104 protein-coding genes and 1 pseudogene (2 of these 105 running past the window's edge) are annotated in these 115343 nt (G+C 59.9%); 64 read left to right on the top strand and 41 right to left on the bottom strand.

Annotated elements, in window-relative coordinates:
• Both QA648_RS07830 and QA648_RS07825 read right to left on the bottom strand, forming a co-directional pair.
• Positions 1-372, bottom strand: partial view of a hypothetical protein gene (locus tag QA648_RS07830; protein WP_283050644.1) — the 5' end (the start) only. 387 nt of this gene lie to the left of the window's left edge; only the first 372 of its 759 coding nucleotides appear in the window; it begins with the start codon at positions 370-372; its stop codon lies beyond the left edge, outside the window.
• A 246-nt stretch (positions 373-618) separates the two neighbouring features.
• Positions 619-2931, bottom strand: a complete 2313-nt coding sequence (locus QA648_RS07825; protein WP_283050643.1) for an NADP-dependent malic enzyme — start codon at positions 2929-2931, stop codon at positions 619-621.
• A 236-nt stretch (positions 2932-3167) separates the two neighbouring features.
• On the opposite strand from QA648_RS07825, the gene QA648_RS07820 reads away from it, so the two are divergent.
• The 7 genes from QA648_RS07820 (at position 3168) to QA648_RS07790 (ending at position 10456) form a co-directional block, all read left to right on the top strand.
• Positions 3168-3923: a glycerophosphodiester phosphodiesterase family protein gene (locus QA648_RS07820; RefSeq protein WP_283050642.1), complete on the top strand. Its 756-nt coding sequence runs from the start codon at positions 3168-3170 to the stop codon at positions 3921-3923.
• 112 nt (positions 3924-4035) lie between these two features.
• Positions 4036-4842 carry a UDP-2,3-diacylglucosamine diphosphatase gene (locus QA648_RS07815; RefSeq protein ID WP_104823276.1) on the top strand — a complete coding sequence of 269 codons (807 nt, stop codon included), beginning with the start codon at positions 4036-4038 and terminating at the stop codon, positions 4840-4842.
• Positions 4843-5008: 166 nt separating this feature from the next.
• On the top strand, positions 5009-6229 hold the full coding sequence (locus tag QA648_RS07810; RefSeq protein ID WP_283050640.1) for an MFS transporter: 1221 nt from the start codon (positions 5009-5011) through the stop codon (positions 6227-6229).
• 154 nt (positions 6230-6383) lie between these two features.
• A complete protein-coding gene (locus QA648_RS07805) occupies positions 6384-7544 on the top strand; it encodes an MlaE family lipid ABC transporter permease subunit (RefSeq protein WP_283050639.1) in 1161 nt (386 codons plus the stop codon).
• Positions 7545-7556: 12 nt separating this feature from the next.
• Positions 7557-8420 (top strand): ATP-binding cassette domain-containing protein, encoded by an 864-nt coding sequence (locus QA648_RS07800; protein ID WP_104823273.1) that lies wholly within the window; start codon positions 7557-7559, stop codon positions 8418-8420.
• 9 nt (positions 8421-8429) lie between these two features.
• The gene (locus QA648_RS07795; RefSeq protein ID WP_104823272.1) at positions 8430-9800 is read left to right on the top strand and encodes an MlaD family protein; all 1371 of its coding nucleotides are present in this window, start codon (positions 8430-8432) and stop codon (positions 9798-9800) included.
• Between the two features lie 38 nt (positions 9801-9838).
• A complete protein-coding gene (locus QA648_RS07790) occupies positions 9839-10456 on the top strand; it encodes an ABC-type transport auxiliary lipoprotein family protein (RefSeq protein ID WP_283051263.1) in 618 nt (205 codons plus the stop codon).
• 105 nt (positions 10457-10561) lie between these two features.
• Here the strand turns inward: QA648_RS07790 and QA648_RS07785 are convergent, their stop codons facing one another.
• Positions 10562-10960 (bottom strand): SRPBCC family protein, encoded by a 399-nt coding sequence (locus QA648_RS07785; RefSeq protein WP_283050638.1) that lies wholly within the window; start codon positions 10958-10960, stop codon positions 10562-10564.
• Between the two features lie 298 nt (positions 10961-11258).
• On the opposite strand from QA648_RS07785, the gene gndA reads away from it, so the two are divergent.
• The gene (gene gndA / locus QA648_RS07780; RefSeq protein ID WP_104823269.1) at positions 11259-12686 is read left to right on the top strand and encodes an NADP-dependent phosphogluconate dehydrogenase; all 1428 of its coding nucleotides are present in this window, start codon (positions 11259-11261) and stop codon (positions 12684-12686) included.
• Between the two features lie 64 nt (positions 12687-12750).
• On the opposite strand, the gene QA648_RS07775 is transcribed toward gndA, so the two are convergent.
• Positions 12751-13785: a LacI family transcriptional regulator gene (locus QA648_RS07775; protein ID WP_283050637.1), complete on the bottom strand. Its 1035-nt coding sequence runs from the start codon at positions 13783-13785 to the stop codon at positions 12751-12753.
• A 461-nt stretch (positions 13786-14246) separates the two neighbouring features.
• Here QA648_RS07775 and QA648_RS07770 point away from each other — a divergent pair, with 461 nt between their 5' ends.
• The 11 genes from QA648_RS07770 (at position 14247) to QA648_RS07720 (ending at position 27076) form a co-directional block, all read left to right on the top strand.
• Positions 14247-15482, top strand: a complete 1236-nt coding sequence (locus QA648_RS07770; RefSeq protein ID WP_104823268.1) for an ABC transporter substrate-binding protein — start codon at positions 14247-14249, stop codon at positions 15480-15482.
• Between the two features lie 218 nt (positions 15483-15700).
• On the top strand, positions 15701-16606 hold the full coding sequence (locus QA648_RS07765; protein ID WP_104823267.1) for a sugar ABC transporter permease: 906 nt from the start codon (positions 15701-15703) through the stop codon (positions 16604-16606).
• Between the two features lie 4 nt (positions 16607-16610).
• Positions 16611-17540: a carbohydrate ABC transporter permease gene (locus tag QA648_RS07760; protein WP_283051261.1), complete on the top strand. Its 930-nt coding sequence runs from the start codon at positions 16611-16613 to the stop codon at positions 17538-17540.
• A 3-nt stretch (positions 17541-17543) separates the two neighbouring features.
• On the top strand, positions 17544-18635 hold the full coding sequence (locus tag QA648_RS07755) for an ABC transporter ATP-binding protein (protein ID WP_283050636.1): 1092 nt from the start codon (positions 17544-17546) through the stop codon (positions 18633-18635).
• 56 nt (positions 18636-18691) lie between these two features.
• Positions 18692-21169, top strand: coding sequence for a glycoside hydrolase family 2 protein (locus tag QA648_RS07750; protein ID WP_283050635.1), 2478 nt, complete (start codon positions 18692-18694; stop codon positions 21167-21169).
• Positions 21170-21250: 81 nt separating this feature from the next.
• The gene (locus QA648_RS07745) at positions 21251-22012 is read left to right on the top strand and encodes a sugar phosphate isomerase/epimerase (protein WP_283050634.1); all 762 of its coding nucleotides are present in this window, start codon (positions 21251-21253) and stop codon (positions 22010-22012) included.
• Between the two features lie 10 nt (positions 22013-22022).
• Positions 22023-23156, top strand: a complete 1134-nt coding sequence (locus tag QA648_RS07740; RefSeq protein WP_104823262.1) for a Gfo/Idh/MocA family oxidoreductase — start codon at positions 22023-22025, stop codon at positions 23154-23156.
• Between the two features lie 69 nt (positions 23157-23225).
• Positions 23226-24257: an L-glyceraldehyde 3-phosphate reductase gene (gene mgrA, locus QA648_RS07735; protein WP_283050633.1), complete on the top strand. Its 1032-nt coding sequence runs from the start codon at positions 23226-23228 to the stop codon at positions 24255-24257.
• 135 nt (positions 24258-24392) lie between these two features.
• The gene (locus tag QA648_RS07730; protein WP_283050632.1) at positions 24393-26003 is read left to right on the top strand and encodes a glycoside hydrolase family 43 protein; all 1611 of its coding nucleotides are present in this window, start codon (positions 24393-24395) and stop codon (positions 26001-26003) included.
• A gap of 204 nt (positions 26004-26207) precedes the next feature.
• Positions 26208-26561 (top strand): RcnB family protein, encoded by a 354-nt coding sequence (locus QA648_RS07725; protein ID WP_283050631.1) that lies wholly within the window; start codon positions 26208-26210, stop codon positions 26559-26561.
• Between the two features lie 188 nt (positions 26562-26749).
• On the top strand, positions 26750-27076 hold the full coding sequence (locus tag QA648_RS07720; RefSeq protein WP_283050630.1) for an RcnB family protein: 327 nt from the start codon (positions 26750-26752) through the stop codon (positions 27074-27076).
• Between the two features lie 138 nt (positions 27077-27214).
• On the opposite strand, the gene QA648_RS07715 is transcribed toward QA648_RS07720, so the two are convergent.
• On the bottom strand, positions 27215-34321 hold the full coding sequence (locus QA648_RS07715) for a hypothetical protein (protein WP_283050628.1): 7107 nt from the start codon (positions 34319-34321) through the stop codon (positions 27215-27217).
• Between the two features lie 492 nt (positions 34322-34813).
• Here QA648_RS07715 and QA648_RS07710 point away from each other — a divergent pair, with 492 nt between their 5' ends.
• Both QA648_RS07710 and QA648_RS07705 read left to right on the top strand, forming a co-directional pair.
• Positions 34814-35182, top strand: coding sequence for an Hpt domain-containing protein (locus QA648_RS07710; RefSeq protein ID WP_283050626.1), 369 nt, complete (start codon positions 34814-34816; stop codon positions 35180-35182).
• 151 nt (positions 35183-35333) lie between these two features.
• A complete protein-coding gene (locus QA648_RS07705) occupies positions 35334-35654 on the top strand; it encodes a 2Fe-2S iron-sulfur cluster-binding protein (protein ID WP_104823256.1) in 321 nt (106 codons plus the stop codon).
• Positions 35655-36079: 425 nt separating this feature from the next.
• Here the strand turns inward: QA648_RS07705 and QA648_RS07700 are convergent, their stop codons facing one another.
• Entirely contained in the window at positions 36080-36700 is a 621-nt protein-coding gene (locus QA648_RS07700) for a DUF922 domain-containing protein (RefSeq protein ID WP_104825115.1), read from the bottom strand.
• A gap of 178 nt (positions 36701-36878) precedes the next feature.
• Here QA648_RS07700 and folP point away from each other — a divergent pair, with 178 nt between their 5' ends.
• From folP to folK, 3 genes are all read left to right on the top strand, one after another.
• A complete protein-coding gene (gene folP, locus QA648_RS07695; RefSeq protein ID WP_283051259.1) occupies positions 36879-37667 on the top strand; it encodes a dihydropteroate synthase in 789 nt (262 codons plus the stop codon).
• A 5-nt stretch (positions 37668-37672) separates the two neighbouring features.
• Positions 37673-38035 (top strand): dihydroneopterin aldolase, encoded by a 363-nt coding sequence (gene folB, locus QA648_RS07690; RefSeq protein ID WP_283051258.1) that lies wholly within the window; start codon positions 37673-37675, stop codon positions 38033-38035.
• 61 nt (positions 38036-38096) lie between these two features.
• Positions 38097-38546, top strand: coding sequence for a 2-amino-4-hydroxy-6-hydroxymethyldihydropteridine diphosphokinase (gene folK / locus QA648_RS07685; RefSeq protein WP_283051257.1), 450 nt, complete (start codon positions 38097-38099; stop codon positions 38544-38546).
• A gap of 108 nt (positions 38547-38654) precedes the next feature.
• On the opposite strand, the gene QA648_RS07680 is transcribed toward folK, so the two are convergent.
• The 4 genes from QA648_RS07680 to QA648_RS07665 form a co-directional block, all read right to left on the bottom strand.
• Positions 38655-39209, bottom strand: coding sequence for a hypothetical protein (locus tag QA648_RS07680; RefSeq protein WP_104825113.1), 555 nt, complete (start codon positions 39207-39209; stop codon positions 38655-38657).
• Between the two features lie 112 nt (positions 39210-39321).
• On the bottom strand, positions 39322-40410 hold the full coding sequence (locus tag QA648_RS07675) for a TIGR01620 family protein (RefSeq protein WP_283050623.1): 1089 nt from the start codon (positions 40408-40410) through the stop codon (positions 39322-39324).
• Complete coding sequence (locus tag QA648_RS07670; RefSeq protein ID WP_283051256.1) at positions 40407-41882, bottom strand: YcjX family protein; 1476 nt, start codon at positions 41880-41882, stop codon at positions 40407-40409. The genes QA648_RS07675 and QA648_RS07670 overlap by 4 nt, the downstream gene beginning before the upstream one ends.
• 124 nt (positions 41883-42006) lie before the next feature.
• Positions 42007-42498: a histidine phosphatase family protein gene (locus QA648_RS07665; protein ID WP_283050621.1), complete on the bottom strand. Its 492-nt coding sequence runs from the start codon at positions 42496-42498 to the stop codon at positions 42007-42009.
• 279 nt (positions 42499-42777) lie between these two features.
• On the opposite strand from QA648_RS07665, the gene dksA reads away from it, so the two are divergent.
• Positions 42778-43197 carry an RNA polymerase-binding protein DksA gene (gene dksA / locus QA648_RS07660; RefSeq protein ID WP_028753038.1) on the top strand — a complete coding sequence of 140 codons (420 nt, stop codon included), beginning with the start codon at positions 42778-42780 and terminating at the stop codon, positions 43195-43197.
• A 91-nt stretch (positions 43198-43288) separates the two neighbouring features.
• Here dksA and QA648_RS07655 read toward each other — a convergent pair whose 3' ends face one another.
• Positions 43289-44263, bottom strand: a complete 975-nt coding sequence (locus QA648_RS07655; protein ID WP_283050618.1) for a flagellar biosynthetic protein FliO — start codon at positions 44261-44263, stop codon at positions 43289-43291.
• A 288-nt stretch (positions 44264-44551) separates the two neighbouring features.
• Between QA648_RS07655 and QA648_RS07650 the strand changes: the two genes are divergently transcribed.
• Positions 44552-47170, top strand: coding sequence for a cell cycle histidine kinase CckA (locus tag QA648_RS07650; protein ID WP_104823250.1), 2619 nt, complete (start codon positions 44552-44554; stop codon positions 47168-47170).
• A gap of 304 nt (positions 47171-47474) precedes the next feature.
• On the top strand, positions 47475-48491 hold the full coding sequence (gene trpS / locus QA648_RS07645) for a tryptophan--tRNA ligase (protein ID WP_283050613.1): 1017 nt from the start codon (positions 47475-47477) through the stop codon (positions 48489-48491).
• 47 nt (positions 48492-48538) lie between these two features.
• Here trpS and QA648_RS07640 read toward each other — a convergent pair whose 3' ends face one another.
• Complete coding sequence (locus QA648_RS07640) at positions 48539-49465, bottom strand: pseudouridine-5'-phosphate glycosidase (RefSeq protein ID WP_104823248.1); 927 nt, start codon at positions 49463-49465, stop codon at positions 48539-48541.
• A 46-nt stretch (positions 49466-49511) separates the two neighbouring features.
• Positions 49512-50456, bottom strand: a complete 945-nt coding sequence (locus QA648_RS07635; RefSeq protein WP_283050610.1) for a carbohydrate kinase family protein — start codon at positions 50454-50456, stop codon at positions 49512-49514.
• A gap of 239 nt (positions 50457-50695) precedes the next feature.
• On the opposite strand from QA648_RS07635, the gene recA reads away from it, so the two are divergent.
• From recA to QA648_RS07620, 3 genes and pseudogenes are all read left to right on the top strand, one after another.
• On the top strand, positions 50696-51781 hold the full coding sequence (gene recA, locus QA648_RS07630) for a recombinase RecA (RefSeq protein ID WP_104825111.1): 1086 nt from the start codon (positions 50696-50698) through the stop codon (positions 51779-51781).
• Between the two features lie 254 nt (positions 51782-52035).
• On the top strand, positions 52036-54696 hold the full coding sequence (gene alaS / locus QA648_RS07625; RefSeq protein ID WP_283050608.1) for an alanine--tRNA ligase: 2661 nt from the start codon (positions 52036-52038) through the stop codon (positions 54694-54696).
• Between the two features lie 135 nt (positions 54697-54831).
• Positions 54832-55663, top strand: a pseudogene (locus QA648_RS07620) (AraC family transcriptional regulator).
• 46 nt (positions 55664-55709) lie between these two features.
• Here the strand turns inward: QA648_RS07620 and QA648_RS07615 are convergent.
• Both QA648_RS07615 and QA648_RS07610 read right to left on the bottom strand, forming a co-directional pair.
• The gene (locus tag QA648_RS07615; protein WP_283050607.1) at positions 55710-56336 is read right to left on the bottom strand and encodes a glutathione S-transferase family protein; all 627 of its coding nucleotides are present in this window, start codon (positions 56334-56336) and stop codon (positions 55710-55712) included.
• A gap of 118 nt (positions 56337-56454) precedes the next feature.
• A complete protein-coding gene (locus QA648_RS07610; protein ID WP_104823243.1) occupies positions 56455-57669 on the bottom strand; it encodes an NADP-dependent isocitrate dehydrogenase in 1215 nt (404 codons plus the stop codon).
• A 235-nt stretch (positions 57670-57904) separates the two neighbouring features.
• On the opposite strand from QA648_RS07610, the gene QA648_RS07605 reads away from it, so the two are divergent.
• From QA648_RS07605 to QA648_RS07550, 12 genes are all read left to right on the top strand, one after another.
• On the top strand, positions 57905-58495 hold the full coding sequence (locus tag QA648_RS07605; RefSeq protein ID WP_283050605.1) for a hypothetical protein: 591 nt from the start codon (positions 57905-57907) through the stop codon (positions 58493-58495).
• 159 nt (positions 58496-58654) lie between these two features.
• Positions 58655-59497, top strand: a complete 843-nt coding sequence (locus QA648_RS07600) for an RNA methyltransferase (RefSeq protein ID WP_283050603.1) — start codon at positions 58655-58657, stop codon at positions 59495-59497.
• Positions 59478-60278, top strand: a complete 801-nt coding sequence (murI, locus tag QA648_RS07595) for a glutamate racemase (RefSeq protein ID WP_283050601.1) — start codon at positions 59478-59480, stop codon at positions 60276-60278. The genes QA648_RS07600 and murI overlap by 20 nt, the downstream gene beginning before the upstream one ends.
• 2 nt (positions 60279-60280) lie before the next feature.
• Positions 60281-60745 carry a GNAT family N-acetyltransferase gene (locus QA648_RS07590; protein WP_104825110.1) on the top strand — a complete coding sequence of 155 codons (465 nt, stop codon included), beginning with the start codon at positions 60281-60283 and terminating at the stop codon, positions 60743-60745.
• A gap of 88 nt (positions 60746-60833) precedes the next feature.
• Complete coding sequence (locus tag QA648_RS07585) at positions 60834-61979, top strand: alpha-hydroxy acid oxidase (RefSeq protein WP_104825109.1); 1146 nt, start codon at positions 60834-60836, stop codon at positions 61977-61979.
• A 128-nt stretch (positions 61980-62107) separates the two neighbouring features.
• Complete coding sequence (locus QA648_RS07580) at positions 62108-63625, top strand: ATP-binding protein (RefSeq protein WP_283050598.1); 1518 nt, start codon at positions 62108-62110, stop codon at positions 63623-63625.
• A 232-nt stretch (positions 63626-63857) separates the two neighbouring features.
• Complete coding sequence (gene rpsD, locus QA648_RS07575; protein WP_104823238.1) at positions 63858-64475, top strand: 30S ribosomal protein S4; 618 nt, start codon at positions 63858-63860, stop codon at positions 64473-64475.
• A gap of 71 nt (positions 64476-64546) precedes the next feature.
• Positions 64547-65476 (top strand): glutaminase, encoded by a 930-nt coding sequence (locus tag QA648_RS07570; RefSeq protein ID WP_283050596.1) that lies wholly within the window; start codon positions 64547-64549, stop codon positions 65474-65476.
• 60 nt (positions 65477-65536) lie between these two features.
• Positions 65537-66409, top strand: a complete 873-nt coding sequence (gene ttcA, locus QA648_RS07565; protein WP_283050594.1) for a tRNA 2-thiocytidine(32) synthetase TtcA — start codon at positions 65537-65539, stop codon at positions 66407-66409.
• Between the two features lie 89 nt (positions 66410-66498).
• A complete protein-coding gene (locus QA648_RS07560) occupies positions 66499-67326 on the top strand; it encodes an inositol monophosphatase family protein (RefSeq protein WP_283050592.1) in 828 nt (275 codons plus the stop codon).
• Between the two features lie 18 nt (positions 67327-67344).
• Positions 67345-68169, top strand: a complete 825-nt coding sequence (locus QA648_RS07555) for an inositol monophosphatase family protein (protein WP_283050590.1) — start codon at positions 67345-67347, stop codon at positions 68167-68169.
• Between the two features lie 142 nt (positions 68170-68311).
• Entirely contained in the window at positions 68312-69232 is a 921-nt protein-coding gene (locus tag QA648_RS07550; protein WP_283050587.1) for an adenylate/guanylate cyclase domain-containing protein, read from the top strand.
• 23 nt (positions 69233-69255) lie between these two features.
• Here QA648_RS07550 and QA648_RS07545 read toward each other — a convergent pair whose 3' ends face one another.
• The 3 genes from QA648_RS07545 to grxD all read right to left on the bottom strand — a co-directional run bounded on the left by QA648_RS07545 (position 69256) and on the right by grxD (position 72258).
• On the bottom strand, positions 69256-70536 hold the full coding sequence (locus QA648_RS07545) for a multidrug effflux MFS transporter (protein WP_283050585.1): 1281 nt from the start codon (positions 70534-70536) through the stop codon (positions 69256-69258).
• A 13-nt stretch (positions 70537-70549) separates the two neighbouring features.
• Positions 70550-71782 carry a multidrug effflux MFS transporter gene (locus QA648_RS07540; protein ID WP_283051254.1) on the bottom strand — a complete coding sequence of 411 codons (1233 nt, stop codon included), beginning with the start codon at positions 71780-71782 and terminating at the stop codon, positions 70550-70552.
• A gap of 140 nt (positions 71783-71922) precedes the next feature.
• Positions 71923-72258 (bottom strand): Grx4 family monothiol glutaredoxin, encoded by a 336-nt coding sequence (gene grxD / locus QA648_RS07535; RefSeq protein WP_104825108.1) that lies wholly within the window; start codon positions 72256-72258, stop codon positions 71923-71925.
• 375 nt (positions 72259-72633) lie between these two features.
• Here grxD and QA648_RS07530 point away from each other — a divergent pair, with 375 nt between their 5' ends.
• Entirely contained in the window at positions 72634-72933 is a 300-nt protein-coding gene (locus QA648_RS07530; RefSeq protein WP_104823230.1) for a hypothetical protein, read from the top strand.
• A gap of 142 nt (positions 72934-73075) precedes the next feature.
• Positions 73076-74281, top strand: coding sequence for a hypothetical protein (locus QA648_RS07525; protein WP_283050582.1), 1206 nt, complete (start codon positions 73076-73078; stop codon positions 74279-74281).
• Here the strand turns inward: QA648_RS07525 and QA648_RS07520 are convergent.
• From QA648_RS07520 to QA648_RS07505, 4 genes are all read right to left on the bottom strand, one after another.
• On the bottom strand, positions 74267-74500 hold the full coding sequence (locus QA648_RS07520) for a BolA family transcriptional regulator (protein WP_004108912.1): 234 nt from the start codon (positions 74498-74500) through the stop codon (positions 74267-74269). The two genes, QA648_RS07525 and QA648_RS07520, sit on opposite strands and share 15 nt — an antisense overlap.
• 17 nt (positions 74501-74517) lie before the next feature.
• A complete protein-coding gene (gene purL / locus QA648_RS07515; RefSeq protein WP_283050564.1) occupies positions 74518-76749 on the bottom strand; it encodes a phosphoribosylformylglycinamidine synthase subunit PurL in 2232 nt (743 codons plus the stop codon).
• A gap of 155 nt (positions 76750-76904) precedes the next feature.
• Positions 76905-77462 carry an acyloxyacyl hydrolase gene (locus QA648_RS07510; RefSeq protein WP_283051252.1) on the bottom strand — a complete coding sequence of 186 codons (558 nt, stop codon included), beginning with the start codon at positions 77460-77462 and terminating at the stop codon, positions 76905-76907.
• A gap of 212 nt (positions 77463-77674) precedes the next feature.
• Entirely contained in the window at positions 77675-79093 is a 1419-nt protein-coding gene (locus QA648_RS07505; RefSeq protein WP_283050562.1) for a PLP-dependent aminotransferase family protein, read from the bottom strand.
• Between the two features lie 104 nt (positions 79094-79197).
• Between QA648_RS07505 and QA648_RS07500 the strand changes: the two genes are divergently transcribed.
• The gene (locus QA648_RS07500) at positions 79198-79437 is read left to right on the top strand and encodes a DUF1127 domain-containing protein (RefSeq protein WP_283050560.1); all 240 of its coding nucleotides are present in this window, start codon (positions 79198-79200) and stop codon (positions 79435-79437) included.
• A 474-nt stretch (positions 79438-79911) separates the two neighbouring features.
• Positions 79912-80838 (top strand): redoxin domain-containing protein, encoded by a 927-nt coding sequence (locus tag QA648_RS07495; protein WP_158704455.1) that lies wholly within the window; start codon positions 79912-79914, stop codon positions 80836-80838.
• Between the two features lie 250 nt (positions 80839-81088).
• Here the strand turns inward: QA648_RS07495 and QA648_RS07490 are convergent, their stop codons facing one another.
• The 5 genes from QA648_RS07490 to QA648_RS07470 form a co-directional block, all read right to left on the bottom strand.
• On the bottom strand, positions 81089-81493 hold the full coding sequence (locus tag QA648_RS07490) for a hypothetical protein (protein ID WP_104823223.1): 405 nt from the start codon (positions 81491-81493) through the stop codon (positions 81089-81091).
• A 133-nt stretch (positions 81494-81626) separates the two neighbouring features.
• Positions 81627-82298: a phosphoribosylformylglycinamidine synthase subunit PurQ gene (purQ, locus tag QA648_RS07485; RefSeq protein ID WP_104823222.1), complete on the bottom strand. Its 672-nt coding sequence runs from the start codon at positions 82296-82298 to the stop codon at positions 81627-81629.
• Between the two features lie 104 nt (positions 82299-82402).
• The gene (gene purS / locus QA648_RS07480; protein WP_104823221.1) at positions 82403-82645 is read right to left on the bottom strand and encodes a phosphoribosylformylglycinamidine synthase subunit PurS; all 243 of its coding nucleotides are present in this window, start codon (positions 82643-82645) and stop codon (positions 82403-82405) included.
• A gap of 17 nt (positions 82646-82662) precedes the next feature.
• On the bottom strand, positions 82663-83427 hold the full coding sequence (gene purC, locus QA648_RS07475) for a phosphoribosylaminoimidazolesuccinocarboxamide synthase (protein WP_015340039.1): 765 nt from the start codon (positions 83425-83427) through the stop codon (positions 82663-82665).
• A 263-nt stretch (positions 83428-83690) separates the two neighbouring features.
• On the bottom strand, positions 83691-84245 hold the full coding sequence (locus tag QA648_RS07470) for an alpha/beta hydrolase (protein WP_283050553.1): 555 nt from the start codon (positions 84243-84245) through the stop codon (positions 83691-83693).
• Between the two features lie 176 nt (positions 84246-84421).
• Here QA648_RS07470 and QA648_RS07465 point away from each other — a divergent pair, with 176 nt between their 5' ends.
• Together QA648_RS07465 and QA648_RS07460 are read left to right on the top strand one after the other, a co-directional pair.
• On the top strand, positions 84422-85228 hold the full coding sequence (locus QA648_RS07465; RefSeq protein WP_104823220.1) for a DUF2189 domain-containing protein: 807 nt from the start codon (positions 84422-84424) through the stop codon (positions 85226-85228).
• A gap of 184 nt (positions 85229-85412) precedes the next feature.
• Positions 85413-85883, top strand: coding sequence for a low affinity iron permease family protein (locus QA648_RS07460; RefSeq protein ID WP_283051250.1), 471 nt, complete (start codon positions 85413-85415; stop codon positions 85881-85883).
• A gap of 5 nt (positions 85884-85888) precedes the next feature.
• On the opposite strand, the gene purB is transcribed toward QA648_RS07460, so the two are convergent.
• From purB to QA648_RS07440, 4 genes are all read right to left on the bottom strand, one after another.
• The gene (gene purB / locus QA648_RS07455; protein ID WP_283050550.1) at positions 85889-87190 is read right to left on the bottom strand and encodes an adenylosuccinate lyase; all 1302 of its coding nucleotides are present in this window, start codon (positions 87188-87190) and stop codon (positions 85889-85891) included.
• A 101-nt stretch (positions 87191-87291) separates the two neighbouring features.
• Positions 87292-87813, bottom strand: a complete 522-nt coding sequence (locus QA648_RS07450) for a hypothetical protein (RefSeq protein ID WP_283050549.1) — start codon at positions 87811-87813, stop codon at positions 87292-87294.
• Complete coding sequence (rpe, locus tag QA648_RS07445) at positions 87800-88486, bottom strand: ribulose-phosphate 3-epimerase (protein WP_283050547.1); 687 nt, start codon at positions 88484-88486, stop codon at positions 87800-87802. Before rpe ends, QA648_RS07450 begins: the two co-directional genes overlap by 14 nt.
• A 93-nt stretch (positions 88487-88579) precedes the next feature.
• Positions 88580-89662 carry a branched-chain amino acid ABC transporter substrate-binding protein gene (locus QA648_RS07440; protein WP_283050545.1) on the bottom strand — a complete coding sequence of 361 codons (1083 nt, stop codon included), beginning with the start codon at positions 89660-89662 and terminating at the stop codon, positions 88580-88582.
• 144 nt (positions 89663-89806) lie between these two features.
• Here QA648_RS07440 and QA648_RS07435 point away from each other — a divergent pair, with 144 nt between their 5' ends.
• Genes QA648_RS07435 through QA648_RS07405 form a run of 7 tightly spaced genes read left to right on the top strand, consistent with a single transcriptional unit; the run spans position 89807 to position 95547 of the window.
• The gene (locus QA648_RS07435; RefSeq protein WP_199773472.1) at positions 89807-90325 is read left to right on the top strand and encodes a flavin reductase; all 519 of its coding nucleotides are present in this window, start codon (positions 89807-89809) and stop codon (positions 90323-90325) included.
• 35 nt (positions 90326-90360) lie between these two features.
• Complete coding sequence (locus tag QA648_RS07430) at positions 90361-91296, top strand: MoxR family ATPase (RefSeq protein ID WP_283050544.1); 936 nt, start codon at positions 90361-90363, stop codon at positions 91294-91296.
• 4 nt (positions 91297-91300) lie between these two features.
• On the top strand, positions 91301-92548 hold the full coding sequence (locus tag QA648_RS07425) for a VWA domain-containing protein (protein WP_283050543.1): 1248 nt from the start codon (positions 91301-91303) through the stop codon (positions 92546-92548).
• Between the two features lie 7 nt (positions 92549-92555).
• Positions 92556-92885, top strand: coding sequence for an XdhC family protein (locus tag QA648_RS07420; protein ID WP_104823214.1), 330 nt, complete (start codon positions 92556-92558; stop codon positions 92883-92885).
• The gene (locus tag QA648_RS07415) at positions 92885-93592 is read left to right on the top strand and encodes an XdhC family protein (protein ID WP_104823213.1); all 708 of its coding nucleotides are present in this window, start codon (positions 92885-92887) and stop codon (positions 93590-93592) included. Before QA648_RS07420 ends, QA648_RS07415 begins: the two co-directional genes overlap by 1 nt.
• Positions 93589-95223: a molybdopterin-binding/glycosyltransferase family 2 protein gene (locus QA648_RS07410; protein ID WP_283050542.1), complete on the top strand. Its 1635-nt coding sequence runs from the start codon at positions 93589-93591 to the stop codon at positions 95221-95223. The genes QA648_RS07415 and QA648_RS07410 overlap by 4 nt, the downstream gene beginning before the upstream one ends.
• A gap of 3 nt (positions 95224-95226) precedes the next feature.
• Complete coding sequence (locus QA648_RS07405; protein WP_104823211.1) at positions 95227-95547, top strand: TfoX/Sxy family protein; 321 nt, start codon at positions 95227-95229, stop codon at positions 95545-95547.
• A gap of 3 nt (positions 95548-95550) precedes the next feature.
• Here QA648_RS07405 and QA648_RS07400 read toward each other — a convergent pair whose 3' ends face one another.
• The 5 genes from QA648_RS07400 to QA648_RS07380 form a co-directional block, all read right to left on the bottom strand.
• A complete protein-coding gene (locus QA648_RS07400) occupies positions 95551-95973 on the bottom strand; it encodes an NUDIX domain-containing protein (RefSeq protein WP_104823210.1) in 423 nt (140 codons plus the stop codon).
• 14 nt (positions 95974-95987) lie between these two features.
• Positions 95988-97508, bottom strand: a complete 1521-nt coding sequence (locus QA648_RS07395) for a DEAD/DEAH box helicase (protein WP_283050540.1) — start codon at positions 97506-97508, stop codon at positions 95988-95990.
• Between the two features lie 198 nt (positions 97509-97706).
• Entirely contained in the window at positions 97707-99038 is a 1332-nt protein-coding gene (locus QA648_RS07390; RefSeq protein ID WP_283050539.1) for a peptidoglycan DD-metalloendopeptidase family protein, read from the bottom strand.
• Between the two features lie 116 nt (positions 99039-99154).
• Complete coding sequence (locus tag QA648_RS07385) at positions 99155-99985, bottom strand: ferritin-like domain-containing protein (RefSeq protein WP_283050537.1); 831 nt, start codon at positions 99983-99985, stop codon at positions 99155-99157.
• Positions 99985-100467: a peroxiredoxin gene (locus tag QA648_RS07380; protein ID WP_283050535.1), complete on the bottom strand. Its 483-nt coding sequence runs from the start codon at positions 100465-100467 to the stop codon at positions 99985-99987. The genes QA648_RS07385 and QA648_RS07380 overlap by 1 nt, the downstream gene beginning before the upstream one ends.
• 130 nt (positions 100468-100597) lie before the next feature.
• On the opposite strand from QA648_RS07380, the gene QA648_RS07375 reads away from it, so the two are divergent.
• Positions 100598-104017 carry a DUF3971 domain-containing protein gene (locus QA648_RS07375; protein WP_283050534.1) on the top strand — a complete coding sequence of 1140 codons (3420 nt, stop codon included), beginning with the start codon at positions 100598-100600 and terminating at the stop codon, positions 104015-104017.
• 30 nt (positions 104018-104047) lie between these two features.
• Here the strand turns inward: QA648_RS07375 and QA648_RS07370 are convergent, their stop codons facing one another.
• Together QA648_RS07370 and tyrS are read right to left on the bottom strand one after the other, a co-directional pair.
• Positions 104048-104374: a hypothetical protein gene (locus QA648_RS07370; RefSeq protein ID WP_104823204.1), complete on the bottom strand. Its 327-nt coding sequence runs from the start codon at positions 104372-104374 to the stop codon at positions 104048-104050.
• A 147-nt stretch (positions 104375-104521) separates the two neighbouring features.
• Positions 104522-105778, bottom strand: a complete 1257-nt coding sequence (gene tyrS / locus QA648_RS07365) for a tyrosine--tRNA ligase (RefSeq protein ID WP_283050531.1) — start codon at positions 105776-105778, stop codon at positions 104522-104524.
• Positions 105779-105933: 155 nt separating this feature from the next.
• Between tyrS and QA648_RS07360 the strand changes: the two genes are divergently transcribed.
• A complete protein-coding gene (locus QA648_RS07360; RefSeq protein ID WP_283050529.1) occupies positions 105934-106449 on the top strand; it encodes a GNAT family N-acetyltransferase in 516 nt (171 codons plus the stop codon).
• A gap of 35 nt (positions 106450-106484) precedes the next feature.
• On the opposite strand, the gene QA648_RS07355 is transcribed toward QA648_RS07360, so the two are convergent.
• Positions 106485-107162, bottom strand: coding sequence for an alpha/beta hydrolase (locus QA648_RS07355; RefSeq protein ID WP_283050527.1), 678 nt, complete (start codon positions 107160-107162; stop codon positions 106485-106487).
• Positions 107163-107395: 233 nt separating this feature from the next.
• On the opposite strand from QA648_RS07355, the gene QA648_RS07350 reads away from it, so the two are divergent.
• The 7 genes from QA648_RS07350 to sufA all read left to right on the top strand — a co-directional run bounded on the left by QA648_RS07350 (position 107396) and on the right by sufA (position 114475).
• Positions 107396-108562, top strand: coding sequence for a cysteine desulfurase family protein (locus tag QA648_RS07350; protein WP_283050525.1), 1167 nt, complete (start codon positions 107396-107398; stop codon positions 108560-108562).
• A 148-nt stretch (positions 108563-108710) separates the two neighbouring features.
• Positions 108711-110180, top strand: coding sequence for a Fe-S cluster assembly protein SufB (sufB, locus tag QA648_RS07345; RefSeq protein WP_104823199.1), 1470 nt, complete (start codon positions 108711-108713; stop codon positions 110178-110180).
• A 74-nt stretch (positions 110181-110254) separates the two neighbouring features.
• Positions 110255-111010, top strand: coding sequence for a Fe-S cluster assembly ATPase SufC (gene sufC, locus QA648_RS07340; protein WP_104823198.1), 756 nt, complete (start codon positions 110255-110257; stop codon positions 111008-111010).
• A 22-nt stretch (positions 111011-111032) separates the two neighbouring features.
• A complete protein-coding gene (gene sufD / locus QA648_RS07335; RefSeq protein WP_104823197.1) occupies positions 111033-112307 on the top strand; it encodes a Fe-S cluster assembly protein SufD in 1275 nt (424 codons plus the stop codon).
• 14 nt (positions 112308-112321) lie between these two features.
• Positions 112322-113563 (top strand): cysteine desulfurase, encoded by a 1242-nt coding sequence (locus QA648_RS07330; RefSeq protein WP_283050522.1) that lies wholly within the window; start codon positions 112322-112324, stop codon positions 113561-113563.
• An 11-nt stretch (positions 113564-113574) separates the two neighbouring features.
• Positions 113575-113955: an SUF system Fe-S cluster assembly protein gene (locus QA648_RS07325; RefSeq protein ID WP_104823196.1), complete on the top strand. Its 381-nt coding sequence runs from the start codon at positions 113575-113577 to the stop codon at positions 113953-113955.
• A gap of 130 nt (positions 113956-114085) precedes the next feature.
• Positions 114086-114475: a Fe-S cluster assembly scaffold SufA gene (gene sufA, locus QA648_RS07320; RefSeq protein ID WP_283050519.1), complete on the top strand. Its 390-nt coding sequence runs from the start codon at positions 114086-114088 to the stop codon at positions 114473-114475.
• Positions 114476-114498: 23 nt separating this feature from the next.
• Here sufA and QA648_RS07315 read toward each other — a convergent pair whose 3' ends face one another.
• The gene (locus QA648_RS07315) at positions 114499-114783 is read right to left on the bottom strand and encodes an addiction module antidote protein (protein WP_283050517.1); all 285 of its coding nucleotides are present in this window, start codon (positions 114781-114783) and stop codon (positions 114499-114501) included.
• 360 nt (positions 114784-115143) lie between these two features.
• Positions 115144-115343: the end of an aminomethyl-transferring glycine dehydrogenase gene (gene gcvP / locus QA648_RS07310; protein ID WP_283050515.1), read on the bottom strand. It continues 2665 nt past the right edge of the window; 200 of the gene's 2865 nt are visible here — the last part of the coding sequence; its start codon lies beyond the right edge, outside the window — the gene reads right to left on this strand; it ends in the stop codon at positions 115144-115146.

Here is a 115343-nt window from a genome sequence, read left to right as displayed (position 1 = left end):
TTCAGCGTCGATGCGGGTCAAGCTCAGCTCACGTTCATCCATCAGTGAACCCAGGTCCTGCTCCATGCGGTCCAGCGAGTTCTCCATTTCATCGCAGTCGCCGCTATCGCCTGAGCCGCCGATATTCACCATGCTGCTGTCGTAAGAGCAGCCCTGAATGCGCATATCGCTCTTGAGCCGGCGGATCATGGTATTTTGTTGGGCGATGGCGCGAGAAAGCTGCCGTGTCTCAGTGCTGGCGCCGACAACTTCCGTGATATTAGCATACCGGCCATGCAGTTCGTCGCAGATGGTATTCGTCTGTGCAAAAGCCGGCGATGCAGCCAGCAGGGACAGTAAAAGACAAGAGACGTAATTTCTGCCGCGGTTCACGATTTTGCTCTTCGAAAGCGGTTCGACTTTGAAAAACGATACAGCGTGGAGCTTAACAACAAACCTATCAGAAATACGGTTCGGGTGGGAAAATTCTTGCGAAATGATCGAAGACGCGGCTCGGTTTGCCGCTTGTCACCGTCTGGTGAGGTTGGCGGGCAAGTTATTGTCGGCACGATCAGAGGGCGGGTTGCCAAGAGCTCGCCGGTGGCCGCCTCAGAAGACGGCACCGACGAGCGTGTTCGCTCAATTCGGCTGAGAAGCCTCGACCACAGCAAGGGCCGCCATGTTGACGACGCCGCGCGACGTGACGGAGGGCGACAGGATGTGCGCCGGAAGCGCGGTGCCGAGAAGGATCGGACCAACATGCAGGCCGTCGGTCATGGTCTTGACCACACCAAGCGTGATGTTGGCCGCGTCAAGATTTGGGAAGACGAGCAGGTTCGCTTCGCCGGAAAGCGTGCTGTCGGGCATGACGTGGCGGCGCAGGCTTTCGGAAATAGCGCTGTCGCCGTGCATTTCGCCGTCGACTTCCAGCTCCGGTGCCATCTCGCGGACAAGCGCCAGCGCCTTGCGCATCTTGGTTGCGCTTTCCGACTCCCGCGAACCGAAGTTCGAATGCGAAACGAGGGCGGCGCGGGGCGAGATGCCGAAACGTTTGATTTCTTCGGCCGCCAGCACCGTTGACTCGGCGATCTCCTCCGCATTCGGATTAAAGTTGACATAGGTGTCGGTGTAGAACGTCGCGCCACGCTGCGAGATCAGCAGGCTGAGCGCCGAGAAGTCGCGAACATCGGAGCGTTTGCCGATGATCTGGCGGACGATGCGCAGATGGCGCTCGTAACGGCCTTCGAGGCCGCAGATCAGCGCGTCGGCTTCGCCGCGCTTTACTGCCAGGGCGCCGATGACCGTGGTGTTGGTGCGCACGATCGTTCGCGCCGCTTCCGGAATGACGCCGCTGCGGCCGACCAGCGAGAAGTAGAGGTCGACATATTCGCGGAAGCGCGGATCGTCTTCCGGATTGATGACGGCGAAATCGGTGTTCGGCCGGATCTTCAAGCCATAGCGCTTCAGACGGGTCTCAATAACGGAGGGACGTCCGATCAGGATCGGAGCAGCGGTGCCCTCTTCGAGAAGAACCTGGGCAGCGCGCAGTACGCGCTCATCCTCGCCTTCGGAGAAGACGACGCGCTTGCGCTCTGCGATCTTCGCGGCGGCGAAGATCGGCTTCATGATGAAGCCCGAGCGGAAGACGAAGCGGTTGAGTTCGTCCATATAGGCGTCGAAATCGGCAATGGGGCGCAGGGCCACGCCACTTTCGGCCGCGGCTCTCGCAACGGCAGGCGCAATGCGCAGGATCAGACGCGGATCGAAGGGCGAGGGGATCAGATAATTCGGCCCGAAGACCGGCGTTTCGCCGCTATAGGCGCGGGCGGCGACATCGGACGGCTCCTCGCGGGCAAGCGAGGCGATGGCGCGCACTGCGGCCATCTTCATTTCCTCATTGATCGTCTTGGCGCCGCAATCGAGCGCCCCCCGGAAGATGTAGGGGAAACAGAGGACGTTGTTGACCTGGTTCGGAAAATCCGAGCGGCCGGTGCAGATCATCGCGTCCGGCCGGGCGGCACGGGCGAGATCCGGCATGATTTCGGGTGTCGGATTGGCGAGCGCCATGATCAGCGGCTTTTCCGCCATCTGCTCCAGCAGCTCGGGCTTCAGCACGCCGGCGGCGGAGAGGCCCAGAAAGACGTCGGCGCCGGGGATCGACTCGGCAAGCACGCGCTTGTCGCTCTTCTGCGCATAAATGGACTTCCATTCGTCCATCAGCTCGGTACGGCCTTCATAGACGAGGCCCTCGATATCGTGGACCCAGATGTTTTCGCGCTTGGCGCCAAGGATGACCAGCAGGTTGAGGCAGGCGAGCGCGGCGGCGCCAGCGCCCGAGGCGACGATCTTGACCTCTTCGATCTTCTTCCCGGCCAATTCCAGCCCGTTGAGAATAGCGGCGGCAACGATGATGGCGGTGCCGTGCTGGTCGTCGTGGAAGACCGGGATTTCCATCTTCTCACGCAGACGACGTTCGACGTCGAAGCACTCGGGTGCCTTGATGTCTTCGAGATTGATGCCGCCGAAGGTCGGCTCCAGCGCCGAAATCGTGCTGACCATCTCATCGACGGTAGGTGCGGCGATTTCGACGTCGAAGACGTCGATGCCGGCAAATTTCTTGAAGAGTACGGCCTTGCCTTCCATCACCGGCTTGGAGGCAAGCGGACCGATATTGCCGAGACCGAGGACGGCCGAACCATTGGATATGACCGCGACGAGATTGCCGCGCGAGGTGTAGTCGAAAGCCGTTTCCGGATTGTCGCGGATGGCAAGGCAGGGCGCGGCAACGCCGGGAGAATAGGCAAGCGCCAGGTCACGCTGGTTGCCGAGCGGCTTCGTCGCCTGGATTTCCAGCTTGCCGGGGCGGGGATAGCGATGAAAGAAGAGAGCCTGTTCGTCGAGATTGCCGCTCGCCATGTTCTTGGCTGCCTTCGATGTGTCGTGCGTATCCATCACGCTTCTCCGTTTCTGCTTGCGCACTCGCGCTTTTTGAATCCCTGCATACATCAATCACTCAGGGTGCACAGTATGCAATTGACGCAGAGGAAAGGTTTTTTGCAGCGCCGTTTTCACAATTGTTTTTCTTGTCCCGCAACGGTGACATTCGAGCCCGATGGTAAGCGAAAAGTGAATGCGTCATAAGGGGTTCATGGCGTGGGCCTATGAGGGCAAAAAACAGAGGAGCCTCCATGACCCTCATTGCTTCCCACCGCGGCGGTTCGCATCTTTGGCCCGAAAACACCAGGCTCGCCTTTTCCGAAACCGCTAAACTCGATGTCGATCTCGTCGAATTCGACGTGCATCAGACGCGTGAAGACAAGCTCGTCGTCCATCACGACGCGCTGATCGACCGCATGACGGACGGCAAGGGCGCGATCGCCGACTTAAGCCATGACGAACTGATGCGCCATATCGTCATCGGCAGCGGCGGCGAGACCATTCCGACACTTGCCGAAACCATCGACATCTTCGGGCCGTCCGCGGTCGACCTTCGGCTGGAGATCAAGACGAGGCTGGACGGCAAACCATATGAAGGCATGGAAGGCCGTATTGCGGACGAGTTGCTGGCGACCGACATGCTGAAGCGGACAATGGTGACCAGTTTCGCGCTCCCGCGCCTGGAAGCTTTCAGTGCCGCGCTTGAGGAGCGTGGCCTGAATGTCGGCGAGCTTCTCGGCCTCATCTTTCTCTGTTCGCCGCAGACAGCCGCGCAAATCGGCTGGAGAGGTATTCTTGCCGCGCTTGGCCGGTTTGGCGTCCACGAGATTGCCTTGCGGGCCGACACCATCGATGCCGAAGTGATGGACCTTTTTCGGAAAAGCGGCGTGACGGTGCATGGCTGGGCGGCGCATACGAGTGAAGCGGCAAGGGCGATGTTTCGCCTCGGCGTCGCAAGTTTCACAACCGATCGGCCGGATCTCGCCATAGCTGCAAAGCGCGGCTGATCGTCCGCAACAGGCCTCTCGCACAGGATTTGTCATCATCCTGAAACACGAGTCTGATTTTGGAATAGCCAACGTAGGATAGGGCACGGACATTGAGTTCGTGAATGAAAACATGAATGTCAGGCGGTTTCGAACGCTATTCATTTCTGACGTGCACCTGGGCTCGAAAGCAGCCAAGGCGGACTATCTGATCGATTTTCTGCGTCATCACGAAGCGGACACCATCTTCCTTGTTGGTGATATCGTTGACGGCTGGCGGCTGAAGCGCACTTGGTACTGGCCGCAAGATTGCAACGACGTGGTGCAGAAACTGCTGCGCAAGGCGCGCAAGGGCACCCGCATCGTCTATATCCCCGGCAATCACGACGAATTCCTGCGTGATTTCCCCGGCATGCATTTCGGCGGCATCGAAGTGGCCGAGCGGGCGATCCACGAGACCGCCGACGGCAAGAAGTATCTCGTCCTGCATGGCGACGAATTCGACGTCGTCGTTCGCAACGCGCGCCTGCTCGCCTATCTCGGCGATTGGGCCTACGATATGGCCATCCTGATCAATGTCGGCCTTGCCGCCGTTCGCCGCCGCCTGAACATGCCCTATTGGTCGTTCTCGGCCTGGGCGAAGCTTCAGGTCAAGCATGCGGTCAATTTCATCGGCGAGTTCCAGCGCGTCGTGGTCGAAGAGGCCAAGCGCAACGATGCCGACGGCGTCATCTGTGGCCACATCCATCATGCCGTCATCGAGGACTTCGATGGCATCCGCTACATCAACACGGGCGACTGGGTCGAAAGCTGCACGGCGATCGCCGAGCATGAAGACGGCACGTTCGAGCTGATCACCTGGCAGTCGATCACCGAGGCACAGCCGGTCAGCGCCGCCGTCGAGGACGTGTCGGAAGCGCTCGGGGCACAGGCGGCGTAATTTGCGCCGCTTCACGGGTCCGATAACGGCCCGTCACAATTTTTGATCGCTGCAATCTGACGACAGCCTCATATTTTATCCGAAACGTTTCGGTTCGGCTATTTCTCGCCATAGTCGTATTCACGATGGAGTGATAGGGAACAATCAGTTTCCCTTCAGGTCTGTCATGATTCCCGCGACAAAATCTCTCCCGGGCGAGGGCGCGCCTCCGCATTTTCGTCTGCGCACCGCCTTGTCCTATTGTGCTCCGTTGCTCGTCAACGGCATTGCTCTGCCGTTTTTCCCAGTTTGGCTGACGGGACTGAATTTCGGTGACCGCGAGATCGGTCTTATCCTCGCCGTGCCGATGGTGGTGCGCGTTCTCGTCGTGCCCATTGTCGGAATACTTGCCGATCGCGTGGATGAACGCGCGAACGTGTTGTTCTGGTCGGGCGCACTGTCACTGCTGACGGCGATCGCGCTTTATTGGACGAGCGATTTCTGGCCGGTGTTGCTGGTCTACGCCATTCAGGGGGCGACATACGCGCCTTACGTCCCTGTCGTAGAATCGATTGCCATTTCCGGCGTGCGGCGCTGGGGGTTCGATTATGGCTCGATGCGCGTCTGGGGATCGATCGCCTTCATCTTCTCGACCCTTATCGGCGGTCAGATGATCGGCAAATGGGGTGCCACCATGGTTCTGCCCACCATGGTCGGGGGCTTCTTCCTGACAACCATGATGGCTTTCTTCTGTCCGCGCATCGGGCCGACACGCCGGCGCAATCAGCCGATCAACCTGCAGGCGCCGACCGGCGGGGGGCTGCGCTCGCCGCAATTGCTGATCACCATGATCGGTGTGTCGATACAGCAGTCGAGCCATGCCGTGATGTACACGTTTGCATCGATCTATTGGCGCAAACTCGGTTTTTCAGGCACGGAGATCGCCATTCTCTGGAGCGCAGGGGTAACGGCGGAGGTCATGGTTTTCTTCCTGTCGAAAACACTGAGCCGTCGCTTCAGTGCCTGGACGCTGATTTTCTTCGGTTCGAGCGTGTGCGTCCTGCGCTGGATACTGTTTCCGATCAATCTCGGTTTCGCCGGCTATCTCGTGCTGCAATGTCTTCACTCCTGCACCTATGCCTGCGTCCATACCGGCATTCAGCGCCGCATCGTTGCTTCGGTGCGGGAAACTCAGGAAGCATCGGCCCAGGGCTCCTATTTCTTTTATAACGGCATGTTCCTCGGGCTGATGACCCTGGCGTCCGGCTATCTTTACGCGTGGCTCGGTCCTTCCAGCTACTATGTCATGGCCGGTGTTGCCGCCTTCGGCCTCGCTATGGTGATCCTTGCCCGCAATCTTCAACCGCGCAGTTCCGCGTTTGGCGAAAGGGCGGGCGAGGCCTCCTGAGGCCGTGCGAAACGAATTCATTTGGATATCAAAATGCTATGGCCTATTTTGACATCGGCTTGGCATGGAAATCGCGTATGCACTCGGATATTAACCATTTGCGTCGAGCTGGGATTCCTGAGTCGGCGATTGTGACGCAAGACCTGAAAGACGCATGAGTTTGAAAGCAGCCGAACAGAAACCCGATGCACCAAGGATCGATGACGAGCCCGATGGCAACGGGCATCGCTATCGGCTGGAAGGCAATTGGCGCAGCGCCAATGTGCATGGCGTGCTGCGGCAGATCGATCAGCTTACGAAACAGCGCGGCGGCGATCAGGTGGTGATCGATCTTTCCGATCTCTCCGATGTCGATACCGCCGGTGCGCTACTGATCCGGCGCCTGAAGGAGAGCCAGGAAGGGCATGGCGCCAGCGTCAGGATCGAGGGCTCAAACCCCCATATCGATGAGCTGTTGACCGCCTTTACCGAGGAACCGGACAAAGAGGTCGCGGAGCCCAAGCCGAGGAAATCCTTGGCGGAACGGTTTTTTGCGCCGATCGGCGAAAGCGTCTACGAAATCTGGGGCAACCTCATCGCGGCCATGTACATTCTCGGTTCGGCGGTGCGCGGCGCGCAGCTCAAGTTTGGGCGCGGCAGCGGTGTGTCGCCCGCTTCGATCGTCAATCAGATCGACCACATGGCGGTGCGCGCCGTGCCGATCATCCTGCTGATGTCTTTTCTGATCGGCGCGATCATCGCGCAGCAGGGCGCATTCCAGCTTCGCTATTTCGGCGCCGAAATCTTCGTCGTCGATCTCGTCGGCATCCTGCAATTGCGTGAAATCGGCGTGCTTCTGACCGCCATCATGATCGCCGGCCGTTCGGGCAGCGCCATTACTGCCGAAATCGGATCGATGAAGATGCGCGAAGAAGTCGATGCGCTGAAGGTCATGGGTCTCAATCCGGTCGGCGTTCTGATCTTCCCGCGATTGGTGGCGTTGACCGTCGCGCTGCCCTTGCTGACGATCATTGCAAACTTCGCCTCGCTTGGCGGTGCGGCGGTGGTTGCCTGGGCCTATTCCGGTATCACCTTCGCCACTTTCGTTTCGCGCCTGCACGAAGCAATCAGTCTCTCCACCGTCATCTCGGGCATGATCAAGGCGCCGTTCATGGCGCTCGTCATCGGCATTGTTGCTGCGGTCGAAGGGCTGAAGGTGGGTGGCAGCGCCGAGTCTCTCGGTCAGCATGTGACGCAGTCCGTTGTGAAATCGATTTTCGTGGTGATCCTCATGGACGGGCTTTTTGCCATGTTCTATGCAGCGATCGATTTCTGAGGGTTGCCAGGGATGAGCGCGCTTCACTCGGAAATCCCGATGGATAAGGATGAGCAAGGCAGAGACGTCGTGCTATCGGCACGGGATGTCACCGTCGCTTTCGGATCGAAAGTGGTGCTCGATAAATTGAACCTGAATATTTACCGCGGCGAAATTCTGGGCTTCGTCGGCGCTTCCGGTGCGGGCAAATCGGTGCTGCTGCGCACGGTATTGCGACTGCTGCCGCGCCGTTCCGGCGTCATCGAGATTCTCGGCGAAGATTACGACAAGCTCTCGGAGCCGGAACGCAACGGGCTCGATATGCGCCTGGGCGTGCTTTTCCAGCAGGGGGCATTGTTTTCTTCCCTGACCGTGAAGGAAAACATTCAGGTGCCGATGCGGGAATATCTCGATCTGCCGCAGGCGCTGATGGACGAGCTGGCGCATCTGAAAATCCGGATGGTAGGGCTCGCCGCCGATGCCGCCGACAAATACCCGTCCGAGCTTTCCGGCGGCATGATCAAACGTGCCGCCCTCGCCAGGGCCTTGGCGCTCGATCCCGATCTCGTTTTCCTGGATGAGCCGACCTCCGGCCTCGATCCGATCGGCGCGGCGGAGTTCGACGAGCTGATTGCCAAGCTGCGGGATACGCTTGGCCTCACCGTCTATATGGTGACCCACGACCTCGACAGCCTTTTTTCCGTCTGCGACCGTATTGCCGTTCTCGGACAGAAACGGGTATTGGTGGAGGGTACGGTTGAGGACATGCTGGCTTGTGATGACCCGTGGGTGCAGTCCTATTTCCGAGGCAAACGTGCGCGATCAATCGTGCCGCGGGAGGACATCGGGCATCGCAACGACGACAATGGCGCAGGCGCCCACAGCCGCGGGAAGTGACTAGAGACTATGGAAACCAAAGCCAATTATACGATCGTCGGGTTCTTTACGCTGCTGGTTATCGCGGCTGCCTTCGGCTTTGTCTATTGGATGGCGGAATATGGCCGCGGCGGTCCAATGGCCGAGCTGGTCGTTCGCATTCCCGGTTCGGCAAACGGCCTCAGCGTCGGCTCGCCCGTGCGCTTCAACGGCATTCAGGTCGGCTCGGTACAAGGGCTTTCGATCGATGCCGATGATCCGAACTATTCGCTGGCCTTTACCGAGGTGCGCGCCGATGCACCGGTCTATACGTCCACCAAGGCCATTCTAGAAATCCAGGGCCTGACGGGTGCCGCCTATATCGAGCTTTCGGGCGGCCGCAAGGGTGACGAGAACATCCTCAAGCGCTCGATCGAAACCGGTAAGCGGGCGGTATTGCTCGCCGATCAGTCGAGCGTGACAAACCTTCTCACCACCGCCGACAAGATCTTGAACCGCGCCAACGACACGATCGGCGACATACAGGGTTTCATCACTGATTCCCGCGGGCCGCTGACCGATACGGTGCGCAACGCTCAGAAGTTCTCCAAGGCGCTGGCTGACAATTCCGACAATATCGACAAATTCCTCGCCAGCGTCGGACAGCTCTCCGATACCATCAAGAGCGTGTCGCCACGCGTCGAATCGACGCTGGATGCGGTCGAGAAGCTGGTGCGCGCGGTCGACGCCAACAAGATCAACGACGTCGTCAACAATGCCGACAAGATCACCGCCAATGTGGCTGACGCGACGACCGATCTGAAGGCGACGATCGCCTCCTTCAAGCAGACGGCCGATACCTACACCACCTTCGGTCAGAACGCGCAAAAGACCCTCGACCGCGTCGACGCGATCGTGGCGCAAATCGATCCGAACAAGGTGAAGGGGTCGATGGACGATATCGCAGAGGTGACCAAGGACGCCCGGAAGGCCGTCATATCCATTCGCGATGTCGCCAATTCGGTGGCGGCCCATCAGCAAGATATCGACGTGACGATCGCCAATGCCAAGGATATTTCCAACAAGCTGAATTCCGCCTCCAACAAGGTCGACGGCATTCTTACCAAGGTCGATTCGCTGCTCGGCTCCGGTGATACGAAGTCGCTGTTTGCGGAAGCCAGGGACACGCTCCAGTCCTTCAAGACGATGGCGGACAATCTCAACGCCCGGATCGGGCCTATCGCCGATAACCTGCAGAAATTTTCGAGTGGCGGCCTGCGCGACGTGCAGTCTCTCATCAATGATATGCGAGGCACGGTTGACAATCTTAATAACACAATCACTAACTTTGACCGCAATCCGCAGCGCCTGATTTTCGGCGGCGATACCGTCAAGCAATATGATGGCCGGGCGCGGCGTTGATGAATAGCGATTTTTGGGCTGCAGGGGACAGGCGGAATATGGTCGGTTGCGTTTCGCGTGAGCGTCATCATGTGTACCGGAGGGCGGCTTTTATTCTGCCATTGCTTGCAGCCTTGCTGAGCGGCTGCGGCGCTGCCGCAGTCAACGACACATATGATCTCTCCGCTTCGGTCAAGGCGAGCGGCCCCTCGGTCAAGAGCCGGCAAATTCTGATACCGCAGCCGACGGCGCTGCAGGCGCTTGACAGCAACCAGATCGTCATCCGCGTTTCGCCGTCGGAAATCCAGTATCTCAGCAAGTCGCAGTGGAGCGACAAGCTGACCCGGATAGTGCAGTCGAAGCTGGTCGAAGCCTTCGAAAATACCGGCAAGCTCGGCGGCGTCGGCGTGCCGGGGCAGGGGCTGGCGATCGATTATCAGATCGTCACAGACATCCGTTCCTTCGAGATCGATACCGCGGCGGGCCAGAAATCGGCAAGTGTCGAAATCTCGGTCAAAATCCTCAATGACCGCTCGGGCACGGTCAAGACGCAGAGTATCTTCCGCAAAGTCGTGCCGGTCAGTGGCGGCAGCAATACCGATTTCGTTCGAGGGCTCGACACGGCCTTTGCCGGCGTGACGGCAGAGATCGTCGATTGGACGCTACGCTCTATTTAGGGCAGTACCGGGTACGGCAAAAGCCGTTTTCCTGCCGTAGTTACGAGAACAAAAGACGGTGCGATTCTCCGTTCGATAAAAGGCAGAACCGTCCTCTGGGCCTGTCTATCGTTCCATCATGGACTTCAACGTGCCCAGATCCTTCTGTATATGCGCTGCGTCTGCGGCGAATTGCTCGTCAGTCATGCCCGGCAGCTTCAGCAGCAAGAACATGACCTCGCAGCCATCGCCATTCGGTGCGACCCGAAGTGCGTTATGGACCTTCAGGCCGGATTCGATCGTCACGGTATGATCGATGACGCCGAATTCGTTGCGGGGCGTGAAGCTGACGCGGACAGTGCCGAGAATGCCTTTGGCAACCCAGTCCTCGCCATCCTGCTCCAATCCGGATGCGAGCCCGGAGGCCCAAAGCGGCATGTTCTCCGGACGGCCGGCAAAGCCATAGACTTCCTTCCAATGGCGATCGATGGAGATATGAACGATCCTTGCGGTCATGGTCGACATGGATGCCTCCTCCTGTATATTTGAGTTTGATGAATTGCAGAATTGGGTCGCAGGCGGCTCAACGGAAAGGCTGCAGTTTTGAAGAATCCTGGGGCATTCTTGCACGGTCCTGCAATGGAGACGATTCGAAGCTGGCAAAGGCTTGCCGTTTCACGCCCGGAGTGCAACAACATCGGACTAACGCCTGACCCGAAAATCGGAGTCGATTTCCGGGTTATGTGTCATTTCAAAGTGTTACTGCGTCCTTTGCTCGTCTCAAGGTCGTGCAGCGCAGTAAGCAGCCCATTGGAGGATTGTCGTGGAAAAGGCAGAAATCGGACTGATCGGTCTCGCTGTCATGGGATCGAATCTGGCGCTCAACATTGCCGAAAAAGGCAATAAAATCGCGGTATTCAACCGCACGCCGCAAGTTACGGATGAGTTCTATGCGAACGCCGGTGCGCTGAAAGACAAGATCATTCCCTGCAAGACAATCGAGGAGTTCGTCGACGCGATCCGTCCGCCGCGGCCGATCATCATCATGATCAAGGCTGGCGAGCCGGTCGACCAGCAGATGGCGGCGTTGCAGCCGCATCTCGACAAGGGCGACATCATGATCGACGCCGGCAATGCCAATTTCCGCGATACGATTGCGCGTTTCGATCGCCTGAAGGATACCGGCCTGACCTTCATCGGCATGGGTGTCTCGGGTGGTGAAGAAGGCGCGCGCCATGGTCCGTCGATCATGGTCGGCGGCACCGAAGAATCCTACAAGCGCGTTGAGAAAGTGCTGACGTCGATCGCCGCCAAGTACAAGGACGATCCGTGCGTCGCCTGGCTCGGCAACGATGGTGCCGGTCATTTCGTCAAGACGATCCATAACGGCATCGAATATGCCGACATGCAGATGATCGCCGAAATCTACGGCATCCTGCGCGACGGCCTCGGCAAGAGCGCGGCCGAGATCAGCGACATCTTCGGTGAATGGAACAAGGGCCGGTTGAACTCCTACCTGATCGAGATCACCGAGAAGGTTCTGGCCGCCAAGGACCCGGCGACTGGCAGCGCCATGCCCGATGTCATCCTCGACAAGGCCGGCCAGAAGGGCACCGGCAAGTGGTCGGCAATCGAGGCACAGAACATGGGCATCCCGGCGACCGCCATCGAAGCTGCCGTCGCAGCCCGCAGCCTATCGGCCATCAAGGGTCAGCGCGAAGCCGCTCAGGAGATTTTCGGCACACCGGACTATAAGTTCCCCATCGGCTTTGGTCCCGATTTGCTGAAAGACCTGGAACTGGCCCTCTTCGCCGCCAAGATCGGTGCCTATGCACAGGGCTTTGCCGTGATGGCGGAGGCCTCGAAGGAGTTCAATTGGTCGCTGCCGATGCCGGTCATCGCCAAGATCTGGCGCGCGGGCTGCATCATCCGTTCGCAGTTCCTTGACGAGATCACCAGCGCCTTCACCAAGGCGCCGGATGCAGCCAATCTGATCGTGACGCCGGCCTTCGCCGGCATGGTCAAGGAATCGATCCCGTCGCTGCGCCGCATTGTTTCGGCGGCCACGGCATCCGGCCTGCCGGTTCCGGCGCTGGCCTCGGCGCTGACCTATTTCGATGCCTATCGCCAGGCCCGCGGCACTGCAAACCTCATCCAGGCGCAGCGCGACTTCTTCGGCGCCCACGGCTTCGATCGCGTCGATGGCAAGGACATCCATCACGGCCCTTGGGGCAGCGGCGCGAACGGCTAATCGTACACTTTCGGATTGACGAGACAAAAGGGCCTGCCGGACATCCCGGTGGGCCTTTTTCCTGTCAGCTCTTCGGCCAGACGGGTGGGCTGATGCTTTGCAGCAATTCGGGCTCGACGCCGTCTATGCGCGCTATGACCGCCTTACCCAATTCCCGACCGGCCTGGCGAAAATCCTCGAGGATCGAGATGATTTCCGGGCGTATCCAGCTCAGCACATCAGTCGATTGCTTGGCGACCATATCGATATCGTGGCCGAGGCGAAGACCCGCCGCTTCGAGGCCGGCATTGACGGCGATGGCGCCGGCGCTGCTGGAACAGACGAAGCCGTCAGGCGCATGCGAGGAGCGCATCAGCTCTTCGACAGTATCCTTGATTTCGGCAAGCGTCGTGTCAGTGCTGGCCCTCAGCGGAACCTCCTGGGCGTTGCATTCACGCAGGCCCGTTTGGAAGCCGATCTGGGTGTGCAGGTAGTAGGTGAGCTTGGCCGGCGGCTGCAAAAGCGCGATGCGCCGTCGTCCCCTGCCGACCAGCGCGCGCACCGCTTCGCGTGCGAAAGCTTCGTTGTCGAAGTCGTGAAAGGGATGGGAAATCCCCATATTCGTCCGTCCATGCGTGGCGAAGGGCATCCCGCGCTCATGCATGAGTTCCACACGCGGATCGTCCGGCTCCGTGCGCGATATGATAACGCCATCGGCCGAGCCGGTGTCGAGAATGTAGCGCACGGGGACCAACGGATCCTTGCTGTGCGAGTGCGGCGTAATGACGAGGTGATATTGCGTGCCGGCCAGAACCTCGGAGATGCCGAAGACCATCTGGCTGGTGAAACCCATGATTTCCTCGTCGATGCTAAGGACCAGCGCGATAACGTTGGTCTTGCCGGTTCTCAGGCGCACGCCGGCGCGATTGGGCTGATAACCCAATTGACGGGCGACCATGCGCACCCGCTCCTTGGTTTCGGCGCCAATATCCGGGGCATCCTTTAGGGCACGCGACACGGTGGTTATTCCGAGCCCGGTCATGAAGGCGATCGTTTTGAGCGTCGGTCGTTCGTGCGTCGATTGTGTAGTGCCGCTGCCGGAAATCTTCTTACTGTCCATGTCGTGCAATGCTGCCTCCCGGCCGCCTCCCGCGACCATCCGCTTATATTGCCTGCAGCGGCGCCGCAAGCATATGCGCGATGTGGTCACTCCTCCTCCGTTTCGAAAATCTGTAACGATACAGTAGAAAAGTCGAGCGCTTTTTCTGACGTCGGGGAGGCCGGAATACCCAGTAGTTGAATCCACAGGCTCTGCCAAAAATTTTTGCAATTGCGAAAGGAGTTTAAGAAATCTTAGCGGAAAATTCTCGATATATGATAATTAAATCAAAGCTTTGTTGATTAGGATTCAGATGATTTAGCCGGTTGAATTGCCGGACATGTTGGCTTCTTCCGAAATGAGAAATGTAATCTGGAGTCGTATATTTGAATTTGCGAAAAAATTTTGCGGGCGAGCGGTTGCGCGTTGAAAATGATTGGACTACGTTTTTCCGGTAACGTTTCAGTGAGGGAGGAGAACTCATGAATATTCGTTTGATGGCTGTCGCATTGGCTGCTTCCGTCGTGTTACCATTTGGTGCGGCCAAGGCGACCGACCTGGAAGTGACCCATTGGTGGACGTCCGGCGGTGAAGCCGCCGCCGTGGCCGAATTGGCAAAGGCATTCGACGCGACCGGCAATCACTGGGTCGATGGTGCGATTGCCGGTTCCGGCAGCACGGCGCGTCCGATCATGATCAGCCGACTTACTGGAGGTGATCCGATGGGCGCCACCCAGTTCAACCATGGCCGCCAGGCCGAAGAGCTTGTGCAGGCCGGCCTCATGCGTGATCTGACCGATGTCGCTACGCAGGAGCATTGGAAGGACATCATTCGCCCATCCAGCCTGCTCGACTCCTGCACGATCGACGGCAAGATCTATTGCGCGCCGGTCAATATCCATTCCTGGCAGTGGCTCTGGCTTTCGAATGCCGCCTTCAAGAAGGCCGGCGTTCCGGTCCCGAAGAACTGGGATGAGTTCGTCGCCGCCGCTCCCGCGCTGGAGAAGGCAGGCATCGTTCCGCTCGCCGTCGGCGGCCAGCCGTGGCAGGCTGCGGGCGCTTTCGACGTCTTGATGGTCGCCATCGCCGGCAAGGACACCTTCCAGAAGGTGTTTAGCGACAAGGATGCGAAAGTGGCCGCCGGACCGGAGATCGCCAAGGTCTTCAAGGCTGCCGACGACGCCCGCAAAATGTCCAAGGGCTCCAACGTTCAGGATTGGAACCAGGCGACGAACATGGTCATCACCGCCAAGGCCGGCGGCCAGATCATGGGCGACTGGGCACAGGGCGAGTTCGCCTTGGCGGGCCAGAAGGCCGGCACGGACTATACCTGCCTCCCGGGTCTCGGCGTCAACGAAGTCATCTCGACGGGCGGTGACGCGTTCTACTTCCCATTGCTGAAGGACGAGGCCAAGTCGAAGGCTCAGGAAGCGCTCGCAAAGACGCTGCTCGATCCGAAGACGCAGGTTGCCTTCAATTTGAAGAAGGGCTCGCTGCCCGTGCGTGGCGACGTGGACCTTGCCTCCGCCAACGACTGCATGAAGAAGGGCTTGGAGATCCTGAAGAAGGGTAACGTGATCCAGGGTACGGACCAGCTTCTTTCTGCCGACAGCCAGAAGCAGAAGGAGGACCTGTTCTCCGAATTCTTCGCCAATCCTTCGATGACGCCGGAAGCGGCTCAGAAGCGCTTCGTCGAGATCATCGCTGCGGCTGATTGATCTCAATCGTCTCGCTGTAGTGATACCGGCCCCCATTATAGCGGGTCCGGTATCACGGCTGGACACATGTTGTGAGCCGGCTAGCTGCAGCGATCCTTATGGGCGGCGAACCTGCACGGATGTGATGTTCGACCGTGGACGAGGAGGGAGTGAGAGGAGCCGCGGCCACTGACCCGGTTCCCGATCACCGAAGCAGTCGCGCTTCAGAAGGAGGTACAATGACGGGTCATGCGAAAGCCGACCGGCCAAATCAATTTCTGCGCAATCTGAATTCGAAGATTGCATCCATTCCGATGATCTTAACGGCTGTCGTCATCTTTATGGGTGGCACGATCTGGACGGTCGTTTATTCCTTCACCAATTCGAAGCTGCTGCCACGTCTGAGCTTCGTCGGACTGGACCAATACTACCGCTTGTGGGCGGCGCCGCGATGGGTCGTATCCATTGAAAACCTTGCCGTTTACGGCATTTTTTCCATGATCTTCAGCCTCGTCATCGGCTTTGTGCTGGCTGCGCTGATGGATCAGAAGATCCGGTTCGAAAACACCTTCCGCACGATCTTCCTTTATCCCTTCGCCCTCTCTTTCATCGTCACCGGCCTTGTCTGGCAGTGGCTGCTCAATCCCGAATTCGGCATCCAGTCGGTGGTGCGTTCGCTGGGTTGGACGACCTTCACTTTCGATCCGCTCTATACGCCGAGCATCGTAATCTACGGCGTGCTGATCGCCGCCCTCTGGCAAGGAACAGGCCTTGTAATGTGTTTGATGCTCGCCGGCCTGCGCGGTATCGATGAAGATATCTGGAAGGCAGCGCGTGTCGATGGGATCCCCATGTGGAAGACCTATCTGTTCATTGTCATTCCGATGATGCGCCCGGTCTTCATCACTACGCTGGTCATCATCGCCAGCGGTATCGTCAAGGTCTATGACCTCGTCGTCGCGCAAACGAGCGGCGGGCCCGGCATCGCTTCGGAGGTCCCGGCGAAATACGTCTACGACTACATGTTCCAGGCGCAGAACCTCGGTCAGGGATTTGCAGCTTCAACCATGATGCTGGTCACTGTCGCGATCGTCATCATCCCTTGGGCCTATCTGGAATTCGGCGGAGGGCGCAAACGTGTCTGATACCATCACTCTCAAGAATGCGAACAGCGGTCTCGCCTCGACTGACCAGACATATTCGGAACCGCAGGGTGCCAAGCCGCGCCGCGTGATTTCCGGCCGCAACATCATGCTCTACGGCACGCTCTTCGTTGCCGCCACCTACTATCTGTTGCCGCTGTATGTGATGATCGTCACCTCACTCAAGGGGATGCCGGAAATCCGGCTTGGCAACATCTTCTCGCCGCCGCTGGAGATCACATTCGAACCTTGGGTGAAAGCCTGGGCAACGGCTTGCACCGGTCTCAATTGCGACGGTCTTTCCCGCGGGTTCTGGAATTCCGTCCGCATCACCGTGCCGTCCACGATCTTCTCGATCGCTGTGGCTTCGGTCAACGGCTATGCGCTCGCCAACTGGCGGTTCAAGGGGGCGGACTTCTTCTTCTCGATCCTCATCATCGGCGCGTTCATCCCCTATCAGGTGATGATCTATCCGATCGTCATCGTGCTGCGCGAAATCGGCATCTACGGCACGCTTAGCGGGCTTATCCTGGTGCACTGCATCTTCGGCATGCCGATCCTGACCTTGTTGTTCCGCAATTATTTCGCATCGCTGCCGGTGGAGCTCTTCAAGGCTGCGCGTATCGATGGTGCGGGTTTCTGGCAGATTTTCCTGCGCATCATGCTGCCCATGTCGCTGCCGATCTTCGTTGTCGCCATGATCCTGCAGATTACGGGTATCTGGAACGACTTCCTGTTCGGTGTCGTCTTCACCAGGCCGGAGTATTACCCAATGACCGTGCAGCTCAACAATATCGTCAATTCCGTCCAAGGCGTGAAGGAATACAACGTCAACATGGCGGCAACGATCCTCACGGGTCTTGTTCCGCTGGTCGTTTATTTCGTCTCCGGGCGGCTTTTCGTCCGTGGCATCGCCGCCGGCGCAGTGAAGGGGTGATCCATGAACAGCAGCGTTTCCATCAAAGACCTGTCGCTCGATTTCGGCGCGGTCACCGTTCTGAAGAACCTCAACCTCGAGATCAACGACGGCGAGTTCCTCGTGCTGCTCGGCTCGTCCGGCTGCGGCAAGTCGACATTGCTCAACTGCATCGCCGGCCTGCTTGATATCACAGAAGGAAAGATCTTCATCAAGGGCAAGAACGTCACCTGGGAAGAGCCCAAGGACCGCGGCATCGGCATGGTGTTTCAGTCCTATGCGCTCTATCCGCAGATGACGGTCGAAAAGAACCTTTCCTTCGGGCTGCACGTCGCCAAGGTGCCGCAGGCAGAGATCGACAAGCGCATTGCGCGGGCGGCCGAGATCCTGCAGATCCAGCCATTGCTTAAGCGCAAACCGGCGGAGCTTTCCGGCGGCCAGCGCCAGCGTGTGGCGATCGGCCGTGCCCTAGTGCGCGATGTCGACGTGTTCCTGTTCGATGAGCCTTTGTCGAACCTCGATGCCAAGCTGCGATCGGAGTTGCGCGTCGAAATCAAGCGTCTGCACCAGTCGCTGAAGAACACGATGATCTATGTCACCCACGACCAGATCGAGGCGCTGACGCTCGCCGACCGCATCGCCATCATGAAGAGCGGTATCATCCAGCAGCTCGATGATCCGACGACGATCTACAACAAGCCGCGCAATCTTTTCGTTGCCGGCTTCATCGGATCGCCGTCGATGAATTTCCTGCATGGCGAACTGGTGAGCCGGGAGGGCAGGATAGCTTTCGCCACCAACAATGTGATTTTCTCGCTCGGTGGCTATAATGCCGGCGAGGCGTTGGAGCCGGGCCGCAAGGTCATTCTTGGTGTCCGGCCCGAGCATATCAAGGTGAATGAGGATCTGAGTCCCGACACCGAGGTGCACAACGCAACGGTCGATATCGAAGAGCCGATGGGCGCCGACAACCTGCTCTGGCTCAAGCACGCCGGCCACACTATGTCGGTGCGCATCAACGGAGCGCGGCGTTTCAGCCCGGCGACGCCGGTGAAGCTCGGCTTCGATATGTCGCTGGCCTCGCTCTTTGACGCACAAACAGAACTCAGAATATGATCATATGAATGGAGGCGGCACTGTCGCCTCCATCTGCAGCGGGTTCCGGAGGTCCGATGTCGTCTTCACTCAATGGCACTTTTATTATCGATTTGGCTGGTCAGTGGCGGCTTACCTCGCCGGACAGCGATCATTCACTTTCCATGCCTGTGCCGGGCGATGTCCACACCGCTCTTCATGCCGCAGACGTTATTCCGGATCCTTATTTCGGCCGAAACGAAGAGGTGGTGCAGTGGGTCGCGAACCAGGATTGGCAAATTGAGCGCCGCTTTACGCTCGATGACGCAGACGGCGACTGGTACCTCGACATCGACTATCTGGACACGGTGGCGAGTGTTTATGTCAACGACACCCTCGTGCTCGAGGGCAATAATTGCTTCCAGCGCTATCGGCCGGATGTCTCCAAAGCACTGAAGGCGGGCGAGAATACCATCCGCATCGTGTTGCATTCCAGCATCAAGGCGGGTGCCGAACTGCAGGCAAGGCAACCATTCTACATTCCCTACAGCACCGCCAATTCGCCGATCCCCAATGGCAATATGCTGCGCAAGCCGCAATGCCATTTCGGCTGGGACTGGAACATCGCCGTGGCACCGCTCGGCCTCTACGGCACGATCGCGCTGAAGAAGCTCGAGATCGCCCGTATAGAGAATATGGTCATCCGGCAGGAGCACAATGGCGACGGCTCGGTCGATCTCATCGTCACTGTAGCACTGTTTGCGAAGGGCATCGGCGTTGCCCAAATCTATTTCTCGCTCGACGACGAGCGTCTGCGGCTTGATGTCGGCGTCAATGCGGGCGAGACCTCGGTGACGCATGTCTTCCATATCGAAAGGCCGAAGCTGTGGTGGCCGGCCGGCAGCGGCGAACGGGCTCTTTATGCGCTCTCCGTCGAGACCAATTCCGAGACGGTAACGCGGCAGATCGGCCTGCGCACCGTCGAGCTGATCACCGACGAGGACGAAGCGGGCAGCCGTTTTGCGCTCAAGGTCAACGGGCGCGAGATATTCGCCCGCGGCGCCAACTGGATCCCGGCGGATGCGCTGTTTTCACGTTCGAGCCCGGCCTTGACCGAGGACTTGCTGCAATCGGCCGCGGCAGCGAACATGAACGTCATCCGCATCTGGGGTGGCGGTTTCTACGAGCATGACTGGTTCTACGATGTCTGCGACCGCCTGGGTCTGATGATCTGGCAGGACTTCATGTTCGCCTGCAACCTCTATCCTTCGACTGGCGATTTCCTCGGGAATGTCGAGGCTGAGGTCGGCTATCAGGTCAAGCGTCTGGCGACGCACCCGTCGATCGTGCTCTGGTGCGGCGACAACGAGCTGGTGGGGGCGCTTACCTGGTTCGAGGAATCCCGCAAAGACCGCGACCGCTATCTCGTCTCCTACGACCGCCTCAACCGGACGATCGAACAGGCCACTAAGAAAGCCGCGCCGGATGCGATCTGGTGGCCGTCGAGCCCGGCCTCCGGCTATCTCAATTTCGGCGATGCCTGGCATGCCGACGGCTCCGGCGACATGCATTATTGGTCGGTCTGGCACGAGAATAAGTCCTTCGACAATTACCGCTCCGTGCGTCCGCGCTTCTGCTCGGAGTTCGGCTTCCAGTCCTATACGTCGCTGCCTGTTATCAAGACCTATGCCGACGCCAAGGATATGAATATCGCGTCGCCGGTCATGGAGCTGCACCAGAAGAATGCCGGCGGCAACGAGCGCATCGCCGGCACGATGTTCCGCTATTTCCGCTTTCCGAAGGATTTTCCCAACTTCGTCTATCTGAGCCAGGTGCAGCAAGGCCTCGCCATCAAGACCGCGGTCGAATATTGGCGGTCGCTCAAGCCGCATTGCATGGGCACCATCTACTGGCAGCTCAATGACACTTGGCCGGTGGCTTCCTGGTCGAGCCTCGATTACGGCGGGCGCTGGAAGGTGATGCATTATTTGGTGCGCCGTTTCTTCCAGCCGGTTTCTGTCGCAGCCATTCCGTCCGAAGACAGCAGGACCATCCGTTTCTCGCTCGTCAACGACACGAATGCGGACGTCACTGCCGACATCGCGGTGTCGCTGCTCAAGCTCGATGGCGAGCGAGTCCCGCTGACGACCGCGCATGCGGTCTGCACACCGGATGCAGCCGTCACGGCGCTGTCGATCGATGCGTCTCAAGTACCGGCCGATTGCCTGTTGGCGTGGCATTTCACCGCATCGAACGGAATGGGCGGTGAGGGGCACTATGTTCACGGCACCTATAAGGCTCTGGAGCTACAGCCTGCGGGTCTGACGGTGTTGCGGGAGGAGATCGAGGAGAACGGCACGTTGGAACTCACCGTGACGGCGAAGGGATTGGCCCTGTTCGTGATGATCGAAAGCGAGACGGAAGGGCGCTACTCCGACAATGCCTTCGATCTCGCCGCCGGCGAGAGCCGCCGCATCGTCTTCACGCCGACCAAGCCGCTTGCCGGCAGCGTTCCCGATTTCCGCTTCTACGACTTGCACTCCAGTCAATCGTTGGCCAGCCAATCGGTAGACTGAGATATCCGGCCGCCTTTCGGCGGCGATTTACGGGCCTGAGGCCCAAAACAACAGGCCGCGAGGCCATTGGAGGAAATATCGATGACGAAACTTGGATTCCAGCTTTATAGCGCCCGCAATTTTCAGCCTTATTCGGATATCCTCCTAAAGCTCGGCAAGGCTGGGTATGCGGAAGTCGAAGGTTTTGGCGGCATCTATTCCGATCTGGACGAAGCTGGTTTGAAGAGCCTGCGTGCTGAGCTCGACCAAAATGGCCTGAGCATGACGAGCGGCCATTTCAGCCCGGATTTCCTCGATGGCGAAGTGCAGAAGTCGCTGACCATCGCCAAAATTCTCGGTATGGATTCGATCTATGCGCCGCATATCGGCGCCGATCAGCGCCCGAAGGATGCCGCCGGCTGGCTGGCTTTCGGCAAACGCCTGCATGAGATGAGCAAGCCCTACAAGGATGCCGGCTTCGAGTTCGGTTGGCACAATCACGACTTCGAATTCGTCAAGCAGGCCGACGGTTCGTTGCCGATCGAGCAGATCTTCGAGGGCGCTCCGGAGATATCCTGGGAAGCCGACATCGCCTGGGTGATCCGTGGCGGTGCCGATCCTTTTGCCTGGATCGAAAAGCTCGGTTCGCGCATTTCCTCCGTGCATGTCAAGGACATCGCTGCGCGCGGCGAAAACAAGGATGAAGACGGTTGGGCCGATCTCGGTCATGGGACGGTTCCGTGGCCGAAGCTGATCAAGGCGCTCGCTGGCACCAAGGCAAAGCATTATGTGCTCGAGCACGACAATCCGAGCGATATCGATCGCTTGATCACCCGTTCCATCGCATCCTTCAAGACCTACTGAGGCATCCCACATGACTAAGGAACTTGGCGTCGGCATCATCGGATGCGGCAATATTTCAACCACCTATTTCAAGCTTTCTCCGCTCTTCAAGGGTCTGAAAGTGCTCGCCTGCGCTGATATCAACATGGACGCGGCACGCCTGCGCGCCGAGGAATACAAGGTCAAAGCGCAGACCATCGACGAGTTGCTCGCCAATGATGAGCTCGACGTCATCGTCAATCTGACGATCCCGGACGCGCACTTCGCGGTTTCCAAGCGCATTCTGGAGGCCGGAAAGCACGTCTATTCCGAAAAGCCTCTGGTGCTGACGCTGGAGCAGGGCGAAGAATTGCGCCGCATCGCCAAGGAGAAGGGGCTTGCCGTCGGCTGCGCTCCCGACACCTTCCTCGGCGGCGCCCATCAGCTCGCCCGTAAGTTCGTAGACGACGGTGGCATCGGACGTATCACCTCAGGCGCGTGCTACGTCATGAGCCCAGGCATGGAAATGTGGCATCCGAACCCGGACTTCTTCTTCCTGCCGGGTGGCGGCCCGATCCTCGATCTCGGACCGTACTACATCGCCAATCTCATCAACCTGATCGGCCCGGTCAAGCGCGTCGGCGCCATGACGTCGATGGCGTCGGAAACCCGTACCATCACGAGCGAGCCGCGCAGTGGCGAGGTCATCCCCGTGAAGACGCCGACGACGATCCAGGCGCTCTTGGAATTCGTCAGCGGCGCAACGGTGACATTAACGGCAAGCTGGGATGTCTGGTCGCATCGCCATGCCAACATGGAGCTCTACGGCACCGAAGGTTCCCTCTACGTGCCCGATCCGAACTTCTTTGGCGGCACGGTCGAGGCCAGCGGTCGCAGCAAGGACATCGAGCCGCTCGGCGAATGGGCGCATCCTTTCGGCATTGTCAATCAGGAGAGCCCGAACGGCGCGCGTGCCAACTATCGCACGGCTGGTCTCGCCGACTTGGCGGCGTCGCTGATCGATGGCCGCGATGCTCGCTGCTCGCTCGACCGTACACTGCACGGCGTCGATGTCATGACCTCGATCCTGAAATCGGGTGCGGAGAACCGCTTCGTCGATCTGACCACGACCTGCACGCAGCCGGCTGCTCTCGGCATCGAAGAGGCGCAGGCGCTCTTGAAGTAAGCGCGCGAAAAGCTAGTTTGCGCGCGGGCGAGGAGTCCGCGCGCTTTTCATCTCAGAGGAATTGGAACCATGGCTTGGCAACCGGCATCCGATCGCTATGCGAACATGAAATACAACAGAACCGGCCGCTCCGGTCTGAAGCTGCCGGCGGTTTCGCTGGGGCTTTGGCATAATTTCGGCGGTGATACCCCGCACGACCGCAAGGTCGATATGTGCCGCACTGCCTTCGATCTCGGCATCACCCATTTCGACCTCGCCAACAATTACGGCCCGCCTCCCGGCAGCGCAGAGACCGCTTTCGGCGAGATCCTGCGCACCGAATTCGCCGGCCTGCGCGACGAGCTGATCATCTCTTCCAAGGCAGGCTATGATATGTGGCCGGGTCCCTATGGCGAATGGGGCAGCCGCAAATACCTGATCGCGTCCTGCGACCAGAGCCTGAAGCGCATGGGCCTCGACTATGTCGATATCTTCTATTCGCACCGCTTCGATCCGGACACGCCGCTGGAAGAGACCTGCGGCGCGCTCGACCATATTGTCCGCTCGGGCAGGGCGCTTTATGTCGGTATCTCCTCCTACAATTCGCAGCGCACCCGCGAAGCCGCCGCCATCCTGAAGGATCTCGGTACGCCTTGCCTCATCCACCAGCCGAGCTATTCCATGCTCAACCGCTGGGTCGAGGATGACGGTCTCATTGACACATTGGAAGAGCTCGGCATCGGCTCGATCGTCTTCTCGCCGCTCGCCCAGGGCATGTTGACGACGAAATATCTGAGCGGCATTCCCGAGGACAGCCGCGCCGCCCAGAACCATTTCCTGAAACGCGACTTCATCCGTCCGTCGATCACCGATAATATTCGCAAGCTCAATGGGATCGCGGAGAAGCGCGGCCAGACGCTGGCGCAAATGGCGATTGCATGGGTGTTGCGCGGCGGCAGGGTCACCTCCGCGCTGATCGGCGCCAGCCGCTCGTCGCAGATCGTCGATTGCGTCAAGGCGCTCGACAATCTCGAGTTTACCCCGGAGGAGCTGAAGGAGATCGATGTCTACGCCCGCGAGGCCGATATCAATCTCTGGGCCAAGTCGGCCGAGCGCGAATAAACATTCAAAGACGCCCGGAACCAGGTTCCGGGCGTTTTGCTTGGTCCTCGTCGTGACCGGTGCATCGTTGCCGGTGGCGTTTCCATTGCCGTACGAACGGCGCATATTGACGAGTTCTCTGAAGGAGATGGTCCCATGATCCGCAACCCGATTTTGCCGGGCTTCAACCCCGATCCATCCATCTGCCGCGTCGGCGAGGACTATTACATCGCCACTTCGACCTTCGAATGGTATCCGGGTGTGCAGATACACCATTCACGAGACCTCGTGAACTGGACGCTGGTACGCCGACCGCTGGAGCGGGCCTCGCAGCTCGACATGCGTGGCGAGCCGGATAGCTGCGGCATCTGGGCGCCATGCCTCTCCTATGCCGATGGCCTGTTCTGGCTGGTCTATACCGATGTCAAACGCTACGACGGCAATTTCAAGGATGCGCATAACTACATCGTGACGTCGTCGACGATCGAAGGCGAATGGTCCGAGCCCTCCTATGTCAATTCCTCGGGTTTCGATCCCTCGCTCTTCCATGACGATGACGGCCGCAAATGGTTCGTCAACATGCAATGGAACCATCGCACCGAAAGCTATGGCGGCTCGCCGAAGACGCCCGCCTTCGATGGTATCCTGCTGCAGGAGTGGGATCTGGCTACGAAATCGTTGAAGGGGCCGATCAAAAACATCTTTGCAGGCACCGAGCTTGGCTTGGTCGAGGGGCCGCATCTCTTCAAGCGGAACGGTTGGTACTATCTGACGACGGCCGAAGGTGGAACGGGCTACGACCATGCCGTCACCATGGCGCGCTCGCGCAACATCGACGGACCTTATGAGCAGCATCCAAACAAGCATCTCATCACCTCGAAGGATCATCCGGAGGCAGCATTACAGCGGGCAGGGCATGGCCAATATGTCGAGACACCGGACGGACAGTTTTACCACACGCATCTCTCCGGCCGGCCGTTGTCGCCGCATCGCCGCTGCACGCTCGGCCGCGAGACCAGCCTGCAGAAATGCGTCTGGAAAGAAGATGGCTGGCTCTATCTCGAAAACGGCACAGTTGTTCCCGATGTCGAAGTGCAGGGCCTGCGCAACGCCCTGCCGATCGAGAAGCCGCGCCGCAGCGGCTACAATTTCGATGGCGACAAGCTGCCAATGGATTTCCAGTGGTTGCGCACGCCGCAGTCGGAACGCATCTTCAGCCTGACGGAACGGCCTGGGCATCTGCGTCTGTTTGCTCGGGAAAGCATAGGCTCATGGTTCAAACAGGCGCTCGTCGCCCGCCGGCAGGAGCATCACAGTTTTCGCGCCGAAACGGTCGTCGAGTTCCAGCCCGACGCCTATCAGCAGGTCGCCGGCCTGACGCATTACTATAACAGGTTCAAACTGCATGCGATTGCCGTCACTTTGCACGAGAAACTCGGCCGCTCGGTCACCATCATGACCTGCGCCGGCGATTATCCCAATGGCCGGCTAAGCTTCCCGATCGGAGGTGGTATCTCCGTTCCGAATGGACGCATCCAGCTCGCCATGGAGATTCGCGACAACAACCTGCAGTTCTTCTGGCAGGCCGAGGGCATGGGAGCATGGCTGGCTATCGGCCCGGTTCTCGACGCTGGCGTCATTTCGGACGAGGGCGGTCGCGGGGAACATGGCTCCTTCACGGGCGCCTTTGCCGGCATGTTCGCCTTCGATACGTCGGGTCGGGCAAAGACGGCCGATTTCGACTGGTTCAATTACGACGAGCTCTGATTGTTTCGACTTTTGATCGATCATTCGCCCGCCTTCCTTTGCAAGGTGGGCGAAATTTTTTGAGTTGCCAACTTTAAGCACTCACTCGATTAACAAATGCTCGCAAACATATATTTCTATTACGAAATTGTAACACTATCTTCAGTTTCGTTTCATTGCTTTTGGGGTAATTTGTCCGCAGACATAAATTGAGGAAACACTTCGATGAAAAAGCTCTTCTCGGTCCTGCTCACCGCTTCGGTTTTGGCGACTCCGCTAGCGATGACGCCTGAAGCCAATGCAGCGCCGGCGAACAAGCAGGCTGTCGTCGAGAAAAATGTCGAGAAGAAGAAGATTGTCGTGCGCAAGGGCGGCTGGGTTACCGGTCGCCGGCTATCTACCGCCGATCGTAGCCGGGCTACCCGCGTCGACTATCGTCGTCATCACCTGTCGGCTCCGCCGCGCGGCTATTCACGGGCGCCTTTGCCGGCATGTTCGCCTTCGATACGTCGGGTCGGGCAAAGACGGCCGATTTCGACTGGTTCAATTACGACGAGCTCTGATTGTTTCGACTTTTGATCGATCATTCGCCCGCCTTCCTTTGCAAGGTGGGCGAAATTTTTTGAGTTGCCAACTTTAAGCACTCACTCGATTAACAAATGCTCGCAAACATATATTTCTATTACGAAATTGTAACACTATCTTCAGTTTCGTTTCATTGCTTTTGGGGTAATTTGTCCGCAGACATAAATTGAGGAAACACTTCGATGAAAAAGCTCTTCTCGGTCCTGCTCACCGCTTCGGTTTTGGCGACTCCGCTAGCGATGACGCCTGAAGCCAATGCAGCGCCGGCGAACAAGCAGGCTGTCGTCGAGAAAAATGTCGAGAAGAAGAAGATTGTCGTGCGCAAGGGCGGCTGGGTTACCGGTCGCCGGCTATCTACCGCCGATCGTAGCCGGGCTACCCGCGTCGACTATCGTCGTCATCACCTGTCGGCTCCGCCGCGCGGCTATCATTGGGTCCGCATCCACAACAGCTTCCTGCTCGTCGGTATCACCAGCGGCTTGATCTCCAAAGTGCAAGTCGTTCACTGAGTTCAGCTGCCCCATATCGGCAATGAGAAAGGCGATCCGATGGGCCGCCTTTTGTGACCGATCTTCCTGTATTCCGGCTTGAATCAAAAATCCCCGGCACGATGACCGGGGATTTCTGTTTGCGCAGTATCTAAGTTATCAGCTCAAGCGTCCCGCCGCGTGGGCCAGCATGGTGTAGACCTTGCCGGTGTCCGAGGTCAGGTAGGATTGCGTCACGCTGCGGTCGCGGTCGGTGCGGGCGACGTCCGCAAGCAGCTTTTCGAAATCGGCGATATAGCGATCGACAGCGGTGCGGAATTCCGGCTCGCGGTCGTACTTGCGCTTGATCTCGTCAAACGTCTGCTGGCCCTTCAGCGTATAGAGGCGGCGGGTGAAGACATCCCGCTCGCCGCGCTGATAACGGCGCCACAGATCAACCGAAGCATCGTGGTCGATAGCGCGGGCGATATCGACCGAAAGCGAGTTCAGCGATTCGACCACATGCCGCGGATTGCGCGCGACCGGCGCTGCTTCCGTCTGCGGGCGTGGTGCGGTCTGGCGAGCCGGCGGCAGGTCGGCAAGGTCGTCGCGCGATGCGCCGCGCAGGAGATCGCTGATCCAGCCACCACCTGCAGCCGTTTCCTGGCGGGCAGGAGCCGGGGTTTCGGCCGGACGCGGCTGCGGAGCAACCGGACGCTCGGCGAGGGTGCCTCGAAGGCCCAGAGCCTCGATCGGCGGCTGCTGAGGCTGAGACACCGACTGCTGTGGCTGAAGGACCGGCTGTTGCGGCGCTGGCTGCTGTGCCACCTGCTGAACGGGTGGCTGCGGTGCAGGCTGCTGAGGCCGAGGAGCCGGAGCGGGGGCGGCCGCAGCCGGAGTGGGCGCTGCCGGACGGGGACGCGGAGCCGGTTGCGCATCAGCCAGCGCACGGGCGGAAGGTTCGGAGATTTCCAACTGCTGCGTCGAGCGACCGACGATCTGCGAAATGTCCTGTAGAGCCTTGATCTGTTCGGCGACGGCGCGGCGCATGGCGGCCGCGCTTTCCTTGGCCTCTTCCGGCAGATCGAAGGCACCGCGCTTCAGTTCGCTGCGGGTCAGGTCGAGTTCCCTGCGGATATCGCCTGCCGAGCGGCGGATCTCGTCGGTTGCGCCCGAGAAGCGGCCGACGGCATCGTCAACGGCGACGCGCAGCGTCTCGCGCAATTGCTGGGCTGCGCCATCGGACGTCTTGCTGGCTTCCGTCAGCATATTCTCGATGTCGGCGATCGAAGCGGAGAGACCGCCGCGCAGACGGTTCGTCAGCTCGCCCGAGCGACGCTCGGCATTGGCAAAGGTACCGTCGATCGTCTGGTTGGCCTCTTCGCCTGCCTTCTGCAGCGCACTGCGCATGCTTTCTGCCGCCTGTTCAGCGCGGGATTCCGCATCGGAGAGCACGCGGCCGATATCGGCGAAGGAGGACTGAACGCCCTGACGCAGATTGCCGGTGACCTGGTTGGAGCGCTGTTCGGCGCGGTCGAAGGCGCTTTCCACCATGCTGCCGAGGGCGCGCATGGTGTTCTCGATTTCCTCCGAGCGCTGAACCAGGCCGATGGATAGGTTCTGCAGCGCCGTTTCGCGCTCTTCCAGCGTCGAGACGAGGTTCGATTGCGCGGCACCCAGAAGCTGGGAGGCCTGGGACAGGACCTTAGAATGCTCGTCGAAGCGGCCGATGATGCCGCCGACCTGCGACAATGTCTTGCCGGAAATATCCGAGAGCTTGTCGACCTTGCCTTCGAGAAGCCGCGTCGAGGCGGAAACCATCTCGCCTGCCTTCGATGCGGAGTCGGCAAACCGGGCTGACGTCGCGTTGAGGCGGTTGTCGATGGTGGCGAATTCCTCGGCAGCGCCGCTCAGCATGCCAGCGATTGCAGAGTTGTTTTCTGCCAGTCGCTCGATGATGCCGTTGACGCTGGCAAGCAGATTGTTCTCCAGCGCGCTGACTGCATTGGCGGCATGTTCGGTGCGGGCCGAGATCGCCGCCAGCGTATCGTTGGTACGCGATGCGATCGCGTTGATCAAAGCGGCGTTTTCCGCGCGCAGGCGATCGCTGCTTTCCTGAGCTGCGGCCGAGATCAGCGCTGCCGCTTCCTGGCCGGTGGCCGCGTAGCGGTCGACGATCGGGCGGGCTTTCTCTTCGATCAGGCGTGACAGCTCGCTAGAGCGACCGGCAAGCATGGAATTCAGCTCACGCGTGCGCTCGTCGAGCGAAGAGCGGATCGAAGTGCCACGGGCCTCAAGAGCCTTGTCAACATCGGCAAGCGTCGCGTTGATCTCGCGAGCGCGATCTTCCAGGCTGGTGCGGATCGCGTTGCTGCGTTCGTCGAGCGTGCGCTCGACCTGCGCCATGGTGGAGGCGATCTGTTCGCTGCCGCCGGCGAGCGTATTGCGGATGGCAGCACCACGGGCTTCCAGTGACTGCTCTGCGGAGGACAGAGCCTGCGAGATGGCGTTGACCTGATTGCCGACGAGACCCTCGGCCTCGGCGACCTTGTTGACGATCGCGTTGCCAGCCTCCGAGAAAGTCTGAGCGACTGCAGCCGCCTGGCTCGCCAGACGGTTATGTGTTTCCGAGACGCGCGTCACGATCTCTTCGGAACGCTCGTTCATGGAGCGAGTAAAGGCATCGCTGCGATTGCCGAGATCGTCGGCGAATTGCTGGCCGGTGCGGGCGAGCAGGTCTGCCGTGCGGGTCGCCTCGCTGTCCATGCCCTGAGCGGCGTCGGCAACTGCAGTGCGCAGCGTGGTGGCGAGGTTGGTGGCCTTGCCTTCGATGGTGCGGTTGACGGCTTCCAGACCGACATTCAGGGCGCGGTCCATGGTCGACAGGCGCTCTTCGATGTGGGCGCTGCCGCTTTCGAGCGCCTGGCTCAGATTGGCGGTGCGGCTGTCGATCGCCTCTGCCATGGTTGCCAGACGGTTGTCGAGCGCGGCTGCAATGCGGGCTGCAGCGTCGTCGCCGCTGCGGTCGATCTGAGAGATACCGCTCGAAAGCGTGTCGGACAGTCGGTTGCCGGCGGCATCGACCTGGGCGGCAACGCCGCCGACGCCATCATGAATGCGGTTTTCGAGGGCGGACAGGCTGGCTTCGACCCGCGAACCGGTTTCGGCGAAGCGGCTGGTCATGCCGTCGATCGACTGGTTAAGGTTGGTCGAGAAGGTCTCTGCCGAGCGCGTGATATCGCCGGCTGCCTGCTGAATGCGACCGGCAATATCGCCGGCGCCGCCATGCAGCCGCTCTTCGAGCGCTCGCGCGCTGGCGTCGATGGTCTGGCGCAGCGAAACTTCGCGATCTTCGAGCGACATTTCCAGCATGCTGGCGCTGGTGGCGATCGAGGTGCCGATCGCGGTCGCCTGTTCGGTCAACGTGTTGTCGAGCTGGGCATGGGCATCGCGGAGCGTCAGGCTGATGGCGTTGCTGCGATCTTCCAAGGTGTTGCGCATCCGCTCATAGGCGGAGGCAAGGTTTTCATCCATCTGCGACAGGCCGACACCCAGCGTATTTTCGAGCTGGCGCGTGGTGGTGTTGAGCGCATTTTCGATGCGCTCGGCCGAGCCGCCAACGACGTTTTCGATGCGGTTGCTGCTGCTGCCGAGTAGGCCGGAGAGCGCTTCGGTATGGGCGCTGAGCGAGCGATCGAGACGATCCTGGTTTTCGGTATAGGCGGCACGGATTGCATCGGCTTTGTCGCCAAACGCGCCGGCGACGCGGGATTCCGCACCGGATACGCTGTCGAGAAGAGCATCGGCGCGTGCTTCCAGGGCACTTTCGAAACGGCTCTGATTTTCGGCGAGCGTGATGGCGAATGCCATGCTCTTGTCATCGAGCGCATCGGTTAGCGCCGCATGGCCACTGGTAACGGAGTGGGCGATTGCCTCGGCGCTGTTTGCCAGCGTTTCCTCGATGCGAGCCTGATTGTCCGACAGGGCGATGGCAAGCGCCAGCGTCTTGTCGTCGAGGCTGTTGACGATCTTGTCGTGCGTGCCGGCGACCGTCTCGGAGAGCGCGTCCAGTCGGTTGGAAAGCGAATCTTCGAGGCGCGATTGCGTATCGGACAGCGAAATGGCCAAGGCCATCGCCTTTTCGTCCAGCGTATCGGCAAGGGCAGTGTGGCTGCCCGTGAAAGCGTTGGCGATCGCTTCCGCGCGGTTGGAAAGCGTTTCCTCGAGGCGCGCCTGGCCGCTCGTCAATGCTGCCGTGAGAGCCTTGGTCTTGCCCTCCAACGTATCGGCGACGCCTTCGGCGTGGCCAGACAGGGTATCCTCCAGGCGAGCCTGGCTTTCGGAGAGCGCAACGGCAAGTGCCATCGTCTTGTCGTCGAGCGTGTCGGCAAGTTTGCTATGGGTATCGGCAATCGCACTGGTCAGACCTTCGACGCGACCGGAGAGTGTCTCTTCTATGCGAGACTGGCTCTCTGAGAGCGCAACGGCAAGTGCCATCGTCTTGTCGTCGAGCGTGTCGGCAAGTTTGCTATGGGTATCGGCAATCGCGCTGGTCAGACCTTCGACGCGACCGGAAAGCGTTTCTTCGATGCGGGACTGGCTGTTGCTGAGTGCGGCGGCCAGCGCCCTCGTCTTGTCATCCAAGGTACTTGCCAGCGCGTTGTGCGTATCGGCAATCGCACCGGTGAAGCCCTCGACGCGACCGGACAATGTGTCTTCCAGGCGCGCTTGGCTGTCGGAGAGAGCAATGGCCAGCGCCATCGTCTTGTCGTCGAGCGTGTCGGTGAGCTTGTTGTGGGTCTCCGCCAGCGCGCTGGTCAGGCTCTCGGCCCGGCCGCTCAAAGTGTCCTCGATGCGCGACTGTCCGTCCGACAGCGCGATGGCGAGCGCCATGACCTTGTCGTCCAGAGTGTCGGCCAGCTTGCTGTGGGTTTCGGCAACCGTGCTGGCAATCGTATCGGCGCGGCTGGCGAGCGTGTTTTCAAGGCGAAGCTGGTTTTCGGCAAGCGAAATGGCCAGCATCGAGGTGCGCTCGTCGAGAGCCGCGGTCAGATGCTCGTGGCTGCCGGTGACGGCGTTGATGATACCCTCGGAGCGATCGGCCAGCGTCTGTTCGAAGCGCGATTGGTTGTCGGAGAGCGCGCCGAACAAGGCGCTGCTGCGCTCGGCCATGACGGCGTCGATGCGCTCATGCGCGGAGCCGAGTGCCTGCGTGATTTCGCCGGTGCGGGCCGACAGCGTATTGTTGATCTCGCTGGCGCGGCCAAGGAAGGTATTGGTCAGCTCGCTCGTGCCCTTGTTCAAGGCGGAGGAGATGTCCGAGGTCGCCGTCTGCAGCGCCTTGCTGAATTCGCCGGAATGCGCCGCAAGCGTGTCCGTAAGTTCGCCGGAGCGGCCGGCAAAAGCTGATGTCAGTTCCTCGGTGCCACTTTGCAGGGCGGCGGAGACATCGCGCGTCACGCCCTGGACCGCGGACGTGAAGCTGCCGGCATGCGAGGCGAGGGCGGAGTTCAGTTCGCTGGTGCCCGAGGTCAGGGCCGAGGTGATCCCGTTTGTTGCCCCTTCGAGAGCGGAGGCGATCTCGCCGGCCTTGGAGCCGATCGCGCTTTCCAGCACTTCCTGGCTGGTGGCAAGCGTCGTCGCCAGGGCAAAGGACTGGTCGGTCAGCGAAGAGCCGAGGCGCTCGATGCTGGAATTCAGGATGCCGTCGATGGCATCCGAGCCGCCGCTCAGCGTTTCATTGATCCGTGTCAGGCTTTCCGACAGCTTGCTGTCCAGCGAGCCGGCGCGCTTGTCGAAAGCGGAGGTGAATTCCGAGACGCGCTCGTCAAAGGCGGTCGAAATCTGCGCCACGGTCGACTGCATACGCTCCTCGAAGAAGCCGGAGCGCAGGTCGATGTCCATAATGGTGTCGTCTGCGGTCGACTGCAGGCTCTGGCGGAAGCTCGCGCCCTTTTCATCGAGGGCGGTGTTGAGCTTGGAGAGTACATCATCGAGCGTGCCGGTGATCGAGCGTTCGCTACCGGTCAAGCTCTCGCTGATTTCACGGGTGCGGGCGACCAGCGTCTCGTTCAACTGACGGGCGCGTTCGTTGAGCGCGGTGTTCAGCTTCTCGGTGTTGGCATCGAGCGTGGAGGCGCGGGTTTCGAACTGCCCCAACAGCTCCTTGCCGCGTTCCGCCAGCGTCGAGGACAGCGATTCAAGACGCGTGTCGAATTCCTGGCTCAACGCAAAGCCGGATGCATTGAGATTTTGCAGCAGGCTATCGGTCTTGGCGGCGAGGAGGGTGCCGAGCGCCTCTACGGCGGTATCCGTTTTCTCCATCAGCGTCGCAGCGCGCGTATCGATCATGGAGGCGAAAGCTTCGCCCGAGGTCGACAGCCGCACGGCAATTTCTTCGGTCGCCAGCGACAGATCTTCCTTGATCTGGTCGTGCACGCCGACGATCGACGAGCGGATGCGTTCGGCGTGGTTGACGATGGCATCGCGTTCGGAGCCGAGCTCATGCACGAGGCCGCGCACGCGCAGTTCGTTGTCGGCGTAGCTGCGCTCCAGCGCGTTGACCTCGGTATGAACGAGCGTCTCGAGTTCGGTGGCGCGAGCAATCGTCCGCTCGATGCCTTCGTTCATGGCCGAGACTTCGCGGCGCACGGCCTGACCGACCGTCATGATGCGCTCGGAAGCGACGGTTTCCGGCTCGGCGAGCCGCAGCGCCACTTCCGCCATCGAACGAGCTGCATTGCGCATATCCTGCGCGCGCGAAATCATTATGCCGAAAGCATAGAACAGAAGGACGGGAACGATGATGCCGATGATGCAGGCGATGACGCCGGGGAGGGCGGCGAGATCGGCGACCGTGCGGATATTCAAGAGTTGCGGGCCGTAAAGCAGGAAAGCGAGGCCGATGCCGCCGACGATCCAGAACAGCGAGAAGATGGTCGCGTTGCGTACGGCGCGGCTCTGAGAACCGCCATCGAGGGATTTCAGGATGCTGGCCGGGCTGACGCGATTGGCGTCATTGGCCGGAGCAAAGATCGGGCTCTTCGGCACTTCGGTCGGTCGAGCCGCTGCGGCGGCGCTCCGCGCAGCGGCTGCCTTGCGTGCCGCATCATCCTGAGTCTGTCTTGCAGGCGGATTCGATGGCTCAGACACTCTTGTCTCCGGGGTGTCAGGCGTTGAACCGCTGCGAGGCTCCAAGTTCTCGTCACTGAAATCGATCTGCAAAGCTTCGTCCAAAGCCTGAAAGGCCTTGTCCTCGATCGACTCGATGTACTTTTTGTTCGCCATACGGTTACGCCTCGTTACAACTCGATCGGGCCTGCCGTGTCTTCTCCGGAAATCCGCCAACGTCCGGAAAAGACGAACCTGCCTCCCGTTAGGTTACCCGCCTTCGGCTGAGACCGGAGATGGATTTCCCATTACATTTCATAGTGGATACCCGCTTTTTCAAACGGATGATATTAAAACATTACCACTATCCACCCCTTGGGCAAAGGCATGCGCCATGAACCCAATTTGCCAGTACCGTAGTGACACATTCCCCCAAGCGTGACAATTAATTCCACGGTTGGGACACTGTCCCATTAAGTCATTGTTAACACTTTTCGTCTGCGCAAATTCCTGAAAACCTAATAATTTAGCCATGTTTAACGCGCGTTAACCATGTCGGCAGATTTAAGGTCCAACTGTCCCAAAATTTAACTCGATCGCCATCGGCAGGCCGCAACCATACGGCAAATCCCAGAGACAGTTATAGATATAAGACGGGAGAGTTGGCATATGGCAGCATTGAATATCGCATTCGAAGCCCCGGACAATTCGCGGGGCGCAGCGCCGTCGCGGGAACGGGCGATCGATCTGGTTCACCTGGCAAAGCAGACGATGGGCGACAAGGCTCTGGAAGTGGAAGTGCTTCAGATGTTTGCCCGGCAGGCACGTTCCTGTCTGCAGGAAATCGGTTGCGGCGACCGCAAGCGCGCGATCGCCGCATCGCATCGGTTGAAGGGTGCGGCAAGTGCCGTCGGCGCGTTCAAGGTGGCCGACGCCGCCAATGCGCTTGAGAGCGATGTCGGTGACGCCGCGCGCATGGCTGCGGTCACGGCCTGCGTCCTCGAGGCTGAGAATTTCATTTTGAAGTTGTCGCGTTGAGCTGACGCCGCCCGAAATCACCTAATGTTTGCCCTTGCGCTGCCAAACGGTTTCTGCCGTTTCGGCGGCGCAATTGTTGACTGCCCCCGGGAATTGTTGGAAGAAAAATTCCGGATCCTCCCTTCACTCACGAATACCGGAATTCATTCACATGACCAAACTGACCATCGTTGCTTTCGACGGCACCCGTTTTGATCTCGACGCCGACGAGGGCTCCACCGTGATGGAAAATGCCGTGCGCAATTCCGTGCCGGGCATCGAGGCGGAATGCGGTGGCGCCTGCGCTTGCGCCACCTGTCATGTCTACGTCGATGAGGACTGGGCCGAAAAGGTCGGCGGCCCGGAAGCAATGGAAGAAGACATGCTGGACTTCGCCTTCGATGTCCGTCCGACTTCGCGTCTGTCCTGTCAGATCAAGGTGACGAAGGCACTTGATGGCCTCGTCGTGCATGTTCCGGAGCGCCAGGCCTAAGTCCATCTCCCGAGAATGCGGGCCGTTTGGAACGCGTCCACAAAAAAGAAGCCCCGCTCAGCTTGTCGCAGCGAGCGAGGCAAGGCGGGCGCATCACCAACAGGCAAGGGAGGAAACACCTGCGGCTTCAGGACGCGCCAGGAGAACACTGGACACACGCGTTAAACACTGAACTCGACAGCGCGGCGGGACGAACGAACCCGTCACGCAAAAACTTTGATCGGTCTTTGCGAAAACCCCTCTGGCTTCCGATAACAATCCGGCTGAGCGGATCGACGCGATATGCAATAGGAAAAACCTATTTCAGATTCTCGTAAAGTTCAAAAATGAGAAGTTGTGAATGATTCACAGGTATAGTGACAGTTTTCACACAGATTGTTGTGATCAGAGCGCCATTTCGCGAAAAAAGATCTGTTAGCGACCTGTCATTCACCAGTTTGCTGGCTGCGATAGGTCATCAGCCTCTGGATGCGGCTCTGAAAATTGATCGCTTCGATTTTGTCGAATCGGGCCTGATCCTCGTCATGCAACTGCGTTTCCTGCGTGGTCACTTCGTTTGCCTGGTCCTGAAGCGTGTCGCAGTCCTTTGCCGAAGGCAGGGCAAGGATCGATTTTTCCATCCGCCGCGCATGTTCGCGCGCAATTTCCGCATGCCGATCCTCGTGGCGGCGGATATCCGCCGAAAGCGTATCCCAAATCATCGATAGCTGCCGGGTCGCATGCCGACGGTCGCGCCAGCGCGGCAGAATGATTTCGGTATCGACCGTGATCTTGACGTCGGAAATATAGCAGCGGCCGTTCCGCTCCGCATATGTCGCATTGCCGCCGAAGCGAACCTTGGTTGCGCCGGGATGGCGGCTGCTGGAACCCATCGTAACCGGTCCGTGCGCATTCAACGCCGCATCGAGCGCATCGGCGCTGTCTCCTTTGATATCGAAGTAAGAGACGGATTTGTGAGCAACCACCTCCGCATCGGCGCCGCTGGAAATGCCGCACAGAAGCAACAGGATAAGCGAGACCCGGATCTGTCGGGGTGCAAACGGCATTCGTGCTGCTACCAGGTTGAACTTCGGCGGAGCTTGCGGCATAGCCACTGCAAGCGCAATATCCGGCGCGAGGTTTTTTCATTTTCAATGGGATGGACGGATCGTGACAGAGCTTCGCAGCCATAGCTGGCATGTCGCGCATGGGCGCAGCCTCGATGTCGGCGAACGGAGCGCCATCATGGCGGTCGTCAATGTGACGCCGGATTCCTTTTCCGACGGCGGACACTACGAGGCCGTCGACACCGCGGTCGCACATGCTCTTGCCTGCGTGGAGGAGGGCGCTGCGATCATCGATATCGGCGGGGAATCGACCAAGCCAGACGTTGAGGCAGTCAGCGCCACGGAGGAGCAAGGTCGTGTTCTGCCCGTCATCGAGGCGTTGCGTGGCAAGACGGATGCGCTGATCTCCATCGATACCTATCGTGCCGATACCGCTAGACTGGCGATCAGCGCCGGCGCGCATATCGTCAACGATGTCTTCGGCCTGCAGCGCGAGCCTGAAATCGCGGCATTGGCAGCCAAGACCGGCGCCGGGCTTTGCATTATGCATACCGGCCGCGAACGGGCAAAGCTTCCCGATGTCATCGACGATCAGGTGCTGTTTCTCAGCCGATCGCTCGATATCGCAGCAGCCGCCGGCGTGAACAGGCAGAATATCGTCCTCGACCCCGGTTTCGGTTTCGCCAAGGATGTCGAGGAGAATCTGGAGCTGATGGCGCGCTTCACGGCACTGCTCCGCTTCGAACTGCCTTTGCTGGCCGGCACATCGCGCAAACGATTCATCGGTGCGGTGACCGGACGGGATGCGCCGGATCGGGATGTGGGAACTGCGGCGACCAGCGCTATATTGCGTTTGCAGGGTGCTGCAATTTTTCGGGTACACAATGTCGCAATCAACAGGGATGCCCTGGCGGTTGCCGATGCTATCCTCAAGACACGGGCGAAACTAGGCGGCAGGACGCCATGAGCGATATGATCTACACCATCACCCTTCAGAACTGCGCTTTCTTCGCCCGCCATGGCGTGCACGACGAAGAAGAATTCCTCGGCCAGCGCTTCTTCGTCGATGCCGAGCTCGATGTCGAAGCCGGCGCTGCATTGGAGCAGGATTCGATCGACGATACCGTCAATTACGGCATCGCCTTCAGCGTTATCGAGGAGATCGTCACCGGGCGCCGCCGCTACCTGATCGAGGCGCTGGCCCTCGATGTCGCGAAGGAATTGTGCCGGCGCTTTCCGAGCGTGCGCCGGGCGAAGATCTCGGTGCGCAAACCCAATGCCCCGGTTCCCGGCGTTCTCGATTATGTGCAGGTGAGCGTTGAGCATTTTGCCTGAGACCGGACAAACGCGCGCCACCCTCGGCCTCGGCGGCAACCTCGACAATCCCGTCAAAGCCATGGCGCTTGCCTTGCGCGCGCTTGATGCGCGCACCGACTGCCACGTCGCTGCGGTTTCCCGCCTTTACCGTACGCCGCCCTGGGGCAAGACGGACCAATCCTTCTTCTACAATTCGTGCGCAGCGGTCGATACGACGCTGTCGCCGGAGGCGCTGCTCGATGTCTGCCTGGGTATCGAGCGGGATATGAAGCGGGTGCGTATCGAACGCTGGGGGCCGCGGACGATCGATATCGATATCCTGACCTATGGCGATCTTGAGCGAGCCGAACCGCTGTTGGAGATCCCGCATCCGCGTATGACCGAACGCGGCTTCGTGCTGATGCCGCTTGTGGATTTCGCGGCCGACCTCGTGGTTAGCGGTCGCAAGGTGGCGGATTGGTTGAGCGAAGCGGATGTGCAGGGAATAGAGGTGGCGGACGAAAATCGCGATTGGTGGAAACCGGCGTAACGCCAATGCTGCCGTCCCCTGCTCGATGAAGGCATCTCGGTCGGAAACGAAAAACGCCTCCGCCTGATCGCATCAGGCGGAGGCGTCATTGCCGTCAGTGCATAAACGTTACTGGATTGACCCGACAGCCATTTGGTCGATATCGGCGGCCCGCTGCAGCGTCACGCCGATGACGGGCACCATCTGATCGTTGACCTTGACGGAAATCGTTACGTTCATCGTCTTGTTGTCAGCGACGCGGGCGATCATGGCGCCGTTCAGCTTCTGGCGATTGAGGCCAAGGACCACGGTGCCGTCGTTGACTGTGCCCGACGTGACGTCCAGGCCCTTGCCGGCCGCGCCGTCCAGGAATTTCCCGGTATAGCTGCCGCCGTTCTGGGTGATTTCCGCCGTCATCGGCTGCTGGAAGACGCCGACACGGCAAGTTCCGTCGAGTTTAACACCGGCCGTGCCGCCGTTGAGCGCCTGGCCCGTCAGGTTGCAGGTGAATTTCGTGCCCTTGTACTTGCCGGCGACGATCTCGCCCGGGCCTCGCCATGAGCCGGCGACGGACTGAAAGAAGGCCTTGTCACGGGATGCCGCATCGGCTGAATGCACCCAAGCTCCTGCAGAGAGGGCTGCGGCGGCAAAGCCGCAAACAAGAAGAAATTGGCGCGAAAACATGGACATTCCCTAACGAAGAGGAACCGGAAACTGGTTTCCACTTTTGCCTTAGAATGGTTAATGCTTGGTTTCTTATGGAGGTAAAAGCCGCCTTTACAGGCGTTTGCTGCACTCAGCGGCCGGTCACGTTTGGCGCCAGATCCCCGACGAAATCGCCGATACCCGGCCGTTTCAGCACTTTGAACGACAATGGCCGGCAGAGATCCATCGCAGCGATGCCGATGCGCGCCGTCATCATGCCGTTGACAACGCCTTCACCCAGCCGGGCCGAGAGTTTTGAGGCCAAACCGTGGCCGATCAACTGCTGCACGATGCTGTCGCCGACGGCAATGGAGCCGGTAACCGCGAGGTGAGCGAGCACGTCGCGCATTAGCCTGATCATGCCGAGCGTGCCCGGCCTGCCGCCATAGAGCTCCGCCATGGCGCGCACCAGCTTGGCCGATTCGTAGAGCACATAGAGAATGTCGACCAGCGCACGCGGGCTGACGGCCGTGACAACCGAAACGCGTTTGGACGCGCCGAGAATCAGCGCCCGGGCTCGGCGATCGAGCGGACCGAGCAGTTCCCGTTCGGCAAGGTCGATCAAATGCGGCGCGTCGATAATATCGTTTTCCGCCGCTTTCAACGTCGCGCGGCCCTTCGCCGTTTCCGGATTGGCTTCCAGAAGCGAGCAGAGGCGTTGGACCAGGGCTTTTGCGCGTGCCGGACGTGTCTCCACACTGGCGGCTTCGGCCTCCGCTTTGATCGTCTGCACGGCCGCAAGCCGCATCATGCCCGCAGTCTCGCGAATGACGATGGCGAGGACGGCGAGGATGCCGATGCCGAGCACCGCAAGGGCGGTATAGCCCAACCAGTCGGCGCGGCTGAAGAGATCGCGAATCAACTGGTCGGTCCACAGACCGAAGGCGAGCGACACAAGAATGCCGAAGGCGCCGGCGGCGATCTTGCCGAAAGAGAAACCTCGGCGGCGCGGCGCGGCCACCGCTGTTTCAGCATCGGGAGCGGCGAAAGCAGGGTTGAGGAATGGATCTTCCTCATCCGGCGTCAGCACGATTTCCGTATCGAAACTCTGTGGCTTGCGGCGCGGCGCCTCCGCAGCCGCTTTTGCAGCCGCATCGCCTTTCGACATTTCCGGCTCGACCGAAAAGGCGGCGGGACGGCGGGAACTGCCTCTGGGATCGTCTGCGGTCGGCTTCGTCATGCGAGGCGGTCTCCGAACAGGAACTGCATGGCGCGGTCGAGGCGGATATGCGGCACGGAAAGTTTAATGCCGGCGCCGGTCTCGCCCAGCTCCGGCGGGCGGAAGCGGACGACGCTCACCTCGGGCAGATGGACGCTTGCGGCACCTGGTTCAAGCGCATCGAACAGCCATCGCGGATTTTCCGGGAGGTCGCCGGGGAAAACAGCCGTTTTGCGGTTGCCGTCGAATGTCTCGCCGGCGATGGCCTCACGATCCATCGGCGTGCCGACGATGACGGGAAGCGTATGACCGTCGCGTTTTACCGTGGCCTCACGCGTGGCACGGACAGAGGCGATCGCCATGACCTCGATGCCGGCGCCGGCCATGCCGATCCGTTCGATGGCGCGTTCCACCAGGCGGCGGGTCAGAGCCTCCAGCCGGTCGTGACTTTCGTGATGAAGATGATCGGCCTTGGTGGCGGCGACCAGTACGCGGTCGATGCGGCGGCCGAGCAGCGAGGAGAAAAAGGAATTGCTGCCAGGACGGAAGCAGGCAAGCACATCCGTCAGCGCGCGCTCCAGATCCTGAACCGCTTCCGGGCCACGATTGATGGCCTGCAGTGCGTCGACGAGGACGATCTGCCGGTCGAGGCGGGCGAAATGCTCGCGGAAGAAGGGTTTTACGACGACGGACTTATAGGCCTCGTAGCGGCGCTCCATCATTGCCCATAGCGAGCTCTTCTGCGCTTTGCCTTCCGGCGGAGGCACCAGCGGCGCGAAGGTCAGTGCCGGTGAACCGTCGAGATCGCCGGGCAGCAGGAAACGGCCGGGGGGCAAGGTGGACAGCGAACGTTCGTCAGATTTGCAGGCTTTGAGATAGCTGGAGAAAGCGGCGGCGAGTTCGCGCGCAATTGTCTCGTCCGCGGATGCGGAGGCATCGGTTGCCTGCGTTATCGCCAGCCATGCACGCGACAGCTCCGCGCGAATACCGGTTTTCGCCAGCATCAGTGTTTCCTCACTGAAGGCGCGGAAGTCCTTGCCGAGCAATGGCAGGTCAAGCAGCCATTCGCCGGGATAATCGACAATGTCGATGGAAAGGCGGCCCGGCGAAAACAGCCGGTTCCAGCCGCTGGCGCTCTGATAATCCAGCGTGATGCGCAGTTCCGAGATGGCCCGCGTAGAATCCGGCCAGACACGCTCCTTCACCAGCGCGCGGATATGGTCCTCATATTGGAAACGCGGGACCGCGTCGTCCGGCTGCGGCTCGAGGCGTACGGCGGAGACCCGGCCGGATTGCACCGGCTCGAACAGCGGCAGGCGACCGCCGTTCAGCAGATTGTGCACCAGGGAGGAAATGAAAACGGTCTTGCCGGAACGGGAAAGGCCGGTAACTCCGAGCCGGATCGTCGGATTGACGAGGCCTGTCGTGCGGTCGACGAGATTATCGAAGGCGATCAGGGCGTCGTCTGTGAAGGAGGTCAGGCTCGGCGGCAAGGCGAAATCCCAGAGTGACAGCGTCACGGTCAATATAGGAAGCAATGCGAGGCCCGAAAAGAGACCGGACTTTGCGGGTCAGGGCCACAAGATAATCGCTCGATCGGATATCTTGCTGCTGAGCCTATTCCGTGACGAAATCCGTGAGAACCCAGCCCGACGGCGTGAAGTCGATGACGGCGAGCCCGGCGGTCGGAAAACCCTTGGGCAACGCAGAGACCAGGGCTTTATGGCCGATCAGCGCTTCCAGCGCATGTTCAATGGTAGGATTGTGGCCGACCAGCATGACCGAATCCTCGTTCACCTGCGACGAAATAATGTCGAGATAGGTGTCCGTCGTGGCGTCGTACAGCTCATCGACATAGCGAAATTCGGTAGCGGGGCTCATGGCGCGGCGGATGGCGTCGGCAGTCTGGCGGCAGCGCTGCGCCGTCGAGGAGATGACGAGATCCGGCTTATAGTCCTTGTCGACAGCTTTTTCGGCGACGATCTCGGCCGCGGCATAGCCATGATCGCTGAGCGCACGATCGAAATCCTTCTGGCCGGACGTGGCTCGCTGAGCCTTGGCATGACGCAACAGGTAAATCCGAGAGGGCGGCGGCTTAATGCTGGTCATAGCGGAATTCCCATGCTCGATTTCCCCTGACGTACCGCCTGATCCTATATGCCGTCAACTGCGGAGCAATCGGGGACACGGGGAGGTTGGCGCTCATTCACGCGAAGGTTATGGTTCTACCACATTTTCGGCTTCGCCAATATATAGTGAAAAAATAAACCTTTAGCCCAATTTTATGACAAATTTAAAAATCCATTTACCACGTCTATTTGGCTTGAATCGATACTACCGGTTGGGATATACAGCGCGCCATATGAGATGTTCTTCAGGAGAATCGCGTTGAGTGAGAAGATCGATCTTAGCAATTATGTGCCCTCGGAAGACGAGGAGTTCATGAATGGAAACCAGCGGGCTTACTTTCGCGCAAAGTTAGTCGCCTGGAAAAATGATATCCTAAGAGAAGCGCGCGAAACCCTCGACCACCTGGCCGAAGAAAGCGCAAATCATCCCGATCTCGCTGACCGGGCTTCTTCCGAAACCGACAGAGCCATCGAACTTCGGGCCCGCGACCGTCAGCGCAAGCTTATCTCGAAAATCGACGCCGCGTTGCAGCGCATCGAAGATGGCACCTACGGTTACTGCGAGGAAACCGGCGAGCCGATCGGTCTCAAGCGTCTGGACGCCCGTCCGATCGCGACCCTGTCGATCGAGGCGCAAGAACGCCACGAGCGCCGCGAGAAGGTCTATCGCGACGAATAGGTCTCGGACCTCCGATTGGAGCGAAAAATTGAGGCACGGCGGAGATTTCCGTCGTGCCTTTTTCATGTTCGCAGGAGCGGTTGGCCGCGCCTCATTTGTCGCGGTTGACGCTCATTTCGCCGAAAATGCGGGCGACCTCTTTCTGAAGCGCGGTATCCGCCCCGGTCATCGGCGGCAGTTCCGGATCGCGGCGCTGCGCCGGGGAGGCCGCAGGCTGCTGAATCTGCCGTTGCGGCACATTCGGGATGATCCGTTCCGCGGTAAGATTGTTTGACATTTCCGCTTCCAATATGCGCTGGAAATCGGCGCCGGGCTCGCGCACTGGCGGCGGTGCCACCACGGGCGGCGCCGAAGCGACTGCGGGCGCAATCGGCTGGCGGATCGGCTGCGGAGAGGCGGCCATGGGCTGGTGGACAGGCTGTGGGGCGGCAGCGACACGCGCCGGCTCTTGCGGTAGTACGTGCCGACGAGCGGCATCGAGAATATCGGCGACTTCCGCTTCCCCCAGCATCGCCACCGATTCGGGCGTGCGCTGTTGTGGCGCCAAGGCGGGTTGCGGGCGCTCGGCCGCCGGCGCGACATGAAGATGAGCCGGTTCAACGGCAGCACTGGGTTCCGGCGGCATATAGGCTTCGACCGCAGCTTTCTGGAGGACGGGTGGCTCGGAAGCGGTCGCCGGCAAATGATCGAGGCGCGGGGCTTCCTGCGCCGGTTCCAACCGGCGTTCGTAGGCCAGCGGCGTTCCGACTGGGGTCGGTGCCGGCATGCCTGCTTTGGCGGCATCGGAAATCCCCGACTCAATGACGATATCGGTCGGGCCGCCGATCATGATAAGATGTTCTATGCCATCGCGCCGTACCAGCACCAGCCGGCGGCGAGCGTCGACGGCGGCGGCGTCCAGCACCTGCAGGCGAGGCTGACGGTTCTTGCCGCCGCGCACGAAAGGCGAGGGCGCTCGGTTGCGGAAGATCCAGAGGATGCAGATCAAGAGGAGGAGGGCAATGCCGACCCCACCGGCTGCAAGGAAAAAGCGACTGCCATAGGCCCCGGCGATTTCGTCCCACATTTCGAGATACTCCGTAATTGTTCCCCAATGCCGCAGCCTTGCCGTTAAAACGACCGGTCCCGCGTCCGCACCTTTGTCTCGATATGAGGCGATCATATGGACAGGTCCGCTCCGGAAACAAGATAGATCGTAATTTGTCCAGCGCTCTTCCTTGTGAATACAGGCCTTTCTAGCCCCGCAAAGCTTTTTGCTGATGCGGCAAATTGCTAAAGAAGATTCGAAAGTTCCGAATCCGGCGATCCGTCAAGTGCATGACGTGAGAAGGAAGAGGGCGGAGACGAGGGGTTTATGACGAAGCAGCGTCAGTCCGACGAGTATAGCGTGCCGCTGGTGGATCGCGGGGTTCGTTCGGGCACCGTGCTGCGCATCATCCTGCTCGCCCTGGTGCTGGTGGCCGCCGCCGCCGCTTTTGTCGTTTTCAAGGACCAGCTCGACAATGAAACCGTGCTTGGCGGGCTCGGCATTCTCGCCATGGTCGGCATCTTCTTTCTCGTCTCCTCGATTATCGGTTTCGTGGAAGTCATGCCGCAGACGCAGTCTGACAGCCTGGCGCGCTCATTCCTGAACAGCCATCCGGACGGCACGCTGATCACGGATGAAAAGGGCCGCATCGTCTACGCCAACGGCGCCTATGGCCGGTTGACGGGCGCGGCCAAGGCGACCGACGTCCAATCGCTGGAAACGCTGCTGTCCCGCAATCGCGAATCCAACGAAGCGCTTTATCGCCTTGCCAACGGGCTGCGCGACGGCAAGGAGGGTTCGGAGGAGTTCCGGCTCTTGAAGCCGCTCGGTCCCGGAGAGAGCAATGGCAACGGCGCGCATTGGTATCGCCTGAAGGCGCGTGTGCTGCCGCCTGAGCAGGGGCGCGGCAAAGCGCTACATATCTGGCAGATCACCGACATCACTTCGGAGCGGGATGATCAGGAGCGTTTCTTCAAGGAATTGCAGAACGCCATCGACTATCTCGATCATGCGCCGGCCGGCTTCTTTTCAGCCGGCCGCAAGGGCGAAATCTTCTATCTGAACGCGACGCTCGCCGAATGGCTGGGCTTCGATCTGACCAAATTCACGCCGGGCTCGATGACTATCGGCGATCTCGTGGCCGGCGAGGGGCTGACGCTGATCCAGTCCGTTCAGGCCGAACCCGGCCTGAAAAAGACGGTGACGCTCGATCTCGATCTGCGCCGCGCCAACGGCCAAAGCCTGCCGGTGCAAATCGTCCACAGTGTCACCTCGATGCGTGACGGGGCGCCTGGCGAAAGCCGCACCATCGTGCTGACACGGCAGAATGGAGGCGACAACGATCAGTCGGCCTCCGTTGCGGCGATGCGCTTCAGTCGCTTCTTCAACAACACGCCGATGGCGATCGCCTCCGTGGACGGTGCAGGTCGCATTCTGCGCACTAACGCACCCTTCCTGAAGCTCTTCTCCGATCTCGTTTCGCGCGACGATATCGAGCGTGGCGCCGCCCTCGAGAGCATCGTCTTTGACGCTGACCGGCCGCGGCTGGAACAGGCACTTGCCGCCGCCAAGGATCGGCAGGGCGATATCCCGCCGATCGATTCGCGCAATCCGAAGGACGACACACGGCATTTCCGCTTCTATATCAATGCCGTCATCGATCAGACCGACGAAGCGCCCGAAGAAGCGGCCATCGTCTACGCCGTTGAAGTGACCGAGCAGAAGGCGCTGGAAACGCAGATGGCGCAGACGCAGAAACTGAACGCGGTCGGCACGCTCGCCGGCGGCATTGCGCATGATTTCAACAATGTGCTGACGGCGATCCTGTTGTCATCGGACCATCTGCTGCTGCAGGCAAGGCCATCCGACGCGAGCTTCGCCGATCTGATGGAGATCAAGCGCAACGCCAACCGCGCCGCCGTGCTGGTGCGGCAGTTGCTGGCCTTCTCGCGCAAGCAGACGATGCGGCCGACGATCCTCAATCTGACGGATGTGATCGGTGACCTGCGTATGCTGGTGGACCGGTTGCTGTCGGGTACGCATGTCAAGCTGGATGTCGACTATGGCCGCGATCTCTGGCCGGTGAAGACCGATCTGTCGCAGTTCGAGCAGGTGCTGATCAACCTCTGCGTCAACGCCCGCGACGCCATGCCGGAGGGCGGCACGCTGACGCTGCGCACCCGCAATTTGTCGGCAACGGATGTGGCTGCCTTCAACTATGCCTATCTGCCGCATGAGGAAATGGTGCTGGTCGAGGTCAGCGACACGGGTACGGGGATCGCGCCCGACATCATGGACAAGATCTTCGAGCCCTTCTTCACGACGAAGGAAGTGGGCAAGGGCACCGGGCTTGGCCTAGCCATGGTTTACGGCATCATCAAGCAATCGGGCGGCTACATCCACCCGGAATCCGAAGTCGGCAAGGGCACGACCTTCCGCATCTTCCTGCCGCGCCATATCGTCGAAATTCCGACTGTTATCGAAGGCCAGGCCTCCGAAAGCCGGGATATCTCGGCGATGGACCAGAGCGTTGCCGCTGTCGTCCCGCCGCCGGAGGAGCCTGCGGACCTCACCGGCAAATCGGCCGTCGTTCTGCTTGTCGAGGACGAGGAGGCGGTGCGCAGGGGTGGCAAGCGCATGCTCGAGACGCGTGGCTATACCGTCTATGAGGCGGGATCCGGCGTCGAAGCGCTCGATATCATGGATGAACTCGACGGACAGGTGGATGTCGTCGTTTCCGACGTCGTCATGCCGGAGATGGACGGACCGTCGCTGCTGCGTGAATTGCGCAAGAAATATCCCGATATGAAGTTCATCTTCGTATCCGGCTATGCCGAAGATGCCTTTGCCCGCAACCTGCCGGCCGATGCCAAGTTCGGCTTCCTGCCGAAGCCTTTCTCGCTGAAGCAGCTTGCCGTCGTGGTCAGGGAAACGCTGGATCGCTAAGTGAGGGAGGCCGGGTAAAGCGCTGTTTTGATGCGCTTTATCGCTCTGCGAACCAAAGAAATATGCAAGCTTTGGACGATACCGGCGTCACAAGTCCAACGTTCACCATTGCCATTCCAATCTGATCCGTGGCATCAAACCGATATGACCGACCTCGCTAACGCCAGCCTGCGGATGTGGTGGCGCTCCTTCTAGGAGCGGCAGTCGTCATTTCTTGAAATCGACCCTTGCCGCCGTGATCCGGCAGGCATGGTCATTTCCCGGCATCTTTCCGATCGCGGCGGCTCCTTAACGGAGCAACTAAATGTCACCTATCGATAATCGCCCGGTCATTCTCACAGGCGATCGGACTACAGGTCCCCTCCATCTCGGTCACTACGTCGGTTCTCTGAGGAACCGCGTGGCCCTCCAGCATACGCATCGGCAATTCCTGCTTCTGGCGGATATGCAAGCGCTGACCGACAACGCGCATGATCCGGAGAAGATTCGCCGGAACGTGCTAGAGGTCGTCTTCGATTATCTCTCCGTGGGGATCGATCCGGCCGAAACGACGATTTGCCTGCAATCTGCATTGCCGACGCTGGCCGAACTGACGGTACTGTATCTGAACTTCGTGACCGTCGGACGGCTGGAGCGCAACCCGACCATCAAGACGGAAATCCAGCTTCGCGGCTTTGAGCGTGATGTCCCAGCAGGTTTTCTTTGCTATCCCGTCGCTCAAGCGGCTGACATCACCGCCTTCAAGGCGACGATCGTTCCGGTGGGTGAAGATCAGGCTCCGCTGATCGAGCAAACCAATGAGATCGTGCGTCGTCTCAACCGGCAGGCCGGACGCGAGGTTCTTCCGGAAGCCGAGGCAATGATCCCGACGGTCGGCCGCCTGCCGGGCGTCGATGGCAAAGCCAAAATGAGCAAATCGCAGGGCAATGCCATCCCGCTATCCGTATCGCCGGACGATATTCGGCAAGCCGTACGCCGGATGTACACTGATCCCGCCCATCTGCGCGCCGCCGATCCGGGAAAGGTGGAGGGTAATGTCGTCTTCACCTATCTCGATGCCTTTGCCGAGGATAGGACTTTCGTCGAAGAGCTAAAGGAGCGCTATCGAAGGGGCGGTCTTGGCGACATGGTCGTGAAACAGCATCTTGAAGATATTCTGCAAGCTCTGCTGGCCCCGATCCGCGAGCGCCGTGCCCACTATGCCGCCGATCCCGGTTACACCCTGGAAGTCCTGCGGCAAGGTACGCTCAGGGCAAGGCAGCGGACGGAGGCAACCCTTGCGGAACTGCGCGCCGCCTTAGGTCTGTTCACATTGACCTAAAGCGGCTGCGCGGGTTGCCGTCCGTTATCGAAGCGACTCGCTTCCGATTATTCCGCCAGAGCAACCGCGATTTCCGCGGCAAGGCGCGCATTGTTTTCGACCAGTGCGATATTGGTCTTCAGGCTGCGGCCGTCGGTGATGTCGAAGATGGTGCTGAGCAGATAGGGAGTGACCGCCTTGCCGGCGATTTCGTCGCGCTCGGCGCTGTCCAAGGCGCGTTCGATGTAGATTTCCATCTCCTCACGCGGGATTTCATCGGCTTCCGGAACTGGATTGGCGATCAGCATGCCACCGTTGATGCTAAGCTGTTCACGGGTTACCTGGAAGTTGGCGATCGCGGCAGGGCTGTTCAAGGTCAGCGGGCTCGGCAGGCCGGAGGAACGCGACCAGAAGGCGGGGAATTCGGCGCTGTCGTAGGTGACGACGGGCACGCCGCGGGTTTCCAGCACTTCCAGCGTTTTCGGAATATCCAGGATGGCCTTGGCGCCGGCGCAGACCACGATGACGTCAGTGCGGGCGAGCTCTTCCAGGTCGGCCGAGATATCGAAGCTTTCCTCGGCGCCGCGATGCACGCCGCCAATGCCGCCGGTCGCGAAAACCTTGATGCCGGCCCGCGCTGCGGCGATCATCGTCGCGGCAACCGTGGTGGCGCCCGTGCGGCGCTCTGCAATGGCGAAGGCGAGGTCGGCGCGCGAAACCTTCATCGCGCCAGTCGTCTGGGCGAGCGCCTCCAGCTCTTCAGGCTCCAGGCCGATATGTAGCACGCCATGAATGACGGCGATCGTTGCCGGCACGGCGCCTTCCTGCCGGATGATCGCCTCGACGCTGCGCGCCATCTCGATATTGCCGGGATAGGGCATGCCATGGGTGATGATGGTCGATTCCAATGCCACCAATGGAGCGCCGCGCAATTTTGCTGAAGCAACCTCCTTCGAATAGGAGATCGGCAGCAGGGGTGAAATGGGCTTGGTCATGGTTGTGTCCAATTGGCTGAGTTGGGAAATGCGAAAATCGTGCGCTTCATGACAAAATAGCGGCTTCGGGAACAAGAGCCAGTATTGCCTTCAGAAGCTCGGGCGAAAGATCCTCCGCCGTGGCGAATGGTGATTGCACGGTGATCGCGGCGGCCGCTGCCCCATAGCGCACCGCCTCGCCGAGATCGTGACCGGCAAGCAGGGCGGCCAGAACACCGGCGGCGAGCGAATCGCCGGCACCGGTGACATCGGCAACCTCATCGATAACTGGCGGCTGCAGGCTGACGGCGGCATCGCCGGAAAAAGCGATCAGTTCGCGTTTGCCACGTGTAATGACACCACCCCTGAGGCCGAGTGCCCGCAATCCGGCGATCCAATGGCGCGGATCGTCCGGACGGCTCTCCGTCAGCGCCGCAGCTTCGGCCTCGTTCAGAAAAAGATGGTCGATGCCGGCAAGGCAGGGCTTCAGGCGCACCACTTTGGCCGGCGAAATCGCGATCGCGGCCAATGGCTTGCCGCAATCGGCTGCGCGCATTGCGATGGCGGCCAGCGTTTCGGCGGGTAGATTGGCGTCGCAAAGGATCAGGTCAGTGGCTTCGAAGGCATCGCGGATGGCGCGGATCGTCAGCCGGCGCGGCACGAACAGCTTATAGAGCTCCATGTCGGCGAGGGCGATCACCAGATTGCCATCGCGTTCGAGGATTGCCGTATAGCTCGGCGTCTTTCGATCGAGAAAAACGAAGGGCTTGTCGTCGACGCCGGCATTGAGCGCCGCTTCCGCCACCATCTCGCCGGCCGCATCGCCGCCACGCGGCGAGATCAGCCGCACATCAAAGCCGAGACGGGCCAGATTGCGTGCCGCGTTGAAGCCGCCACCGCCCGGTTCCTCGAACCATGCGCCCGGGTTGCTGGCCCCCGGCGCCGTCTCGCCGAAGATGCGGCCGCGCCGGTCGATATGGGCACCACCCAGAACGAGAATCTTCTTCGCCATATCGATCTCCTCAGCGCTTCCAAAGGCGAATCGAGCCGGCTGATATCTCACGCAAAATGCCCGGCAAGGACACGTAAGTACTTGCTATGAAAGAAGAAAACAAATGTAGAACGAAATTCATTTTACCATTTTCTTTCAATTGCTTGTTGTGCTCTTGCGACATGAGAACAAATAGAGTACACAATTCTCATCAGCGGCGACATTGCTTGAGCGGCTTCAATAACCTAAAGGTGGATCGGATGTCTCAGAATTCTTTGCGGCTTGTAGAGGACAAATCGGTGGATAAAAGCAAGGCACTTGAAGCGGCACTCTCTCAAATTGAGCGGTCGTTCGGCAAGGGCTCGATCATGAAGCTCGGCTCGAACGAGAACGTGGTCGAAATCGAAACAGTTTCCACCGGCTCCCTGAGCCTCGATATCGCTCTCGGCATTGGCGGCTTGCCGAAGGGACGCATCATCGAGATCTACGGGCCGGAAAGCTCCGGTAAGACGACGCTGGCGCTGCAGACCATTGCCGAATCCCAGAAGAAGGGCGGCATCTGCGCCTTCGTCGACGCCGAACACGCGCTCGATCCGGTCTATGCCCGCAAGCTCGGCGTCGACCTGCAGAACCTCCTGATTTCGCAGCCGGACACAGGCGAACAGGCGCTTGAAATTACCGATACACTGGTGCGTTCCGGCGCCATCGACGTTCTCGTCGTCGACTCCGTTGCCGCGCTGACGCCGCGTGCCGAAATCGAAGGCGAGATGGGCGACAGCCTGCCAGGCATGCAGGCCCGCCTGATGAGCCAGGCGCTGCGCAAGCTTACCGCTTCGATCTCGAAGTCCAATTGCATGGTCATCTTCATCAACCAGATCCGCATGAAGATCGGCGTCATGTTCGGCTCGCCGGAAACGACGACCGGCGGCAATGCGCTGAAGTTCTATGCCTCCGTCCGTCTCGATATTCGCCGTATCGGTTCCGTCAAGGAGCGCGAAGAGGTGGTCGGCAACCAGACCCGCGTCAAGGTCGTCAAGAACAAGATGGCACCGCCCTTCAAGCAGGTGGAATTCGACATCATGTATGGCGAGGGCGTTTCCAAGACTGGTGAGCTGATTGATCTGGGTGTCAAGGCTGGCATCGTCGAGAAATCCGGTGCCTGGTTCTCCTATAACAGCCAGCGTCTGGGGCAGGGCCGCGAAAACGCAAAGCTCTTCCTGCGCGACAATCCGGATCTTGCTCGCGAGATCGAGCTGTCGCTGCGCCAGAATGCCGGTCTGATCGCCGATCGCTTCCTGCAGAACGGCGGACCTGACGCTGATGACAGCGATGCCGCGGACGCGTAATTTGCGCGACCAAGTCCAGGACTAACCAAGACTAAAATTCAAAACCGGCCGTATTGTCCAAGGGATGTACGGCCGGTTTTGCTTGTGCGGCTGGACAGGGCCGGGAGCGGACGATAAAAGCCACTGGATTTGTTAAATATTGCCAACGCGTGATCCCCAAAAGTGCGAAGCGGTTTTTGGACAAGACCATGCTAGGTGAAGGAACATGAGCGAGATGGGACATCTCGCTCGAGGCAAGGACTGAAGGGCCCAATATGAGCGGTGTGAACGAAATCCGGTCGACCTTTCTCGACTATTTTAAGAAGAACGGCCACGAGATCGTGCCGTCGAGCCCGCTTGTTCCACGCAACGATCCGACGCTGATGTTCACCAATGCCGGCATGGTGCAGTTCAAGAACGTCTTCACCGGCCTGGAGCAGCGCCCCTACAAGACTGCATCGACGGCACAGAAATGCGTGCGCGCCGGCGGCAAGCATAATGACCTCGACAATGTCGGCTATACCGCGCGTCATCACACCTTCTTCGAGATGCTCGGCAATTTCTCGTTCGGCGACTATTTCAAGGAGCGCGCCATCGAGCTTGCCTGGAACCTGATCACCAAGGAATTCGGCCTCGACGCCAAGCGCCTGCTGGTGACGGTCTATCATACCGACGATGTCGCCTATGATCTCTGGAAGAAGATCGCCGGTCTTTCGGACGACAAGATCATCCGCATCGCCACCAGCGACAATTTCTGGGCAATGGGCGATACCGGTCCTTGCGGCCCATGTTCGGAAATCTTCTATGATCACGGCGACCATATCTGGGGCGGCCCTCCCGGCTCGCCGGAAGAGGATGGCGACCGGTTCATCGAGATCTGGAATCTCGTCTTCATGCAGTTCGAGCAGATCACTAAGGAGCAGCGGGTCGACCTGCCGCGTCCGTCGATCGACACGGGCATGGGTCTCGAACGCGTTGCTGCCGTGCTGCAGGGCAAGCATGACAATTACGACATCGACCTGTTCCGCGCATTGATCGAGGCTTCGGAAGAGGCGACCGGAGTCAAGGCCGAGGGCGAACGCCGCGCCAGCCACCGCGTCATCGCCGATCACCTGCGCTCCTCCGCCTTCCTGATCGCCGACGGCGTGCTGCCGTCGAACGAAGGCCGCGGCTATGTGCTTCGCCGCATCATGCGCCGCGCCATGCGCCATGCGCAGTTGCTCGGCGCCAAGGAGCCGCTGGTCTGGAAGCTGTTGCCGACGCTCGTCCAGCAGATGGGCCGCGCCTATCCCGAGCTCGTGCGTGCCGAAGCGCTGATTTCCGAGACGCTGAAGCTGGAAGAGACCCGTTTCCGCAAGACGCTGGAGCGTGGTCTGTCGCTGCTTGCCGATGCAACCTCGACGCTTCACAAGGGCGACAGCCTCGACGGCGAGATCGCGTTCAAGCTTTATGACACCTATGGCTTCCCGCTCGACCTGACGCAGGATGCGTTGCGCGCCCGCGGCATCGGCGTCGACATATCGAGCTTCACCGACGCGATGGAACGGCAGAAGGCCGAAGCTCGCTCGCATTGGGCTGGCTCCGGCGACAAGGCAACCGAAACCATCTGGTTCGAGCTCAAGGAAAAGTTCGGCGCCACCGAATTCCTCGGCTACGACACGGAGGCCGCTGAAGGCGTTATCCAGGCAATCGTCAAGGACGGTGTTGCCGTCGACAGCGCATCTGCCGGCGACAAGGTACAGATCATCGTCAACCAGACGCCGTTCTACGGTGAATCCGGCGGTCAGATGGGCGATACCGGCGTGGTTTCTAGCGACCACGGCAAGCTCACAGTCAGCGATACGCAGAAGAAGGGCGAAGGCCTTTTCGTTCATAGCTCGGAAGTGTCTGAAGGCAAGATCAAGATCGGCGACGCCGTCGTGCTGACGGTCGATCACAACAGGCGGTCGCGCCTGCGCGCCAACCACTCCGCGACCCATCTGCTGCATGAGGCGTTGCGCGAGGTACTTGGCACCCATGTGGCGCAGAAGGGTTCGCTGGTGGCGCCCGAGCGTCTGCGTTTCGACGTTTCGCATCCGAAGCCGATGTCGGCTGAAGAGCTGAAGGTGGTCGAGGATATGGCGAACGAAATCGTGCTGCAGAACTCGCCGGTCACGACCCGCCTGATGAGCGTCGACGACGCCATTGCCGATGGCGCCATGGCGCTGTTCGGCGAGAAGTACGGCGATGAAGTCCGCGTCGTGTCCATGGGGCAGGGCGTGCGCGGTGCCAAGGCTGATAAGCCCTATTCTGTCGAGCTGTGCGGCGGCACACATGTCTCCGCCACCGGCCAGATCGGCCTTATCCGCGTCCTCGGCGAAAGTGCCGTCGGCGCCGGTGTCCGCCGTATCGAAGCGGTGACCGGCGAATCCGCTCGCGACTATCTGACCGAGCAGGATGAGCGCGTGAAGACGCTGGCCTCGACGCTGAAGGTGCAGCCGGGCGATGTCGTGTCGCGCGTCGAGGCGCTGATGGACGAGCGTCGCAAGCTGGAGCGCGAACTGGCTGACGCCAAGCGCAAGCTCGCCATGGGGGGCGGTCAGGGCGGTTCCGCCGATGCGGTCCGTGACGTCAATGGCGTCAAGTTCCTCGGCAAGGCCATTTCCGGCGTTGACCCGAAGGATCTCAAGGGTCTTGCCGACGATGGCAAGACCAGCCTCGGCTCCGGGGTGGTCGCGCTGATCGGCGTCTCGGAAGATGGCAAGGCCAGCGCCGTCGTTGCCGTCACGGAAGACCTGACCGACCGCTTCAGCGCCGTCGATCTCGTCCGCATTGCCTCGGCCGCGCTCGGCGGCAAGGGCGGCGGCGGTCGTCCCGACATGGCCCAGGCCGGCGGTCCGGATGGCGCCAAGGCTGATGAAGCGGTTGAGGCAGTTGCTGCCGCACTCGCCGGCTAAGAGTTTTTTATTACACTGATCAGAAGCGGCGGGAGCTAATGGCCCCGCCGCTTTTGTTTTGTCCGCCAAACTCAGCAGGATTTGTCAAATCGAGATATGGTCTTTTGAGGCCGATCGATTTGCAAGGGGTTTGACATGAGTGGCGGAACGGCATGGGCGCTTTACGAGACCCGCCTGCGGCGGGTTTCGGCCCATATCCACGAGCATCTGGATGACGAGCTCGATATGGAAAAGCTTGCCGAGATCGCCTGCATGTCCAGCTATCATTGGCACAGGATCTATCGGGCGATCTATGGCGAGACGGCGGCGGCGACCGTCAAGCGGCTGCGGCTGCACCGTGCCGCCGGCGATCTCGTCAACACCCGTCTATCTGTCAACGACATTGCAAAGCGGTCGGGCTATCCCAACCTCCAGTCGTTCAACCGCATCTTCAAATCCGTCTACGGCACACCGCCGGCGCGATATCGGAATGAGGGAAGCCACACGATCTTCGAACCCAGTACCCAAGGAAGGATCACGGTCATGTTCGACGTTACGCTTCGCATCCTCTCGCCGATTTCGCTTATCGGTGTCGCCCATCGCGGCTCCTTTCGAAATTCTGTTCGGCACCATCTTCGCTCGCGGTCTTGCCAGGCCCGATATGCGGATGATCGGCGTCTATCTGGATGATCCCGACCTGATCGCGGTCGACAAATTGCGCTCCTATGCCTGCGTCAATGCTGGCGACGATATTGCCGCCGAGGCGCCCTTGGAACGGCGGACAATCGACGGTGGCGAGTATGCTGTGTTACGGCACAAAGGGCCGTATGCCGATATGTACAAGGCCTATCAGTGGCTCTATGCCGAATGGCTTCCTGCCTCCGGCCGGCAACTGCGCGATGCGGTGATGTTCGAAGAATATCTCAACAATCCACGCGATGTGCCGCCGACCGAGTTGCTGACGGAAATCCATATGCCGCTGCAATAACGGTATGATGTGCTGAATGAGAAGTTGGCTCTAGTCCATTGTCTTTTCAAGCATTCGCTTGCTTTGGCATCGCCGCATTGTCCAATTCGTTACCGCGGCGGTAGGCGTCGCGGTCGCTGACGCGACCCCAATAATCGATGAAAGCCTGACGCTTCTCGATGGTGCGGAAGTTGAGGCCCCAACCGACATGCGAACCGACATAGACGTCGGCGGCCGTGAAACGGTCGCCAGCGATGAACGGTGAGGCGCTAACCGCCTGTTCCAGAGTGTCGAAGACATGTTCCAGACTGCCGCAACCCGCCATGCGCAGGCGTTCGGGAGGGATTTCGAAGCCCAGCGCGCGGTTGGTCACGGCCATCTCCATCGGGCCGGCGGCAAAGAACATCCAGCGGAAGTAATTGCCGCGTTCGGCTGCCGTCGGCGCAAGACCGACCTCACGAAAGGTTTCGGCCAAATAGGCGCAGATGGCAGCGCATTCGGTGACGATGGTATCGCCGTGCTTGATGGCCGGCACCTTGCCCATAGGGTTCACTGAGAGGTATTCGGGCGCCTTCATCGCCGTGCCGAAGTCGAGATATTCGGTGCGGTAGGGCTGGCCGATCTCCTCGAGCATCCAGCGGGCAATGCGTCCGCGCGACATCGGGTTGGTATAGAAAACGAGTTCTTCAGCCATCTGTCTCTCCCTTTGTTGGGCGCATTCTATCCGCCGGTCGGTCAAGGCGGCAAGATTTTGGGCAAAAGAAAACCCGGCGCCAAGGCCGGGTTCTCGCAGGTTCCGATGTCGGCGAGGGTTAGGCAGCCATGGCCTTCTTGAGGTTTTCGTCGATCTTGTCGAGGAAAGCGGTGGTGGAGAGCCAGGGCTGGTCGGGGCCGATCAGCAGCGCCAGGTCCTTGGTCATGTAGCCGGCTTCGACGGTGTCGACGCAGACGGTTTCGAGCGTCGCGGCGAACTTGGCGAGTTCGGCGTTGTCGTCGAGCTTGGCGCGATGAGCGAGGCCGCGGGTCCAGGCGAAGATCGAGGCGATCGAGTTCGTCGAGGTTTCCTGGCCCTTCTGGTGCTGGCGGTAGTGGCGGGTAACCGTGCCGTGAGCGGCTTCGGCTTCGACCGTTTTGCCGTCCGGCGTCAGCAGAACGGAGGTCATCAGGCCGAGCGAGCCGAAGCCCTGGGCAACCGTGTCGGACTGAACGTCGCCGTCGTAGTTCTTGCAGGCCCAGACGTAGCCGCCGGACCACTTCAGCGCGGAAGCGACCATGTCGTCGATCAGGCGGTGTTCGTAGGTGATGCCGGCTTCGTCGAACTGCGCCTTGAACTCGTTCTGATAGACTTCTTCGAAGATGTCCTTGAAGCGGCCGTCATAGGCCTTGAGGATGGTGTTCTTGGTCGACAGGTAGACCGGCCATTTGCGCATCAGGCCGTACATCATCGAAGCGCGGGCGAATTCGCGGATCGATTCGTCGAGGTTGTACATGGCCATGGCAACGCCGGCGCCAGGAGCGTTGAAGACTTCCTTTTCGATCACCGTGCCGTCTTCGCCGACGAACTTGATGGTCAGCTTGCCCTTGCCCGGGAATTTGAAGTCGGTGGCGCGATACTGGTCGCCGAAGGCGTGACGGCCGACGACGATCGGCTGCGTCCAGCCCGGAACCAGACGCGGAACGTTCTTGCAGATGATCGGCTCGCGGAAGATGACGCCGCCGAGGATGTTGCGGATCGTGCCGTTCGGGCTCTTCCACATTTCCTTGAGGTTGAATTCCTTCACGCGGGCTTCATCCGGCGTGATCGTGGCGCACTTGATGCCGACGCCGTACTTCTTGATGGCGTTGGCGGCGTCGACGGTCACCTGGTCGTTGGTGGCGTCGCGGTTTTCTACCGAGAGGTCGTAATAGTCGATATCAATATCGAGGTAGGGGAAGATCAGTTTTTCTTTGATAAGCTGCCAGATGATGCGAGTCATTTCGTCGCCATCGAGATCGGCAACCGGGTTAGCGACCTTGATCTTCTTCATGCTTCTGCCTCGTTTAAGCTGATGGGGACCGGATGTCCCTGTGAGTGATATGAAGTCCCGAGGGCTATAGCACCGCAAGTCTCGAACGCAAAGCCGATAGAGGCGCCGAAACGGCGTTTTTGCCGATCACGTCCACTTCATCGCGACGCATGCTTTTCAAAGTCGGGCCATTGCTAAAGCGATGGATGCGACTAATGTCGCGCGAACGCTTCGCCGATCATCACGGATTTTTATCATGCAAAAAATTGCCGCAGCCGCGCTCTTCGCCGTTTTCCTTCCGCTCTCGCTCGGCGCCAGCTCGGCCGCGGCGGCCGACGTGATGGCACCGGTCAAGACGGTGATGGACGCGACCGTTTCCAATTGGGCGGGCGGTGACAGCGATTGGCAGGATATTTTCGACGATAGCAAGCTGAAGGACATCTACAGCAGGGATTTCGTTGCGAAATACCAGGCGGCGGCGCAGTTCCCGGCTGCGGATGAAGATGGCATTTCGCCCTTCGATTACGATGTCATCGTCGGCGGGCAGGATGCATGCCCATTGCAGGAACTGAATATCGCGCCGCAACCGCCGAAAGGCGACACGACGGAGGTGATTGCCACCTTCAAGAAATCTGTCTGCATGGGCACGGACGCCGATTATCAGAAAACGACCGCCGTACGCTTCGAAGTTATTCAGGAGGCCGGAAAGCCCGTGATCGACGACATCATCACGGTCGATGACGGCGGCCAGTCCAATTCGCTGAAATCGGTCATGCAGGACATCGTCAAACAGCAACAACAGCAGCCATCGGATCAGACGCCGCAGCAGGATCAGCCGCAGCAGTAATCGGGTCGTGGCCGGCGGGTTCTTATCTCGCCGGTCTTGCGGCCTGCCGGTATAGCCCGATCGATGCCGACAACCGACTTCGCCCTTGCCGATTGAGGCCCGCGCCGCTATTCCGGCCCTCATTAGCGCGGTATGCTTACCGCATGGGGATTTGAGTTCATGGCAGGTACCAACAGCGAGCGTCAACTTCTGGCCGAAGGGCCGGCCATCATTCTGGTCGAGCCGCAGATGGGCGAGAATATCGGCATGGTGGCCCGCGCCATGGCAAATTTCGGCCTGGCGGAATTGCGCCTGGTCAATCCGCGCGACGGCTGGCCGAATGAGAGGGCGCAGGCGACTGCCTCCAAGGCCGATCACATCATCGAGGCAACCAAAGTCTACGACACGCTGGAGCAGGCGATCGCGGATCTCAATTTCGTCTACGCAACGACCGCGCGTGAACGCGATGGCTATAAGCCCGTGCGTTCTCCCGTCGCCGCCGCCGAAACGCTGCGGGCAAGATTCACAGCCGGTGAGGGCACCGGCATTCTCTTTGGCCGCGAGCGCTGGGGTTTGACCAACGAGGAAGTGGCGCTTGCCGACGAGATCGTGACCTTTCCCGTCAATCCCGCCTTCGCCTCGCTGAACATCGCACAGGCGGTGCTGCTGATGTCCTACGAATGGATGAAATCCGGCATGGAGAATCTGGCCTCCGTACCCTTCCAGGCGGTGGAACAGCGGCCTTCCACCAAGGAACAGCTCTTCGGCCTGTTCGATCAGCTCGAAGAAGCGCTGGACGCACGCAACTATTTCCATCCTGCCGGGAAAAAGCCGAAAATGGTCGACAATCTGCGCACGGTCCTCTCGCGCCGGGCGTTTACGGAACAGGAAATCAGCGTCCTGCGCGGGGTGATCTCATCCCTCGACCGCTTCTCGCGCAAATCTCCGCGCGGCAGCGGCTCGCATCCCCGATCCCCTGCCGCGCCCAAGGAAACCACAAACGATGACAGCAACGGCGAATGAGCTGAAACCCATTCTGGTGTTCGACTCGGGCATCGGCGGCCTGACCGTGCTGCGCGAAGCGCGTGTGCTGATGCCGGAGCGGGGGTTTATCTATATCGCCGACAGTGCCGGCTTTCCCTATGGCGGCTGGGAAGAGCAGGCTTTGCGGGAACGCATTGTCGGTCTTTTCGCGAAGCTGCTGACCGAACATGATCCCGAAGTCTGCATCATCGCCTGCAACACGGCCTTCACGCTCGCCGGCGCCGATCTGCGCGCCGCCTTTCCGCAGATGACGTTCGTCGGCACCGTGCCGGCGATCAAGCCGGCCGCCGAGCGCACGCGCTCTGGGCTGGTTTCGGTGCTGGCGACGCCAGGCACCGTCAAACGCGCCTATACGCGCGATCTCATCCAGTCCTTTGCGACCCAATGCCATGTCCGCCTAGTCGGTTCCGAGAATCTGGCGCGCATGGCCGAAACCTATATTCGCGGCGATACCGTCTCGGACGATGCCATCCTCTCCGAAATCGCTCAGTGCTTCGTGGAGAAGGAAGGACGCAGGACCGATATCGTCGTGCTCGCCTGCACGCATTATCCTTTCATGGCCAATGTCTTTCGCCGGTTGGCTCCCTGGCCGGTCGATTGGCTCGATCCTGCGGAAGCGATCGCACGCCGCGCCCGCAGCCTGGTGCCGCTGGTGGCCGATGCCGTACATCCGGACAATTTCGATTTCGCCGTCTTCACTTCCGGTACGCCGGATTTTTCGACTCGGCGGCTAATGCAGGGTTTCGGGCTCAAGGCTTGATGATGACTGACAAAGTTTCATTTCGTAAACTCGATCTCGCGGACATGCCGGCGGCTGCGGCCGTCCATCGCGCGTCCTTCAATGAACGGCTGCCGATGCTTGCCGGGCTTCATACCCCGGAAGAGGATGTCGGCTTCTGGAGCGCGGTGGTTTTCAAAGATTGCCAGATCTGGGGCGCGGAGGAGGGCGGTCGCCTCGTCGGCGTCATCGCCTTTCTCGAGGATTGGATCGATCAGCTCTATGTTCTGCCCGAGGCGCAGCGGCATGGTATCGGCAGCCGCCTACTTGATGTTGCCAAATCGACCTATCCGGTGCTCTCACTCTGGACATTCAAGAGAAATGAGCCCGCGCGCCGCTTTTATGAGAAGCACGGCTTCTTCGTGGTTGACGAGTCTGACGGAGCAGGCAATGAGGAGAAAGAGCCGGATGTGCTTTACAAGTGGGAAGCACGCTTGCATCGGCTGTAGTTCACGATCGGACTGAGCGGCGGGATATTGGGAGGTCGATGTTTGATGTCTTTTGAGAATGATTGCGGTGTCGTTGTCGAGGCAAGCCATGCGTCTGCGTGAATGCCACAACTTCCATGATTTTCGCCTCCTTGCGAAAAAGCGCCTTCCCGGTCCGATCTTCAACTATATCGACGGCGCAGCCGACGACGAGGTGACGCTGCGGCGTAACACGTCAAGCTTCGAAAGCTGCGATCTCGTTCCGAACGTCCTGCGCGGCGTCAGCGAGATCGACATGTCTGTCACCGTCATGGGACAAAAGCTCGCAACTCCCTTCTATTGCTCGCCGACGGCGTTGCAGCGGCTGTTCCATCACCAGGGCGAAAATGCGGTGGCCGCTGCAGCATCCTCGCTCGGCACCATGTTCGGCGTCTCCTCGCTCGGGACCGTCAGCCTTGAGGAAATCCGCAAGAAGTATCCAGGCCCGCAGGTCTACCAGTTCTATTTCCACAGGGATCGCGGGCTGAACCGGGCTATGATGGAGCGGGCGAAGGAAGCCGGCGTCAATGTGATGATGCTGACGGTCGACAGCATTACCGGCGGCAATCGCGAGCGCGATCTTCGCACCGGGTTCTCCATTCCGTTCAAGCTTAATCTGGCCGGTGTCACCCAGTTCGCCATTAAGCCGGCCTGGGCGCTCAACTATCTCACGCACGAGAAATTCCGTCTGCCGCAGCTTGATGAACATGTGGACATGAGCGGCGGCGCCATGTCGATCGGCAAGTATTTCACCGAGATGCTCGATCCGTCGATGAACTGGAACGATGTCGCCGAGATGGTGAAGTACTGGAACGGACAGTTCTGCCTGAAGGGCATCATGTCGGTCGAGGATGCCAAGCGTGCTGTCGATATCGGATGTACCGGCATCGTGCTTTCGAACCATGGCGGCCGGCAATTGGACGGTTCGCGCTCAGCATTCGATCAACTGGCGGAAATCGCTGATGCCGTCGGTGACCGCATCGATGTAATGATGGACGGCGGCATCCAACGCGGCACGCATGTGCTGAAGGCCCTGTCGCTCGGCGCCAAGGCTGTCGGTATCGGCCGCTTCTATCTCTATCCGCTGGCCGCTGCCGGTCAGGCTGGTGTGGAGCGCGCGCTGCGGCATTTGCGCACCGAGATCGAGCGCGACATGAAGCTGATGGGATGCACCTCCGTCAGCGAGCTGTCGCGGGCCAATCTGCGGTTCAGATAAGCCCCGTAATTGCCTGTGGGTTTTTTCAATCCACGGACGCGAAGCTTGGAAATCTTTGATAGACGGGGACGCCCTGTTTCTGAAAGATGGGCGTCTTCACATTTGAGTCTTGTCAAAGGGGTAGTGCATTGCAGGTCGGCATCGACATGGGAACGGCGTCCGGCGGGACCAGCGCCCAACTCGATATCGAGGAGCTGCTGGCGACCCGTCTCCTTGTGCAGGGCAATTCCGGCTCCGGGAAATCGCATCTGTTACGGCGTCTGCTGGAGCAGTCGGCGCAGTGGGTACAGCAGGTCATCATCGATCCCGAAGGTGATTTCGTCACGCTGGCCGACAAGTTCGGCCATGTGGTGGTGGACGGCGAGCGCACCGAGGCCGAACTTGCCGGAATCGCCAACCGTATCCGCCAACATCGTGTTTCCTGCGTGCTGACGCTCGAAGGGCTCGATATTGAGCAGCAGATGCGCGCCGCGGCCGCTTTCCTCAACGGTATGTTCGATGCCGATCGCGAATATTGGTATCCGGTGCTCGTCGTCGTCGACGAGGCGCAGATGTTTGCCCCTTCCGTCGGCGGCGACGTCTCCGAAGACGCGCGCAAGATGTCGCTCGGCGCCATGACCAACCTGATGTGCCGTGGCCGTAAGCGCGGGCTTGCCGGCGTCATCGCCACACAACGCCTAGCGAAGCTTGCCAAGAACGTTGCGGCCGAGGCGTCCAACTTCCTGATGGGGCGTACCTTCCTCGATATTGACATGGCCCGCGCCGCCGACCTTCTCGGCATGGACCGTAGACAGGCGGAAATGTTCCGCGACCTGAAGCGCGGCAATTTCGTCGCGCTCGGTCCGGCTCTGTCGCGCCGGCCGCTGCCGATCACCATCGGCGCGGTTGAAACGTCGGCACGCTCCTCCAGCCCCAAGCTGATGCCGCTGCCGGATGCGCCGCAGGATGTCGAAGATTTGATCTTCACGCCAGATCCGGAGGAATTCTCACGGCCGGTCGTTCGTCGCGCCGCGCCTGCACCGCGTCCGACGACTGATATCCTGGCGGAGCTCTCCCGCTCCGCGCCTGCGGCCGGCGCCGCGCCGGCTGAACCGAAGGTCAGCCAGCCGGAATTATCGCCTGAGGACCGCGAGGCGCGGGTGAGTGCAGTACTCTCGGAAATTCTCGATGACCCAGCCTCGGCCTTCCGCACGGATTCGGTGCTCTATCAGGAGTTCCTCGTGCGGCTGCGCATGCGTCGCGTACCGGGTGCGCCGATATCGCTGCCGGAGTTTCGCCGACGCGTCGCGATCGTGCGCTCCGGCGCCGATGAGGCGACGATGGCGACGGATGCCTGGGCAACCGCGCTGTCACTCTCCTCCAGCGTTACCGACGATCTGCAGGGCGTGTTCCTGATGCTTGCCAAGGCGGCCATCTGTGGTGAGCCATGTCCATCCGACGCCCGCATCGCCCGCGCCTACGGCACCCACTCGGCCCGCCGCGCCCGGCGCCTGCTCAGCTATTTCGAAGAACAAGGCAGCGTCGTCGTCCATACGGACTTTTCCGGCAAGCGCATCGTCGCTTTCCCGGATATGGGTTCCCAGACTGCGCCAGGCGACGCCAATGCGCCTGATCTGGATGGTAGCGAGCAAGCGGCGGCGGAATAGCTGCTGTAATCTTGCACAAGCGCGTCTGGCGCTGTTGACATTTTCATGACGACCCCTTACAGACCGCGCCAACGCCGGGCAGAAATGTCCGGTGTTTCATTTGACATGTCCCGTGGTCTCGTCCGTTCGCTAACGTGAGAGACCTGTCAGAGCTCGAAAACGGAGTTCAGAGGAGGGCGTGTTTCCTTCGCGGCTTGGCAACGGGCCGCTCAACACTTTGAAAGGAAATGCGATGAGCAAGCGCGAATCGTCCAAGTACAAAATTGACCGCCGTATGGGCGAGAACATCTGGGGCCGTCCGAAGTCCCCGGTTAACCGCCGCGAATATGGCCCTGGCCAGCACGGCCAGCGTCGCAAGGGCAAGCTCTCCGACTTCGGCGTGCAGCTCCGCGCAAAGCAGAAGCTGAAGGGCTATTACGGCGACCTGCGTGAAAAGCAGTTCCGCGCCATCTTCGACGAAGCCAACCGCCGCAAGGGCGACACCTCGGAAAACCTGATCGGCCTGCTCGAATCGCGCCTTGACGCGATCGTCTACCGCGCCAAGTTCGTTCCGACCGTCTTCGCTGCCCGTCAGTTCGTCAACCATGGCCACGTCACCGTAAACGGCGTTCGCGTCAACATCGGTTCCTACCGCTGCAAGGCTGGCGACGTTATCGAAGTTCGCGAAAAGTCCAAGCAGCTCGTCACCGTTCTGGAATCGGTGGCTCTCGCTGAGCGCGACGTTCCGGACTACGTCGAAGCCGACCACAACAAGATGGTTGCGACCTTCGCTCGCGTTCCGGCTCTCGGCGACGTACCGTACCCGGTCGTCATGGAACCGCATCTGGTCGTAGAATTCTATTCGCGTTAATAGGCGGATATCTTTCTTGCGAATGCAAAAGCCGCTCTTTTCGAGCGGCTTTTTTGTCTTTGGAGCGTCCGATGAGCGATTTGCAGGCAATTCTCGACAGCATCCATGCGGAGCTTTTGCCGCGCCTCGGCGAAGGCAAGGTCGCCGACTATATTCCTGAACTCGCCAAAGTCGATCCGAACCAGTTCGGCATGGCGATTGCGACGGTGGACGGTAATGTCCGCAGCGTCGGCAATGCCGATATTCCCTTTTCCATTCAGAGCATCTCCAAGGTCTTCATGTTGACCTTGGCGTTGGGCAAGGTGGGTGAAGGCCTATGGAAGCGGGTCGGGCGCGAACCGTCCGGTACTGCCTTCAATTCCATCGTCCAGCTCGAGCGTGAGGAGGGAATACCGCGCAACCCTTTCATCAATGCCGGTGCGATCGCCGTCAGCGATATCGTGCTCTCCGGCCATGCGCCGCGGGAGGCGATCGGCGAGCTGTTGCGCTTCGTGCGCTACGTCGCCGATGATGAGTCCATCACCATTGACGACAAGGTGGCGCGCTCGGAGACGCAGACCGGTTTCCGCAATGTCGCGCTCGCCAATTTCATGCGCGCCTACGGCAATCTCGATCATCCCGTCGAGCACGTACTTGGCGTCTATTTCCATCAATGCGCCCTGTCGATGACTTGCGAGCAACTGGCCAAGGCGGGGCTTTATCTCGCGGCCCGCGGCAGCAATCCGATCACCGGCCACTCCGTCGTTTCGCCGAAGCGGGCGCGGCGCATCAATGCGCTGATGCTGACATGCGGCCATTATGACGGTTCCGGTGATTTCGCCTATCATGTCGGCTTGCCCGGCAAGAGCGGCGTCGGCGGCGGCATTCTCGCGGTGGCGCCGGGTATCGGCTCGATTGCCGTCTGGTCGCCGGGGCTGAACAAGGTCGGCAATTCGCAGCTTGGCGCGGTGGCGCTGGAAATGCTCGCCGCCCGTACCGGATGGTCGGTCTTCGGTGATTGATATGGTGTCTTCCCGCCGCGCTTTCTGGTATCAGCGTGGCGATGGCCGAGGTATGACAAGATGAATATCGCAACGACAGTGGCAGACGAGCTCGATATCGAAGCTGAGGATGGCGATGTTGCCGTCCACCCACTGTTTGCCGATGCGCCGCGGTCGGTCTCCTTCAACAAGCTGCGCAAGCGCCTGCTGCGCCAGGTGCGTCAGGCGCTCGAAGATTTCCAGATGCTGAAGGGCCAGCGGCGCTGGCTGGTCGGCTTATCCGGCGGCAAGGATTCCTACGGGTTGCTGTCGATCCTGCTCGATCTGAAATGGCGCGGTCTGCTGCCGGTGGAGCTGATCGCCTGCAATCTCGACCAGGGCCAGCCGAATTTTCCGAAGCATGTCCTGCCGGAGTATCTGACGAAAATCGGTGTTCAACACCGGATCGAATATCGCGATACCTATTCGATCGTGAAGGAAAAAGTGCAGGAGGGCGCCACCTATTGCTCGCTCTGTTCGCGCCTGCGCCGGGGCAATCTCTATCGCATTGCCCGTGAAGAGGGCTGTGATGCCCTGGTGCTCGGTCATCATCGTGAGGACATCCTCGAAACCTTCTTCATGAATTTCTTCCACGGCGGCCGGCTGGCCTCCATGCCGGCGAAGCTGTTGAACGACGAGGGCGACCTGATGGTGCTGCGTCCGCTCGCCTACGCCGCCGAAGACGATCTGGCCAAATTTGCCGCCGCCATGCAGTTTCCGATCATCCCCTGCGATCTCTGCGGTTCGCAGGACGGTCTGCAACGCAATGCGATGAAGGACATGCTGGCCGATATCGAACGCCGCATGCCTGGCCGCAAGGACACGATGCTGCGGGCACTGGCGCATGTGAACCCGTCGCACCTGCTCGACCCCAAGCTTTTCGATTTTGCCGCGTTGATGACGAAAAGCACCTGAGTTGCGGTCGTCGGATTTAATCGGTTTTGCCATATTGGCTTCATCGAATCGGGCATAAGAGGAGGCTTCTCTTCAGACAAAGGCCACCGATGATCTTCTCCGATACAGACTTCGAATTTCTGATGGCGACCGTAGCCGAGGCTGCGGCGCGTGAGATCCTGCCGCGCTTCCGTAATCTTGGCGTCGGCGACATTTCTGAAAAGACCTCGGCCGTCGATCCAGTGACGGAGGCCGATCTGTTGGCGGAGAGGCATATCACGGCTGCGCTGAAAGCGCGCTTTCCCGGCGCGCTCGTGGTGGGCGAGGAGGCCTATGAGGCCGACAGGTCCGTTGTCCCGGCGCTGGCGGATGCGGATTTGGCCTTTGTCATCGATCCCGTGGACGGCACCCTCAATTTCGCATCCGGATTGCCAGCCTTCGGAACGATCCTCGCCGTTGTTGCCAAGGGCGAGACCATCGCCGGGATCATCCACGATCCTGTGCTGGGCGATACGGTGACCGCCATGCGCGGCGCCGGCACTTACGAGCGGCGGCGGGGAGGGCAGGTGAGCAGGCTCACGGTTGCGCCGGCAGTACCGTTAAGTGAAATGGTGGGCTCGATATCCTGGAGCTATATGGACGAACCGGACCGCTCACGCGTCAGCGCCAATATGGCGAAGGTGCGTATGCCCCGTTCACTGAACTGCTCGGCCTACGAATATTGGCTGGTCGCCTCGGGCAAGATCCACTTCAATGGTCACCCGAAGCTGATGCCCTGGGATCACCTTGCCGGAGTGCTGGTACATCAGGAGGCCGGTGGCTTTACGGCAAAATTCGACGGTACGCCCTATCGTCCCGGTGAAACGACTGGCGGCATTATCTCGGCGCCGGATGAGGAAAGCTGGCGGATCATACGCCGCGAGATCATTGGTGGCTGACAGGAAAGGACCCGCATTATGACATCGTCCGTTGACGTTACGACCCTTGCCGACCTTCTGCGCCGTGCGGCGCAGACGGAAATCCTGCCGCGCTTCCGCCGGCTCGGCAGCGACGATGTTCGCGCCAAGAGCGAGGCGACCGATCTCGTGACCGAAGCAGATGAACAGGCCGAGCGGATGATCAAGGCGGAGGTCAAACAGCTTTGGCCCGACGCGCTTTTCATCGGCGAGGAATCGGTTGCGGCCGATCCAGCGCTGCTCGACAAGATATATGGGGCGGAGTTGGCCATCATCGTCGATCCTGTCGACGGCACATTCAATTTCGCCGCTGGCGTTCCGGCATTCGGCGTCATGGCTTCGGTGATCTCCAAGGGGGAGACGGTAGCCGGCATCATCTTCGATCCGATGGGAGACGATTGGGTGCTGGCGGAAAAGGGCGCCGGAGCCTGGCTCCGGCGGCCGGACGGCGAGGCGCAGCGCCTCTCCGTGGCAACGCCGGTTGCGTTGGAAGAGATGGTCGGCATGGCCTCCACCGGCTACCTCCCGAAGGTCAAACGAGCCGAGATCATGGGCAATCTCGCCAAAGTGCGCTTTCTCACCAACTACCGCTGCGCGGCCCATGAATACCGCACCTTTGCCGGCGGGCACGTTCATTATCTCATGTACAACAAGCTGATGCCTTGGGATCATCTGGCTGGCGTACTGATCTCGGAGGAGGCGGGCGCTTACGCCAGGCGCCTCGACGGCTCGCCCTATCTGCCGCATCATGTCGAGGGCGGCGTGTTGGTGACACCGGACAGAGCATCATGGGAACTCTTGAGGCAAGAGGTTTTCACCATTTGAGATAGCGGTTGTCGCAGCGTCAGGCGGATGCCGCGGCGCGGCTTCTACCTGTGATTCCCCTTGGAAAGTCGCGAGCGGAACATTATCTTCACCCACGTTATGCAACCGCCCTTCGGCGGGATTTCCGGCTGGGACAAGCGAGATGACCGAAACGAGCCGTAAGCTGACGACCATCTTTTCCGCCGACGTTCAAGACTATACGCGCTTGATGCGGAACGACGAGGAAGGCACACTCGCAACGCTGAAGCGATATCGCGACGCCATGGCGCGACTGATCGAAGCGCATGGCGGCCGGGTGATCAATACCTGGGGTGACGGGGTGTTTGCCGAATTCCCCAGCGTTGTCGAGGCCTTGCGCGCGGCAATCGACGTCCAAAACGAACTTGCCGGCTATAATGCCAGCAGCGACCCCGATACGCAGATGCTTTTCCGCATAGGCCTCAATCTTGGGGACGTCATCGCCGAGGGCAACGATATCTACGGCGACGGTGTCAACATCGCTGCCCGCCTTCAGGCATGTGCGGTGGCCGGCGGCATCGTCATTTCTAATACGGTCTACGATCAGGTCCGCAATAAGGTGGCTGTTGGATTCGATTTTCTTGGCCAACTCGAGGTCAAGAATGTCGACGGCGGCGTGCCGAGCTATGCGGTGCGGATCGGCGAACCGCAAACCGCCACGGCATCGACAAACCCTCGCAGCGTGCGCGAACAAGTGCCCAGTGCGGCCACGACCATTGTTGGAACCAGGTTACGAGGCGAGCGGAGCTACGGCGTGCTTGCGGTAATCGCTGCAGGTTTGGTCGTGCTCAACATTCTGACATGGCATGGTGAGTTTTGGGCGGCGTGGCCCGTGCTTGGTATAGCCATGGCGGCGGGGCTTCGCTGGGCGCGAACGAACACACAATTCGATCGCCGCCTTGCCATTTTCGCAGTGGTCGGCGCCGGCCTCGTGGGGATCAACCTTCTGTCATGGCACGGCACGCCCTGGGTGATATGGCCGCTCTTGGGCCTGGCAGTTCTTGCCGGTATCCACTGGGTCAAGCGCCAACGCGGCGACATTTGATCGCCGCGTTGAGAGACGGTCACTCAGACGTGACCCATGCCAGGTTCGAGCTGCGGGCTGTCGCCTGGATGGGTGAAGAGCCTGCCCTTTTCTGCCCATAGCGTTGCAACAATCGTCAAGGCACCGAAAACGGTGAAGCCGGCAATCAGCGGCTGAACGGTTCCATCGAACATCTGGCCGACGATGCCGCCGAGCACGACGCCGCCGGTGGTGGAAACGGAGCTGGTAATGGCGGCGGCTGTGCCCGCCAGATGCCCCATCGGCTCCAGGCTTATGGCCATGAAATTGGTGGTGATGACCGCAAACATCATCAGCATCACCGAGATCAGCGCATAGGTGAACTGAAAGCTCGGCTGACCGGTCATGCCGACGACATAGCCGAAGGCGCCGAGGAGCGTGAAGATGATCATCGCCGCATGCGAAATGCGCCGCATGCCGAAGCTGCGAACGAAATAGCCGTTAGCGAATTGTGCGACCGCAGTACCCGCCGCCGTGGCGGCGAACGCGATCGGGAACCACTCGCCGAGCCCGTAGACCTCGCCGAATACCTGCTGAACCGACACCACATAGGCGCAGATGACGCCGGTAAAGAGCGTCAGGCCAATCATGTAGCCGCAGGTGATGCGGTCGGTCAGCACAGTCTTAAAGCCGGATATGACCGAAGTGACCGAGAGCGGCAGACGTTCGTGGTCAGGCAATGTCTCCCGCATGCGAAAAAACGCGAGAAGAAAGAGAACGGCACTTGCGATGCCCAAGGCGATGAAGATCCACTGCCAGTTCGAATGGGCGACGATCAACTGGCCGACGGAGGGTGCTACCATCGGCATGATCATGAAAACGATGGTCACATAGGACATGACCCGCGCCATTTCGCGGCCGCCGAAGCAATCGCGCACGATCGCCAAGGTGGTGATACGAACAGCGGCGGCACCGACGCCCTGGATGAAGCGCAACACAAGCAGCGCTGTGAGACTGCCGCTCCAGGCCGCCGCGAATAGCGTTACCGTGTAGAAGATAAGGCCGCCGAGGAGAATATTCCGCCGGCCATAGGCGTCGGACAGGCTGCCGAAAAATAGCTGGCAGATACCGAAGCCGAGGAAATAGACGCCGATGACCAATTGCGTGTCATTGGGATTGGCGACTGCAAGCGACTGGCCGATATTCGGCAGGGCCGGCAACATGCTGTCTATACCCATCGAGATGCTCGCCGTCATGAGCGCGATGATGATGATGAATTCGACGATGCCGAGGCCGATGCGGGCGGAGCCGGATTGCTCCGCAGGCTTGGTTTGGATCGGGTTCATGTCAATGTGCCTATCAATGCAGGGCGAGAGATGAATCGGAAGGCGGCGGTGCATTCTGCGGGCGGAAGAGGCGGCCCTTTTCGGCGACAAGCACGAAGCCGATGCCGATCAGCGAGACCGTGAAATAGCCGACGATCATCGGGGTCGCCGTTCCGTTGTAGAGCTGACCAATCGCCGCGCCGATCGAGGCGCCGCCGACCGTGCTCATGAAGCCGAGCACCGAGGAAGCCGTGCCGGCGACATGGCCCAATGGTTCTATGGCGAGCGAATTGAAGTTCGAGCCGATCCATCCGAACTGGAACATTGCCAGTGCGAAGAGGATCATGAACAGCGGGAAGGGCATCGGTGCCGGTCCGTTGAGCTGCACCATCAGCCACAGGAACGTGATGGTGGCGAAGCCGAGCAGGGCCGCATGCGACAGCCGTCGCATGCCGAAGCGTCCGACGAGCTGCGAATTTATGAAGGATGAGAGTGCCATGAACAGCGCCACGCCGCCAAAGGCAAGGGGTGTGTAGGCGCCAAGCCCGTATATGTCGTTATAGACCTGCTGGGCCGAATTGATGAAACCGAACAACGCTCCGAACAGGAAGGTGTTGGCAATCGTGTAGCAAAGAGCGACACGGTTCGTCAGAACCATGCCGAAGCCGGAAACGACGGATTTTACGGTTAGGGGGCGAACATTTTCCGGCTTGAGCGTTTCCGGCAGCCGGAAGTACATCCAGATGCCGACAAGCGTCGCCATGGTGCCGATGAAGACGAAGATCATGTGCCAGGTGCTCATGAGCATGATGATCTGCCCGCTTCCCGGTGCGATGACGGGAACGATCATGAAGACCATCATAATCAGCGACATGACCTCCGCCATCTGACGACCACCGAAAACGTCGCGGACGATCGAGATGGTGATGACGCGGGTTGCCGCAGAGCCCAGGCCCTGGATGAAGCGCAGGGCAAGCAGGCCGGCAAAGGACGGGATCAGCGCAATGCCGAAGGCGGAAACGATATAGACGGCAAGGCCGATCAGCAGCGGCACGCGGCGGCCGAATCGGTCAGACAGCGGGCCGTAAAAAAGCTGCGCCGAGCCGAAACCGATCAGATAAGCGGTCACGACATATTGCCGGTGGTTTTCGTTTTCCACGCCGAGACTGGAGCCGATCTGTTGAAGGGCGGGGATCATGATGTCGATGGCCAGCGAATTGACCGCCATCAGGAAGGCCGCGAGCACAATGAACTCGCGTTTGCCCATGGGTAATTGCCCATGGGCCGTAGCCTGGGATGTAGTCGTCACGGTTTTTTTCCCATAAACATATCAAGGCGCCGCTCGGTGGCAGCGCCTTATCAACTGAATTGGACTATGGAAACCGGACGATAGGGCCCGGTGACCGGTCAGGCGGCGCCGCGGACGGCGATACCATGTTCCTGGAAGTGCTGCTGCAACTCGCCCGCCTGGAACATTTCGCGCACGATGTCACAACCGCCGATAAACTCGCCCTTTACGTAGAGCTGGGGAATGGTGGGCCAATTGGAATAGTCCTTGATGCCCTGGCGAATTTCCGAATCGGCCAGAACATTGATGCCCTTATAGTCGACGCCGATATAGTCGAGGATCTGGACGACCTGGCCCGAGAAACCACACTGCGGGAACTGCGGAGTACCCTTCATGAAGAGAACGACGTCGTTGTTCTTCACTTCATTGTCGATAAATTCGTTGATGCCGCTCATGTCTCGTCCTTTCACATGCGGGTTCAAGGTCCGCAGCTTCAAATCTTTTCCTTAAATAGCAAGGTGAAGCTTCGATTTCCAGCCGCAATCATGCACTCGATATGTTTTTCATCGCATGAATGGGCTTTCGCGCAACAATGGTTCCGAATGATGGCGCGACATTGGAATTAGCAACTTTTCTTGAACAGTGCGTTTTGAAATCACTCCTTCAACGTGGAAGCTGAACAACACACATAGGGAATAAATAAGGGACGTTTAGTATCGTGTTGCCGGCCTATTTTTGCCGGTGGCGGGAAGTTTCGAGGCATGCCGGCGAAGGCGGTGTGCGGGTACCAGTCCCTTTTTTTACATTGCATTTTTGAGGGAGTGGGCACCATGAGCCATCATCACTATTCCGACGGCCAGGTCGGCGAAGAGCGCGAGTTTTATGGCGCCAGTGAGACGAGTGAAGGCGAACGGGAATATTACGAGCATGTTCGCACTCCTAGAGCATCGATATTGAACAGCACCATCACGGTCAGCATCATCGTTTTGGTTCTCAGCATCGCTTTCGGCTATCGCGCATCCACCACGCCAGCGCCGGAAGTGCAATCTGCGACCGTTCAGAAGATCATGATCGCTCCGTCGAGCGATTCCTGTGCCGAACTTTCGCCGTATGCCCGCAGCGATTGCTGATGTCAGAGATTCCTTAACCATATCGTGGGAGTTTCTCGTATGGCTTTCACGATAAGCTGCCATGAAAAAGCCGACAGGTCATGGTGTCAGCAGCATCCTATGTCTTCGTGACGCCGCCAACCCGCCGGGAATTAAGAACATAATGAATAGCATAAAAAAGAGGGTGGTCCTTCACTTCCCCGGCTTCGAACCATTGGATGCCGCTGCGCACAGGGCGCGTTACCAGCGCTCCGCCAAACAAAGTGCCGCCGCGTGGGATTTTTCGGTTGCCGTCGATACGCTTCGAAATTTCGGTAGGGCGCCGTATTTCGACGTCACTACCGAGGGAGCGGGCTGGGAAACCCAGAGCCGCATCCACATCCTCGATCATAATGATCTGGTCGCCAAGCTGAACGGCAGGCCCTTTTCCGTGCGGTTGAGGCAGGGTTATCTCGCCGCTTCCAAGATCGCGCTGTCAGGCGGTCTAACAGGCTACTTTCGGCATGCCTGGCGGTTTGGCCTGTTCTTCATCTTTCCGTTCCTGCTGATGCTGGTCGGGCTGCTCATCAGCCTGTCCATCGCTCTCTCGCCTTTTGCATTCGGGCTTCCCTCTTGGAGCCATATCGGCAGCATTCCCTTGGCGGTGGCCTTCTTCATCTATGTCTTCCTGCCGCAGGCTGAGCGGCTGCATACGCTGCATCTCTTTGCCGACTGGGAAATGGCCGTCGCCATGGCGGGATTGAACGGTATCGGCGCCGAGCAGTGGATCGAAGCCTGCGCCATCAGTGCCCGCCAGGCGCTTGACGAGCCGGCCGACGAATATGTCATCTCGTCCCACAGCATGGGCTCGAGCGTCGCCGCCCATGTGATCGGACTGCTGCTCGAACGGGAGCCTCAGCTATTCCAAGGCAAGCGCGTCGTGTTCACGACGCTCGGCAGCGCTATCCTGCAATGCGCATTGATGCGGCCCGCCGCCGTGCTGCGCTCGCGCGTTGGCCTATTGGCCCGCTGCCAGGAGATATTCTGGCTCGACGTCCATTGCCTGACCGATGCGATCCATTTCTACAAGACGAAGGTTGCCGCCGTCTGCGGACATGCGGACGGTCTGCAGCCCACGATCATATTCGTCCGCTTCAAGAAGATGCTGACGTCGCAGCATTACGCCAAGATCAAGCGCGATTTCCTGCGGGTGCACAGGCAATATGTGCTCGGACCGGATGTCCGAGCTTCCTTCGATTTCACACTTTTGACGGCCAGCCCACTGCCGGCTTCCAGCTTTGCAACATTCACCCACGCCAACATGCCGGATCTGACTTTCGGCGCCGGCAATGATGGCGAAAACGCCCGGCTTTCCTCAGTCGGGCGCTGAGGTCTGTAACGCCAGGGCGTGCAGCACGCCGCCCATATTCCCTTTCAACGCGTCATAGACCATCTGGTGTTGCTGTACGCGGCTTTTGCCACGGAAGGCTTCGGCCACGACTTCGGCCGCATAGTGGTCGCCATCCCCGGCCAGGTCGCGAATCGTCACCTTGGCGCCGGGAATGCCGGCCTTGATCATGTCTTCAATATCGCCGGGATTCATTGGCATCAGTGATTTACCTCACTTTATTCGGCAGCGACGAGTGCACTGCCATCCATGAAGGCAGGAAACCACGATTCATGCGCCTCGCGCAACTGCCGAACGGAAACGGACAGCAGTCCGTCGACGGCAAGCGCATCGCCGCCGACCTCGCCGAGGCGACGGAACGGCACGCCGGCGCTTTCCGCATTGATGCAGACGAAATCGGCGACATCGGCCGGCACGGCGACGACATACCGCGCCTGATCTTCGCCGAAGAGTACGGCGTGCGGCAAGCCCTTGCATTCAGCAAGATCGATGCGCAGACCCTTGCCTGACGCCATTGCCATTTCGGCCAGTGCCAGCGCAAGGCCGCCCGAGGAAATGTCGTGGCAGGCGGTGACCTGACCATTGCGGATGGCTGAACGGACGAAATCGCCGTTGCGGCGCTCGGCAAAGAGGTCGACCTCCGGGGCCGGGCCGTCCGTGGAGCCAAGGATATCGCGCAGATAGACGGAAGAGCCGAGATGGCTGCCGTCGACGCCGAACATGATGATCCGTTCGCCTTCCGAGGCCGAGCCGATACGCGCCATCGCCTTCCAGTCCGGCAGAAGCCCGACACCGGCAATCGTCGGCGTCGGCAGAATTGCGACGCCGTTGGTCTCGTTATAAAGCGAGACATTGCCAGAGACTATCGGGAAGTCGAGTGCGCGGCAGGCTTCGCCGATGCCTTTGATGGCGCCGACGAACTGGCCCATGATCTCGGGCTTTTCCGGATTGCCGAAATTCAGGTTATCTGTCGCGGCCAGCGGCTCGGCGCCCGTTGCGGTGATGTTGCGCCAGCATTCGGCGACGGCCTGTTTGCCGCCCTCGAACGGATCGGCTTCGACATAGCGCGGCGTGACATCTGAGGAGAAGGCGAGCGCCTTGGTGGGATGGCCTTCAACGCGGACGACACCGGCGTCACCGCCCGGAATCTGCAGGGAATTGCCCTGGATCAGCGTGTCGTATTGTTCGTACACCCAGCGGCGGCTGGATTGGTTGGCGGAGCCGACGAGCGTCAACAGCGCCTGACCATAATCCTCTGGGGCAGCGACGAGATTGGCGGGCAGATCGGCGCGCTTGTCGGACTCACGCCACGGCCGGTCATATTCCGGCGCCTGGTCACCGAGATCCTTGATCGGCAGGTTGGCGACTTGCTGACCCTGGTGAATGATACGGAAACGCAGGTCGTCCGTGGTCTTGCCGACGATGGCGAAATCCAGGCCCCATTTGACGAAGATCGCCTTGGCGACGGCTTCCTTTTCCGGCTGCAGTACCATGAGCATGCGCTCCTGGCTTTCCGACAGCATCATCTCATAGGCCGACATCTGCTCTTCGCGCACCGGCACCTTATCGAGATCGAGCTCAATCCCGAGGTCGCCCTTGGCGCCCATTTCGACAGCGGAGCAGGTGAGGCCGGCCGCACCCATGTCCTGGATGGCGATGACAGCGCCGGTCTGCATCAATTCCAGGCAGGCTTCCAGCAGGCACTTTTCGGTAAAGGGGTCGCCGACCTGAACGGTCGGGCGCTTTTCCTCGATCGATTCATCGAATTCGGCCGACGCCATTGTCGCGCCGCCGACGCCGTCGCGGCCCGTCTTGGCACCGAGATAGACGACCGGCAGGCCGACACCCTTGGCTTCCGACAGGAAGATGGCGTTGGATTTCGCAAGGCCGGCGGCAAAGGCATTGACCAGGATATTGCCGTTGTAACGCGCGTCGAACTCGACCTCGCCGCCGACGGTCGGTACGCCGAAGGAGTTGCCATAGCCGCCGACGCCGGCGACGACGCCGGAAACCAGATGGCGGGTTTTCGGATGATCCGGCTCGCCGAAGCGCAGGGCGTTCATGGCAGCGATCGGGCGCGCGCCCATGGTGAAGACGTCGCGCAGGATGCCGCCGACGCCAGTCGCGGCGCCCTGGTAAGGTTCGATATAAGACGGGTGGTTATGGCTTTCCATCTTGAAGACGACGCAATCGCCGTCATCGATATCGACCACGCCAGCATTTTCGCCCGGGCCCTGGATGACGCGCGGCCCCTTGGTCGGCAAGGTGCGAAGCCATTTCTTCGAAGATTTGTACGAGCAGTGCTCGTTCCACATCGCCGAGAAAATGCCGAGTTCGGTAAAGGTGGGCTCGCGGCCGATCAGATCCAGAATGCGCTGATATTCGTCCGGCTTCAGGCCGTGGGCGGCAATAAGTTCCGGGGTGATCTGGATCGAATTCGAAAGGGTCATGGGCGCTCGATGGTCCTTGCCTGTAAAGGGTTTGAAGGCCGGTCAGGGGATCGAGGTCTCTTTAGCGCATGTGAACCCATCGTGCGACAGGAAAATGCCCGCGATTCACAATGGGTGAAGAGCGGGCATCGCTATTTTCAATTGCTGCCTGGCGATCAGAACTTGTAGCCGACCAGCAGCCCGGCGCGCGTCATGCCGGCATTCGGCCCATCGCAGAGATTGGCATGCGAGGAATGCGCCACTTGCGCCATCAGGCTCCAATGATTGTCGAAATTATAGCCGACCCCGGCATATTCGTGGAAAAGCAGGCGACAGCCGAGCATTGGGCCGTCTTTGGTCCAATCGTCGAGATTCCCGGTATGGACGGTGCCGCCGAAACCGGCTTCGGTGAAGATGCCGTTGCTATGGGTGAGCGTCCAGGACAGGCCGGTAAAGACTTGCGTCGCCGCTGTGTCCGTGGTGCCGATCGAGGTGCCCAAATGGATGCGGGGGCGTAAAAGCTGATCTTTCCAATTGTCCGTTGGATTGTAGCCGAATGGATTGAACAACACCTCGACTTCCGGAAAGACGCCAGCCTCATGGTCATGGCCAGTCTGGATGGAGCCGCTGGCGCCGAAGCGAAGTTCATCGAATATTTTGATCTCCGGGGCTGCTTTTGTGTCCGCAATGTCGGCGGCGGCAGCGGATTCAGCGACGATAACCGAACCAGTCATTACCAAAGCGGTGATCGCACTCGTCCAAAACCGGCCACCAGAAATAGCGTCAAAAGCCATGCACCCAACCCCCAGATGGCAAGCGATTCGCAGTCGTTAACCAAGTGGTAGCATCCTTAAGGTCGAGGTAAAGTAGGGGTAATTACATGACAGTGCATTTGGCAAAAACTGAAGCGAAAGTGCAACAGTGCCGTCATAAAAGGCTGTCAGCCTCATATGTGGCTGTCGTAGCCTGCCGATCCGTTTTCCAGAAGGTGACGTAACGTCATGAAGCCGCTTGCGACGTCGTCACGCCGCTGCGGTGAAGAAAAAGCGACGCGAACGCGGTGATAGGCCCTGTCCGTGCGGGCGGCCTTGAACTCGTCCTCGTCATCGACAAGAACGCCCTCGGCGAGGGCGGCATTCTTGAATGTACCCGAAAGCCAGGGTTCCGGCAGTTTCAGCCACAGGAACGGCACGTGCGGATGCGAGGTGAATTCGAAGCCAGATAGGGCTTCCCGCGCCAATTGCTCACGGATGCGGATTTCCTCCACGGCCCGTCGGCGCAGCGCCAGCGCATGGCCGCCAAGCACCAGCCGGGCACAGGTTTCCGCCAGGATGAAGGGCAAGCCGCCGGTCGTCATCTTGTGAGTGACCTTGATGCGTTGGGCGAAATGCTGCGGGCAGGCGACCCAGCCGCCGCGCACGCCCGCGGTCACCGATTTCGACAGGCCGCTGACGAGGAAGGTGCGCTCGGGCGCAATAGCTGCCATCAGCGGATTCTGATCTTCGGTCATCCCCCCATAGAGATCGTCTTCGATCAGCCAGACGCTATGCCGGCGCGCTATGGCGGCGATTGCCCGGCGACGCGCCTCCGGCATGGTCACCAGCGTCGGATTGTGCGCCGTCGTCATCAAGAAGGCGAGACGCGGATGCTGCTGCTGGCAGAGCCGTTCGAAATCGTCGGGGATAATGCCATGCTCATCGGAGTCCACCAGTATGGAGCGGCGGCCGAGAAGACGGGTGGCGCGGCTGACCTGCGTATAGGTCAGGTTCTCGAAGACGATCTTGTCGCCCGGTGAGGTGACGGCGGAGATGACGGCGATAGCGGCGGCGTGAGCGCCGAGGGTGGGCACGATCGTTTCGATCGCCGGCTGCCAGCCGTTGCGGGCAAGCCAGACCTGTCCTGCGCGAAACCAGTTGGCCGGGAAGTTCCGTGAATAAGAGGAAATCTCCGCCCGATGCTCGCGGCTGATATCGGCAAAGAGCTGGCCGATGATCTCGCCCTGGCCAATATCGGGTGCTGCCGTCGTGTCGAAACGAATCTTGTCGCCGGGGACCTCGAGACCGCGGGTGCCGGCAAGCGCCTGCGTGATCGGGTCCACGGGCTCGATCTGCTTGCCGTTGGCACGCTCGAGCACATAGGTGCCGCGCCCGACCTCACCAGCCACAAGGCCGCGCTCATGCACCAGCGCATAGGCGCGGCTGACCGTGCCGATCGTCACGCCGATATCGTAAGCGAGATTGCGTTGCGGCGGCAGCTTCGTGCCCGGCGGCAGCACGCCATGCGTAATCGCGTTCTCGATGCTGTCGGCAACGCGAATGTAAACCGGGCCGGTTCCGCTGGATATATCAGGCAGCCAATTTGTCATAATGACAATTTCTTAGATTGCTTCACGGATGGAGTCAATATTATGAGTCAATTCGTGTCGTTTGGCTCGATACATTCCGATTGTCACGATCAAGCGAGCAAGAAATGGATACAATAGATACAATTCACTTCAGCAAGAGTCCCCTAGCTGATGAAAGGTCGCTGAACATCTTCGCGCGGATATCGCGCCTGGCGCATCGTCTTTTCGACGCTTTTGCGGTTTGGCTGCAGAAGCGGGAAAGCCGCTGGACTTTGCGGTATCTGACGGATGATGAGCTGCGCGACATCGGCCTGACCCGTGGGGAGGCGATGGGCGAGGTGAGCAAATCGTTTTTCTGGGACTGAGCGTGCCGGCAAGAGGCGATTGCGACGAGATCTAGCCGAGCGGCGGCGAAGATCATGCCTTCGTTCGCGGTCGGCGACATATATTTCCATTATTTCCATGCCTAGCGCTGCGGAGAGGTCGCAGAGGGTGGGTCAACGCCGATGAATGGTAGGCAGCTTTTCGCGAAGCGCCGCTGATAGTATTATATTAGTGAATACTTGACTAAGTGGGCGGCAGTGGTATCGTTCCCTCACGCGCTCAACTAGCAATGGGGGAGCCAAGTTCGATCGCCGTCTTGGCGTCTGGTCGCATCGATGCAACCGGAGGGAGCGCTGACATCGTTGTGTTTAACGCCGCGCTTCGGTCATTCGTGCGCGGCACATATTATGGCCGCAAGTCCCCCTGTGGCGTAACTCGCATGTTCAATTGACGCTACTCGGACTCGAAACATCCGCTTGTAGATGCCCAATCATTTATTATCGGGGGACACTCAAATGACAGATGCAGTTCCTATTTACGCGCAATCGAAAAGCCAGCAATTTTTCCGGTACGGCACCCAAATGACCGCGGAGAATGGATGGGATCAAAACAAGACCATTGCGTTCTACGCCTACTCTGCCCCGCAGGAAGGGACGATACCTTTTTATCGTCATCGATCGGGGGATCGCTTTGAGATAGATACGATCGAAGGAGCGCACGACGGTTGGACTGGTGGAGAAGATCCATTTTACGCCTATCCGTCGACTCAGCCGAGGACGGGAACGATACCAATCTACGTTCATCCCAACTCGAACGGACAGCGCTTCCAATACAACACCCAGATCCCCGGCGGTGCCGGCTGGGGTACCGGACAGCTGGCATTCTTCGCATTACCAACCCTAGAGGGCTATCGCGTCGGCGACAAAGCCGCTGACATCGTCGGGCAGGATCAGTCCGGCAAAACTGTCCAACTTAGCAAGTATAGCCCGAACAAGGATTGGATTTTGGTCGATATCTGCGCCCAGTGGTGCGGTCCTTGTAATTTTGCGGCTGAAAAAACCCGCGGATTTATTGACAATGTAAACGTCACCAAGGGTACGAAGCTGAAGTTGACACCTTTTACGGTGCTCGTCGATGACCGGAGTTATAGGGCTTCATCGCAGGTAACGGCGCAACAATGGGCGACAAAGTACAACTTCGATCCAAAGGAAGCGGTGGTTCATTGCGGGGGTGACCCGAAATCGGACTTGCGGTGGCTCGTTAACAAGTACACCCTTGCAAACAATATTCCGGAAGCTGCTTACCCAACATACGTGCTTATCGACTCTGACGGAGTTATTCGCCACTTCCAGCAAGGCTTCGACCTTGACCAACTCCAGCTAGATCTTTCCGCGTTGGCGGGGGTGGCATTGACAGGCGGACCTTGGATCGGTCTTACGTGACGCTGCAACTTGTTGTTTTCGCGCTATTCCTGGGAAATCACGGTGTGCTTTCCCAGGAATGTATCCAAAACGTGCCGCGTTTAATTGACCTCATAACCTGCTAAACGGCGTTTAAAGCTAGGAACACATGTGTCATAGCGATGGGACTGGTTCAGTGCGGCACAAGTGGCTGCACTGGCTCCGAAATTGCAGACCCGTCCTTTCCGGCAACGCTGATTGTCCGCGCTATAATGACGACGTCGCCGCTGCCTCAGCAGCCCTTCGTGCCCGCGGCCCAGCGGTTGACATCCCCGGTGATGCGGCCGCCGGAGGCGCCTGACATCATCGGGCCGAAGGCCTGCAACTGCGCCGGATTGCCTTCCGCCTGAACGACGAGAGACGGCCGGCCGGTCGGGTGCTTCTTGTCAACCACGAGAATGCGCGGGCGGCCGGTGTAGGAATTGAGTTCGGGAGCGAGCTGGTAGCCAGCAAAGGCCGGATCGGCCGATTTGAACCAGCAGGCATTGGCATTGAGCATGACGCGCTCCATCGTCGACAGAGCGCTATGCTGTTCGGTGGTAACGGTCGGAGCGCGCGTCGTGCAGGACGTGAAGAGCAGGCCAAGTGCTGCGAGAGTGGCGGCAGAATACAATCCGGTAACGAGGCGAGGGCGCATCAATCTCTCTTCCAATAAATCGGTTGGGCAGCTCTTAGCCGATGATGATGTGAATCGGAACCTTTCCGAGGTTCTGTTCGAGGCAAAACGTCGGCTGGTTTGGCAATCCTAATGTTGGTGCGGACGCATCGCCTCAGGCGGCGATCACGTCGAGGGCGGAGGCGAAGAGACCGCGACCGTCGGCGCCGCCGTGGGCCGCTTCGATCAGGTTCTCCGGATGCGGCATCATGCCAAGCACGTTGCCCTTGCTGTTGATAACACCGGCGATATCGTTGATGGAGCCGTTTGGATTGGTGCCTTCAGCATAGCGGAACACCACCTGACCATTGCCTTCGATCGCCGCCAGCGTTTCCGCGTCGGCAAAATAATTGCCGTCATGGTGGGCGACCGGGCAGCGGATCACCTGACCTTTGGCGTAGGCGCGGCTGAAATCCGTTTCGGCATTGGCGACCTCGAGCTTGATCTCGCGGCAGACGAATTTCAGCGAGGCATTGCGCATCAGCGCGCCGGGCAACATGCCGGCTTCCAGCAGGATCTGGAAGCCATTGCAGACGCCGAGAACCTTGACGCCCTTGTCGGCCTTTTCCTTGATCGCCTGCATGACCGGCATGCGGGCTGCGATCGCGCCGCAGCGCAGATAATCGCCATAGGAAAAGCCACCGGGAATAACGATCAGATCGACATCCGGGATCTCGGTTTCCGTCTGCCAGACCGTGATAGGCGCATTGCCGGAAATCTTGGTCAGCGCCGCGATCATGTCACGGTCGCGATTGAGGCCGGGAAGTTGAACGACTGCTGATTTCATGATTCTGCTCCCGACATAAGCGAAAGATACTGGCTAGGAATGGGATCGAAGAGCCATACTTCATTGTCTTTGACAAAGGAAGAATGGCTCTTGGAAAACGGCAATCAGTCGATCGAAATGCTGAAATTCTCGATCACCGTGTTGGCGAGGAGTTTTTCGCACATGGTTTTCAGCTCGGCTTCGGCTTTGGCCTTGTCGGAGCCATCAAGCTCCAGATCGAAAACCTTGCCCTGGCGGACCTGATGGACGCCGTCGAAGCCGAGTGCGCCGAGCGCGCCCTCGATTGCCTTGCCCTGCGGATCGAGAACGCCGTTTTTCAGCGTGACGGTTACACGAGCCTTGATCACGATTGTCCTTCCTGCGCTTACTTGACGAGAACCGGGCCCGTGCCGCGCACGGGTTCGTTTTCATTGATGATGCCGAGCCGGCGGGCGACTTCGGAATAGGCTTCCAACAGACCGCCCATGTCGCGGCGGAAGCGGTCCTTATCCATCTTCTCGTGGGTTTCGATATCCCAGAGACGGCAGCTATCCGGCGAAATTTCATCCGCGAGGATGATCCGCATCATGTCGCCTTCGAACAGGCGACCGCATTCGATCTTGAAATCGACGAGCTGGATGCCGACGCCAAGGAAGAGGCCGGTCATGAAGTCATTGACGCGGATGGCGAGCGCCATGATGTCATCAAGCTCAGCCGGATTGGCCCAGCCGAACGCCGTGATGTGCTCTTCGGAGACCATAGGATCTTCGAGCGCGTCGGACTTGTAGTAGAATTCGATGATCGAGCGCGGCAGCACGACGCCTTCTTCGATACCGAGGCGTTTGGCGAGCGAGCCGGCGGCGACGTTGCGCACGACGATCTCGAGCGGAATCATCTCCACTTCCTTGATCAACTGCTCGCGCATGTTGAGACGGCGGATAAAGTGCGTGGGAATGCCGATCTTATTCAGGTGGCTGAAAATATATTCGCAAATACGATTGTTCAGAACGCCCTTGCCATCGATAACTTCGTGTTTCTTTTTGTTGAAGGCGGTGGCGTCATCCTTGAAAAACTGGATCAGCGTGCCCGGCTCAGGCCCTTCGTAAAGGATCTTGGCCTTGCCTTCGTAAATACGGCGGCGACGGTTCATCGGTATTGTTCTCTGTCGTTAGCGCTTTGAGATAGCGCAAGTGGATCGATCTGTGGGCGTCCCCATAACGGATAAGAAGCGAATTCACAATCCGCCAGCGCCTCCTTCCTCGGAATTCCGGCTTTGGTTCTATACCAATGCGAGAATCGCGATCCTGTCCTTTCATGTTCTACAGGCTTTTATTTGACGATGGAATGAAAGCCGCCCTGTACTTCACAGGCTAGTGGGCCAGTTTGCGCCATTCTATCACGGCTCGGCGGCAATCACGGCTTGAGGTTGGCCAGAAATTTGGCAAAGACCATCGTGCCTTCAGGCCAGGGACCATGGCCGGAATCGGCGTTGATATGGCCAGCCTCGCCGGCGTCGATCAACAGCGAGCCCCAGCTACCCGCCATTTCGTCGGCATGCTCGTAGCTGCCGAAGGGATCGTTGCGGCTGGCGATGGTGATCGACGGAAAAGGCAGGGGATCGCGCGGGTAAGGACCGAACGTCATCAGATGCTTCGGCCGGATCTTCGGATTGGCGACGTCGGGCGGCGCGACGAAGAAGGCGCCGGCCACCTTGTTGCGGAAATGCGGGATCGCGTGGATCACCGAGGGCACGCCAAGCGAATGCGCCACCAGCACCACGGGCCGGGTCGAGGCGTTCACTTCTTCGGCGATGCGGGCAACCCAATCCTCGCGCACGGGCTTCGACCATTCGGCCTGCTCCACCCGCCGCGCCGTCGAGAGCTTCTGCTCCCAGCGCGTCTGCCAGTGGTCCGGGCCGGAATTGGTGTATCCGGGGATGATGAGAATATCTGCGTCGGAGGCTTTCATGATGGCGCCGATGTGGAAAAGGAAGACCGAGGTGTCAAGGGAAAAGGCGACAATTACGGCAAAATTTGCTAGGATCCCGCCTGCCGGTAGCGAATGATGATGTCGGCGCCTCTTATTGCCCGACATTTTCGTGCCGCCAGCTAAACGCATTTTGGCTGATGAGGAGGAGGAATACTATGACGGCATTTCATGTCATGGCTGGCGCAAATCACACCTTTACGCGTCCGGCCATCCGCAAGATCGGCATTGCCGATCTCATCGACGCCCTGAAACTGGGGCTGGACGACTTCAGCGAAAAACCATCCCATTACGTATTCCTGTGTCTCATGTATCCGATCGCGGGCATAGCACTAGCGATCTGGAGTTCCGGTGCGAATCTACTGCCATTGCTGTTTCCGCTGATGTCCGGCTTCGCGCTGCTCGGACCACTGGCAGCGATCGGGCTCTATGAGATCAGCCGGCGGCGGGAGCAAGGGCTGGACACGTCCTGGCGGCATGCTTTTGACGTCCGCTTCTCTCCGGCGTTGCCCTCCATCATTGTGGTCGGCCTTATGCTGTTTGGCTTATTCATCGTCTGGCTTGTCGTGGCGCAGACTATCTATACCGCCTATTTCGGCGATAGCGTCCCGGCAACTCTGTCATCCTTCATCTCGAACGTGCTGACGACGCCGCAGGGCATGAGCATGATGTTCTGGGGCAACCTCACGGGTTTCGTCTTTGCGCTCGTCGTACTGGCAACCACCGTCGTTACCTTTCCGCTGCTGCTCGACCGCGATGTCGGTGCCGTGGCTGCGATCGACGCAAGCATTCGCGCGACACTTATCAATCCGGTGCCGGTGGCAATCTGGGGATTGATCGTGGCGGGGCTTCTTGTTGTCGGTACGATCCCGATCTTTGCGGGGCTTGCAGTGGTCATGCCCATTCTCGGGCATGCCACCTGGCATCTCTATCGCAAACTCGTGGCACCGGCCGCATTGAGCTGAATTCAGCCGCGTCATGGTTCCCGTCGCATCGAATGGAACCGGTCGTGACATTGCAACGTTGATCCGCATCAACTCGCCCACCTCTTCCGAATCCTAGCGCATTCGGGAGAGGCGTTGCGAACTAGGCTCAGATCTTCGCATGTCCGTTCCGGTCATGCGGCTCTCGGCGGAAGATGTGGATCATATGGCAAGGCTCAGGCATATTTTCTCCCGTTTTGCCACCATCGTTTCGGAATGGGCTGGAAAACCGGTCGTCTTCATACTGGCTCTGCTGTCAGTGATTGTCTGGGGCATCACCGGACCGGTCTTCGATTTCTCCGAAAACTGGCAACTGGTCATCAACACCAGCACGACCATCATCACCTTTCTGATGGTCTTCCTCTTGCAGAACGCCCAGACGCGCGACACGCGCGCCATTCAGGCCAAGCTCAACGAACTTATCCTGACCAGCGCTGCCGAAAACCGTTTCATCGGCATAGAGAACCTTGACGAAGAAGATTTGAAACATCTCGATCGCCTGGTGGCGAAGGCAGCCAAGCGCGATGGAGAGAGGCCTGGCGGCAGCGGAGAAGGGGACGAGACTGTTGGGAAGCCTCCCATAAAACAGAAAGGGCGGCGCATTGTCGGCGCCGCCTCGTCAAATCTCGACCAATAGATTGATCAGCCAAATACACGCTTGAAAATCGTGTCGACGTGCTTCGTGTGGTAGCCCAAGTCAAACTTTTCGCGGATATCTTCCTCCGAGAGTGCTGCGCGGACTTCCTGATCGGCAAGCAATTCTTCGAGGAAGTCCTTGCCGTGTTCCCAAACCTTCATGGCGTTGCGCTGGACGAGGCGATAGGAATCTTCGCGGGAAACGCCTGCCTGGGTCAGTGCCAGCAACACACGCTGCGAATGAACAAGTCCGCGGAACTTATTCATATTCTTCATCATATTGTCCGGATAGACCAAAAGCTTGTCGATGACGCTGGTCAGTCGAGCCAGCGCGAAGTCGAGCGTCACCGTCGCGTCCGGGCCGATCATGCGCTCGACGGAAGAGTGGGAAATATCGCGCTCATGCCAGAGCGCCACATTCTCCATCGCCGGCATGGCATAGGAGCGGACCATGCGGGCAAGGCCGGTCAGGTTTTCCGTCAGTACCGGGTTACGCTTGTGCGGCATGGCCGACGAGCCCTTTTGGCCGGGGGAGAAATATTCCTCGGCCTCCAGCACTTCGGTACGCTGCAGATGACGGATTTCGGTGGCGAGACGTTCGATCGAGGAGGCGACGACGCCGAGCGTGGCGAAGAACATGGCGTGACGGTCGCGCGGGATAACCTGCGTGGAGACCGGCTCTGGCTTCAGGCCGAGAGCGGCGGCGACGTGTTCCTCGACGCGCGGGTCGATATTGGCGAAGGTGCCGACCGCGCCCGAGATCGCACAGGTGGCAACTTCCTCACGAGCCGCGATCAGGCGCTGCTTGCAGCGCTCGAATTCGGCATAGGCCAGCGCCAGCTTGACGCCGAAGGTGGTCGGTTCGGCATGGATGCCATGCGAGCGGCCGATGGTGACGGTATCCTTGTGCTCGAAGGCGCGGCGCTTCAGGGCTTCCAGCAGCTTGTCGATATCGGCCAGCAGAAGGTCGCTGGCGCGAACGAGCTGGATATTGAAGCAGGTGTCGAGCACGTCTGAGGAGGTCATGCCCTGATGCACGAAGCGGGCATCGGGACCGACGATTTCGGCAAGATGGGTGAGGAAGGCGATGACGTCGTGCTTGGTGACGGCTTCGATCTCGTCGATGCGGGCAACGTCGAAAGTCGCCTTGCCGCCTTTTTCCCAGATGGTTTCGGCCGCCGATTTCGGAATGACACCGAGCGCGGCCAGCGCGTCGCAAGCATGGGCTTCGATCTCGAACCAGATGCGGAATTTGGTTTCGGGCGACCAGATGGCGACCATTTCCGGTCGAGAGTAGCGCGGGATCATGGGCTCAAGCTTTCTTAGGTAAGGGGAAACAAATCCTCGGCGCCCCCATAACAAAGACGGGAGGCAATCTCAACATTTCTTGGCTTATTCTTTCCTTCAACTCAACGCATATGTCTGGCGAGATAAAGGCTCGCCATCACCAGGAAGATGAAGCCGAACGGCAGGAACAGGCCAAGGCCGAGGATGGCGAACTGATAGAGGGCGCTGGCGCTGGTGAAGGCAAATTGAAATGCCCAGACGAGCGTGCCGAAAGGCGCATGCCATCGGGCATAAAACCAGCGATAATCCAGTGCGAAAAGAAAGGCGGTCATCGCGACGGTGCCCAGCGACAGCGCCAGAAAGAAAGCGGCAAAACGCGTTTCAAGCGGCCGGCGATGCGCGAGCAGCCGCGCCAGCGGCAGCGTGAACGGCCAGGCAAGCGCACCGCCGAAGAAATAGACTGCCATCAGCGCGGGCAAATGGCTCGTCAGAAGACCGTTGCGCAGGTAGAGCACCGATAGCGCCGAACTCGCCATCGCTACGCCCCAGCAGGGCGCCCCGAACAGGAGCTGTTGATAGGACGGAAAGGCGGCCCTCAACCGCCCGGTGGTCGCGACAGCGCTGGCCGGATTAATTTGATCCAACGCGGCCTCGTTCTGCCGCAGAGCGCAGGTCGGAAACCGTCTGCCGATAGGCCTCGACGGATTCACCCTTGAAGATCGCCGAGCCGGCGACAAGGACATTGGCGCCGGCGGCGGTGACGATCGGAGCCGTATCGACGGTGACGCCGCCGTCGACCTCGAGTTCGATCGGACGGTCCCCGATCAGAAGGCGGGCATTCCGGATCTTGTCCGCCATGGCGGGAATGAACTTTTGGCCGCCGAAACCGGGATTGACCGACATGATCAGGATCAGGTCGATATCATCCAGCACGTTTGCCAGAACGGACAGGGGCGTTGCCGGATTGAGGGTGACGCCGACTTTCTTGCCGAGATGACGGATGGTCTGCAGCGAGCGATGCAGATGCGCGCCGGCTTCGGCGTGAACCGTAATGCGGTCGCAGCCGGCCTTGGCGAAGGCTTCGAGATAGGGATCGGCGGGCGAGATCATCAGATGGCAGTCGAAGGTGGCGTTGGTATAGGAACGCAGCGACTTGATGACATCGGGGCCGAACGAGATATTCGGCACGAAATGTCCATCCATGACGTCGAGATGGATCCAGTCCGCCCCGGCTTCGGTTACATCTTTGACTTCCTGTCCGAGCTTGGCGAAATCGGCCGCGAGGATGGAGGGCGCAATGCGGATCGGCAAGGTCATGAGATGGCTGAACTCCGTCTGATTTTATCGCGCTTGGCTTATCACCGGTTCGGCAGGCAAACAACCTAATCCGCCAGCCTTGCATGGACCATATCAGTTCGACGGCGGTGTCGGTGGCACAAAGGCGTTGCCGCGCCATTCCAACAGCCGGTAGGGATTTTCCATCAATTCGTGGTTCTGACCGAAGGTGATTTGGCCGATCGGCGTCTGAAAGGCCGTGCCGATCAGCTTGTCGGCAATCGATTTGTTTTCCGCTTTGGCACTTTCCGCGGCCTGGTTGGCAATCAGCACGGCGGCCGCCGCCGGCAGAATATAACCATCCGGTTCGATACCCTTGGCACGCATCGCCTGCGCGGTCGTTTGGGCAACGGGCAGGCTGGCGTAATCGGGGAGGGCGATGGCCTCCACGCCGTCTGCCAGAGGCACCGGCTGGTTGGCGGCGCGCATTGCATCACCGCCCATCAACGTCAACGGGATATTCTCGCTGTGAGCATCGCGGGCAATGACCGCCACATCGCTGCGGTCGCCGCCGACGAAGACACGGGTGGCGCCGGCCTTCTTCAGCCGGCGGACAAGGGCGATCTGCTGTTCCTGGCCGGGGCGATAGGTGTCGGTGAAGACCGGCTTCAGGCCCTTCTCTTCAAGCGCGTTGCGCACCGTCTCCACCAGTTCACGGCCGTGGATCGTGCCATCTTCGATAAGCGCCATCGGCTCGGCTACCCAGCTCTTCAGGATGGTGTCGACCGCCATGGAAGCTTCGGTGCTGTCGACCGGAGCGAGACGGAAAAACGGCCAGCCGTTCTTGAACGCATCCTCCATCACGATATGGGAACGCACGGAAACGGTGATGACGGGGATACCGGCCTCCTTCAGCCGCGGCAGTGCCCCTTCCAGCGTCTCGCTGCAGAGAAAGCCGATCGCGACTTGCGCCTTGGCCGTGATCAACGACTCGGCCACTGCCCTGCCGCCATCCTCCGTGCAGGGCTCGTCGACGACGGTGGCCGAATCCTGTAGCGTCTGCACCTCAAAATTGGCGCCCGTTGTGATCTGGGCGCCAAGGGCCGCAAAGTTTCCGTTCTGCGGCGCGACGATGCCGATATTGACGCCCGCAGCATAGCTGCTGCCCGCTGCCAGAAGCAGCGCAATCAGGAGCGGGGTGCGAGGCAGAACTTTCATCGACATGGTATCCCGGACAATTCTCCTGCCCTTTTATCCGCCTGAAGGTCGTCGTCAAAGAAAAAGCAGCGAAATCTCTCTGATTTCAATAATCCTATTGTAGAAAAGCTAACGTGTGCCCGCCATATTGAATGAAAACGAGAAATGACGAAAACGAGGGAAGCAATCGTGCTAGACAAGCAGCGTATGGATCCGGCTGACTATCGCGACGCCATGAGCCGTTATGCGGGGCATGTGCAGCTAGTGACCACCGCACTTGGCAATGAACGGCGCGGGGTAACGATCACGGCTGCCTGCTCGGTCTCGGACAATCCCGCCACAATCCTGATCTGCCTTAACAACAACAATGCGAAGAACGAAATCTTCTTCAAAAGCGGCATCTTTGCCCTGAACGCTCTCGGCGCCCATCATCAGGCGCTCGCCGATGCCTTCTCCGGCAAGACGAATTTGACCAATGAAGAGCGTTTCGCAACGGGCAAGTTCGATACGCTCGTGACCGGTGCGCCGGTTCTTACCGACGCGCTGGCAGCCTTCGATTGCCGCGTCACCGAAATCAAACGGGCTTCGACGCATAACATCATCTTCGGCGAAGTGGTGGCGGTGCATTTCGATGAAACAAAGCCGGCGCTGCTCTATATGAACAGGGACTATCACACGTTATAACCTCCCTAGCGCATAATCGCTTGGATCGAGAGACTATGCCTGATCATCATCATCATGCACCTTCGCTGCCGAGTTCGATCGACGAAACGATCGATATGCTCGGCACTCACGACTATCTCGCGGGGCGTGCGCTCGGCACGGTGCTGTTTCTGGCGCTGAAAATGAAGCGGCCGCTCTTTCTCGAGGGCGAGGCCGGCGTCGGCAAGACCGAGATCGCCAAAGTGCTGTCGAAGGCGCTCGATCGGCCGCTGATCCGCCTGCAATGTTATGAAGGGCTCGACGTTTCCTCCGCCGTCTATGAGTGGAACTATCCGGCGCAGATGCTGGAAATCCGCCTTGCGGAAGCGTCGGGTCTTACCGATCGCGACCGTATCGAGGCCGATATCTTTTCCGAGCGTTATCTCATTCGGCGGCCCGTGCTGCAGGCGCTGTCGGGCACGGGAGGGCGTGCGCCGGTATTCCTGATCGATGAACTGGACCGCACCGATGAGGCATTCGAAGCTTTTCTGCTCGAAGTGCTTTCCGATTTCCAGGTGACCGTCCCCGAGCTCGGGACCATCCGCGCCGCTGAACCGCCCATCGTCATCATCACCACCAACCGCACCCGCGAGGTGCATGATGCTCTGAAGCGGCGCTGCCTTTACCATTGGGTCGATTACCCGGAAGCGGCGCAGGAGCTTGACATCATCCGCCGCAAGGTGCCGGGCTGCAATGAGGCGCTGTCGCGCCAGATCGTCGCCTATGTGCAGAAGCTGCGCACGCTCGACCTCTTCAAGAATCCCGGCGTCGCTGAAACCATCGACTGGGCGACGGCGCTGACCGAGCTCGACCGGCTGGCGCTCGATCCCGAAACGATTTCCGATACGCTCGGCACCCTGCTGAAATACCAGGACGATATTGCCCGCATCCAGGGCGGCGAAGGCAACCGGGTGCTGGACGAGGTCAAATCCGAACTGCTGGCAACGGGATGAGACGATGGAACCGGCAATGCGAGATGGCGTCATTGTCCCGCCGTCACCAGCCGGTGACGGACGTCTTGCCGACAATATCGTCTTCTTCGCTCGCGCCTTACGCAAGGCTGGCCTGAAGATTGGGCCAGCGGCCATCGCCGATGCCATCGAAGCGGTGGAGACGATCGGCATCGGTTCGCGCGAAGAGTTTCACGCGGCATTGTCTTCCATCTTCGTCAAACGGCATGAGGATCTTGCGGTTTTCGACGAAGCATTCCGGCTGTTCTGGCGTTCGCGTGATCTCGTGCAGAAGATGATCGCGATGATGTCGCCGGTCGCACCCGATAATCGTGAGAAGGAAAAGCCGAAGCCGGGCGAAACCCGCGTGAGCGACGCTCTGCTCGGCGACCGCGACGACCGCCGGCCACAGCGCGAGGCGCCGGATATCGAGATCGATGCCCGCTTCACGACATCGGGCAACGAGCTCCTGCGCCGTATGGATTTCGCCCAGATGTCGGTTGCGGAAATTGCCGCCGCGAGGAAAGAGCTGGCGAGGCTGGAATTGCCGCTCGACAGCGTCCGCACCCGCCGCTTCGTGCCGTCTCATGTGTCCGCTAAGGTCGATCCACGGGCGACGATGCGGGTGGCGCTTCGCACCGGAGGCACGCTGATCTTACCGCGTTACCGCGAGGCCAAGGAGATGCAGCCGCCCTTGGTGGTGCTTGCCGATATTTCCGGCTCGATGAGCCAATACACCCGGATCTTCCTGCATTTCCTGCATGTGCTGACCGAGAGGCGCAGGCGGGTGCATACCTTCCTGTTCGGCACGCGGCTGACCAATGTTAGCAGGCAGATGCGCCACAAGGACCCTGACGAAGCGCTCGACGAATGCGCCGCCGCCGTCCGCGACTGGTCGGGCGGCACGCGTATCGGCGAGACCCTGAAGGAGTTCAATCGGCTCTGGGCACGGCGGGTGCTGGGGCAGGGCGCGATCGTGCTGCTCATCACCGATGGACTGGAGCGGGAGGGCGTGGAGCTTCTGCAAAGCGAAATGGACCGGCTGCACCGCTCCTGCAGGCGGCTGATCTGGCTCAATCCGCTCCTGCGCTTCGAAGGCTTCGAACCCCGCGCCCGTGGCGTTCGCGCCATGCTGCCGCATGTTGACGAATTCCGTCCGGTTCACAATCTATTATCTCTAGCCGATCTCGTATCAGCCCTGAGCGCCGGTCGTGCCAGCGCCTATGATCCACGCCGTTTTCTCGCCAAGCTGTGAGGCACCCATGACGCATACACCCGAAAGCCTGGATCCGCTTTTTGTCGCGGAGGAATGGGCCGCCGCCGGCCGCAGCGTGGCATTGGCGACCGTCGTTGATACCTGGGGTTCCGCACCGCGCCCGACCGGCAGCCATCTCGTCATCGACGACGAGGGCAATTTTCACGGCTCGGTCTCCGGCGGTTGCGTGGAAGGTGCCGTAATCACCGAGGCACTGGATGTGATCGATAGCGGCAAGGCTCGCATGCTGGAATTCGGCGTCGCGGATGAGACCGCCTGGCGCGTCGGCCTGTCCTGCGGCGGCCGCATTCGCGTCTATGTCGAGAGGCTTGGCTGATGGACCGTCAGATACTGGCGAAACTGAATGCTCTGCGGCGCGCGCGGCAAGCGGCTGTCCTTGTCACCGATCTCTCCGGTGGACCTGATCGGCTGATTGTCGAGGGCGAAGCTCTCGACGGCCCGTTTGCCGACGCGGTGGCTTCCGCCTTCCGCTCGGGAAAATCCTCGGCAGTGGATATCGCAGGGGAAAGCCTCTTCCTCAACGTACATTTGCCGCCCCCGCAAATCGTTGTCATCGGCGCCGTGCATATCAGCCAGGTTTTGGCTGGTATGGCCGAGCTGGCCGGCTTTGACATCCGCATCATTGATCCGCGCACCGCTTTTGCGACACCGGAGCGATTCGATGGCGTCGATCTCGTTGCCGACTGGCCGGTGGATGTTTTGAAGGAGCGCCCGCTAGACGCCTATACGGCGTTGGTCGCTGTCACCCACGATCCTAAGATCGATGATTTCCCGATCGCCGAGGCGCTGAAAGCAGGCTGTTTTTATGTTGGCGCGCTCGGCAGTCGCAAGACGCATGCGAGCCGCGTGGAACGATTGAAGCATGAGGGGCTGACGGACGCCGATCTTGCCCGAATTCATGCCCCAATCGGCCTTCCCATCGGCGCATCGAGCCCGGCGGAAATCGCCGTTGCCATCTTGGCCGAGATCATCGCCGCGCTGCGCGGCCGTGACGTCTCATCACCGAAGGGTGACAGGCGATGATATTCGGTGATTTTGCGACAGCGGAAGCCGAAGGCGCCGTGCTTGCGCATTCCATCCGATTGCCAGACGGCAGTCTCGCCAAGGGCCATGTCCTTGACCGCGCCGATCTCGACCGTCTCATCGCTGCCAATATCTCCCATGTCACCGCCGCCAGAATCGCGCCTGACGATCTCATGGAGGATGAGGCCGCGGCGCAATTGGCGCGGGCGATTGCCCCGGATCATCTGACGTTTTCCGAAGCGGCTACGGGGCGCGTCAATGTCCACAGCGCGGTCGATGGCCTGTTCGTCGCAAACCGCGCCGCCGTAGACCGGCTGAATCGCGTCGATCCGGCCATCACGCTTGCCTGTCTTGCCGATCATGTGCCGGTGCGTCGCGGCGATATGGTAGCGACCTTCAAGATCATTCCGCTGGCAGTTTCAGGTGAGAAGGTTGCTGCGGGCATCGACATCCTGCGGCAGACGACGGTCTTCGAGGTCAAGCCATTCCAGCCGCATGCGGTGTCGCTGATCGCGACCGAATTGCCGTCGCTGAAGACCTCCGTAATGGACAAGACGGCGCGCATCCTTGCGCAGCGGCTTCAACTTGCCGGCAGCACTTTGGAGCGGGAAGAGCGCGTGGCGCATCGTGCGCCTGCGGTCGCGGAAGCGATCGGCAAGGCGCTGCGGACGGCGGATCAATCACCAAAACTTGTCATCGTCTTTGGTGCGTCTGCTGTCATCGATGCCGGCGACGTCATTCCCGAGGCAATCCGGCTTGCGAGAGGCCAGGTGATCCAGGTCGGCATGCCAGTCGATCCCGGCAATCTGCTGGTGCTCGGCCGGATCGGCGATGTCTATATCGTGGGCGCGCCCGGCTGCGCTCGCAGCCCGAAAGAGAATGGTTTCGACTGGGTGCTGGATCGTATCCTTGCCGGCGAAAAGCCGACGCCGCATGAGATCAGCGGCATGGGCGTCGGGGGGCTTCTCATGGAAATCCAATCGCGGCCAAGACCACGCGATATCGCCGTCAAGCCGGAGGCGCAGATCTCCGTTGCTGTTGTGCTTCTTGCGGCCGGCAAAGCACGCCGCATGGGCGAGGGCGGGCCGCACAAGCTGTTGGCGGAGTTCGATGGCATCCCCCTGGTGCGGCGCTCGGCTGCGACGGCTATGGCAAGCGGGGCTGCCGCCGTCATCGCCGTCACCGGCCATCGTCGCGCGGAGATCGAACAGGCACTCGCCGGCCTGGCGATCGAGTGCGTCCACAATCCAGACTATGCGTCCGGCATGGCAAGCTCGCTGGTCGCCGGCATCAGCGCGCCGGTCGCGCAACGCGCCGATGGCGCATTGGTCATGCTGGCCGACATGCCGGGTGTCACCAGCGACGACCTGAAGACGCTGATTGCGGCCTTCCGGAAGGCGAACGGTCAGGCGATCGTCCGTGCGGTATCGCGCGGCAAACGTGGCAATCCCGTCATCCTGCCGCGCGCCGTGTTCGACGCTGTGATGCGGCTCGAAGGTGATGTCGGCGCCCGGCATATCATCGAAACTGCGGGGCTTGCCGTCATCGATGTCGACATTGGCGATGCCGCTCATCTCGATGTAGATACGCCCGAAGCCGTATTGGCCGCCGGTGGTATTTTGAAGGGGTAGGGAATGGATAATATCGAGATCGAGGAGATGTTCCAGGCGCTTGGGCCGGTGACGATCAAGCGCATGTTCGGCGGCAAGGGCGTCTACCACATGGGCCGTATCGTCGCCGTCGAAGTAAGCGACGAGATGCTGCTGAAAGCTGACGAAATCAGCGCTCCGGAATTCGAGGCAGCCGGCGCCCGGCGCTGGGCCTATGAAGGCAAGAAAGGCAAACCCGTCAACATGCCCTATTGGTCGATCCCGGACGATGCGTTCGACGATCCGGACATCATGGCGCGCTGGGTGAGACTGGCTTACGAGGCGGCGGTGCGGGCGGAGAAATAGAGTTCAGCGAAAATCGTCTTCGCTCAAATGGGCGATGGTTGCCTTGGCGAAATCGGAAAGTTGAGTCGGCAATTCGTTACGGCCAAACCAGCCGAAATCGGAGAGCTTGTCGGGCTCCATCAGGCGAGGCTCGCCGGAAAAGTCCCTGCAGATATAGATCAGTGAGATCCAGTGCTGGCGGTCGGCCTCGATGATGACTTCTGTCGTGCAGAGATAGTCGATCTTGCCGATGGAGAGACCGCTTTCCTCTTCCGCTTCGCGGACGGCGGCCCTGGCGGCAGGCTCCATATGATCGACCTTGCCGCCGACGATGCTCCATAAGCCGGCTTCGGGCGCCTTCAGGCGCTTATAGAGCAACAGCTTTCCGTCTCGCAAAATTGCGAGACCGGTTCCTAATCCTGGGAAATCGATGCCGGGCTTCCCCATGCGCCGCAGGCCCGTCAGCCCTTGGCGTTGGCAACAATCAGCATGAAGGCGGGGATATCGTCGCCGAAGCCGACCGGGGTCGGGCCGTCGTCCTGATCGCGATAGCGATTGCGACGCTCGCGGTTGTCGTCGTTGGCAGCAGGGAAGGGCCGGTGATTGTTACGAGAACCGTTGTGGGACTTGTTATTGTTCTCAGACTTGCGCTCGTTTCTCACGCTTTCGGCCTTTGCTGGTGCTGCTGCTTCGATCACTTCGACGCCATTATCCTCGACGTCGATATCAGATTTATGACTCGAGGCACTCCGGCCCCCGCGGCCACGATCCCGGTCGCGGCCTCTGCTCTTGGAGTCACGGCGACGGGAAGAACGATCGTCGTCCCGGCCTTCTTCGACCGGGGGCAACGACGACAGGTCGCCGTTTAGCCATTCGACATCTTCGCCGATCAGCTTTTCGATCGCATCGGCATGCTTAGTATCGCGCTTTGTGACGATGGTGAAGGCGGAACCCGAGCGACCGGCACGGCCGGTGCGGCCGATGCGGTGGACATAATCTTCCGAATGGATCGGAACATCGAAGTTGAAGACGTGGCCGACATCGGGAAGATCGAGGCCGCGTGCCGCAACGTCGGAAGCGACGAGAAGCTGGATATTGCCGTCGCGGAAGTTCTGCAGCATGGTCGTGCGCGAGCGCTGATCCATATCGCCGTGCAGCGCGCCGACCGAGAAGCCATGGCGTTCCAGCGAGCGGAAGAGATCCGCGACATCTTTCTTGCGGTTGCAGAAGATGATGGCGTTCTTCAAATCGGTCTGGGAGCGGATGAGATCGCGCAACGTCGCGCGCTTCTCATAATCCTTGCCGTGCGAAGCGACGAAACGCTGCGTGACGGTCTTTGCCGTCGAAGCAGGCTTGGCGACTTCGACACGTTCCGGATTTTGCAGGAAGCGATCTGCCAGCTTCTGGATTTCGCCCGGCATGGTGGCCGAGAAGAACAGCGTCTGGCGCGTGAAAGGAATGAGCTTGGCGATGCGCTCGATATCGGGAATGAAGCCCATGTCGAGCATACGATCGGCTTCATCGATGACGAAGATTTCGACGGCGCTCATCAGCAGCTTGCCGCGCTCGAAATGGTCGAGCAGGCGGCCGGGCGTGCAGATCAGCACATCGGCGCCGCGCTCCAGCTTGCGATCCTGGTCTTCGAAAGAAACGCCGCCGATCAGCAAAGCGATGTTCAGGCGATGGTTCTTGCCGTACTTCTCGAAATTCTCCGCGACCTGTGCGGCGAGTTCGCGCGTCGGCTCTAGGATCAGCGTGCGCGGCATGCGCGCGCGGGCACGACCCTTTTCGAGGAGCGTCAGCATCGGCAGAACGAAGGAGGCGGTCTTGCCGGTACCCGTCTGGGCGATCCCGCAGATATCGCGACGCTGCAGCGCAAAAGGAATCGCGCCGGCTTGGATCGGAGTCGGTGTGGTGTAGCCCGCGTCAGTTACCGCGGATAGGACTTTTTGGCTCAGGCCAAGGTCAGCAAATGTTGTCAAAGGGAAAACTATTTCCGTTCCGGTTCGGTCGAACACTCGTGAGTCGACATGCCCCAGCATGCCGCAATGCAGCGCGACATAGAACCAAATACCCGCGAAGTCAAGGAAAGCAGGTGGTTCAGAAAGCTTCAGACCAATAGATAACGCAATTTTTAGATTAGCGCCACCTTTGTTGCTCGTTTGTCACAATTCTCGCGGTCAGATTGTCCCTAGTCCATTGATATAACTTGCGAGCTTCGTGCCTGCATTGATGAAATACATCGGGTCGATCGCACGGCCGTTTTCGCGCACTTCATAATGAAGATGCGTGCCGGTCGAACGTCCCGTGCTACCGGCAAGACCGAGGGCGTCGCCGGCCCTGACTGTGTCGCCGATCTTGACCAGAATTTCTTCCATATGGCCGTAACGCGTCGAAATGCCGTCTCCGTGGTCGATCTCCACCATGTTGCCATAACCACCTGTCCAGCCGGCGGAGACGACCTTGCCAGGCGCCGTCGCCTTGACCTTTTCCCCAGGGCTGAAGTGGAAATCGGTGCCGGTATGCAGTGCCAGCTTGCCGAAGAAGGGATCCTTGCGATTGCCGAAGGGGCTGGTGATCAGCTTGCCCGGCGCCGGATTACGAAAAGGCAGGCTTTCGGCTGCGCCGCGTACTGTCTCGAGGCGCGTCAGTGCCGTGTCGAGATTGGCCATGGACTGATCGAATTGATCGACATTTTCCGGTGCGACATAAGGACCGCCGACGCCGCCATCATCATTTGCGACGCTCTCATCCTTGCTCGCAGCGCTGGCCATCACGGTCGGAACCTTGACGCCGACATTCTGCATGATCGACTGGATCTCATCGGCGGTCTCCGACGCGCCGGTCGTCAGATGGCGTACGCGGGTCAATTGATCCTGTTCGATATGTTTCAGTGACAATGTCACCTTGGAGAACACCCGGTCGGCACGGTCGGCGACGGTTTCAGGGGCGGGAACATAGGCGAGGGTGGAATTGTCGGGGGTCGCATCGGCGGGCTTGCCGCTCGACAGAAGCCTCTCGATCGACTTAAGCCCTCCCGTCAATTCCGCGTGGTCGCCTTTGGCCGCCGCACTGGCATCTCCAGATGCATTCTTGTTCATCAGGCCAGAACTCTCGGCGCGGTCAAGCAGCGCATCGAGCTTGCCGTGGCGCGATGACAAGGCCTGCTGCTGCTCCATCAGCTTGTCGACCTTCTCCTCGACGACCTGCTGGTCGAGAAGCTGGCGGGACGTAACGCGGTCGACCTGAGCGCGCAGCGCCGCAATGCGATCCTCATAGTCATATTGCATGCGCGCCTGCCGGGCCATGGTGGCGCCGATCAGGTCGTCGCGCAGGACGAGATAGGAGGTGGCGAGGAGATATCCGATCGAAAAGATGCCGATGAGGCACACGACAAGTGCCGCCATCCACGGGCGCACGGTCATATGGCGCACCGTATCGCCGCTCGCAACGATAATGGTGTGCTGTCGTTTTTGTTTGCCGAAAACCCGGTTCTGAGGCTTGGCTGTCACCGAGAATCTCCCAATCGATGCACATCGGCATCCAATGGAGACTACACGGAATTATGGTTAACGATTGCTTTCCGCCTCACCCCTAGAAAACCAAAAAACTCTTATAGTTTAGTATGTTATGCATTGCTTGTAGACGTAAGGGAGCGGTAGAAGGAAGGCGTCAGACCGGCCTCGGCGCGGGCGATGTCATTGAACGGCGCCTTCAGCGAACCGCGGAAATTGGCGCGCACCAAATGCTGGAACGTGCGGGCCGGATCGCGCCTTTCGCGGGCGCAGAGGAAGCGGAACCATTTGGCGCCAACGGCGACATGCCCTTTCTCGTCATTGTAGATGACATCGAGGACGGCAGCGCTCTCCAAGTCGCCCGTCTCGCGCATTTTCGCCTGCAGCGCCGGCGTCACGTCGAGGCCGCGAGCTTCGAGAATCAAGGGAACAACGGCGAGACGCGCGGTGAGGTCGTTGCGGGTTGCGTGCGCGGCCTGCCACAGGCCATCATGGGCGGGCAGATCGCCATAGTCGGCGCCAAGATCGCGCAGACGCGCCCGCACCATGCGGAAATGCTTGGCTTCTTCGAAAGCAACCTGCATCCAGCCGTCGAAAAAGGAATTGGGCACTGGTTCGGTGGCGAAGCGCGCAACGATGTCGAGCGCCAAATCGACGGCGTTGAGCTCGATATGGGCGATGGCATGCAGCAGCGCGATGCGGCCTTTGACCGTGTGCAGCGAGCGCTTCTTCATATGCTTTGGCGGCACCAGCTCCGGCTTTTCCGGCCGGCCGGGACGATCGGCGAGTGCCGGATCGAGCGCCGAGCGCAGCGACAGCGTGCGCGCAAACCAGCGGGTCGCCGATTCCTGGGCAAGCGCCGTCTTGCGGTCGAGATCGGAAGAGCGGATGGCGGCAATCGCGCCGCCGCGCAGCGAAGTGATGGTCTCGATTTCCACCGGCATCAGAGTTCCTGGACAGCAGCCAAGACCTCTTCGGCATGGCCGGCCACTTTGACCTTGCTCCAAATCTTGACGATCCTGCCGTCCGCCCCAATCAGGAAAGTCGAACGCACGACGCCCATGTAGGTCCTGCCATACATGCTCTTTTCCCGCCAGACGCCGTAAGCCTCGGCGGCGGTCTTCTCTTCATCGGAAGCGAGGGGGACGGAGAGGGCGTGCTTCTTCACGAATTTGTCGTGGCTCCTGACCGAATCCGGCGACATGCCGAGGACGGCCGCGCCCGCCCTTTCGAAGTCGGCGGCAAGTGCGGTGAATGCGATCGATTCGGTCGTGCAGGCGGTCGTATCGTCCTTGGGATAAAAGAACAATACCAATGGCTTGCCGGAAAAATCAGCAAGGCTCACACGGCCGCCGCCATCGCGCGGAAGATCGAAATCTGGCGCTCTGTCGCCGATGCCCAATTCAACCAGAGAGATTTCGGTCACGGGAAAACCTTTCTTTTGCCGGGATTTTGGATGACACTAAATACCAGCCATATATACTGCGCCGGTATGCCGTCCACATCGGACGCAGCGTCACCAACAAAATTGCAAAAAAAGAAAGGGACGCACGGGAGTGATCCGAGGCGAAAAGATTATATTCCGCAAGAAGGATCTCGTCTCGCTCGACCACTTGCCTTCCGCTCAGGTCGACGATCCTATGATCGTGCATGTCCCCGAGCGCAAACGGCGCAAGCGCTCGCATGTCTGGCATGTCTGCCGCATCACCCTTGTCTTCATCGCCTTTCTCGCCCTGATCGCCGGCGCCGTCATCGCGACCATCGAGGGCGGCATTTTCGATGAACCCCTGTCGCAGAAGGCACAGCTTGCCCTCGATCGCGCGATCGGGCCTCGCTACAAAGCGGAAGTTGGCTCGACCGTGGTCCGCTTTACGCCCACCCTGCGGCTGGAGCTGGAAGCCCGCAACGTCAATGTGGTCGACCAGGAGAGCGGCAAGCACCTGTCGACCATGTCGGCGGTCAGCATGGTGCTCGATCCGCTGGCGCTTGTCGAAGGCCGTGTCGAAGTGGCCAATGTGGCGGCAGAGGGCATCGCGCTCGATACGTCGCTGCTGCCGCAGGGCGATCCCGTCGACCTGACGATGCTGCGCGTCGATGCACTGCCGCAAGCGCTTAAGTCAGCCTTCGACAATCTCGATTTCCTCGAGCGTTTCGTCGAGCGCGGCGGCACGAACTCGGTGCGCATTTCCGGTTTTGCCGTCAAGCTGGCACGACAGGAGGGCGGCGAGCCGATCTCGCTCGTGGTCGACAGCCTCACCTTCGAGCGCAGCGGACCGACATCGCTGCATCTTTATGGACAGGTTGCGGTCAACGGCTCCGTCGCGACGCTGGATGTCACCGCCGATCAACAGGAGGCTGGGCGCAGTTCTTCCCTGACCGCAAAGGTAACCAATCTCGACCTGAAGCCGTTAACGATGGCCTATGATCAGAACGGCACGCCGCGCCAGGGCATCATGAGTTTCGCCGGAATGACGGTGACCGCCATGCGTGGTGGTTCAGGGATAGAACCAAAGCTCAGCGCCTCGATCGATGTCCAACCCGGCACGCTCTACATGGACCGCGACCCGCAGGAGCTGACAAAGGCCAACATCAATCTCGCCTACAACTTTGCCCACCACACGCTTGAGATCGCGCCGTCTAAGGCTCAATTCGTCGGCACTATTGTGCCATTCTCCGGGGCGCTGATCGACCTCGACCATATCGACGCCAATGCCGGCAAGGGCTTTGGCATCGACTTCCTGATCCGGGGCGGCACGGCGGCATCGTCCATTTCGGGCGAACAGCCGGTCAGCTTCGACGGGCAGGCGACGGGGCGTTTCCTGGCGGCGACCAAGGAACTGCAATTCGAAAATCTCGGCATCTCCACGCCGCTGGGCGCGTTGTTTGGCTCCCTGCATCTGAAACTCGGAGACAGCTCGCCGGAGATCAGCTTCGGCGGCCGCGCCGACAAGCTCGATACGACCGCGATCAAGCAGCTCTGGCCGTTCTGGATGGCCTCGAAACCTCGGGTCTGGGTGGAGAAAAACCTCTTCGGCGGCACGGTGACCAATGGGGTCATTTCGGTCTTCATCCCCGCCGGACGACTGGCGGAAGCGGCGAAAACGGGCAAGCTGCAGCTCGGAAAGAACGAATTGCACATCGCCTTCGATATCGATGAGGCGCGCCTCGACGTGCCAGGCGAGATTCCGCCAATCCGGGACACCCAGGCGCATTTCGATCTGACCGGTCCGACGATGAGCGTCGATATTGCGAGCGGCACCTCCTATTTCCCCTCAGGCCGCTCGGTGACGCTGAACGACAGCAATTTCTCGATCCCGTCGGCCTACGACAAGCCACTGATGGCCACCCTCAAGCTGGAAATATCCGGCACGGGCGATTCCATCGGCGAGTTGTTGACCTATAAGCCGCTGGAAGTGCTGCAGCGAACCGAGTTCAAACCGGAGAACTTCAACGGCAAGATCGTCGCCAACGTCGATGCGACAATCGGCCTGATCAGCGATCAGAAGCCGCCGCCGCCGGTCTGGAAGGCGAACTTGCAGCTCGACGACGTCGATCTGCTGAAGCCGATGAACAACCGCAAGATTTCCAATCTTACGGGCGAGATCGACGCCGATCCCCAATCCGTGCATCTGGATGCCCAGGCGCAGATCGACGGCATTCCAGCGCAAATCGATATGGTCGAACCGACGGACGGCAAATCAACGGCCAAACGCAGTCGCGTGATCACTGCCACGCTCACCGATGCCCAACGTAACAGCGTCATACCGGGTCTCAATGACATTATCGATGGCCCGATCAAGATAGAACTCACGCGCATCGACGACGATCGGCAGGGCGTCAAGATCGACCTCGCCAAGGCGGCATTGACGGTTCCGTGGGTCGGCTGGTCGAAAGGCAGCGGCATTCCAGCCACCGCCCAATTCGAAGCTTCCGGGCCGGACAGCCAGACGGTGCTCAAAAATTTCATCCTCAAGGGCGATGGCTTCGGTGTCAGCGGCGATCTCGTCGTCAGCAAGGGTGGCCTGTCTTCAGCAAATTTCGATAGCGTCAAGCTTTCCGCGCTCGATGATTTCGCGCTGTCGATCAAGCACGGCAAAAGCGGCAACTACGACATATCCGTCGCCGGCAATTCGGCCGATCTCCGGCCAGTCCTGGCGCGGCTGAAAACAGCATCCAGCGACAAAAGCGACAACAAGGATGATTCGTCCGGTGCAACGATCCGGGCCAATCTCGACAAGGTCGTCGGCTTCAACGATGAGTCGATCGGAAATCTCAAGGGCGTCTATTCCATTGTCGGCGGCCGCACAATCGCTGCGGATTTCTCCGGCCTCACGCGCAGCGGCGAGGCCGTCGTCAGCCAGGTGAGCAAGGGCGGAGACGGCGGGACCATTCGCATCACCAGTGGCGATGCCGGCGCGGTGGCGCGTTTTGCCGATCTCTACAAGCATCTGCAAGGCGGCCTGCTCAATCTGTCGCTACGCTCCACGGGAACTGATGCCTGGGATGGTTCGCTCGATATCCGTAACTTCGCCATCATCGACGAAAAGAAGCTTTCGACCATCGTTTCCACACCGAGCGGCAAAAATGGGCGAAGCCTGAATTCGGCCGTCAAACAGAATATCGATACGCGATCCCAGAGTTTCGAGCGCGGTTTCGCGCGCCTAGTGCTGCGTAAGGGGACGCTTGCGGTGGAAAATGGCGTTGTCCGCGGCGTACAGGTGGGCGCGACGTTTCAAGGCACGGTGAAGGACGCGAACGGCAACATGGACCTGACGGGCACCTTCATGCCCGCCTATGGCCTCAACCGGCTGTTTGCCGAGGTGCCGATCGTCGGCTTCATCCTTGGCAACGGCAGCGACCGCGGCCTGATCGGCATCACGTTCAGGCTCACCGGAAACTTTGAAAAACCGAACCTGCAAATCAACCCGCTGTCGATCATCGCACCGGGCGTGTTCCGGCAGATCTTCGAGTTCTGAGCTTCACGCCGAGCACGCAGGCCAAACCGATCATCGTTCGTTCGCCAACCGCTCGCGTATGCGTTCAGGTCCGCCGATCATGCGCCGGGCGGAAGGTCGCTCAGGATCGACCACGCGCCAGAACGGGGCAGTGCCGTCTTGACTGATTTGCACCAGATGTCGCTGGACGGTCACGGGGCAGCAGGCATCCGCTCCATATTCCCTGGCGAGCGCCCGTCTTATCTTGGCAATGTCAGATAATTCGCCAGGAGGGGCGGCCCGGAGTGCCCGAGCAACCATGTCCTTGCTGGGTATCAGCATGCTCTGCGTGAGGCTTTTACCTTTACGCCTCGTTTCGATTACCGGCAGTTCGTCCATAACTCGCCTCCAGAGTTGATCTCTACAAAAGACGAACGGAAATGCCATGGTCCGACATGACCGTGCATTAAATTGCTGCGGAGGCGCTGAAAGCGTAAAAAAGCCGGCGGGTTCGCCGGCTTTCGTGTTTCGGTGTCAGGCAGCCTATTAAGCGGCAGGGCGGATCAGGATGTGCTTCTTCTTGCCGAGCGACAGCTTGATGACGCCATCGGCGGTGACTTCGCCGCTGCCGATCACCTTGCGTTCGTCGCTGATCGCCTGATCATTGATGCGCACGGCGCCGCCCTGGACATGACGGCGGGCTTCGCCGTTCGAACCGGCGAGACCCGCGCGGACGATCAGCGAGAGCAGTCCGATGCCGGCGTCGAGTTCGGACGCGGGAACGTCGACGGACGGCAGGTTCTCGGAAAGCCCGCCTTCCTCAAAGGTTTTGCGCGCGGTTTCGGCGGCAAGTTCGGCGGCTTGGCGGCCATGCAGGATCGCGGTGACTTCGGTGGCGAGGATCTTCTTGACCTCGTTGATCTCCGAGCCGGCGAGGGCGGAAAGGCGGGCGATCTCGTCCATCGGCAGCGTGGTATAAAGCTTCAGGAAGCGGGAGACGTCCGCATCCTCGGTGTTGCGCCAGTATTGCCAGAAATCATAGGCCGAGAGCAGGTCGGCGTTCAGCCAGATCGCGCCGGAGGCCGACTTGCCCATTTTGGCACCCGAGGAGGTGGTCAACAGTGGCGAGGTCAGAGCAAAAAGCTGCTTGGTCCCCATGCGGTGACCGAGGTCGATACCGTTGACGATATTGCCCCATTGATCCGAACCACCCATTTGCAGGCGGCAGTCGTAACGCTTGGCCAGTTCGACGAAGTCGTAGGCCTGCAGGATCATGTAGTTGAATTCGAGGAAGGACAGCGACTGCTCGCGATCCAGGCGCGTCTTGACGCTATCGAAGGAGAGCATGCGGTTGACCGAGAAATGGCGGCCGACGTCGCGCAGGAATTCCAGGTAGTTGAGCGAACGCAGCCACTCCGCGTTGTTGATCATCAACGCATCTTTGGGGCCTTCGCCGTATGTCAGGTAGTTGGAGAAGACGCGCTTGATCGAGGCGATGTTGCTTTCAATGGTATCGATCGTCATCAACTGACGCGATTCCTCCTTGAAAGAGGGATCGCCGACCATGCCGGTACCGCCACCCATGAGCGAGACGGCACGGTGGCCGGTCGCCTGCAGCCAATGCAACATCATGATCTGGATCAGCGAGCCCGCATGCAGGCTCGGCGCCGTCGGGTCGAAGCCGATATAGGCCGTCACGGTTTCCTTGGCGAAGAGGTCGTCGAGGCCGGCTTCATCGGAAATCTGGTGGATGAAGCCGCGCTCTTGCAAGGTGCGCAGGAAATCGGATTTGAACTCAGCCATGATCTTGGTCTCTCGGGGCGCCGCAGGTGTGCCATGCGGCGAAATCGCTATTGTTGAACCGTCGCGGCGCGTTTAGCACTGATTTATCGGCTCGTCACCATTTTGGTTGACTGCCGCGTGGGAAGTTTGAGCAGGATTGGGAAGCGACGCGACCAATGAGCGACACCATTATATTGGAGACCCCGCGTCTCATTCTGACGATGTGGGACAAGGGCGACGCCGAGCTCATCAGACAATTGCATTCGACGATCGAGACGACGCGCTATCTTTCCGGCGCCGCGCCATGGACTCTTGAGAAGGCCGAGGCGCGCCTCAAAAGCTGGTTTAATGAACAGGCGCGCGATGGCGTGACCAAATACAAGATGCTCAGACGCGACGACGGCCGTTTCATCGGATGGGCTGGCTTTTCCCGGTTTGAGGAGAGCGAACGCGGCGAATTCGAACTCGGTTATTCCATCCGTCGGGAAGCCTGGGGAAATGGTTATGCCACCGAAATTGCAGGGGCGCTTGCGGACTGGTTTTTCCAACGCGGTTTCGCTCGCCAGTTCATCGCCTTCACCCATCCGGAAAACGCCGCGTCGCAGCGGGTTCTCCGTAAAATCGGCATGCAATATCGTGCGCCGATTGTGATCGACGGCGTTTCAGGTCTCAGTTTTCAGATGTCGCGGTAACGGAAAGCCTTCTCCCCGAAGGGAGAAGGGGTAAATCACCTGATCCGCTTGGCTGCCGGTTCTGGCACCAATTCGCCATTCAGACGACGATCGAGATAGTCTTCACATTCGCCGAGCAGCGTATCGACCTGGCCATTGAAGAAATGGTTGGCGCCGGGGACGACCCTGTGGGTGATGAGGATGCCCTTCTGCGTCTTCAGCTTTTCGACGAGGCCGTTGACGTCCTTTTCCGGAGCGACCTTGTCGGAATCACCGTTGATGATCAGGCCCGAGGACGGGCAGGGCGCCAGGAACGAGAAATCGTAGATGTTCGGCTGTGGTGCGATCGACATGAAGCCTTCGATTTCCGGTCGGCGCATCAGAAGCTGCATGCCGATCCAGGCGCCGAAGGAATAGCCGGCGACCCAGCAGCTCTTCGAATTCGGGTGCAGGCTCTGCACCCAGTCGAGCGCCGAAGCGGCGTCAGACAATTCGCCGGCGCCATGGTCGAATTCGCCCTGGCTGCGGCCGATACCGCGGAAATTGAAGCGAAGCGTCGTGAAGCCGCGCTTCTGGAACATATAGAAGAGCTGGTAGACGACCTGATTGTTCATCGTGCCGCCGAATTGCGGATGAGGGTGCAGGATAATAGCGATCGGGGCGCTCTTTTCCTTGGATGGCTGATAGCGGCCTTCAAGGCGGCCTGCGGGGCCGTTGAAAATAACTTCGGGCATCGATACTCCGGCTCTTCTTTTTCTGCGTTCAAACTAGGCGGGACGCAGCAAGTTGACTTGACTAATGCGCTCATCTTTTCTAGAACGCAGTTTAGAACAATTCGAAACTTGGCACGATCTTCCATGCGTTGTTTGTGCAACGGTTTGTCGAACGTGTCATAAGGCATGCCCGGCTGAAATTTCAAGGAAAATGAGCCGGGCACAACAAGGCTTCGTCAGGCAGGAAGAAGATTATGGCGGCAACGCGCCTTTATCTCGACTGGAATGCCACCGCACCGCTTCATCCGGCGGCGCGCGACGCTATGTTGCACGCCTTGGACCTCTATGGAAACCCCAATTCTGTTCATGGCGAAGGGCGTGCGACGCGGGCGGCGATCGAAGCTGCGCGCCGGCAGGTCGCAAGTCTGACGGGGGCCGAACCGGCTCATGTCGTCTTTACCAGCGGCGCGACCGAAGCCGCCAACATGGTGCTGACGCCGGAATTCCGCATGGGCCGTACGCCCCTTGCGATCGGCCATCTCTATATATCGGCAATCGAGCATCCAGCCCTCAGGGAGGGTGGCCGATTCCCGAAGGAAAAGATCAGCGAAATACCGGTGACATCGGACGGCGTTGTCGATCTTACCGCGCTGGAAGCGATGCTTTCGGCCCATGACAAGGCAAGTGGGCTGCCGATGGTGGCGATCATGCTCGCCAACAATGAAACCGGCATTCTCCAGCCCGTGCACGAAGCGGCTAAGATTGTGCAGGCATTCGGCGGCCTCTTGGTCGTCGACGCCGTGCAGGCGGCAGGCCGGGTTCCGATCGATATCAACGAGATCGGCGCCGATTTCCTCATCGTCTCGTCACATAAGATCGGCGGACCGAAAGGGGCCGGCGCGCTCGTTTCTCGTGGTGAAGTGCTGATGCCGAAGCCGCTGATTCATGGCGGCGGACAAGAAAAAGGGCATCGTTCCGGCACGGAGAACGCATTGGCCGTCGTCGGCTTCGGCGCGGCCGCCGCCGCCGCCGTCGCAGAATTCGAAAGCCGCAATGCGGCCGCTGCGAAACTCCGTGACCGGCTGGAGGAGGGCATGCGGCTTGCCGCGCCCGATGTCATCATTCACGGCGAAGGCGGCCCGCGCGTGCCGAATACCAGTTTCTTCACCCTGCCGGGGCTGAAGTCCGAAACCGGACAGATCGCCTTCGATCTCGAAGGGGTGGCGATTTCGGCAGGTTCCGCCTGCTCTTCCGGCAAGGTGGGTGAAAGCCATGTGCTGATGGCGATGGGCTGCGATCCCAAGCTCGGGGCGCTGCGCATTTCGCTTGGATTTACGACGACCGAAGAGGATGTCGAACGCGCGATTGCTGCGTTCGCCCGAATTGCGGGACGGCGTAAACTTGCCGGAGCTGCAGCCTAACGGCCACAATTTTGCGGAAACAGAAATTTCCGCTTGCCAAGCGGGCTGAAAAGTCCCTTTTGGCCGACTACATAGAGGGTAGACATTTCAGTCTGCCGCAACGTTGACAAGCTGCCGGACCTTGGATCCGGCGAGATTGGAGAACGACATGCCTGCAGTCCAGGAAACAGTCGATCAGGTTCGCTTGATCGATGTGGACCAGTATAAGTACGGTTTTGAGACCACCATCGAGGTGGAAAAGGCTCCCAAGGGTCTTTCCGAAGACATTATCCGCTTCATCTCTGCCAAGAAGCAGGAACCGGAATGGATGCTGGAATGGCGCCTCGAGGCTTATCGTCGCTGGTTGACGCTTGAAGAGCCCACATGGGCGCGCGTCGACTATCCGAAGATCGACTTCAACGACATTCACTATTACGCAGCGCCGAAGAAGTTTGCCGGTCCGAAATCGCTCGACGAAGTCGACCCGGAGCTGCTGAAGACCTATGAGAAGCTTGGCATTCCCCTGCGTGAGCAGGAGATCCTTGCTGGCGTCGAGAAGCCGAAGATCGCCGTCGATGCGGTGTTCGATTCGGTCTCGGTGGTCACCACCTTCAAGGAAGAGCTGAAGAAGGCCGGCGTGATCTTCATGTCGATCTCGGAAGCGATCCGCGAGCATCCTGATCTCGTGCGCAAATATCTCGGCTCCGTCGTGCCGACGACCGACAATTTCTATGCGACGTTGAATTCGGCCGTGTTCACCGATGGCTCCTTCGTCTTCGTGCCGAAGGGCGTGCGGTGCCCAATGGAGCTTTCCACCTATTTCCGCATCAACGAGAAGAACACCGGCCAGTTCGAGCGCACGCTGATCATCGCCGAAGAGGGAGCCTATGTCTCCTATCTCGAAGGCTGCACCGCGCCGCAGCGCGACGAAAATCAGTTGCATGCGGCTGTCGTCGAACTGATTGCCCTGGACGACGCAGAGATCAAGTATTCGACCGTTCAGAACTGGTATCCGGGCGACAAGCACGGCAAGGGCGGCATCTATAACTTCGTCACCAAGCGTGGCGATTGCCGCGGCGATCGCTCGAAGATCTCCTGGACCCAGGTCGAGACCGGCTCAGCGATCACCTGGAAATACCCTTCCTGCATCCTGCGCGGCGACGACAGCCGTGGCGAGTTCTACTCGATCGCCGTGTCCAACGGCCATCAGCAGGTCGACAGCGGCACCAAGATGATCCACCTCGGCAAGAACACGTCGAGCCGCATCATTTCGAAAGGCATCGCCGCCGGCGTGTCGCAGAACACTTATCGCGGCCAGGTCTCGGCCCATCGCCGCGCGACCAACGCCCGCAACTTCACGCAATGCGACTCGCTGCTGATCGGCGACAAGTGCGGTGCGCATACCGTGCCCTATATCGAGGCGAAGAACTCGTCGGCGCATTTCGAGCACGAGGCCACCACGTCGAAGATCTCCGAGGACCAGTTGTTCTATTGCCTGCAGCGCGGCATCCCGGAAGAAGCGGCGATTGCGTTGATCGTCAACGGCTTCGTCAAGGAAGTCCTGCAGGAGTTGCCGATGGAGTTCGCCGTTGAAGCGCAGAAGCTGATCGGCATCTCGCTGGAAGGCAGCGTAGGGTAAAGCCCTCGACAAGAGACATGTTTTTGGCGCGCAAGCGGCGCGCCGCACCTTCATTCCTTCGATAGGATTCTACTATGCTTGAAATCAAGAACCTGCACGCCCGCATCGCCGAAGACGGCACCGAGATCATCCGCGGCCTGGACCTGACGGTGAAGGCTGGCGAAGTGGCTGCCATCATGGGTCCGAACGGCTCCGGCAAGTCGACGCTCTCCTACATTCTTTCCGGCCGCGACGATTACGAAGTCACGGAAGGCGATATCCTCTACAATGGCGAGAGCATTCTGGAACTCGACGCCGCCGAACGCGCCGCCAAGGGCATCTTCCTGGCTTTCCAATATCCGGTCGAAATTCCCGGCGTCGCCACGATGCAGTTCCTGAAGGTGGCGATGAACGAGCAGCGCAAGGCGCGCGGCGAAGCCGAACTGACGACGCCTGACTTCATGCGCCGCGTCAAGGACGCCGCCGGCAAGCTGCAGATCAACACCGAGATGCTGAAGCGCCCGCTGAACGTCGGTTTCTCCGGCGGCGAGAAGAAGCGCGCCGAAATCCTGCAGATGGCACTCCTCGAGCCGCAGCTTTGCGTGCTGGACGAAACCGATTCCGGTCTCGATATCGATGCGCTGAAGATCGTCGCCGACGGCGTCAATGCGCTGCGTTCTCCCGATCGCGCCGTGATCGTCATCACCCACTATCAGCGCCTGCTCGACTATATCATCCCGGACACCGTGCACGTGCTCTATAAGGGCCAGGTGATCAAGTCCGGCGACAAGACGCTGGCGCATGAGCTCGAAGCCAACGGCTATGCCGACATCATCGGGGCTGCGGCCTGATCGGGGCGGAAAGGATACGTCGATGAACATTCAGACGACGAGCCGTCTGACCGCCGCTGAGACGGCGCTGATCGAGGCTTATAACAACCAGTTGGGCGACTTGCCGGGTGATGGCGACGTGCTCGCCGTCCGCGACCGTTTGCTGGACGATCTCAAGACCGCCGGCCTGCCGACACGGCGTTTCGAAGCCTGGCATTATACCGATTTCAAGACCCTGCTGCGTTCCGTCCCGACAGACATTGGTGCGGGCAGCGTCGAGCCCTTGTCGCCGACCGTTCCCGGTTCGGCCGTGCTATCGGTTCTGCAGGGCAGCACGAGCGGCAAAACCTCGGTCGATGGCCTGGTTGTCCGCCGTTATGCCGATAGTCTGGCTGACGGTACCGCCGCCGCTCGGCTGACCGCGCTAGGAAGGGATGACGCCATCGGCCGCATCAACGGCAGCTTCGTGCGCGACGGCTATGTCATCGAATTTCCGGATGGGACTGAGCTTGATGCGCCGCTCGAAATCCAGTTCATCCATGCCGGTGGCCAGATCCATAGCCGTCTGCCGGTCTCGTTCGGCGCCGATGTCAAGGCGACCGTGATCGAACGCCACCAGGCCGTGCCCGGGGCTGCGGCGATGGTCTCCTCGGTCAGCGATATCAAGATCGGCAAGGGTGCCGAAGTGACCTGGATCATCCTGCAGGAGCAGGGAACCGAGGATACGCATCTTGGCCAGATCCGCGTCGACCTCGGCGCGCAGGCAAAGCTGAAGCTGTTCGTCATCAATGCCGGCGGCAAGCTGGTGCGCCAGGAGCTGCATGTAAAAGTCACAGGCGAGGGCTCCGACCTTGTTCTGCGCGGCGTCAATTTGCTCGGTGGTGATACGCATACCGATGTGACGCTGGTGCTCGGCCACGACGTACCGCATACGGGCTCGACGGAAATCATGCGCAACGTCGTGTTCGACCGCGCTCGCGGTGTCTTCCAAGGCATGATCCGGGTCGCTCCGGATGCGCAGAAAACCGATGCCCGCATGGCCTGCAACACGCTGCTGATGTCCGACGATGCCGAGTTCTCGGTCAAGCCGGAGCTGGAAATCTTCGCCGACGATGTGCAGTGCGGCCATGGCGCCACGGTTGCCGATATCGACGAGAACCATCTCTACTACATGATGGCGCGCGGTATCCCCAGGAACAAGGCCCGCGCCATGCTGGTCAATGCCTTCGTGGCCGAGATTATCGAAGAGCTGGAAGACGAAGCCCTGGTCGAGGCGCTGGAAGGCGTTATCTCGGACTGGCTCGAAAATCACGCCTGATTGGAGCAATGCTCGTGGACAAGATCGTACCAGCCACCGCCTATGACGTCGAAGCAATCCGCCGGGATTTTCCGATCCTGTCGACGACCGTCCATGGCAAACCGCTGGTCTATCTTGACAACGGTGCGTCAGCACAGAAACCGCAGGTCGTGATCGACGCGATCTCGCATGCCTATTCTCGCGAATATGCGAACGTGCATCGCGGGCTGCATTTCCTGTCCAATGCGGCCACCGAGGCCTATGAGGCTGCGCGCGAAAAAGTGCGCCGCTTCCTGAATGCGCCGTCGGTGGATGATATCATCTTCACCAAGAATTCCACCGAAGCGATCAATACCGTCGCCTATGGCTGGGGCATGCCCAAGCTGGGCGAGGGCGACGAGATCGTCGTCTCCATTATGGAGCATCACTCCAACATAGTGCCCTGGCATTTCATCCGCGAGCGGCAGGGCGCCAAGTTGGTCTGGGTGCCGGTGGATGACGATGGGGCCTTCCATATCGAGGATTTCGAAAAGAGCCTGACGGAACGTACCAAGCTCGTTGCGATCACCCACATGTCGAATGCGCTTGGCACCATCGTTCCGGTCAAAGAAGTCTGCCGCATCGCGCATGAGCGCGGCATTCCGGTGCTGATCGACGGCTCGCAAGGCGCCGTGCACCTGCCCGTCGACGTGCAGGACATTGATTGCGACTGGTATGTCATGACCGGCCACAAGCTCTACGGCCCTTCGGGGATCGGCGTGCTCTATGGCAAGAAGGACAGGTTGCGCGAGATGCGGCCCTTCCAGGGCGGCGGCGAGATGATCTTCGACGTCACCGAGGATAACGTCACTTACAATGATCCGCCGCATCGTTTCGAAGCCGGCACTCCGCCCATCGTTCAGGCGATCGGACTTGGCGCCGCGCTCGACTATATGGAAAGCGTCGGCCGAGAGGCGATCGCCCGGCACGAGGCCGATCTCGCGGCATATGCGGCGGAGCGGCTGCGGGAGATCAATTCGCTGCGCGTTTTCGGCATGGCACCCGGCAAAGGTGGTATTTTCTCCTTCGAACTCGCGGGTATCCATTCCCACGATGTTTCGATGGTGATCGACCGGCAGGGCGTTGCCGTACGCGCGGGCACACATTGCGCCCAGCCGCTCTTGAAACGCTTCGGCGTGACCTCCACATGCCGTGCATCGTTCGGCATGTACAATACCCGTGCCGAGGTGGATGCCCTGGCCGATGCGCTGGAATATGCGCGAAAATTCTTTGCCTAAGGAGGCAAGCGATGTCACTCGATGAAAGCGAACAGAAGATCGACGTGCGCGAGGGCATCGTGCATTCCAGCATTCCCGAGGCCGAACTGGCGCGCCTCAGCGAGGATGTCATCAGCGCGCTGAAGACGGTCTATGACCCTGAAATTCCTGCCGACATCTTCGAACTTGGTCTCGTCTACAAGATCGACATCGAGGACGATCGCATGGTGAAGATCGTCATGACGCTGACCGCGCCGGGTTGCCCCGTCGCCGGCGAGATGCCTGGCTGGGTCGAAAATGCGGTCGGTGCTGTCGAAGGGGTTTCCGGCGTCGAAGTCAGCATGACCTTTGATCCGCCGTGGACGCCGGATCGCATGTCCGAAGAGGCGCAGGTGGCCGTCGGCTGGTATTGAAGCTTTAAGCCACCCGCTTTACATTATGACTCGAAGCACCGGATCTTGACCCCGGTTGCATTTAAGTGGGCATCGGCTGGTCCGAAAACCGGATCCACTTTTCGGGCCGATGCCAGAGGAGAATAAGCCCATGGGCTTTGCAGTAATGAGCATGACGGATGACGCGGCAGCGCGCGTCAAGGCGATCGTCGAGAATTCAGGCCCCGAGGCCAAGGGCGTTCGCGTCGGCATCAAGAAGGGCGGCTGCGCCGGGATGGAATATACCATCGACTTGGTGACCGAACCGAATGCCAAGGACGACCTGATCGAGCGCAACGGCGCCAAGGTCTGGGTCGAGCCGTCGGCCGTGCTTTATCTACTTGGCACCGAGATGGGCTTCGAAACCACCACGCTGCGCTCCGGCTTCACCTTCACCAATCCCAACCAGACGTCGGCCTGCGGCTGCGGCGAATCCGTCGAGTTGAAGCCCGCCGATCTTGCTGCCCTGGCTGCGCAGCGTCAGGCGGCGCCGGCTGTCTGAACAAACCTTTCGCCGCCTTAGTATCAGGCGGCGTCCGATTTGCGGTCAGCCACCGGCACCGGCGTCAGTTTCAAGCCAAGTGCTTTCACGACCTTTAGAATCGTCGCAAATTCCGGATTTCCATCGCCACTGAGCGCCCGATAGAGCGCTGAGCGGTTCATGCCGACATCCTTGGCAAGCTTGCTCATGTTGCGCGTTCGCGCCACGGCGCCGAGGGCCCTGGCGATGTGAGAGGGATCGTCGGTTTCGAAAGCGGCTGCAATATAGCCATCCATGGCGTCCATGCTGATGAGCTTTTCCTCATCCATCCCATATGCCTTTCCGTATAAGCCAGTCGCGGATGAGCGCAGCTTCGCTCTCATGCAAGCCATGTCCGTTGGCACACATGGGCAGTGACATCCGCGTGGCAGTTCTCAAATTGATTTTTTACAAGCACAGTGTCACCGGCTTCCCGGCGTGATCGTGTTCGCCTGCAATAATTCCCGTCCGGCAATGTAATCCTGGCAGTTCTGGCATAATATCTGACTTCCAGCGCCGTCTTTCGCCGCGCTATAAAAAACGCCGCGCGTCCGATCGGACACGCGGCGCTGTCATAGAGATTTTTCGCGATAGATTTATGTCGGACAGGAGTGAAGCGGCTGAACCGCTTCACTTTTTCGGAAAAGCGCTTACTCGGCAGCTTCGGCGTAGGCCTCGACCGGTGGGCAGGTGCAGATGAGATTCCGATCGCCGAAGACATTGTCCACACGGTTGACGGGCGACCAGTATTTGTCGACCCGGAATGCACCCGGCGGGAAGCAGGCTTGCTCGCGGGAATAGGGCCGGTTCCACTCGCCGACGAGGTCTTCGACCGTGTGCGGCGCATTTT

It is taken from the genome of Rhizobium sp. CB3171 (assembly GCF_029714265.1).
In the GTDB taxonomy this organism is placed as follows: Bacteria; Pseudomonadota; Alphaproteobacteria; order Rhizobiales; family Rhizobiaceae; genus Rhizobium.
Note: the sequence above shows the minus strand (reverse complement) of the source record. Positions and strands in the feature narration are given on the sequence as shown.

Coding starts and splice junctions, on each gene's coding strand:
- QA648_RS07810 (WP_283050640.1), top strand. CDS start 5,009: ATGATTCCCGCGACAAAATCTCTCCCGGGCGAGGGCGCGCCTCCGCAT.
- QA648_RS07730 (WP_283050632.1), top strand. CDS start 24,393: ATGATCCGCAACCCGATTTTGCCGGGCTTCAACCCCGATCCATCCATC.
- sufC (WP_104823198.1), top strand. CDS start 110,255: ATGCTTGAAATCAAGAACCTGCACGCCCGCATCGCCGAAGACGGCACC.
- QA648_RS07355 (WP_283050527.1), bottom strand. CDS start 107,162: ATGCCCGAAGTTATTTTCAACGGCCCCGCAGGCCGCCTTGAAGGCCGC.
- QA648_RS07410 (WP_283050542.1), top strand. CDS start 93,589: ATGATATTCGGTGATTTTGCGACAGCGGAAGCCGAAGGCGCCGTGCTT.
- QA648_RS07520 (WP_004108912.1), bottom strand. CDS start 74,500: ATGCCAATGAATCCCGGCGATATTGAAGACATGATCAAGGCCGGCATT.
- QA648_RS07505 (WP_283050562.1), bottom strand. CDS start 79,093: ATGACAAATTGGCTGCCTGATATATCCAGCGGAACCGGCCCGGTTTAC.
- QA648_RS07635 (WP_283050610.1), bottom strand. CDS start 50,456: ATGGCGAAGAAGATTCTCGTTCTGGGTGGTGCCCATATCGACCGGCGC.
- QA648_RS07585 (WP_104825109.1), top strand. CDS start 60,834: ATGCGTCTGCGTGAATGCCACAACTTCCATGATTTTCGCCTCCTTGCG.
- QA648_RS07495 (WP_158704455.1), top strand. CDS start 79,912: ATGACAGATGCAGTTCCTATTTACGCGCAATCGAAAAGCCAGCAATTT.
- QA648_RS07350 (WP_283050525.1), top strand. CDS start 107,396: ATGGCGGCAACGCGCCTTTATCTCGACTGGAATGCCACCGCACCGCTT.
- QA648_RS07610 (WP_104823243.1), bottom strand. CDS start 57,669: ATGAAGAAGATCAAGGTCGCTAACCCGGTTGCCGATCTCGATGGCGAC.
- QA648_RS07750 (WP_283050635.1), top strand. CDS start 18,692: ATGTCGTCTTCACTCAATGGCACTTTTATTATCGATTTGGCTGGTCAG.
- sufD (WP_104823197.1), top strand. CDS start 111,033: ATGAACATTCAGACGACGAGCCGTCTGACCGCCGCTGAGACGGCGCTG.
- sufA (WP_283050519.1), top strand. CDS start 114,086: ATGGGCTTTGCAGTAATGAGCATGACGGATGACGCGGCAGCGCGCGTC.
- QA648_RS07440 (WP_283050545.1), bottom strand. CDS start 89,662: ATGAAAGTTCTGCCTCGCACCCCGCTCCTGATTGCGCTGCTTCTGGCA.
- QA648_RS07675 (WP_283050623.1), bottom strand. CDS start 40,410: ATGACGAAGCCGACCGCAGACGATCCCAGAGGCAGTTCCCGCCGTCCC.
- QA648_RS07385 (WP_283050537.1), bottom strand. CDS start 99,985: ATGCCGGTGGAAATCGAGACCATCACTTCGCTGCGCGGCGGCGCGATT.
- QA648_RS07770 (WP_104823268.1), top strand. CDS start 14,247: ATGAATATTCGTTTGATGGCTGTCGCATTGGCTGCTTCCGTCGTGTTA.
- QA648_RS07745 (WP_283050634.1), top strand. CDS start 21,251: ATGACGAAACTTGGATTCCAGCTTTATAGCGCCCGCAATTTTCAGCCT.
- QA648_RS07820 (WP_283050642.1), top strand. CDS start 3,168: ATGACCCTCATTGCTTCCCACCGCGGCGGTTCGCATCTTTGGCCCGAA.
- rpsD (WP_104823238.1), top strand. CDS start 63,858: ATGAGCAAGCGCGAATCGTCCAAGTACAAAATTGACCGCCGTATGGGC.
- QA648_RS07315 (WP_283050517.1), bottom strand. CDS start 114,783: ATGGATGAGGAAAAGCTCATCAGCATGGACGCCATGGATGGCTATATT.
- purB (WP_283050550.1), bottom strand. CDS start 87,190: ATGATCCCGCGCTACTCTCGACCGGAAATGGTCGCCATCTGGTCGCCC.
- QA648_RS07430 (WP_283050544.1), top strand. CDS start 90,361: ATGCCTGATCATCATCATCATGCACCTTCGCTGCCGAGTTCGATCGAC.
- QA648_RS07545 (WP_283050585.1), bottom strand. CDS start 70,536: ATGAACCCGATCCAAACCAAGCCTGCGGAGCAATCCGGCTCCGCCCGC.
- QA648_RS07420 (WP_104823214.1), top strand. CDS start 92,556: ATGACGCATACACCCGAAAGCCTGGATCCGCTTTTTGTCGCGGAGGAA.
- QA648_RS07435 (WP_199773472.1), top strand. CDS start 89,807: ATGACGAAAACGAGGGAAGCAATCGTGCTAGACAAGCAGCGTATGGAT.
- QA648_RS07510 (WP_283051252.1), bottom strand. CDS start 77,462: ATGACTGGTTCGGTTATCGTCGCTGAATCCGCTGCCGCCGCCGACATT.
- QA648_RS07705 (WP_104823256.1), top strand. CDS start 35,334: ATGACCAAACTGACCATCGTTGCTTTCGACGGCACCCGTTTTGATCTC.
- QA648_RS07680 (WP_104825113.1), bottom strand. CDS start 39,209: ATGTTTTCGCGCCAATTTCTTCTTGTTTGCGGCTTTGCCGCCGCAGCC.
- QA648_RS07530 (WP_104823230.1), top strand. CDS start 72,634: ATGAGCCATCATCACTATTCCGACGGCCAGGTCGGCGAAGAGCGCGAG.
- mgrA (WP_283050633.1), top strand. CDS start 23,226: ATGGCTTGGCAACCGGCATCCGATCGCTATGCGAACATGAAATACAAC.
- QA648_RS07470 (WP_283050553.1), bottom strand. CDS start 84,245: ATGAAAGCCTCCGACGCAGATATTCTCATCATCCCCGGATACACCAAT.
- purC (WP_015340039.1), bottom strand. CDS start 83,427: ATGAACCGTCGCCGCCGTATTTACGAAGGCAAGGCCAAGATCCTTTAC.
- QA648_RS07460 (WP_283051250.1), top strand. CDS start 85,413: ATGGCAAGGCTCAGGCATATTTTCTCCCGTTTTGCCACCATCGTTTCG.
- trpS (WP_283050613.1), top strand. CDS start 47,475: ATGTCACCTATCGATAATCGCCCGGTCATTCTCACAGGCGATCGGACT.
- QA648_RS07785 (WP_283050638.1), bottom strand. CDS start 10,960: ATGTCGACCATGACCGCAAGGATCGTTCATATCTCCATCGATCGCCAT.
- grxD (WP_104825108.1), bottom strand. CDS start 72,258: ATGAGCGGCATCAACGAATTTATCGACAATGAAGTGAAGAACAACGAC.
- QA648_RS07525 (WP_283050582.1), top strand. CDS start 73,076: ATGAATAGCATAAAAAAGAGGGTGGTCCTTCACTTCCCCGGCTTCGAA.
- sufB (WP_104823199.1), top strand. CDS start 108,711: ATGCCTGCAGTCCAGGAAACAGTCGATCAGGTTCGCTTGATCGATGTG.
- QA648_RS07650 (WP_104823250.1), top strand. CDS start 44,552: ATGACGAAGCAGCGTCAGTCCGACGAGTATAGCGTGCCGCTGGTGGAT.
- QA648_RS07615 (WP_283050607.1), bottom strand. CDS start 56,336: ATGGCTGAAGAACTCGTTTTCTATACCAACCCGATGTCGCGCGGACGC.
- QA648_RS07795 (WP_104823272.1), top strand. CDS start 8,430: ATGGAAACCAAAGCCAATTATACGATCGTCGGGTTCTTTACGCTGCTG.
- QA648_RS07800 (WP_104823273.1), top strand. CDS start 7,557: ATGAGCGCGCTTCACTCGGAAATCCCGATGGATAAGGATGAGCAAGGC.
- QA648_RS07415 (WP_104823213.1), top strand. CDS start 92,885: ATGGACCGTCAGATACTGGCGAAACTGAATGCTCTGCGGCGCGCGCGG.
- QA648_RS07405 (WP_104823211.1), top strand. CDS start 95,227: ATGGATAATATCGAGATCGAGGAGATGTTCCAGGCGCTTGGGCCGGTG.
- QA648_RS07360 (WP_283050529.1), top strand. CDS start 105,934: ATGAGCGACACCATTATATTGGAGACCCCGCGTCTCATTCTGACGATG.
- QA648_RS07600 (WP_283050603.1), top strand. CDS start 58,655: ATGGCAGGTACCAACAGCGAGCGTCAACTTCTGGCCGAAGGGCCGGCC.
- QA648_RS07550 (WP_283050587.1), top strand. CDS start 68,312: ATGACCGAAACGAGCCGTAAGCTGACGACCATCTTTTCCGCCGACGTT.
- QA648_RS07655 (WP_283050618.1), bottom strand. CDS start 44,263: ATGTGGGACGAAATCGCCGGGGCCTATGGCAGTCGCTTTTTCCTTGCA.
- QA648_RS07400 (WP_104823210.1), bottom strand. CDS start 95,973: ATGGGGAAGCCCGGCATCGATTTCCCAGGATTAGGAACCGGTCTCGCA.
- folB (WP_283051258.1), top strand. CDS start 37,673: ATGATCTACACCATCACCCTTCAGAACTGCGCTTTCTTCGCCCGCCAT.
- murI (WP_283050601.1), top strand. CDS start 59,478: ATGACAGCAACGGCGAATGAGCTGAAACCCATTCTGGTGTTCGACTCG.
- QA648_RS07725 (WP_283050631.1), top strand. CDS start 26,208: ATGAAAAAGCTCTTCTCGGTCCTGCTCACCGCTTCGGTTTTGGCGACT.
- QA648_RS07465 (WP_104823220.1), top strand. CDS start 84,422: ATGACGGCATTTCATGTCATGGCTGGCGCAAATCACACCTTTACGCGT.
- QA648_RS07560 (WP_283050592.1), top strand. CDS start 66,499: ATGATCTTCTCCGATACAGACTTCGAATTTCTGATGGCGACCGTAGCC.
- QA648_RS07700 (WP_104825115.1), bottom strand. CDS start 36,700: ATGCCGTTTGCACCCCGACAGATCCGGGTCTCGCTTATCCTGTTGCTT.
- QA648_RS07540 (WP_283051254.1), bottom strand. CDS start 71,782: ATGGGCAAACGCGAGTTCATTGTGCTCGCGGCCTTCCTGATGGCGGTC.
- QA648_RS07370 (WP_104823204.1), bottom strand. CDS start 104,374: ATGGACGAACTGCCGGTAATCGAAACGAGGCGTAAAGGTAAAAGCCTC.
- purL (WP_283050564.1), bottom strand. CDS start 76,749: ATGACCCTTTCGAATTCGATCCAGATCACCCCGGAACTTATTGCCGCC.
- QA648_RS07570 (WP_283050596.1), top strand. CDS start 64,547: ATGAGCGATTTGCAGGCAATTCTCGACAGCATCCATGCGGAGCTTTTG.
- QA648_RS07790 (WP_283051263.1), top strand. CDS start 9,839: ATGGTCGGTTGCGTTTCGCGTGAGCGTCATCATGTGTACCGGAGGGCG.
- QA648_RS07775 (WP_283050637.1), bottom strand. CDS start 13,785: ATGGACAGTAAGAAGATTTCCGGCAGCGGCACTACACAATCGACGCAC.
- QA648_RS07500 (WP_283050560.1), top strand. CDS start 79,198: ATGGATACAATAGATACAATTCACTTCAGCAAGAGTCCCCTAGCTGAT.
- folK (WP_283051257.1), top strand. CDS start 38,097: ATGGCGCTTGCCTTGCGCGCGCTTGATGCGCGCACCGACTGCCACGTC.
- purQ (WP_104823222.1), bottom strand. CDS start 82,298: ATGAAATCAGCAGTCGTTCAACTTCCCGGCCTCAATCGCGACCGTGAC.
- rpe (WP_283050547.1), bottom strand. CDS start 88,486: ATGACCTTGCCGATCCGCATTGCGCCCTCCATCCTCGCGGCCGATTTC.
- QA648_RS07490 (WP_104823223.1), bottom strand. CDS start 81,493: ATGCGCCCTCGCCTCGTTACCGGATTGTATTCTGCCGCCACTCTCGCA.
- ttcA (WP_283050594.1), top strand. CDS start 65,537: ATGAATATCGCAACGACAGTGGCAGACGAGCTCGATATCGAAGCTGAG.
- QA648_RS07715 (WP_283050628.1), bottom strand. CDS start 34,321: ATGGCGAACAAAAAGTACATCGAGTCGATCGAGGACAAGGCCTTTCAG.
- folP (WP_283051259.1), top strand. CDS start 36,879: ATGGCGGTCGTCAATGTGACGCCGGATTCCTTTTCCGACGGCGGACAC.
- QA648_RS07555 (WP_283050590.1), top strand. CDS start 67,345: ATGACATCGTCCGTTGACGTTACGACCCTTGCCGACCTTCTGCGCCGT.
- QA648_RS07825 (WP_283050643.1), bottom strand. CDS start 2,931: ATGGATACGCACGACACATCGAAGGCAGCCAAGAACATGGCGAGCGGC.
- QA648_RS07425 (WP_283050543.1), top strand. CDS start 91,301: ATGGAACCGGCAATGCGAGATGGCGTCATTGTCCCGCCGTCACCAGCC.
- QA648_RS07755 (WP_283050636.1), top strand. CDS start 17,544: ATGAACAGCAGCGTTTCCATCAAAGACCTGTCGCTCGATTTCGGCGCG.
- QA648_RS07710 (WP_283050626.1), top strand. CDS start 34,814: ATGGCAGCATTGAATATCGCATTCGAAGCCCCGGACAATTCGCGGGGC.
- alaS (WP_283050608.1), top strand. CDS start 52,036: ATGAGCGGTGTGAACGAAATCCGGTCGACCTTTCTCGACTATTTTAAG.
- QA648_RS07765 (WP_104823267.1), top strand. CDS start 15,701: ATGACGGGTCATGCGAAAGCCGACCGGCCAAATCAATTTCTGCGCAAT.
- QA648_RS07590 (WP_104825110.1), top strand. CDS start 60,281: ATGACTGACAAAGTTTCATTTCGTAAACTCGATCTCGCGGACATGCCG.
- QA648_RS07815 (WP_104823276.1), top strand. CDS start 4,036: ATGAATGTCAGGCGGTTTCGAACGCTATTCATTTCTGACGTGCACCTG.
- QA648_RS07605 (WP_283050605.1), top strand. CDS start 57,905: ATGCAAAAAATTGCCGCAGCCGCGCTCTTCGCCGTTTTCCTTCCGCTC.
- QA648_RS07325 (WP_104823196.1), top strand. CDS start 113,575: ATGTCACTCGATGAAAGCGAACAGAAGATCGACGTGCGCGAGGGCATC.
- QA648_RS07720 (WP_283050630.1), top strand. CDS start 26,750: ATGAAAAAGCTCTTCTCGGTCCTGCTCACCGCTTCGGTTTTGGCGACT.
- QA648_RS07740 (WP_104823262.1), top strand. CDS start 22,023: ATGACTAAGGAACTTGGCGTCGGCATCATCGGATGCGGCAATATTTCA.
- recA (WP_104825111.1), top strand. CDS start 50,696: ATGTCTCAGAATTCTTTGCGGCTTGTAGAGGACAAATCGGTGGATAAA.
- tyrS (WP_283050531.1), bottom strand. CDS start 105,778: ATGGCTGAGTTCAAATCCGATTTCCTGCGCACCTTGCAAGAGCGCGGC.
- QA648_RS07640 (WP_104823248.1), bottom strand. CDS start 49,465: ATGACCAAGCCCATTTCACCCCTGCTGCCGATCTCCTATTCGAAGGAG.
- QA648_RS07665 (WP_283050621.1), bottom strand. CDS start 42,498: ATGACCAGCATTAAGCCGCCGCCCTCTCGGATTTACCTGTTGCGTCAT.
- QA648_RS07805 (WP_283050639.1), top strand. CDS start 6,384: ATGAGTTTGAAAGCAGCCGAACAGAAACCCGATGCACCAAGGATCGAT.